This is a genomic window from Desulfomicrobium salsuginis (assembly GCF_054657795.1).
The window spans coordinates 1,444,959-1,559,276 of the sequence record NZ_BAAHYA010000001.1 but is presented as its reverse complement, the minus strand read 5'-3'; the positions used below and the strand labels follow the sequence as shown (position 1 = coordinate 1,559,276).

General features: G+C 63.8%; 97 protein-coding genes and 1 tRNA gene (2 of these 98 running past the window's edge). 53 read left to right on the top strand and 45 right to left on the bottom strand.

All coding sequences use genetic code 11. From position 1 onward, the window contains the following. From ACYQ3G_RS07010 to dctP, 6 genes are all read left to right on the top strand, one after another. Positions 1–332 carry the end of an amidohydrolase family protein gene (locus ACYQ3G_RS07010; RefSeq protein ID WP_459824124.1) on the top strand. The gene continues 502 nt to the left of window position 1, outside the view, so the window shows 332 of its 834 coding nt (coding positions 503–834); the start codon falls outside the window, past its left edge; it ends in the stop codon at positions 330–332. 91 nt (positions 333–423) lie between these two features. After that, a complete protein-coding gene (locus tag ACYQ3G_RS07005) occupies positions 424–1,170 on the top strand; it encodes a sulfite exporter TauE/SafE family protein (protein WP_459824121.1) in 747 nt (248 codons plus the stop codon). Between the two features lie 61 nt (positions 1,171–1,231). After that, positions 1,232–1,555 carry an MGMT family protein gene (locus ACYQ3G_RS07000; protein WP_459824119.1) on the top strand — a complete coding sequence of 108 codons (324 nt, stop codon included), beginning with the start codon at positions 1,232–1,234 and terminating at the stop codon, positions 1,553–1,555. A 509-nt stretch (positions 1,556–2,064) separates the two neighbouring features. Then, a complete protein-coding gene (locus ACYQ3G_RS06995; protein ID WP_459824117.1) occupies positions 2,065–2,538 on the top strand; it encodes a TRAP transporter small permease in 474 nt (157 codons plus the stop codon). A gap of 10 nt (positions 2,539–2,548) precedes the next feature. Beyond that, positions 2,549–3,847 carry a TRAP transporter large permease gene (locus tag ACYQ3G_RS06990; RefSeq protein WP_459824114.1) on the top strand — a complete coding sequence of 433 codons (1,299 nt, stop codon included), beginning with the start codon at positions 2,549–2,551 and terminating at the stop codon, positions 3,845–3,847. 25 nt (positions 3,848–3,872) lie between these two features. Then, complete coding sequence (dctP, locus tag ACYQ3G_RS06985) at positions 3,873–4,859, top strand: TRAP transporter substrate-binding protein DctP (RefSeq protein ID WP_459824111.1); 987 nt, start codon at positions 3,873–3,875, stop codon at positions 4,857–4,859. A gap of 124 nt (positions 4,860–4,983) precedes the next feature. On the opposite strand, the gene ACYQ3G_RS06980 is transcribed toward dctP, so the two are convergent. Beyond that, on the bottom strand, positions 4,984–6,864 hold the full coding sequence (locus ACYQ3G_RS06980) for a sigma-54-dependent Fis family transcriptional regulator (RefSeq protein ID WP_459824108.1): 1,881 nt from the start codon (positions 6,862–6,864) through the stop codon (positions 4,984–4,986). Between the two features lie 276 nt (positions 6,865–7,140). Between ACYQ3G_RS06980 and ACYQ3G_RS06975 the strand changes: the two genes are divergently transcribed. The 3 genes from ACYQ3G_RS06975 (at position 7,141) to ACYQ3G_RS06965 (ending at position 10,571) form a co-directional block, all read left to right on the top strand. Continuing rightward, positions 7,141–8,238, top strand: coding sequence for an NAD/NADP octopine/nopaline dehydrogenase family protein (locus tag ACYQ3G_RS06975; RefSeq protein ID WP_459824105.1), 1,098 nt, complete (start codon positions 7,141–7,143; stop codon positions 8,236–8,238). A gap of 68 nt (positions 8,239–8,306) precedes the next feature. After that, a complete protein-coding gene (gene ald, locus ACYQ3G_RS06970) occupies positions 8,307–9,422 on the top strand; it encodes an alanine dehydrogenase (RefSeq protein WP_459824102.1) in 1,116 nt (371 codons plus the stop codon). 195 nt (positions 9,423–9,617) lie between these two features. Further along, positions 9,618–10,571, top strand: coding sequence for a hypothetical protein (locus ACYQ3G_RS06965; RefSeq protein WP_459824099.1), 954 nt, complete (start codon positions 9,618–9,620; stop codon positions 10,569–10,571). 13 nt (positions 10,572–10,584) lie between these two features. Here the strand turns inward: ACYQ3G_RS06965 and ACYQ3G_RS06960 are convergent, their stop codons facing one another. Next, positions 10,585–11,007 carry an HIT family protein gene (locus ACYQ3G_RS06960; RefSeq protein WP_459824096.1) on the bottom strand — a complete coding sequence of 141 codons (423 nt, stop codon included), beginning with the start codon at positions 11,005–11,007 and terminating at the stop codon, positions 10,585–10,587. A gap of 217 nt (positions 11,008–11,224) precedes the next feature. Between ACYQ3G_RS06960 and ACYQ3G_RS06955 the strand changes: the two genes are divergently transcribed. The 8 genes from ACYQ3G_RS06955 to ACYQ3G_RS06920 are packed head-to-tail and all read left to right on the top strand — an operon-like array spanning position 11,225 to position 18,126. Continuing rightward, complete coding sequence (locus ACYQ3G_RS06955; protein WP_459824093.1) at positions 11,225–12,766, top strand: ABC transporter substrate-binding protein; 1,542 nt, start codon at positions 11,225–11,227, stop codon at positions 12,764–12,766. A 49-nt stretch (positions 12,767–12,815) separates the two neighbouring features. Beyond that, positions 12,816–13,826: an ABC transporter permease gene (locus ACYQ3G_RS06950; RefSeq protein WP_459824090.1), complete on the top strand. Its 1,011-nt coding sequence runs from the start codon at positions 12,816–12,818 to the stop codon at positions 13,824–13,826. A 9-nt stretch (positions 13,827–13,835) separates the two neighbouring features. Further along, positions 13,836–14,693 (top strand): ABC transporter permease, encoded by an 858-nt coding sequence (locus tag ACYQ3G_RS06945; protein ID WP_459824087.1) that lies wholly within the window; start codon positions 13,836–13,838, stop codon positions 14,691–14,693. Then, on the top strand, positions 14,690–15,673 hold the full coding sequence (locus ACYQ3G_RS06940) for an ABC transporter ATP-binding protein (RefSeq protein ID WP_459824085.1): 984 nt from the start codon (positions 14,690–14,692) through the stop codon (positions 15,671–15,673). The genes ACYQ3G_RS06945 and ACYQ3G_RS06940 overlap by 4 nt, the downstream gene beginning before the upstream one ends. Continuing rightward, a complete protein-coding gene (locus tag ACYQ3G_RS06935; RefSeq protein ID WP_459824083.1) occupies positions 15,670–16,644 on the top strand; it encodes an ABC transporter ATP-binding protein in 975 nt (324 codons plus the stop codon). The genes ACYQ3G_RS06940 and ACYQ3G_RS06935 overlap by 4 nt, the downstream gene beginning before the upstream one ends. Positions 16,645–16,653: 9 nt before the next feature. Next, on the top strand, positions 16,654–17,478 hold the full coding sequence (locus tag ACYQ3G_RS06930) for a M55 family metallopeptidase (protein WP_459824080.1): 825 nt from the start codon (positions 16,654–16,656) through the stop codon (positions 17,476–17,478). A gap of 58 nt (positions 17,479–17,536) precedes the next feature. Beyond that, complete coding sequence (locus ACYQ3G_RS06925) at positions 17,537–17,815, top strand: type II toxin-antitoxin system RelE/ParE family toxin (RefSeq protein ID WP_084435601.1); 279 nt, start codon at positions 17,537–17,539, stop codon at positions 17,813–17,815. An 11-nt stretch (positions 17,816–17,826) separates the two neighbouring features. Further along, the gene (locus tag ACYQ3G_RS06920; RefSeq protein ID WP_459824077.1) at positions 17,827–18,126 is read left to right on the top strand and encodes a HigA family addiction module antitoxin; all 300 of its coding nucleotides are present in this window, start codon (positions 17,827–17,829) and stop codon (positions 18,124–18,126) included. 48 nt (positions 18,127–18,174) lie between these two features. On the opposite strand, the gene eutC is transcribed toward ACYQ3G_RS06920, so the two are convergent. From eutC to ACYQ3G_RS06905, 3 genes are read right to left on the bottom strand one after another with little or no spacing between them, the layout of a single operon-like run. After that, positions 18,175–18,957: an ethanolamine ammonia-lyase subunit EutC gene (gene eutC, locus ACYQ3G_RS06915; RefSeq protein ID WP_459824074.1), complete on the bottom strand. Its 783-nt coding sequence runs from the start codon at positions 18,955–18,957 to the stop codon at positions 18,175–18,177. Further along, positions 18,954–20,321 (bottom strand): ethanolamine ammonia-lyase subunit EutB, encoded by a 1,368-nt coding sequence (locus tag ACYQ3G_RS06910; protein WP_459824071.1) that lies wholly within the window; start codon positions 20,319–20,321, stop codon positions 18,954–18,956. Before ACYQ3G_RS06910 ends, eutC begins: the two co-directional genes overlap by 4 nt. Further along, complete coding sequence (locus ACYQ3G_RS06905; protein ID WP_459824068.1) at positions 20,318–21,463, bottom strand: glycoside hydrolase family 3 N-terminal domain-containing protein; 1,146 nt, start codon at positions 21,461–21,463, stop codon at positions 20,318–20,320. Before ACYQ3G_RS06905 ends, ACYQ3G_RS06910 begins: the two co-directional genes overlap by 4 nt. 438 nt (positions 21,464–21,901) lie before the next feature. On the opposite strand from ACYQ3G_RS06905, the gene ACYQ3G_RS06900 reads away from it, so the two are divergent. From ACYQ3G_RS06900 to ACYQ3G_RS06880, 5 genes are all read left to right on the top strand, one after another. Continuing rightward, entirely contained in the window at positions 21,902–22,885 is a 984-nt protein-coding gene (locus ACYQ3G_RS06900; protein WP_459824065.1) for a BMP family protein, read from the top strand. Between the two features lie 39 nt (positions 22,886–22,924). After that, entirely contained in the window at positions 22,925–24,454 is a 1,530-nt protein-coding gene (locus ACYQ3G_RS06895) for an ABC transporter ATP-binding protein (protein ID WP_459824062.1), read from the top strand. Continuing rightward, positions 24,451–25,500, top strand: coding sequence for an ABC transporter permease (locus ACYQ3G_RS06890; protein ID WP_459824059.1), 1,050 nt, complete (start codon positions 24,451–24,453; stop codon positions 25,498–25,500). Before ACYQ3G_RS06895 ends, ACYQ3G_RS06890 begins: the two co-directional genes overlap by 4 nt. Position 25,501: 1 nt before the next feature. Further along, positions 25,502–26,443, top strand: coding sequence for an ABC transporter permease (locus ACYQ3G_RS06885; protein ID WP_459824057.1), 942 nt, complete (start codon positions 25,502–25,504; stop codon positions 26,441–26,443). A 244-nt stretch (positions 26,444–26,687) separates the two neighbouring features. Next, positions 26,688–27,956 (top strand): amidohydrolase family protein, encoded by a 1,269-nt coding sequence (locus ACYQ3G_RS06880; protein ID WP_459824055.1) that lies wholly within the window; start codon positions 26,688–26,690, stop codon positions 27,954–27,956. A 39-nt stretch (positions 27,957–27,995) separates the two neighbouring features. On the opposite strand, the gene ACYQ3G_RS06875 is transcribed toward ACYQ3G_RS06880, so the two are convergent. Genes ACYQ3G_RS06875 through ACYQ3G_RS06865 form a run of 3 tightly spaced genes read right to left on the bottom strand, consistent with a single transcriptional unit; the run spans position 27,996 to position 28,950 of the window. Then, entirely contained in the window at positions 27,996–28,316 is a 321-nt protein-coding gene (locus ACYQ3G_RS06875) for a type II toxin-antitoxin system RelE/ParE family toxin (protein WP_459824053.1), read from the bottom strand. An 8-nt stretch (positions 28,317–28,324) separates the two neighbouring features. Further along, on the bottom strand, positions 28,325–28,543 hold the full coding sequence (locus ACYQ3G_RS06870; protein WP_459824051.1) for a type II toxin-antitoxin system ParD family antitoxin: 219 nt from the start codon (positions 28,541–28,543) through the stop codon (positions 28,325–28,327). A gap of 59 nt (positions 28,544–28,602) precedes the next feature. Beyond that, positions 28,603–28,950 (bottom strand): GrlR family regulatory protein, encoded by a 348-nt coding sequence (locus ACYQ3G_RS06865; protein WP_459824049.1) that lies wholly within the window; start codon positions 28,948–28,950, stop codon positions 28,603–28,605. A gap of 222 nt (positions 28,951–29,172) precedes the next feature. Here ACYQ3G_RS06865 and ACYQ3G_RS06860 point away from each other — a divergent pair, with 222 nt between their 5' ends. Beyond that, positions 29,173–30,309, top strand: coding sequence for an MFS transporter (locus tag ACYQ3G_RS06860; protein WP_459824046.1), 1,137 nt, complete (start codon positions 29,173–29,175; stop codon positions 30,307–30,309). 109 nt (positions 30,310–30,418) lie between these two features. Here ACYQ3G_RS06860 and hcp read toward each other — a convergent pair whose 3' ends face one another. Then, the gene (hcp, locus tag ACYQ3G_RS06855; protein WP_459824044.1) at positions 30,419–32,116 is read right to left on the bottom strand and encodes a hydroxylamine reductase; all 1,698 of its coding nucleotides are present in this window, start codon (positions 32,114–32,116) and stop codon (positions 30,419–30,421) included. 344 nt (positions 32,117–32,460) lie between these two features. On the opposite strand from hcp, the gene ACYQ3G_RS06850 reads away from it, so the two are divergent. From ACYQ3G_RS06850 to ACYQ3G_RS06830, 5 genes are all read left to right on the top strand, one after another. Continuing rightward, positions 32,461–32,973: a periplasmic heavy metal sensor gene (locus ACYQ3G_RS06850; protein WP_459824042.1), complete on the top strand. Its 513-nt coding sequence runs from the start codon at positions 32,461–32,463 to the stop codon at positions 32,971–32,973. A gap of 115 nt (positions 32,974–33,088) precedes the next feature. After that, entirely contained in the window at positions 33,089–33,976 is an 888-nt protein-coding gene (locus tag ACYQ3G_RS06845; protein WP_459824040.1) for a DMT family transporter, read from the top strand. A gap of 121 nt (positions 33,977–34,097) precedes the next feature. After that, positions 34,098–34,691, top strand: a complete 594-nt coding sequence (locus ACYQ3G_RS06840; RefSeq protein ID WP_028577888.1) for a MarC family protein — start codon at positions 34,098–34,100, stop codon at positions 34,689–34,691. Positions 34,692–34,694: 3 nt separating this feature from the next. Continuing rightward, complete coding sequence (locus ACYQ3G_RS06835; protein WP_459824037.1) at positions 34,695–35,795, top strand: 4Fe-4S dicluster domain-containing protein; 1,101 nt, start codon at positions 34,695–34,697, stop codon at positions 35,793–35,795. A 45-nt stretch (positions 35,796–35,840) separates the two neighbouring features. Then, the gene (locus tag ACYQ3G_RS06830; RefSeq protein WP_459824035.1) at positions 35,841–36,818 is read left to right on the top strand and encodes a 4Fe-4S binding protein; all 978 of its coding nucleotides are present in this window, start codon (positions 35,841–35,843) and stop codon (positions 36,816–36,818) included. Here the strand turns inward: ACYQ3G_RS06830 and ACYQ3G_RS06825 are convergent. From ACYQ3G_RS06825 to ACYQ3G_RS06810, 4 genes are read right to left on the bottom strand one after another with little or no spacing between them, the layout of a single operon-like run. Continuing rightward, positions 36,800–37,798 (bottom strand): glycosyltransferase, encoded by a 999-nt coding sequence (locus ACYQ3G_RS06825; protein ID WP_459824033.1) that lies wholly within the window; start codon positions 37,796–37,798, stop codon positions 36,800–36,802. The two genes, ACYQ3G_RS06830 and ACYQ3G_RS06825, sit on opposite strands and share 19 nt — an antisense overlap. Continuing rightward, positions 37,795–38,412: a methyltransferase family protein gene (locus ACYQ3G_RS06820; protein WP_459824031.1), complete on the bottom strand. Its 618-nt coding sequence runs from the start codon at positions 38,410–38,412 to the stop codon at positions 37,795–37,797. The genes ACYQ3G_RS06825 and ACYQ3G_RS06820 overlap by 4 nt, the downstream gene beginning before the upstream one ends. Beyond that, positions 38,409–41,525 (bottom strand): efflux RND transporter permease subunit, encoded by a 3,117-nt coding sequence (locus ACYQ3G_RS06815; protein ID WP_459824029.1) that lies wholly within the window; start codon positions 41,523–41,525, stop codon positions 38,409–38,411. The genes ACYQ3G_RS06820 and ACYQ3G_RS06815 overlap by 4 nt, the downstream gene beginning before the upstream one ends. A 43-nt stretch (positions 41,526–41,568) precedes the next feature. Further along, positions 41,569–42,693, bottom strand: coding sequence for an efflux RND transporter periplasmic adaptor subunit (locus ACYQ3G_RS06810; protein WP_459824027.1), 1,125 nt, complete (start codon positions 42,691–42,693; stop codon positions 41,569–41,571). A 260-nt stretch (positions 42,694–42,953) separates the two neighbouring features. Between ACYQ3G_RS06810 and ACYQ3G_RS06805 the strand changes: the two genes are divergently transcribed. The 6 genes from ACYQ3G_RS06805 to ACYQ3G_RS06780 all read left to right on the top strand — a co-directional run bounded on the left by ACYQ3G_RS06805 (position 42,954) and on the right by ACYQ3G_RS06780 (position 48,005). After that, positions 42,954–43,466, top strand: coding sequence for a lipocalin family protein (locus tag ACYQ3G_RS06805; protein ID WP_459824025.1), 513 nt, complete (start codon positions 42,954–42,956; stop codon positions 43,464–43,466). 316 nt (positions 43,467–43,782) lie between these two features. Then, positions 43,783–45,324 (top strand): PAS domain S-box protein, encoded by a 1,542-nt coding sequence (locus tag ACYQ3G_RS06800; RefSeq protein ID WP_459824022.1) that lies wholly within the window; start codon positions 43,783–43,785, stop codon positions 45,322–45,324. A gap of 6 nt (positions 45,325–45,330) precedes the next feature. Then, positions 45,331–46,794 carry a cardiolipin synthase gene (gene cls / locus ACYQ3G_RS06795; RefSeq protein ID WP_459824020.1) on the top strand — a complete coding sequence of 488 codons (1,464 nt, stop codon included), beginning with the start codon at positions 45,331–45,333 and terminating at the stop codon, positions 46,792–46,794. A gap of 104 nt (positions 46,795–46,898) precedes the next feature. Then, the gene (locus ACYQ3G_RS06790) at positions 46,899–47,117 is read left to right on the top strand and encodes a CpXC domain-containing protein (protein WP_028577896.1); all 219 of its coding nucleotides are present in this window, start codon (positions 46,899–46,901) and stop codon (positions 47,115–47,117) included. A 24-nt stretch (positions 47,118–47,141) separates the two neighbouring features. Beyond that, positions 47,142–47,489 (top strand): hypothetical protein, encoded by a 348-nt coding sequence (locus ACYQ3G_RS06785; protein ID WP_043775749.1) that lies wholly within the window; start codon positions 47,142–47,144, stop codon positions 47,487–47,489. A 198-nt stretch (positions 47,490–47,687) separates the two neighbouring features. Further along, positions 47,688–48,005, top strand: a complete 318-nt coding sequence (locus ACYQ3G_RS06780) for a TusE/DsrC/DsvC family sulfur relay protein (RefSeq protein WP_028577897.1) — start codon at positions 47,688–47,690, stop codon at positions 48,003–48,005. Positions 48,006–48,071: 66 nt separating this feature from the next. On the opposite strand, the gene malQ is transcribed toward ACYQ3G_RS06780, so the two are convergent. The 7 genes from malQ to ACYQ3G_RS06745 form a co-directional block, all read right to left on the bottom strand. After that, positions 48,072–49,580 carry a 4-alpha-glucanotransferase gene (gene malQ / locus ACYQ3G_RS06775; protein ID WP_459824016.1) on the bottom strand — a complete coding sequence of 503 codons (1,509 nt, stop codon included), beginning with the start codon at positions 49,578–49,580 and terminating at the stop codon, positions 48,072–48,074. Then, positions 49,577–51,478: a 1,4-alpha-glucan branching protein GlgB gene (gene glgB, locus ACYQ3G_RS06770; RefSeq protein WP_459824013.1), complete on the bottom strand. Its 1,902-nt coding sequence runs from the start codon at positions 51,476–51,478 to the stop codon at positions 49,577–49,579. Before glgB ends, malQ begins: the two co-directional genes overlap by 4 nt. A 140-nt stretch (positions 51,479–51,618) precedes the next feature. Then, positions 51,619–51,762, bottom strand: a complete 144-nt coding sequence (locus ACYQ3G_RS06765; RefSeq protein WP_169725561.1) for a hypothetical protein — start codon at positions 51,760–51,762, stop codon at positions 51,619–51,621. Between the two features lie 129 nt (positions 51,763–51,891). After that, positions 51,892–52,980: an aminofutalosine synthase MqnE gene (mqnE, locus tag ACYQ3G_RS06760; protein WP_459824009.1), complete on the bottom strand. Its 1,089-nt coding sequence runs from the start codon at positions 52,978–52,980 to the stop codon at positions 51,892–51,894. Positions 52,981–53,069: 89 nt separating this feature from the next. Then, positions 53,070–54,815: a 30S ribosomal protein S1 gene (locus ACYQ3G_RS06755; RefSeq protein WP_028577901.1), complete on the bottom strand. Its 1,746-nt coding sequence runs from the start codon at positions 54,813–54,815 to the stop codon at positions 53,070–53,072. A gap of 161 nt (positions 54,816–54,976) precedes the next feature. Further along, positions 54,977–56,287, bottom strand: a complete 1,311-nt coding sequence (rimO, locus tag ACYQ3G_RS06750) for a 30S ribosomal protein S12 methylthiotransferase RimO (RefSeq protein WP_459824005.1) — start codon at positions 56,285–56,287, stop codon at positions 54,977–54,979. Next, on the bottom strand, positions 56,287–57,255 hold the full coding sequence (locus tag ACYQ3G_RS06745) for a radical SAM protein (protein ID WP_459824002.1): 969 nt from the start codon (positions 57,253–57,255) through the stop codon (positions 56,287–56,289). Before ACYQ3G_RS06745 ends, rimO begins: the two co-directional genes overlap by 1 nt. A gap of 239 nt (positions 57,256–57,494) precedes the next feature. Between ACYQ3G_RS06745 and ACYQ3G_RS06740 the strand changes: the two genes are divergently transcribed. Then, positions 57,495–57,788 carry an integration host factor subunit alpha gene (locus ACYQ3G_RS06740; RefSeq protein WP_028577903.1) on the top strand — a complete coding sequence of 98 codons (294 nt, stop codon included), beginning with the start codon at positions 57,495–57,497 and terminating at the stop codon, positions 57,786–57,788. Here the strand turns inward: ACYQ3G_RS06740 and ACYQ3G_RS06735 are convergent. Together ACYQ3G_RS06735 and ACYQ3G_RS06730 are read right to left on the bottom strand one after the other, a co-directional pair. Further along, a complete protein-coding gene (locus ACYQ3G_RS06735; RefSeq protein ID WP_459823998.1) occupies positions 57,775–58,533 on the bottom strand; it encodes a septal ring lytic transglycosylase RlpA family protein in 759 nt (252 codons plus the stop codon). The two genes, ACYQ3G_RS06740 and ACYQ3G_RS06735, sit on opposite strands and share 14 nt — an antisense overlap. Continuing rightward, positions 58,533–59,141 carry a hypothetical protein gene (locus tag ACYQ3G_RS06730; protein WP_459823996.1) on the bottom strand — a complete coding sequence of 203 codons (609 nt, stop codon included), beginning with the start codon at positions 59,139–59,141 and terminating at the stop codon, positions 58,533–58,535. Before ACYQ3G_RS06730 ends, ACYQ3G_RS06735 begins: the two co-directional genes overlap by 1 nt. 105 nt (positions 59,142–59,246) lie before the next feature. On the opposite strand from ACYQ3G_RS06730, the gene ACYQ3G_RS06725 reads away from it, so the two are divergent. After that, positions 59,247–60,968: an aldehyde ferredoxin oxidoreductase family protein gene (locus ACYQ3G_RS06725; RefSeq protein WP_459823994.1), complete on the top strand. Its 1,722-nt coding sequence runs from the start codon at positions 59,247–59,249 to the stop codon at positions 60,966–60,968. A gap of 113 nt (positions 60,969–61,081) precedes the next feature. On the opposite strand, the gene ACYQ3G_RS06720 is transcribed toward ACYQ3G_RS06725, so the two are convergent. Both ACYQ3G_RS06720 and ACYQ3G_RS06715 read right to left on the bottom strand, forming a co-directional pair. Further along, positions 61,082–62,899 carry a chloride channel protein gene (locus ACYQ3G_RS06720; protein ID WP_459823992.1) on the bottom strand — a complete coding sequence of 606 codons (1,818 nt, stop codon included), beginning with the start codon at positions 62,897–62,899 and terminating at the stop codon, positions 61,082–61,084. An 8-nt stretch (positions 62,900–62,907) separates the two neighbouring features. Then, entirely contained in the window at positions 62,908–63,852 is a 945-nt protein-coding gene (locus ACYQ3G_RS06715) for a bifunctional riboflavin kinase/FAD synthetase (RefSeq protein ID WP_028576186.1), read from the bottom strand. 201 nt (positions 63,853–64,053) lie between these two features. On the opposite strand from ACYQ3G_RS06715, the gene ACYQ3G_RS06710 reads away from it, so the two are divergent. The 8 genes from ACYQ3G_RS06710 to ACYQ3G_RS06675 all read left to right on the top strand — a co-directional run bounded on the left by ACYQ3G_RS06710 (position 64,054) and on the right by ACYQ3G_RS06675 (position 75,061). Beyond that, positions 64,054–64,140 (top strand) — tRNA-Leu (locus ACYQ3G_RS06710). A 91-nt stretch (positions 64,141–64,231) separates the two neighbouring features. Continuing rightward, positions 64,232–66,211 carry a DUF6538 domain-containing protein gene (locus tag ACYQ3G_RS06705; protein WP_459823989.1) on the top strand — a complete coding sequence of 660 codons (1,980 nt, stop codon included), beginning with the start codon at positions 64,232–64,234 and terminating at the stop codon, positions 66,209–66,211. Between the two features lie 230 nt (positions 66,212–66,441). Further along, a complete protein-coding gene (locus ACYQ3G_RS06700; protein ID WP_459823987.1) occupies positions 66,442–66,984 on the top strand; it encodes a hypothetical protein in 543 nt (180 codons plus the stop codon). Between the two features lie 224 nt (positions 66,985–67,208). Then, on the top strand, positions 67,209–68,951 hold the full coding sequence (locus ACYQ3G_RS06695; RefSeq protein ID WP_459823984.1) for a type I restriction-modification system subunit M: 1,743 nt from the start codon (positions 67,209–67,211) through the stop codon (positions 68,949–68,951). Beyond that, a complete protein-coding gene (locus tag ACYQ3G_RS06690; RefSeq protein ID WP_459823981.1) occupies positions 68,948–69,976 on the top strand; it encodes a restriction endonuclease subunit S in 1,029 nt (342 codons plus the stop codon). Before ACYQ3G_RS06695 ends, ACYQ3G_RS06690 begins: the two co-directional genes overlap by 4 nt. Before the next feature lie 133 nt (positions 69,977–70,109). Further along, positions 70,110–71,462, top strand: coding sequence for an IS1380 family transposase (locus ACYQ3G_RS06685; RefSeq protein ID WP_459822997.1), 1,353 nt, complete (start codon positions 70,110–70,112; stop codon positions 71,460–71,462). 107 nt (positions 71,463–71,569) lie between these two features. Next, the gene (locus ACYQ3G_RS06680) at positions 71,570–71,929 is read left to right on the top strand and encodes a restriction endonuclease subunit S domain-containing protein (RefSeq protein ID WP_459823979.1); all 360 of its coding nucleotides are present in this window, start codon (positions 71,570–71,572) and stop codon (positions 71,927–71,929) included. Positions 71,930–71,944: 15 nt separating this feature from the next. Then, positions 71,945–75,061, top strand: a complete 3,117-nt coding sequence (locus ACYQ3G_RS06675; RefSeq protein ID WP_459823975.1) for a type I restriction endonuclease subunit R — start codon at positions 71,945–71,947, stop codon at positions 75,059–75,061. 364 nt (positions 75,062–75,425) lie between these two features. Here the strand turns inward: ACYQ3G_RS06675 and ACYQ3G_RS06670 are convergent, their stop codons facing one another. The 3 genes from ACYQ3G_RS06670 to ACYQ3G_RS06660 all read right to left on the bottom strand — a co-directional run bounded on the left by ACYQ3G_RS06670 (position 75,426) and on the right by ACYQ3G_RS06660 (position 79,659). Continuing rightward, on the bottom strand, positions 75,426–76,115 hold the full coding sequence (locus ACYQ3G_RS06670) for a recombinase family protein (protein WP_459823973.1): 690 nt from the start codon (positions 76,113–76,115) through the stop codon (positions 75,426–75,428). Between the two features lie 191 nt (positions 76,116–76,306). After that, positions 76,307–77,029 carry a BRO family protein gene (locus tag ACYQ3G_RS06665; protein WP_459823970.1) on the bottom strand — a complete coding sequence of 241 codons (723 nt, stop codon included), beginning with the start codon at positions 77,027–77,029 and terminating at the stop codon, positions 76,307–76,309. A 689-nt stretch (positions 77,030–77,718) separates the two neighbouring features. Continuing rightward, positions 77,719–79,659, bottom strand: coding sequence for a DEAD/DEAH box helicase family protein (locus ACYQ3G_RS06660; protein ID WP_459823967.1), 1,941 nt, complete (start codon positions 79,657–79,659; stop codon positions 77,719–77,721). A gap of 1,204 nt (positions 79,660–80,863) precedes the next feature. Here ACYQ3G_RS06660 and ACYQ3G_RS06655 point away from each other — a divergent pair. Continuing rightward, a complete protein-coding gene (locus ACYQ3G_RS06655) occupies positions 80,864–81,625 on the top strand; it encodes a substrate-binding periplasmic protein (protein ID WP_459823965.1) in 762 nt (253 codons plus the stop codon). Between the two features lie 28 nt (positions 81,626–81,653). Here ACYQ3G_RS06655 and ACYQ3G_RS06650 read toward each other — a convergent pair whose 3' ends face one another. Genes ACYQ3G_RS06650 through yedE form a run of 4 tightly spaced genes read right to left on the bottom strand, consistent with a single transcriptional unit; the run spans position 81,654 to position 84,363 of the window. Then, on the bottom strand, positions 81,654–82,511 hold the full coding sequence (locus tag ACYQ3G_RS06650; RefSeq protein WP_459823963.1) for an NAD(P)H-hydrate dehydratase: 858 nt from the start codon (positions 82,509–82,511) through the stop codon (positions 81,654–81,656). Continuing rightward, positions 82,499–83,047, bottom strand: a complete 549-nt coding sequence (locus ACYQ3G_RS06645) for a putative Se/S carrier protein (protein ID WP_459823960.1) — start codon at positions 83,045–83,047, stop codon at positions 82,499–82,501. The genes ACYQ3G_RS06650 and ACYQ3G_RS06645 overlap by 13 nt, the downstream gene beginning before the upstream one ends. Beyond that, complete coding sequence (locus ACYQ3G_RS06640; protein ID WP_028576190.1) at positions 83,044–83,262, bottom strand: sulfurtransferase TusA family protein; 219 nt, start codon at positions 83,260–83,262, stop codon at positions 83,044–83,046. The genes ACYQ3G_RS06645 and ACYQ3G_RS06640 overlap by 4 nt, the downstream gene beginning before the upstream one ends. 12 nt (positions 83,263–83,274) lie before the next feature. Beyond that, on the bottom strand, positions 83,275–84,363 hold the full coding sequence (gene yedE / locus ACYQ3G_RS06635; RefSeq protein ID WP_459823957.1) for a YedE family putative selenium transporter: 1,089 nt from the start codon (positions 84,361–84,363) through the stop codon (positions 83,275–83,277). A gap of 658 nt (positions 84,364–85,021) precedes the next feature. Here yedE and ACYQ3G_RS06630 point away from each other — a divergent pair. The 7 genes from ACYQ3G_RS06630 (at position 85,022) to ACYQ3G_RS06600 (ending at position 95,334) form a co-directional block, all read left to right on the top strand. Further along, positions 85,022–85,993: an ABC transporter ATP-binding protein gene (locus tag ACYQ3G_RS06630; protein WP_459823954.1), complete on the top strand. Its 972-nt coding sequence runs from the start codon at positions 85,022–85,024 to the stop codon at positions 85,991–85,993. After that, the gene (locus ACYQ3G_RS06625) at positions 85,990–86,727 is read left to right on the top strand and encodes an ABC transporter permease (RefSeq protein WP_459823951.1); all 738 of its coding nucleotides are present in this window, start codon (positions 85,990–85,992) and stop codon (positions 86,725–86,727) included. The genes ACYQ3G_RS06630 and ACYQ3G_RS06625 overlap by 4 nt, the downstream gene beginning before the upstream one ends. A gap of 436 nt (positions 86,728–87,163) precedes the next feature. Further along, positions 87,164–88,402, top strand: a complete 1,239-nt coding sequence (locus ACYQ3G_RS06620; RefSeq protein WP_459823948.1) for a DUF190 domain-containing protein — start codon at positions 87,164–87,166, stop codon at positions 88,400–88,402. 37 nt (positions 88,403–88,439) lie between these two features. Then, positions 88,440–90,554 (top strand): sigma 54-interacting transcriptional regulator, encoded by a 2,115-nt coding sequence (locus tag ACYQ3G_RS06615; protein WP_459823945.1) that lies wholly within the window; start codon positions 88,440–88,442, stop codon positions 90,552–90,554. A gap of 378 nt (positions 90,555–90,932) precedes the next feature. Beyond that, positions 90,933–92,339 (top strand): hypothetical protein, encoded by a 1,407-nt coding sequence (locus tag ACYQ3G_RS06610; protein WP_459823942.1) that lies wholly within the window; start codon positions 90,933–90,935, stop codon positions 92,337–92,339. Between the two features lie 63 nt (positions 92,340–92,402). After that, complete coding sequence (locus ACYQ3G_RS06605; RefSeq protein WP_459823939.1) at positions 92,403–93,560, top strand: iron-containing alcohol dehydrogenase; 1,158 nt, start codon at positions 92,403–92,405, stop codon at positions 93,558–93,560. A 13-nt stretch (positions 93,561–93,573) separates the two neighbouring features. Then, positions 93,574–95,334, top strand: coding sequence for an aldehyde ferredoxin oxidoreductase family protein (locus ACYQ3G_RS06600; protein WP_459823936.1), 1,761 nt, complete (start codon positions 93,574–93,576; stop codon positions 95,332–95,334). 72 nt (positions 95,335–95,406) lie between these two features. On the opposite strand, the gene ACYQ3G_RS06595 is transcribed toward ACYQ3G_RS06600, so the two are convergent. Both ACYQ3G_RS06595 and ACYQ3G_RS06590 read right to left on the bottom strand, forming a co-directional pair. Next, positions 95,407–96,264: a motility protein A gene (locus ACYQ3G_RS06595; protein ID WP_028576198.1), complete on the bottom strand. Its 858-nt coding sequence runs from the start codon at positions 96,262–96,264 to the stop codon at positions 95,407–95,409. Continuing rightward, positions 96,264–97,115, bottom strand: coding sequence for an OmpA/MotB family protein (locus ACYQ3G_RS06590; protein ID WP_459823932.1), 852 nt, complete (start codon positions 97,113–97,115; stop codon positions 96,264–96,266). The genes ACYQ3G_RS06595 and ACYQ3G_RS06590 overlap by 1 nt, the downstream gene beginning before the upstream one ends. A gap of 140 nt (positions 97,116–97,255) precedes the next feature. Between ACYQ3G_RS06590 and ACYQ3G_RS06585 the strand changes: the two genes are divergently transcribed. After that, positions 97,256–97,438 (top strand): ferredoxin, encoded by a 183-nt coding sequence (locus ACYQ3G_RS06585; RefSeq protein WP_028576200.1) that lies wholly within the window; start codon positions 97,256–97,258, stop codon positions 97,436–97,438. 203 nt (positions 97,439–97,641) lie between these two features. Here the strand turns inward: ACYQ3G_RS06585 and ACYQ3G_RS06580 are convergent, their stop codons facing one another. From ACYQ3G_RS06580 to pheT, 12 genes are all read right to left on the bottom strand, one after another. After that, positions 97,642–99,180 carry a DHA2 family efflux MFS transporter permease subunit gene (locus tag ACYQ3G_RS06580; protein ID WP_459823928.1) on the bottom strand — a complete coding sequence of 513 codons (1,539 nt, stop codon included), beginning with the start codon at positions 99,178–99,180 and terminating at the stop codon, positions 97,642–97,644. Between the two features lie 3 nt (positions 99,181–99,183). Beyond that, positions 99,184–100,386 carry an HlyD family secretion protein gene (locus ACYQ3G_RS06575; RefSeq protein ID WP_459823926.1) on the bottom strand — a complete coding sequence of 401 codons (1,203 nt, stop codon included), beginning with the start codon at positions 100,384–100,386 and terminating at the stop codon, positions 99,184–99,186. Between the two features lie 71 nt (positions 100,387–100,457). Beyond that, the gene (locus ACYQ3G_RS06570) at positions 100,458–103,382 is read right to left on the bottom strand and encodes a DEAD/DEAH box helicase (RefSeq protein ID WP_459823923.1); all 2,925 of its coding nucleotides are present in this window, start codon (positions 103,380–103,382) and stop codon (positions 100,458–100,460) included. Positions 103,383–103,663: 281 nt separating this feature from the next. After that, positions 103,664–105,040 carry a sigma-54-dependent transcriptional regulator gene (locus ACYQ3G_RS06565; RefSeq protein WP_459823920.1) on the bottom strand — a complete coding sequence of 459 codons (1,377 nt, stop codon included), beginning with the start codon at positions 105,038–105,040 and terminating at the stop codon, positions 103,664–103,666. Between the two features lie 11 nt (positions 105,041–105,051). Beyond that, on the bottom strand, positions 105,052–106,488 hold the full coding sequence (locus ACYQ3G_RS06560) for an ATP-binding protein (protein ID WP_459823918.1): 1,437 nt from the start codon (positions 106,486–106,488) through the stop codon (positions 105,052–105,054). 88 nt (positions 106,489–106,576) lie between these two features. Further along, positions 106,577–108,202, bottom strand: coding sequence for a glucose-6-phosphate isomerase (gene pgi / locus ACYQ3G_RS06555; protein ID WP_459823916.1), 1,626 nt, complete (start codon positions 108,200–108,202; stop codon positions 106,577–106,579). Between the two features lie 13 nt (positions 108,203–108,215). After that, complete coding sequence (locus ACYQ3G_RS06550; protein ID WP_459823913.1) at positions 108,216–109,397, bottom strand: pyridoxal phosphate-dependent aminotransferase; 1,182 nt, start codon at positions 109,395–109,397, stop codon at positions 108,216–108,218. A 42-nt stretch (positions 109,398–109,439) separates the two neighbouring features. Beyond that, positions 109,440–110,285, bottom strand: a complete 846-nt coding sequence (locus ACYQ3G_RS06545; protein WP_459823911.1) for an HDOD domain-containing protein — start codon at positions 110,283–110,285, stop codon at positions 109,440–109,442. Next, on the bottom strand, positions 110,286–112,166 hold the full coding sequence (locus tag ACYQ3G_RS06540; RefSeq protein WP_028576209.1) for a GspE/PulE family protein: 1,881 nt from the start codon (positions 112,164–112,166) through the stop codon (positions 110,286–110,288). A gap of 28 nt (positions 112,167–112,194) precedes the next feature. Continuing rightward, positions 112,195–112,665 carry a PilZ domain-containing protein gene (locus ACYQ3G_RS06535; protein ID WP_459823907.1) on the bottom strand — a complete coding sequence of 157 codons (471 nt, stop codon included), beginning with the start codon at positions 112,663–112,665 and terminating at the stop codon, positions 112,195–112,197. 141 nt (positions 112,666–112,806) lie between these two features. Beyond that, the gene (locus tag ACYQ3G_RS06530; RefSeq protein WP_459823904.1) at positions 112,807–113,133 is read right to left on the bottom strand and encodes a MerR family transcriptional regulator; all 327 of its coding nucleotides are present in this window, start codon (positions 113,131–113,133) and stop codon (positions 112,807–112,809) included. A 24-nt stretch (positions 113,134–113,157) separates the two neighbouring features. Beyond that, positions 113,158–114,318 carry the 3' end of a phenylalanine--tRNA ligase subunit beta gene (pheT, locus tag ACYQ3G_RS06525; protein ID WP_459823901.1) on the bottom strand. It continues 1,221 nt past the right edge of the window, so 1,161 of the gene's 2,382 nt are visible here — the last part of the coding sequence; its start codon lies beyond the right edge, outside the window; the stop codon is at positions 113,158–113,160.

Below are 114,318 nucleotides of genomic sequence, written 5' to 3'. Positions count from 1 at the left end.
CACGCCACGTCGACCAGGTGGCGCGCGATTTCCCGGAACTGACCATCATCATGAGCCACGGCGGCTACCCGTACGTCAACGAGTGCATCTACGCCTGCCTGCGCAACGCCAACGTGTACATGGACTTCTCCGAGTACGAGAGCGCCCCCATGGCCGACGTGTTCGTGCAGGCCATGAGCACCATCATCCAGGACAAGGTCGTCTTCGCCAGCGCCCACCCCTTCATCGAACTGGCCGACGCCCTGACTGCGTATGAGGGGTTCCCCTTGAGCGATGACGTGCGCCGCAAGGTCATGTACGAAAACGCATGCCGCATTCTGAACATCAACTGACCATCCCCGCGGTGGACGCCGACCCGACGCCCACCGCGGGGCTCATGCCCGCAAAGGAACCGAGTATCTCACCAGCAGTCCGGAACGCCCCATGGACATGACGCACGCCATCCTCACCACCCTCGCCGGCTGGCTGCTGGGCGGCTTCATCAACGGCATCGTCGGATTCGGCGCGGCCCTGGTGGCCATGCCCATCGTGGCCCTGGGCCTTGACATGCGCACGGCCGTGCCGACCTGCGGGCTCGTCGTGCTCGCCCTCAACATCCAGATGACGTGGAGCTACCGCGCACACCTGGACACGTCGGGCATCCGGGCGCTCTTCCTGGGCGCGCTGCCCGGAGCCGCGACCGGCGTGCTGCTCCTGCGGCACTTTCCGGAGGCATGGCTCAAGACGGGCCTGGGGCTGCTGCTCGCGGCCTACGCCCTGTGGGGGCTCTGCAGCGCACAGCCCCACGCCAGGCGCCTGGCGGCCGGCTGGGGCGCGTTGGCTGGATTCCTTTCCACGAGCCTGGGCACCGCCTTCGGCTTCAACGGCCCGCCACTGGCCGTGTACCTGAGCCTGCGCGGCGGTTCCCAACGCGAGATCAAGGCCGCCCTGGGCGCGTTCTTCATCGTCAGCGGCCTGTTCATCGTCTCGGCCCACGGACTCGCAGGGCTCTATTCCGCCCGCGCCCTGACCCTCTTCGCCGTGGCCCTGCCCGCCGTCATCCTCGGGGGTTGGGCAGGAATACGCGTCTCCGGACGGTTCGGCGAAGGCCATTTCAAACGCATCCTCTTCGCCATGATCATGGTCATGGGATTAAGCATGATCCGGGGCGCCCTCAGTGCCGTGAACTGACCCATCCCCCGGCTGCGTCCTTTCCGCCGGCTACAGGGATTCAATCGTCCATTTACCAGCCATGACACGACACGCCTTCACCGACCGCATCATCGGATTCATCCGCGACATCCCATCCGGCAGGGTCGCCACCTACGGCCAGATCGCGGCCATGGCTGGCAACCCGAGGGCGGCCAGGCAGGTCGCGCGGGTTCTGCACTCCTGCTCACAGAAGGAAGGGCTGCCCTGGCACCGCGTCGTCAACCAGGACGGCCGCATCGTTCTGAAATCGTTCATGGATCAAAAAGAGCAGAGGCACCTGCTGAAAAACGAGGGCATCGAATTCGACCCGGCGGGAACAATCGATCTGCGCGTTTTCCTGTGGCGTCTGGAAAACATCCGATGAACCCCAGGTCACACGCTTTGGGGCAGAGGCCCCGCGACATCGTCATCTCGTTCTTGCCCTTTTCTTGAACGCATCGCCGCGGGGCCTCTGTTTCGGACACGTCTGCGGCATCTCTCAACACGTTTGTTTCTCTGAGGATAGCGGAGAAGATGGCCGCAATTCCAAAAAAGACACATGTCTTATTTTAAGACATATCAGGGCGACTACCTGTCAAATCGGCGTTTGTCATACGCCCCCAAGATGTCAGGCGCGTTCTGTCTCAAAAAAAGACAGGACAGGCCCGACGCGCTTTATTCCCCACGGCCTCCCAGCACCGAGACAACCACGTTTTCAATGCCGCCAAAAATCAACAACTCGCTGTAATTGCTAATATCTTCCTTTCAACTTTCCTGACCTGCCATGAGCTCCGCGCCAATCAGGGGCCACGGCACGCCTTTTGCCTTATGCGGGCATCCTGATACGAACAGCGCCGAGGATGGCGGTCTCCACAAACAGCGAAGGAGGGATGGATGGAACGGTTCTACAAGTACGGCTTGACCCTGCTGATCACCTCGGTGGCGGTCCTCGAATTCATCCAGGTCATGCTGCGCTACGTGTTCCAGCATCCCATGATGGGGCTCGAGGAAGTTCTCCTGTACCCGACGCTATGGCTCTATTTCCTTGGGAGCGTGAACGCATCCCGGGAAGACACGCAAATCAAGGCCAATGTCCTGGACGTCTTTCTGAAAACCAAAAAAAGCGTCATGATCGTCAAGTTCATCTCCGACGTATTCAGCATCATCATCTGCGCCTGGCTGACATGGTGGGCCTGGGACTACTTCCGCTACGCCCTGCGCGTCTGGAAGGACAGCCCGACCCTCTACATCCCGACGTTCTACGCCGAATGTTCCATGTTCGTCGGCCTGGCGGCAATGGCCGTCTACATAGTTCACCATATGATCAAATCCTTCCGCGAAATCGTCCGCGTCGGCAACGCGGGATAGGGGAACAACCATGATCGAAATCTCTCTGCTGGCCCTGGGCGTCCTCGTCTTCCTGCTGACCCTGGGCGTACCGCTGCCGTTCTGCTTCGGCGGGGCGCTCATGGTCATGAACCTCATCGGCGGCACGACCATGAAGGGCATGATGCTGACGGGCTTCACCCAACTCTCCAACCCCGTGCTGCTGTGCATCCCGCTCTTCGTCTTCGCCGGGTCGCTGATGAGCGAGAGCGGTATCGCCCAGAGCCTCCTGAACTTCGTCAACGTCTTCGTCGGGCGCATCCGCGGCGGCCTCGGCGTGGTGGCCACCCTCAGCTGCGCCATCATCGGCGCCATCTCCGGCAGCGGCCTGACAGGCATCGCGGCCACGGGGCCGCTGCTCATCCCTGAAATGGCCGCCAAGGGATACCCGCGCGGGTACGCCGCAGCCCTCATCTCCAACTCCTCGGTCCTGGGCCTGCTCATCCCGCCGAGCGTGACCATGATCGTCTACGGCTGGGTCACGGACACTTCCATATTGGCCTGCTTCCTGGCCACCCTGGGTCCCGGCATTCTAATTACGGTCATGTTCTCCATCATCAACCTGATCCTGGCCCGCAAGTTTCCTCTGATCCTTGACCCGCCCCGCACGATGCAGGAGACGGTCAGGGAGGGCACGACCATGTTCTCACGGGCCATCCCGGCCCTGTTCATGCCAGTCATCATCCTCGGCGGCATCTACGGCGGGGTCATGACCCCCACCGAGGCGGCGGCCGTGGCCGTGGTCTACGCCCTGCCCGTCGGCTTCCTGATCTACAAGGGCCTGACCATGAGCAGCTTTCTGAGCGCGGCCAAGAGTTCTGCCACGGCGGTGGGCGCGATCATGATCATGATCGTCTTCAGCCTCATGCTCAGCCAGATCTTCGTCATGGAGCAGGTCCCCCAGGCCATGGTCGAGACCATCTTCGGCATCACCCAGAACAAAGTCGTGCTGCTGGTCCTCATCAACCTGCTGCTCTTCTTCATCGGCATGATCGTCAACGACGTCACGGCCATCATCCTGACCGCCCCGCTCCTGTTGCCACTCATGCAGGCCATCGGGGTCTCCCCCATCCACTTCGCGGCCATCATGGGCGTGAACACGGCCATGGGCGGCGTCACCCCGCCTTACGCCAGCATCCTGTATCTCGGCATGCGCATCGGCAAGGTCGAGTTCTCCGAGATCATCAAGCCGGCCATGATCCTGTTGATCTTCGGGTATGTACCCGTTGTCTTCCTGACCGCATTTTGGCCCGACCTAGCCCTGTTCCTGCCACGGCTGCTGGGCTACTAACCCTTTCTCTCGAAGGAGAAGACGCATGAAGAAAGCACTCTGGACCCTCGTCACACTCACCCTGCTCCTGGCCGGCGCCGCCCAGGCCGCGGAGTGGAAATTGGCCCATGTCCGTCCGCAGGGAGCGGCCATCGACGTCGACCTGAACCGCTTCGCCGACGAGGTGAACGCGGCCACCGGTGGCAAGATCGCGGTCAAGATCTATCCCGCAAGCGCCCTGGGCGACTACACCGTTGTCCAGGAACGCATCGGCGTGGGAGCCGTGGAGATGGCCTGCCAGCCAGCAGCCACCGCGGCCGACAAACGTTTCCAGATTCTCTTCTTCCCCTATCTGGTCAAGGACTACGCCCAGGCCAAGAAGAACTTCTCCGGCGATACGCCCCTGCGCAAGGAGATCGCCGCGTTGTACGAAAAGCAGGGCATCTCCGTGCTGGCCGCCTGGCCCGTGTATTTCGGCGGCATCTCCCTGAACAAGGAACCCAAGGCCCCCGGCGATCCCGACGTGGCCCAGGGGCTCAAGGTCCGCGTGCCCCCGATGAAGACCTTCCAGCTCCTGGCCGAAAACACCGGCTTCATGGCCACGCCCATGCCTTTCTCCGAAGTCTTCACCGCCGTGCAGACCGGCGTGGTCGACGGTATCATCGGCTCCGGCGCCGAAGGCTACTACGCCTCCTTCCGCGACGTGACCAAGTACTACCTTCCGACCAACACCCATTTCGAAGTCTGGTACCTGATCATGAACTCCGAACTGCTGGCCGGTCTCGACGACGCCGAACGCGCCAAGCTGCTCGATGTGGCCAAGCAGTTCGAAGACCGCCGCTGGGAAACCGTCGAGGCGGACCAGAAGAAGAATGAGGCCAAGCTGGCCGAGAACGGGGCCAAGATTGTGGCCGTCACCCCCGAGCAGATCGCCAAGACCGCGACCATCGCCGAGCAGAAGGTCTGGCCCGAAATCCTGAAGGATGTCGGCGAGGACTGGGGCAAGGCATTTCTGGCCAAGATCGCCGAATAATCCTCACCCTCCCTCCGTGAAGGCGACGGGGGCGGCGGACATTCAGTCCGTCGCCCCCGTCGCCTTTTTCACGTCCTCAACTGACAAGCCCGGGCCATCGCGCACCAGACGCGACGGCCGCCGTCTAGAGGCCGAACAACTTCGTCTTGCGGTACAGCGTGGCCCTGGAGATGTTCAGCCGGCGGGCCGTTTCGGCCATGTTCCCCCCGGTCTGGCGCAGGGTTTCCACGATGGCGTTGCGCTCCAGATCTTCCAGGGAACCGCCGCTGGCGGCCGGCCGCGCCTTCTCGGCCACGGACAGGCCCAGGCACTCCGCGCCGAGGATATCGCCCTCGCAGAGGTGCAGGGCGCGCTGGATGGTATTCTGCAGTTCCCTAACGTTGCCCGGCCAGGAATGCTCGACCAGCATCCGCTCCGCCGCGGCGGCAAGCCTCGGCGGGGCAACTTTGCTCTGCCCCAGGAAGAACTCGGCCAGAGCCAGGATATCCTCGCGGCCGCGGTCGCGCAGGGCGGGGATGACGATGGGGAAGACGTTGAGGCGGTAGAAGAGGTCCTCACGGAAACGCCCGGCGGCCACAGCCTTGGACAGGTCCACGTGCGTGCAGGCGATGATGCGCACGTCGACCAGGACGGGCTGACGCGCTCCGATGCGGTAGACCTCGCCGGTCTGCAGCACGCGCAGCAGCTTGACCTGCATGTCATGGGGCATGTCGCCGATCTCGTCGAGGAGGATGGTCCCGTTGTTGGCCAGCTCGAACTTGCCGGCACGCCCGCCCTTCTGGGCGCCGGTGAAGGCCCCGTCCATGTAGCCGAAGAGCTCGCTCTCCAGCAACTCGTTGGGGATGGCACCGCAGTTGATGGGCACGAAGGGGTGCCCCTTGCGCGAACTGGCGTTGTGGATGGACTGTGCGAAAAGCTCCTTGCCCGTTCCGGTCTCGCCCCGAATGAGCACGGTGGAATTGGACTGGGCGGCCTTGCGGGCCAGGCCGATGGCCTTACGGAACTCGTCGCAGGAACCAATCAGGCTGTCGAAGGTGAAATACGCCTTGGTGCCGGCCATCTTGGCCAGTTTGCGAATGGAATCCACCTCCTCGAAGATGAGCACCGCCCCGAGCATGGTCCCGTCCGGCCCGAAGACAGGGTCCACGGAGAACAGGAAGTGCACGGAGTGCTGCTCGCTCTTCAGGGTGCATTCCTGATTGAGCCAGTTGGAAGGGTGGGCCCGCACGTCCGCCAAGTCCACGGACAGGCCCTTGAGCACGGAGACCGGCTTGCCGGCCAGGTCGTCCTTGCGCAGGATCTGCCGCCCCTTACGGTTGACGCGCCAGATGCCGGCCTCGGCGTCGAGAATGATGATACCGACGCTGGTGGAGTCGATGACTCCGTCCAGAAAGCCCACGTGCCGGGCCAGCTCGCGGTTGCGGCGCATAATGCGCAACTGGCGTTCGATGGAGCGCGCCGCTGAAACGACCATGCCCAGGGTGTGGGGATGCACCAGCCGGCTCTGCCCCGACGCGACGAGGACGCCAAGCAGTTCCTCCCCGTGTCCGAACACCGGGGCGGCGGAACTGCTGAAGCCGTGCGCCCGCTCGCAGTAATGGTCCTTGTCGTTGAGTTGCACCGGCATCCGCTTCTCCAGGCACAAGCTCGTCGCCGTGGTGCCCACGTCACGCTCGGTCCAGCGGAAGCCGGGCACACAGTTGCGCTCGGCGAAAAGGGTCTTGATCCTGTCGCTGGCGGCCAGATGCAGGATATAGCCGTCCCTATCGACCACGGCCATCATGAACTCGTCCGGCGAGAGCAAGTCATAGGACTCCTGGATGTGCGACTTGGCCACGTCAAGAAAGTCCTTGTTGGCGGTCTGGCGGAAGGCAAGCTCCGCAGGGGTCAGACAGGCCTGGTTCGTGCGCTCGTCCCGACTGACCCCGTATTCCTGGGAACGCCGGTGAGAGGCCTTGATTTCTTCTCGCAACACTTCGAAAGAAAAGGGATCTTCTGATTTCACTGTGCGCCTCGCCGACAACCTGTCAATATGGAACATGTCTCATTTTGAAACCAGTCTACTCCGGCCACGACATCGCAACCATTCTCGGCCTGCTTTCCGCCAATGTGTCGCACTATAAGACATCCACCGAAGAAACTGAACCCTGAAAAACTGTCTCGCTGATAAAAAAATCAAACAATTAGAGCTCGATAAAAAGCAACTCCCAAGTGGCACCTGCATTGCTCATGCCTGCGCAAGCAATCGCCTGCTTCCAACACAGTCATTTTGGAGTAAAACATGAGTAAAAGCACAGTATGGGCTATCATCGGCGGCGGAAACGGCGGGCAGTCCCTGGCCGGCCATTTATCCATCATGGGCTTCCGGGTCCGGCTGTACGACGTGTTCCCAGCCACCGTGGACGCGATCAACGCCCAGGGCGGCATCCGCGTCGACGGGGTCGTCGAGGGCTTCGGCAAACCGGAACTGGTGACCACGGACATCGGGACGGCCATCAGGGGCGCGGACGCCGTCATGGTCGTGGCCCCGGCCACGGCGCACAAGGCCATCGCCAAAAACTGCGGCCCCCACCTCGCGGACGGCCAAATCGTCATCATCCACCCCGGCGCGACCTGCGGCGCCCTCGAATTCCGCCACGTTCTGGACCAGATGGGCTGCACGGCCAAGGTCGCCATCGCCGAGACCAACAGCCTCATCTACGCCTGCCGCAGCCCCAAGCCGGGCCACGCCAGCATCTTGGGCATCAAGGACGACCTCATCGTGGCCACCCTGCCGGCCCGGGACAACGCCCGCGCCCTGGCCATGCTGCAGGAAGCATTTCCCCAGATCATCGGCGGCAAGAACGTCATCGAGACGAGCCTCGGCAACGCCAACGCCATCATGCACCCGACGCCGACCCTCCTGAACACGTCCCTCATCGAATCCAGACACGACTGGCTCTACTACTGGGAAGGGATCACCCCGACCATCGGCGCCTTCACCGAGGAACTCGACAAGGAGCGGGTGGAGCTCGGCAAGACCTTCGGCATCGACATCACCCCCATCCGCCAGTGGTACGCCAAGGCCTACGGGGCCAAGGCCGACACCTTGAGCGAGGCTGTCCGCCTCAATCCCGCCTATGAAAAGATCAAGGGACAAAAGGACCTGCGTACCCGCTACCTGCTCGAGGACATCCCCACCGGCCTCATCCCCATGATCGAACTCGGCGACATGATGGGCCTGCCCATGGAGCGCATGTGGCTCGTGGCCAAGCTCGGCGCCATGATCCTCGGCGAGGATTTCTTCAACTCCGGGCGCACCCTGTCCAATCTCGGAATCGAGGGCATGGACCGGGAACAATTCGAACACTACCTCGAAACCGGAGAGAAACCGGTCTAGGCGTACAACGCGCGAAACGGCAGGCACTCTGTTTTCCACTCACCTCAGCACACATCTGGAGAAAGAATATGATCGTAGGCGTCTTGAAGGAAATCAAATCACAGGAGAACCGGGTCTGCATGACACCGGCCGGCGTGGAAGTCATGAGACAGCACGGGCATACCGTATTGGTGGAAAAAGCGGCAGGCGTCGGCAGCGGCTTCAGCGACGCGGACTACGAGGCCGCCGGGGCAAAGATCGTCGCCGCGCCTGCGGACATCTACGGCCGGTCCGACATGGTCATGCACGTCAAGGAGCCCCAGCCTTCCGAATACGATCAGGTCCGCCCCGGGCAGATCGTCTTCACCTATTTCCACTTCGCGGCCGACGAAAAGCTGACCCGCGAGTTCATGCAGACCGGCTCCGTGGCCATCGCCTACGAGACGGTCACCGGCCCGAACGGCGTCGGCCTGCCGCTGTTGACCCCCATGAGCGAGGTCGCCGGACGCATGGCCGCCCAGGAAGCCGCCAAGTACAACGAGCGCGTCCACGGCGGCCGTGGCATCCTGCTGGGCGGCGTGACCGGCGTGGCCCCGGCCAACGTGCTGGTCCTCGGCGGCGGCATCGTCGGCACCAACGCGGCCATGATGGCCGCCGGCCTGGGCGCCCGCGTCCACATCCTGGACATGAACCTCGACCGCCTGCGCTACCTCTCGGAGATCATGCCCAAGAACGTCACGCCGCTGATGAGTTCCCCGGCCAAGATCCGCGAACTGGCCAAGGAGGCCGACGCGGTCATCGGCGCGGTCCTCGTGGTCGGCGCCAAGGCGCCCAAGCTCGTGACCCGCGAGATGTTCAAGGACATGAAGCCGGGCTGCGTGCTCGTGGACGTGGCCATCGACCAGGGCGGCTGCTTCGAGACATCGAAGCCCACCACGCACACGGACCCGATCTACGAGGTGGACGGCATCATCCATTACTGCGTGGCCAACATGCCCGGCGCCGTGCCCATCACCTCGACCATGGCCCTGACCAACGCCACCCTGCCCTACGCCCTGCAGATCGCGGACAAGGGCTGGCAGGCCGCCTGCAAGGAAAACCCGGGGCTCAAGAACGGCCTGAACATGGTCGGCGACAAGATCACCTTCAAGGGCGTGGCCGACGCCTTCGGCCTGCCCTATACGCCGGCCGAATCCTGCCTCTAAACCCCAAGAGAGTGTGCCACTCCCTCCATTGGGCCGTCTCCGCTCTGGAGACGGCCCGGTGCATGATGCGTGTCGCAGCCATGCCGAAATTGCACTCGCTGGCCCCCGAGTTTCCGGATGCCGTTGCCCAGTCCAACGTTGCGCACTCCAAATCGCCCCTCGCCATCCGTGCCGCCCTGCGTGTACGCTGCAAACATGACAACACCGTCCTCTATCACCCTCGGTTTCACCGTCTTCCGCCTCGAAACGGCGTCCTTCGCCGCCCGGGCCATGGGCGGCCATGACCTGATCGTTCTCGAGGAGCCGCGCACGCCCGGCTTCGAGGAGATGCTTAGCGGCGAGCTTCCCATCGACGAATATCTGATGCTCACGGACTTCGAATTCCCGGAATACGCCGCGGCTCAGTGCCGCACCCTGCAAGACCTGCACGCCCGGGGCGCGACCGTCATGCAGGTGCACCCGTGGATGGACGAACTCGCGGGCATCCACGAGTTCTTCGCCGCAGGCAACGGGCCTGGCGATATACCACGTGGAGGCAGGCCGTGGGCCGTGTACGCCCGGGAACGGGACTGGAGCGCGAAACTGCTGGCTTTCTACAAGGCGGCGGGGAGAAAGGATTTCGATATCATTCTGACAGCCGTGAACGACTTCGCCATGGCAGACGCCGCGAAGATTTCCGACATGGACAGGGACCGCGCGGCAGCCCTGGCGAACCTCCTGCCCGCCCACGGCCGGGCCTACGTCGAGTGCGGAGCCATCCATCACGACATGGTCGGGCTCATGATCCAGGCCGTGGGGCATGGGCGGGTCCGAACGGTCCATCTCATTGAGGAGGTCTGCCTGACCCGCTACGGCCGGCGCCGCCTCATCCCGCCTGGGGACCTGCTGACCTTCCGCCACCTGCTCGGCGCGCCGCGCGACCCCGACCAGGAGCACCTTCTGGCCGCCCGGGCGGTGGTCTACAACCGGCTCATGGAAAAGGACGAGAGCTTCGAGTCCGCCTCGCCCTTCCCGCACATGGACGCCGAGGCCGTGGTCCTGCAAATCGTCGGCGGTCTGGGCACGGAGCAATGCCGGGAACTCTTCGGCCGCATCCGGCATCTTTCCGTGCGCGAAAGCCTGAAGCTGACACTGGGAAAGATGAGCTAGACGGTCAGCCGTCTCATGCGCCGAAGGCCGCGGACAACGCCGCAAAAACCCCGACTCTGAGCGCACCGACCTCCGCGTCCCCGTACTCGCACCCCGGCACGACCCTCCCCCAGACCACGCCGGGCCAATACGGGTCGCTCCGCCTGCGGCCGATGACGTGAAAATGGAACTGCGGCACGAGGTTGCCGATGGCGGCGATGTTGACCTTGTCGCAAGCCAGTTCCGCCTTGAGCATGGATGAGATGGCCGCAGACGCCCCCGCGAGGCGTTCGCGCAGGGCCGGCGGCAGTTCGTGCCATTCCGTGGCATCTGTTTCGGGCACCAGGATGAGCCAGCGCACGTGCGCGTCGCGGTGCAGCAGGACGTGGATGTCCCGCCAACGGCCAAGGGCATGGCAGTCAGAGGCCAGAGTGGGATGGAGGGTGAAATCGTTCATCGGCGCACGCTACGGCAGGCCGCGCCGAGCCGCAAGCGCCCCGCAGTGACGGCCTGCAGACTCTGTATGTCCCTGAACGGCATCATACAATTTTGCGTGCGCGCACTCATTCCCAATAAGGCTAAAAAGACAGGCACTTTACAGTACTCATTATCCGGTGCTACTCGCAGTCCTTGGCGTCATCTTTTCACTCATTCACGTACGGAGGTATCGGAGCATGCGCATCTGGACACTTTGCCTTTTGCTGCTGATCACAGCCATGGCCCCCGCGGCCTTTGCCGCGGACAAGGACACGCTCGTCGTGGCCGTGTCCTCGGACATCCACACCCTGGACCCCGGCGTGTCGAGCGACAACTACGACTGGCGGCAGATCTACCCCTGCTACGACCGGCTGGTGAAGTACAAGGTCAAGGACGGCGTCGGCCTGACCGAGGTCGAGCCCATGGCCGCAGAGTCATGGGCCGTGTCCGCCGACGGGCTGAAATGGACCTTCAAGATCCGCAAGGGCATCACGTTTGACGACGGCTCCCCTCTGAACGCCGAAGCCGTGCGCTACTCCTTCGACCGCACCATCGCCATCGGCAAGGGCCCGGCCGACAACCTGACGGCCATCGCCTCCATGGCCGTGGTCGACGACTACACCCTCGAAATCACGCTGAAAAACCCCTACGGCCCATTCCTGCAGACCCTGGCCACCGACGGCGCGTCCATCATCAACCCCAAGGTCGCGGACAGGGCCGTGAACGACGACAAGGCCCAGGCCTTCCTGGCCGAGAACGTCGACGGCAGCGGCCCCTTCAAGATCGTGGAGTGGACGCGCGGCCAGCGCTGCGTGCTCGAAGCCAAGCCGAACTACTGGGGCGACAAGCCCAAGCTCAAGAAAGTCATCATCCGCTTCATGACCGAGTCCGCCGACCGCCGCATGGCCCTGGAGCAGGGCGACGTGGACATCGCCGAGAACATCCTCATCGACCAGATCCCAGCCCTGGAAAAGAACACGAACGTCGTCGTCAAGCGCTTCCCCTCGCAAATGGTCGAGTACGTCTACGTCAACTGCCAGAACGAGAAGCTGAAAAACCCGGCCGTGCGCCAGGCCCTGTCCTACGCCGTGGACTACCAGGGCATCATCGACCACGTCCTGCAGGGCAACGGCGTGCAGATGCGCGGCCCCATCCCCGACGGCATGTGGGGACACCGCAAGGACGTCTTCCAGTACACCAAGGACGTGGCCAAGGCCAAGGAACTGCTCAAGGCCGCCGGCGCCGAGAACCTGGAACTGACGCTGATCTACTCCGAACGCCGCGCAACCTGGGAGCAGATCGCCCTGGTCATGCAGGCCAACCTGGCCGAGATCGGCGTGAAGCTGAACCTGGAACTCATGGCCAACCCGACCCTGCGCGACAAGATCGACAAGGGAGACTTCGAGCTGTGCCTGGGCGCCTGGAGCCCGGACTTCGCCGACCCCTACATGTTCATGAACTTCTGGTTCGATTCGGCCAAGGCGGGCCTGCCCGGCAACCGCAGCTTCTACAAAAACGACAAGGTTGACGAACTGGTCCGCAAGGCCGAAGTGTCGTCCGTGGTCGAGGAACGCAAGAAGCTCTACGGCGAGGCCCAGGACATCATCATGCAGGACGCGCCCTACATCTTCCTGTACCAGATCCAGACCATCGTGCCCCTACGCGCCAATGTGCAGGGCTACGTGTTCAACCCCATGCTCGAATCCATGTACAACTTCGAGGCCATCTCGAAGAAATAGCATCCTTCCCCGGCCGGGCCCAGCGCCCGGCCGGGACACCGTGAACCGCATGCGCATACTCGCCTACATCATCAAGCGCGTCCTGGCCGCCATCCCGGTGCTCGTCGGGGTGAGCATCCTGACGTTTCTGATCTCCCACGCCATCCCTGGGGACCCGGCCCGCATCATCGTCGGGCCCAAGGCCAGCAAGGAGGCCGTGGAGGCCATCCGCAAGGAGCACGGCCTGGACCGCCCCCTGCCCGTGCAGTACGTGCGCTACATGACGGGCCTCGTCCAAGGCGATCTGGGGCAGTCCATCCGCAACCACCGCCCCGTGACCAAGGACCTGGCCGACTTCTTCCCGGCCACGCTGGAACTGACCCTGGCCAGCCTCGTCCTCTGCCTGGCCGTGGGCATCCCGCTGGGAATCCTGGCAGCCGTGCGGCGCAACCGCCTGGCCGACCATGTCGCACGCGTCTTTTCGGTCATCGGCGTATCCACCCCGGTCTTCTGGCTGGGGCTCATGCTGCTCCTGCTCTTCTACCGCAACCTGGGCTGGCTGCCGGGTTCGGGACGCCTGGACATCACCAGTTCGCCGCCGGCCGCCGTGACCGGGCTTTATGTCATCGACGCCGTCCTGACGCGGGACTGGGCCCTGCTGAAGGAAGTGCTGAGCCACCTGATCCTGCCGGCCTTCTGCCTGTCGTACGTGTATCTGGCGGTCATCACGCGCATCGTGCGCTCGTCCATGATCGCGGTCCTGGGCCAGGACTACATCACCACGGCCAGGGCCAATGGCCTGTCCACGGCCAGGGTCGTGTTCAAGCACGCATTCAAAAACTCGCTCATCCCCACGGTGACCATCGCCGGCCTGTCCCTGGGCGAACTCCTCGGCGGGGCCATCCTGACGGAGACCATCTTCGCCTGGCCCGGCATGGGCAAGTACGTGGTGGACTCCATCAACTCACTCGATTTCCCGGCCATCATGGGCTTCACCCTGCTGGCCAGCACGGCCTACGTGGCCATCAACCTCGGGGTGGACGTGCTCTACGCATTCCTCAACCCGCGCATCCGCTACTAGGGGACGAGCGTGGCCGCACACCCGTTTTTCCGTGAGCTTCGGCTCACCCTGAAGATCCTGTCGCGCAACCCCTCGGCCGTCATGGGCGGCGTCGTCATAGCGGCCATGGTCCTTCTGGCCGTGGGCGCGCCGCTCCTGGCCCCGCACGACCCGGTCAAGCTGTCCCTGGGCGAACGCCTCATGGCGCCCGGCGCGGCCCACCTTTTCGGCACCGACGAACTCGGCCGCGACATCTTCTCGCGCGTACTCTTCGGGGCGCGCATCTCCCTGTCCATCGGCCTGCTGGTCATCACCGTGGCCGGGGTCACGGGGGCGCTCATCGGCGCGACGTCGGGCTATTTTGGGGGGAAGATCGACAACGTCATCATGCGGCTCATGGACGTCATCCTGTCCTTCCCGTCGCTGATCCTGGCCCTGGCCCTGGCCGCGGCCATGGGGCCTAGCCTGGTCAACGCCATCCTGGCCACGGCCTTCGTCATGATCCCCAAGTTCGCGCGCCTGGTGCGCGGCGAAGCCCTGGTCGTGCGCGAACTGCCGTACGTGGCCGCCAGCCGCGTGGCCGGGGCCGGGCATGGCTTCATCATCCGCCGCCACATCCTGCCCAACTGCCTGAACTCGGCCATCGTCCTGGCCACCCTGACGCTGGGCGACGCCATCCTCATCGCCGCGTCCCTGTCCTTCATCGGCCTGGGCGCCCAGCCCCCGACCCCGGAGTGGGGGGCCATGATCGCCTCGGGCCGCAAGTTTCTCATGGACCAGTGGTGGTATGCGACCTTCCCGGGCCTTTTCATCCTCTTCACGGTCATCGGCTTCAACATCTTCGGCGACGCCCTGCGCGACGTCCTGGACCCGAGGATCAGGCGATGAGCGCCCCGCTGCTCGACATCCGCGACCTCTCGGTCAGCTTCGACACCTATCAGGGCCGGGCGCACGTCCTGGACAAGGCGTCCCTGACCGTGAACCAGGGCGAGATCATGGGCTTGGTGGGCGAATCCGGCTGCGGCAAGTCCGTGCTCTCGCGCTCGGTCCTGCGCATCATCCCCACCCCGCCCGGAAGCATCGACGGCGGCCAAATCCTCTTCGAGGGCCGCGACCTGCTGCGGCTGCCCCAGGGCGAGATGCGCAGGCTGCGCGGCGAACGCATCTCCATGATCTTTCAGGAGCCCATGAACAGCCTCAACCCCGTCTTCACCGTGGGCAACCAGATGCGCGAAGTCGTCCGAGCCCACCGCAGCGCGAGCCGGGCCGAGGCCACGGACGCCTGCCTGGAGATGCTCGACGCCGTGCGACTGCCCGAACCCCGCTCCGTGCTGCGGGCCTTTCCCCACGAGCTTTCGGGGGGCATGCGCCAGCGCGTGATGATCGCCATGGCGCTGATATGCAACCCCGCCCTGCTCCTGGCCGACGAGCCGACCACGGCCCTGGACGTGACGGTGCAGGGGCAGATTCTGGCCATTCTGAACGAACTGGCGCAGCGCCACGGCCTTTCGATCCTCTTCGTGACCCACGACATGGGCGTGGTCGCCCAACTCTGCCACCGCGTGGCCGTCATGTACGCCGGACAGGTGGTCGAGGTCGCCGATGTGGGCAGCATCTTCGCCCGTCCGGCCCACCCGTACACTCAGGGGCTCATCGCCTCCATTCCGGGCAGGTCCTCGGGCGGCGAACTCTACGCCATCCCTGGCAGCGTGCCGAGCCCCATGGACCCGCCGCCGGGCTGCCGCTTCCGTCCCCGCTGCCCGCACGCCAAGAGCGGCGGGTGCAGCGACGTGGCCCCGGAGATGGTCCGCGTGGCCCCGGACCACAGCGTGGCCTGCCATCTTTTCACGCCTGGGGGGCTGCCATGAGCGACGAACTGCTCCGCGTGCAGGATCTGTGCAAGGCCTTCCCCATGGGCGGCGGGTTCCTGGAAGGCAGGAAACGTTGGCTCAAAGCCGTGGACCGGGTGTCCCTGCATCTGGACCGGGGGGAAACCCTGGGACTGGTGGGCGAGTCTGGCAGTGGCAAGAGCACCGTGGGCAACCTCATCCTGCGCCTGTTGGACGCTGACAGCGGCTCCGTCCATTTTGAGGGCGTCGACGTGACGCGTCTCACGGGCGCGGAACTGACTCGCGCCAGGACGCGCATGCAGGTCGTCTTCCAGGACCCGCAGAGCTCCCTGGACCCGCGCATGACCGTGGGGACCATCGTCTCCCTGCCGCTCAAAATCCTCGGGCTGGCCAGGGGCGGCGAACTGCGCGAACGCGCCGCGGCCAGCCTGGCCGAGGTCGGCATGGGGCCCGAATGTCTGGACCGCTACCCCCACGAGTTCTCGGGCGGCCAGCGCCAGCGTATCGGCCTGGCCCGCGCCCTGGTGGCCGACCCGGCCTTCGTGGTCATGGACGAGCCGACCAGCGCCCTGGACGTCTCGGTCCAGGCCCAGATCCTCAATCTCATGGCCGACCTGCAGGCCAGGCGCGGCCACGCCTATCTGTTCATCTCCCACGACCTGACCGTGGTCCGGCACGTCAGCCGGCGCATCGCGGTCATGTACCTGGGCGCCATCGTCGAGACCGCGCCCACGGAAAAACTTTTCGAGACCCCGGCCCACCCCTACACGCGGGCCCTGCTGGCCTCGGTCCCCGTGCCCGACCCGGCGCAGCGCCGCGACCTGGCCCGCCTGACGGGCGACGTGCCGAGCCCTGTGGACCTGCCGCAAGGCTGCCGCTTCCACCCCCGCTGCCCCGAGGCCATGCCGCACTGCGCGAGCATGGAGCCGCCGCGGGTCGTCCTCGGTCCCGGGCACGAGGTCGTCTGTCACCTTCACAACCGAAAATAGGAACGAACCATGAAAATCTACATCAGCGCGGATATCGAAGGCGTGGGCTGCGTGGCCCGCCACGAGCACTCCCGCGTGGACGGCCGGGAATACCCCCTGGCCCGGCGCCTGATGACGAACGAGGTCAACGCGGCCATCCGCGGCGTTTTCGCGGCCGGGGCCACGGAGGTCACCGTGTCCGACTCCCACAACGTGGGCCTCAATCTCCTGCCCGAGGAACTCGACGAGCGCGCCCGCCTGGTCATGGGCTCGCCACGGCCCCTGTCCATGATGCACGGCATCGATGGGACCTTCGCCGCGGCCATGTTCGTGGGCTACCACGCCATGGGCGGAACCATGAACGCGAGCATCGTGCACACCTTCACCGGAAGGCTGCAGGAGGTGCGCCTGAACGGGGTCAAGATCGGGGAGATCGGGCTGAACGCCGCCCTGGCCGGGCACTTCGGCGTGCCCGTGACCTTCGTGGCCGGCGACCTGGCCGCCTGCCGCGAGGCCGAAGCGCTGCTGCCCGGCGTGCGCACCCTGGCCATCAAGGAGGCCATCGGCGCCTACGCCGCGGTCTGCGAGCACCCGGCCCGGATCTGCCGGGCCATCGAAACCGCGGCCAGGGAGGCCCTGGAGAACCCGCCCAAGGTCGAGCCGTTCATTCTGAAGGGGGACGTGGAGCTGACCGTGCGCTGCACCACGGCCTCGGGCGCCGACCGCGCCGGCATGATCCCGCGCACCAGGCGCCTGGACGACCTCACGGTCAGCTATGTCGGCGCAGACGTGGTCGAGGCCTTCCAGGCCTTCAACACCATGAGCTGCCTGGTGGAACTGGTGCCGTTCATCTGAGAAACGCGGCGCGATAATCACGCTTGACGTTAATCATGCGACACGTCATTATTGCGCCGTGATCATATCCTTCAAATGCGACCTCACCGAAAGGCTGTCACACGGCCTCAATTGTCGTCGATTCTCGAATATCGCTGCGGTCGCACGGCGCAAGATTCGCCAGCTTGAAATCGCGGGCCGCCTGGAGGATCTGCGGATACCGCCCGGCAATCGCCTGGAAGCCCTCAAAGGCGACCGAGCAGGACAGCACAGCATCCGCATCAACGGCCAGTGGCGGATCTGCTTCCGTTGGACCGATGCGGGAGCGGAAGACGTGGAAATAGTGGACTACCACTAACGGAGCGAAAAATGACCCAGTTAGCACCCATCACTCCCGGCGAAATTCTCTTGGAAGAATTCCTGAAGCCCATGGGCGTGAGCCAGTACCGTCTGGCCAAAGAGATCAACGTGCCCGCGCAACGCATCAGCGAGATCGTGGCGGGGCGGCGCGCCATCACGGCGGACACCGACCTGCGCATGTGCCGTTTCTTCGGCCTCTCCAAGGGCTATTGGCTCCGCGCCCAGGCCGCGCATGACACCGAAATCGCGGAACGCGCCCTCAAGGCCGAATTGCAGAAAATCAAGCCCTGGTCAGGCGCGGCGGCCTGATTCCAGCGCGCTACATCAGTTTTTCCTCACAGCGCCCTCAATCGCCGATTACGGCAGTCCGAACGGCAGATACCCCTCCGCCATCCTGTCCTTGAGCCCCACACCGCTCAGCCCCAGTCTGAAGGCCTCTTCCACGAGATAACCGAGCTTGCGCACGCCCTCGACCACGCAAAGCCCCCCTTCGCGCACGTTGGAGATGCAGTTGCGCGCCTCGTCCGTGACGCCCACGCGCGGGTTCATGGTCAGGTAGACGCCCATGGAGTTGGGCGAGGACAGGCCGGGGCGTTCGCCGATGAGGATGACCGACAGCCGGGCCCGCAGGATTTCGCCGATCTCGTCGGCCACGGCCACCCGCGCGTTCTCCACCAGACAGACCGGCGAGACGGTCAGCCCGGCCTGCCCGAACATGGACGCGCAGGCCAAAACAAAGGCCTCGGCGTTCTCGTGGATGGCCCGAGCCGAAAGGCCGTCGCCCACGGCCAGGCAGATGTCGAAGCCCTTCTCCAGTCCTTGCAGCGCGTTCACGGACCTCTCGCTCAGACGCCGCCCCTTGTCCGGACGGGTCAGGTATTCCTCCCGGCCGGCCACGCAGGATTCCAGTTCGACGCAGGCGAGGCCGCCCGCGCGCAGGCGGCCGGCCAGCTCGGACCGGCGAAATGGCGCGTGCACCGCGTCCCGCGCCCGCGCGTGATCCAGCTTGAAGGCCAGGCTCTCCGCCAGGGGCAGGCTCGACCCGCTGCGGCCCACGGCGATGCGGGCCGCGGTGAAGCGCCGCAGTTCGCCCCAGGGGTCCCGGCTGACCGTGACGGGCGCATCGGTCCCTTTCTTCATGATTCCCCCCTTACGCCGTCCGGCAGACCCAGCAGTCGGTTGCCCTTTTCGATGGGCTTAAGCCGCCCGCTCCCGTCCATCACCCCCGACGACTCCAGCCAGGCCGCGAACTCCGGCGCGGGCCTGCGGCCGAGGAGTTTTCGCAGGTAGGCCGCGTCGTGAAAGGAGGTGGACTGGTAGTTGAGCATGATGTCGTCGGCACCGGGCACGCCCATGACGAAGGTGCAGCACGCCGCGCCCAGCAGGGTCAGCAGCGCGTCCATGTCGTCCTGGTCGGCCTCGGCGTGGTTGGTGTAACAGACGTCCACGCCCATGGGCAGGCCCAGGAGCTTGCCGCAGAAATGGTCCTCCAGCCCGGCGCGGGCGATCTGCTTGCCGTTCAGCAGGTACTCGGGCCCGATGAACCCGACCACCGTGTTGACCAGCAGCGGCTCGAACCTGCGGGCCACGGCGTAGGCCCTGGCCTCCAGGGTCTGCTGATCCACGCCGTGGTGCGCCCCGGCCGAGAGGGCACTGCCCTGGCCGGTCTCGAAATACATGATGTTGTCGCCCACCGTGCCGCGCGACAGGGACCGGGTCGCTTCGAGAGCCTCCTGCAGCAGGGACAGGGACACGCCGAAGCTCGCGTTGGCTCCTTGCGTCCCGGCGATGGACTGGAAGCACAGGTCCACAGGCGCGCCGGCCTCGACGGCCTCCATGGTCGTGGTCACGTGGGTCAGCACGCAGCTCTGGGTCGGGATGGCGTATTTGGAAATGAGCCCGTCCAGCATGTCCAGGATGCGGCGGATGTTGTCCAGGCTGTCCGTGGCCGGGTTGACGCCGATGACCGCGTCGCCGCAGCCGTAGCACAGCCCGTCCAGGGTCGAGGCGGCGATGCCCCGCAGATCGTCGGTCGGGTGGTTGGGCTGCAACCGGACCGAGAAGGTGCCGGGCAGCCCGATGGTGTTGCGAAAGCGGGTCGTGACCCGGCACTTGGAGGCCACCAGAACCAGATCCTGCAGGCGCATGAGCTTGGACACGGCCGCGGCCATCTCCGGTGTCACGCCGGGGGCAAGACGGACCAGAACCTCGCCGTCGACCGCGTCGGTCAGCAGCCAGTCGCGGAACTCACCCACGGTCAGGCTGCGGACCGGGGCGAAGGCGTCCTTGTCATGCGTGTCGATGATGAGCCGGGTGACTTCGTCGTCCTCGTAGGGGACGACGTGCTCCTCCAGGAACCGCGCCAGCGGCACGCCCGCCAGCTCCATCTGCGCCAGCACGCGCTCCTCTTCCGTGGCGGCCGCAACCCCGGCCAGGAAGTCGCCCGAACGCAGGGACGAAGCCTTGGCCAGCAACTCCTTCAGGGTCCGATGCGCGCGGCTCATGACCGGTCTCCCGCCAATCCGATTGTCGCCCCTTGCGGCGCCGCAAGGAGCGCCTTGGCCTTGCGGATCCTGTCGTAGGAGGCCTCGATGCGCTCGCGCGTCAGCCGCCCGCTGTCCACGCCGCGGACCAGAATGTCGACGGCCTTGGGCACGACGTCCGGGTCGTAGTCCAGGTTGTTGCCGAAAACCAGGATGTCCACCCCGGCCTCCACAGCTCGCAGCACGGCTTCCTCCAACCCGTAATGCGCCGTGATTGCCCGCATCTGCATGTCGTCGGAGACGATGACGCCCGTGAAAGCCAGACGCTCGCGCAGGAGCCCCGTCAGCACGGCGGGAGACAGCGTGGCCGGGTGGTCCGCGTCGAAGCGCCCCAGGAAAAGATGCCCGCACATGATGAGAGGACTGGCCCCAAGCGGGATCAGCCGCTCGTAGGGGATCAGTTCCGCGGGGCTCCAGGTCCGCGAGATGTCCGTCAGTCCGAGGTGGGAGTCGACCATAGCGCTGCCGTGCCCCGGAAAATGCTTGAGGCAGGGCAGGACGCCTTGGGACAGGAGGCCCCGGCTGAACGCCCCGGCATGGGCCGCGACGGTTTCCGGGGCCGCGGAAAAACTGCGCTCCAGGGCCCCGATGGCCGGGCTGGCCGGGTTCACGTCCACGTCGGCCACGGGCGCGAAATCGAGGTTGATGCCCAGACCCGCCAGCAGCCGCCCGGTGCGTTCGCCCTCCTGCCGCGTCTCATCCGGCGCCCCCTGCCCCATGGCCCTGGCCGACGGGCTAAACGGGAAGCCCGCCTCTTCGCGCAGGCGGCGCACCCTGCCGCCTTCCTGATCCACAGCGATGAAGAGCGGGGTCCGGGCCGCTGCCTGCAGCGCGGCGGTCAGGGCGCGGACCTGTGCAGGGCTTTGGATGTTGCGCCCGGCCGTCTTCAGCTGCACGTCGCGGTTGAAAAGAATGACTCCGCCCAGGTCGTGCTGACGGATGTCCCGCAGGATGGGGGCGTCGTCGGCCAGCTCCGCGCCCCGGAAACCGACCAGCAGCATCTGGCCGAGCATTGCACGAAGTTCGGGACGCCCCCCGCCGGCGGCGAGGGCGGAGGTCTGCAGAACAAAGACGACGACTGCGCAAAGGACAATTCTGATCATGAGTTTCCCCGGGTTGGGCTGTTCGGAAGGGGCGGGAAAACCCCGCTGCCGTTTCTCTCCGTTACGTGCCCGAACCCGTCCCATGCAAGAGGCGGCTCCGGAGTCATCCGGGAAGGCCGAATTTTTCATTTGAGTCATCTCCCGAGACAGCTTTTTTACAAATTGAGTCAAGCATCAGGCCATCTTGCCCCTGTCCCCGCTTCGCCCGGCGCTCCTGGTTCACCGCCCGGGGCGCCCCGACCGCCAATGAACGCAATGCCAATACCCTTTTTTTATGGACAAAATTGGTCCAATTGGGCATCAGCCTTATGACGCAAAGCCCGGTCCGCCACGCAGATGGGCCGCACGTTCCGCGCCCCGCGACTGCAGGCGCCGGCTGGCACGCTTGCTGCTTTTCAGACCCGGCCCATTGTATCAACCATGAAACGAGAGGAACCCATGAAACGCACCCTGCTTCTGGTCATGCTCGGCGTGACCCTTCTCCTCGGCTCCACGGCCATGGCCGCCAAGATCAAGGTCGCCGGCATCTACACCCAGCCCATCCAGCAGAAATGGGACGCGACCCTGCACAAGGCGCTCCTGAAGGCCCAGGAGGCTGGAGAGATAGACTACGTCTGGAGCGAAAAGGTCTCCAACACCGACTACATCCGCGTCCTGCGCGAATACTCCGAAGCAGGCGTGCAACTCGTCGTCGGCGAGGCCTTCGGCATCTCCCGCGACGTGCGCAAGGTGGCCAAGGACTACCCGAACGTGGCCTATCTCATGGGCGACACATTCGGGCCCGATGGCACGAACCTGGCCGTGTTCGACAATTATATCCACGAGCCCTGCTACCTCATGGGCATGATCGCCGGGGCCATGACCAAGACGAACAAGATCGGCATGGTCGGCGGCTACCCCATCGGCGAGGTCAACCGTCTCTTCAACGCCTTCATGGCCGGCGCCAAGGCGATCAACCCGGCCGTGCAGTTCAAGGTGTCCTTCATCGGCTCCTGGTATGATCCGCCGAAAGCCAAGGAATTCGCCTACGCCCAGGTCGAGGCCGGCGTGGACGTGCTCTATGCCGAGCGCTCCGGCGTGGTCGACGCGGCGCGCGAGAAGGGCATCATCGCCTTCGGCAACGTCAACGACATGAACAAGCAGGAAAACGGCAAGGACGTGGTCGTGACCTCGGCCCTGTGGCACATGGAATCGGCCCTGAACCACGCCATCGAACGGGTCAAGGCCGGCACCTTCGCCGCCGAGGACTATCGCGAGTGGACCATGATGGCCAAGGGCGGCGCGTCCCTGGCCCCCTTCTACGAGTTCGAGGACAAGATCCCGGCAGACGTCAAGGTCAAGGTCGCCGAGGCCGAAGCCGCCATCAAGGCCGGCAAGCTGGTCGTCGAGATCAACGACAACGAACCCAAATCCACCTTCTGATCCCAAGGGGCCGGCACACTCCGGCCCCTTTTTTTCACCATGTCCAACACACCCGTGCTGCGGCTTCGCGGCATCACCAAGCATTTCGGCCCCCTCGCGGCCAACGACGACATCTCCCTGACCCTGGACGCCGGCGAGATGCTGGCCCTGCTGGGCGAAAACGGGGCGGGCAAGACCACGCTCATGTCCATCCTCTTCGGCCACTACGTCGCAGACGCGGGAACGGTGGAAGTGCAGGGCAGCCCCCTGCCGCCGGGTTCACCCAGGGCAGCGCTCGCGGCCGGAGTGGGTATGGTCCACCAGCATTTCACCCTGGCCGGGAACATGACCGTGCTCGAGAACATCATGCTCGGCACCGAGCCCCTGTGGGGGTTCCGGCGCAACTCGGCCCGCGCTCTGGCCAAGCTGGGCTCGCTCATGGAACGCTTCCGTCTGCACGTGAACCCGCACGCGATGGTGCGCGGCCTGTCCGTGGGCGAACGGCAGCGCGTCGAAATCCTCAAGGTCCTGTACCGCGACGCTCGCATCCTCATCCTCGACGAGCCCACGGCCGTGCTCACCCCCCAGGAGAGCGACCACCTCTTCGCCACCCTGCGCGAACTGGTCAGCCAGGGCCTGTCCGTCATCTTCATCACCCACAAGCTGCGCGAGGTCATGGCCGCCAGCGACCGCTGCGTGGTCCTGCGCCACGGCCGCGTGGTGCTGGAAACGTCGACCAAAGCCACCTCCGCCGAAGACCTGGCCAAGGCCATGGTCGGCGCCAACATCCCCCAGGCCACGCGCATCCCGCACCCGCCCGGCGAGGAGGTCCTCGTGCTGGACCGCGTCCGCACCGGCTGCCCGGATCGCGGAGTTGATCTCGACGAACTGACCCTTTCGGTGCGCGCCCACGAAATCCTCGGCATCGCCGGCGTGTCCGGCAACGGCCAGGCCCTGCTGGCGGACCTGCTGTCCGGCCTCGTCGCTCCGACCGGCGGCCATGTCGTCCTGCGCGGCCAGACCGTGACGCGCCTCACCCCGGCGGCCATGATCCGCGCAGGCGTCGGCCGCGTGCCGGACGACCGCACCGGCACGGGGCTGGTGGCGGACATGACGGTCATGGAGAACCTGTCCACGGAAATCTACCGCCTGCCCGGCTTTTCCCGGCGCGGCATGCTCAACTTCAAGGCCCTGGCCTCCCGCGCCGCGCAGCTCATGGACGTCTTCGACATCCGCTGCGCAGGACCGGACGCGCCGGTGCGCAAACTCTCGGGCGGCAACATGCAGAAGCTCATCCTGGCCCGCGTCCTGTCCCAGGGCCCGCACCTGATCCTGGCCAACCAGCCGACCTGGGGCCTCGACGTCGGGGCCACGGCCGCCGTGCACCAGCACCTCCTGGACGCGGCCCGGCGCGGGGCCGGAGTGGTCCTCATCTCCGAGGACCTGGACGAGCTCTTCCAGCTTTCGGACCGCATCCAGGTCATGTACCAGGGCCACCTGTCCGCGCCCGAGGACACGGCCACCGTGGACCGGGCCCGGCTCGGCCTGATGATGAGCGGTCAGACTTTCGACCACCGAGGTGCGGCATGAGGCTCGAACCGCGCGAATCCGTGGCCTTCGGCTGGCAGGTCGGCGCGCCGCTGTTGGCCGTCGTCGCCGCCATGGCGATCTGCTCCGGGCTCATCCTCTGGGCCGGAGCCTCGCCCCTCTCGGCCTGGGGCCTGCTCCTCAAGGGCGCCCTGGGCTCGACCTTCGCCCTGACCGAGACCCTGACCCGCGCCACGCCGCTGATCTTCACCGGCCTGGCCGCGGCCGTGGCCTTCCGGGCCAAACTCTGGAACATCGGTGGTGAAGGCCAGTTCTACGTCGGGGCCTGCATGGCCACCTGGCTCGGCACCGGCATGATCGACCTGCCCGCGTGGCTCATGATCCCCTTCCTCTTCCTGACCGGCGCCCTGGCCGGAGGGCTCTTCCTGCTCATCCCGACCTGGCTCAAGACGCGGCTCAAGGCCGACGAGGTGGTCACCACCCTGCTCCTCAACTTCGTGGTCCTGCTGGTCGTCAACTGGCTGGTCTTCGGCCCCTGGAAGGACCCCATGGCCATGGGCTGGCCCCAGGCCGCGCCCGTCGTCAACAGCGCCATGCTGCCCGTGCTCGTGCCCAAGTCGAGCCTGCACCTGGGCTTCGTCCTGGCCCTGGCCTGCGCCATCCTCATCTGGTGGATGATGCGATTCACGGTCTGGGGTTTCGAGATCCGCGCAGTCGGTGCAAGCCTGAAAGCCAGCACCTTCGCCGGGATGCCCGTAGGGGCCACCATCATCCGCACCGCGCTCCTGAGCGGCGGCCTCGCTGCCATGGCCGGGGTCAGCGAACTGTGCGGCGTCAAAGGCTACCTGACCCTCGATCTGTCCCCCGGCTTCGGCTATTCCGGCATCGTCGTGGCCATGCTGGCCGCCCTGCACCCCCTGGGCGTGGTCCTCTCGGCCGCCTTCATCGCGATCATCTACATCGGGGCCGACTCCATGAGCCGCGCCATCGCCATCTCCAACTACATCGCCGACGTGACCACGGCCGTGAGCCTGCTCACGGTCCTTTTGGCCATGTTCCTGACCCGCTACCGCATCCGCTGGAGATAACATGGACATCCTCTCCCTCGTCTTCGAAACCGGGTTCTGGCTGGCCACCGTTCGCATGGCCACCCCGCTCATCTTCGGCACCATGGGCGAACTGATCTGCGAGCGGGCCGGGGTCCTGAACCTCGGCATCGAGGGCATTATGGCCGCGGGCTGCATGTCCGGCTGGACCTGGGTCTACCTCGGCGGCACCCTCTGGGGCGGCGTGCTCTTCGCCGCCTGCGTCGGTGCGGCCCTCGGGCTCCTGCACGCCGTCTTCACCGTGCATCTGGGTCTGTCCCAGCACGTCACGGGCCTGGGCATCACCATGCTCGGCGCAAGCCTCAGCTCCTTCGCCTTCCGCATGATCCTGCCGCAGGTCACCACGCCGCCCAAGATCGTCCCCTTCGCGCCGCTGGACATCCCCGTGCTCTCCACCCTGCCCTTCATCGGCCCGGTCCTCTTCAGCCAGACCGCCCTCACGCTCACGGCCTTCATCCTCGTCGCCGTCACCGCCTACGTCCTGCTGCGCACCCCCCTGGGCCTGGCCCTGCGCATGGTCGGCGAAAACCCGCTGGCCGCCGAGGCCCAAGGCCTCTCGGTCCTGGCCTTACGCACCGGCGCGGTCATGGCCGGTTCCGCACTCATGGCCGTGGGCGGCGCGTTCCTGACGCTCGCCGCCTTCGACGCCTTCTACATCGGCATGGTCAACGGACGCGGCTGGATCTGCATCGCGCTTGTCGTCTTCTCCTCCTGGAAACCCGGCAAGGCGCTCCTCGGCACGCTCCTCTTCGCCGCCTTCGACGCCATCCAGATGCGCGTCCAACAGCAATCCATCTCCGCCATCCCATACCAATTCTACCTCATGCTCCCCTACCTCTGCTCCATCCTGGCCCTCATCGCCATGTCCCGCAAAGCCGCCTACCCCAAGGCCTTGCTGGTTCCCTTCCGTAAAGGGGAGCGGTAGAGGGGGGAAGAGACGCGGGGCGCTGCCCCGCACCCCGCAAGGGGCGCGCCCCTTGACCCTGTCAGGGGTGCAGGGGGATAATCCCCCTGCCCGCCGGAGGCTCTTTTTCTCGAAATATCGCGCCGGTTGAATGCGGGGCTCCGCCCCGCGCCCCGCAAGGGACTCGTCCCTTGACCCGATTATTGGGGTGCAGGGGACGCATCCCCTGCCCGCCGGAGGCACTCTTAAAAACGAGGTGATTATCATGCTGGATCTGCTTGTCATCAACACGGCCCTGCCTGGACAGGATGCGTTGACCGAAATCGGATGCAAGGATGGGCGCATCGTGATGGTCGAGCCGAGTATACAGGCCGAGGCCGTGCAGACGATTGACGCCAAGGGGTATCTGGTGACTCCGCCGTTCGTGGACAGCCATTTCCATATGGACGCGACCTTGTCGGCGGGGCTGCCGCGCAGGAACGAGACGGGTACGCTGCTCGAGGGGATTCGCATCTGGGGCGAACTCAAGCCGGATCTGACGCCCCAGGCCATCAAAGACCGGGCACTCAAACTGCTGCGCTGGAGCGTGGCCAAGGGCAATCTGGCCATCCGCACGCATGTGGACACCACGGACCCGAGCCTCATGGCCGTGGACGTGCTGCTGGAAGTGCGCGAGGAGATGAAGGATTTCGTGGACATCCAGCTCGTGGCCTTTCCCCAGGACGGGGTGCTGCGCGCGCCGAAGGGGGTGAAGCTGCTGGAACGGGCGCTGGACAAGGGCATGGACGTGGTCGGGGGGATTCCGCACTTCGAGCGGACCATGGACCAGGGGCGGGAGTCGGTGCGCGTGCTGTGCGAGATCGCGGCGAAACGCGGACTCATGGTCGACATGCACTGCGACGAGTCCGACGATCCGCTTTCAAGGCACGTGGAGAGCCTGGCTTACGAGACGCAACGCCTGGGCCTGCAGGGCCGGGTCGCGGGCTCGCACCTGACCAGCATGCACTCCATGGATAATTATTATGTGTCGAAGCTGCTGCCGCTCATGGCCGAGGCGGGGATGCACTGCGTATGCAACCCGCTGGTGAACATGAACCTGCAGGGGCGGCACGACACATACCCCAAACGGCGGGGGCTCATGCGCGTGCCGGAGCTGATGAACATGGGCATCAACGTGGCCTTCGGGCACGACGACATCATGGACCCCTGGTACCCCATGGGCAGCCACGACATGCTGGAAGTGGCGCACATGGGAGCCCACGCCCTGCACATGACCGGCGTGGACGATTTGAAGAAGATGTACGCGGCCGTGACGGAAAACGGAGCGAAGGTGCTGGGCTTGGAAGGCTACGGCCTGAAGCCAGGCTGCAACGCGGACATGGTCATCCTGCAGGCCGCAAGCGAACTCGAAGCCCTGCGCCTGCGCCCGGCGCGACTGTGGGTCATCCGACGCGGCAAGGTCGTGAGCCGGACCCCGGAGGTCATGGCCAGCGTGGATTTGGGAGGGGGTGAGGAGTTGGTCGATTTTACATAAGGCAGAGAAGATGTTGCCGACCAGCGGCACGGCATGGCCTTATTCGTCCTGCAACCAGTTCGGAACATCGCGCCGTGCATGCAGGATACGCCATACGTCGACATGTGCCTCCCGGACAACGTAACAGACCAGATACGGAAAGCGCTTCAGCGGCCAGGACCGCAAGTTCGGCAGGTTCAGCTCATGAGCGAAACGAGTCGAGCCGTTTTCCGGATGCCTGCCGATCTGCGTGAAGGCCCGTTCGAGGGCGTCGATAAAGCCCAGGGCTGCCTCGGCCGCTCCGTCCTCCAGATAATGCCCGATGGTCTCCTCGATGTCCTGATGGGCACGCTCGCGGGGAATGACTGGAAACGCCTTCACACGCGGATTCACCGACGAATTCGGCCGCGCAACGTTTCGAAATACGCGCCATCGGCCGGTTCACGCTCCGGGGAGGACGCTCCGGCAAGAAGCAGGGTGCGCAGACGCTGACGGTCCTGATCTTTGCGGATCAATTCCCGTACGTATTCGCTACTCGTGCCGTAACCACGACTCGCAACCTGCTCATCCACAAAACTCTTGAGGGCCTCGGGGAGAGAAATGTTCATGGTGCTCATGAATAAAACATACCGATTTTGGCAAAAATTGGCAAACTCAGATACCAATCTCAGAGGTTGTCGTCAGCCAACTCTCCGAGCCAATGCCCGCTGATGCGCAGGTGCACCACGTGGTGCCCGTGTGCATGCCCCACCATTTCAAAAGAGCGGGCTGACGCATCAAGGCGGCCGTCAATGTCCAGATTTGCCGTCTTGAACATGCCCAGTTCTGGCGGCGCCAGCGGCTTCCATTTACGTATGGTCAGATGTCCTCGCATTGCGCCATCCTCCAAGGTCAGGCGCCCCTGCCAGACATAAACCGGCCCGCCGCCGTTCACCAGGCCCCGCCTGACGACCGCCACGCCTTCTTCCGTCTTGTCGTAAGCCTTGAAGCGTAGCCAGTACATCCCATCCTGCATCGCGAACCTCCTTTATTTTCCCGCACGACTTGTGTGCCGCCGGGGCGCACATTGTGGCTCGTGGATGCGGCAAAAGCAAACTGGCTGAAAACTCCCCGTATCCCGAACTTGACACCCGCTATCAACCGTCTCATGCCGTTCCGTCGGCCCTGCCCCGCAGTGCGGCGTGCGGCCATCTACCTCAGCAAGAACAAGCGCCTGACGGCGCATCAGGATAGCAACATGAATACTCCGCAAAACAGGCCCATGTACCTGTTCCTCATCGCCTTGGCCGTATTGAGCGCTCTGGGGTTCCAGGGTTGGCGCACGCTTTTCAACAACTACGCGGTGGAGGTGGCACACGTCACGGGCCAACAGATGGGGATGATTCAGGGGCTGCGCGAGGTGCCGGGGTTTCTGGCCCTGCTGGTCATCTACCTTCTGGTCTTCGTGCGCGAGCACCGTCTGGCCGTGCTCTCGCTCATGGTCATGGGCCTGGGCGTGATGCTGACGGGCATGATGCCAAGCTACGGCGGCCTTGTCCTGGCCACATTGGTCATGTCCTTCGGGTTCCACTACTACGAGACCTTGAGCCAATCCCTGACCCTGCAGTACTTCAGCGTCACCCAGAGCCCGGTGGTCATGGGCCGCCTGCGCGCGGCGGGTTCCATCGCCAATATCGCCATCGGCCTCGTCTTTCTGGTGGCCGTGAACCATGCCGACTACCAGACCCTGTACATGCTGCTCGGCATCTTCATCGTGGCCGCGGCCAGCCTCTGCCTGCTGCCCAAACCCGCGCGCGGGGATCTGCCGCTCCAGCGCAAGAACATGGTTCTGCGCCGCCGCTACTGGCTCTTTTACGTGCTGACCTTTTTGTCCGGTTCCCGGCGGCAGATTTTCGTGGCCTTCGCCGTGTTTCTGATGGTCACGAAATTCGGATACACAGTCACGGAGATCACGCTGCTGTTCATGCTCAACAACGCCGTGAACTCCTTCCTGAGCCCCATGATCGGCCGGGCCGTGAACCGCTTCGGAGAACGCAGGGTGCTGTCCCTGGAGTACACGGCCCTGTTCTTCGTCTTCCTCGGCTACGCCTTCACCGACAGCAAGCTCATGGTGGCGGCCCTCTATATCCTGGACCACATCTTCTTCAATTTCGCCATGGCCATCCGCTCCTTTTTCCAGAAGATCGCCGACCCACGCGACATCGCCCCGAGCATGGCCGTGGGTTTCACCATCAATCACATCGCGGCCGTGGTCATTCCCATCACTGGCGGCCTGCTCTGGATGGTGGACTACCGCATCCCCTTCGTGGGCGGCGCTGCCCTGAGCCTCGTGTCCCTGGCCTTCGTGCAGTGCATTCGCACAGAGAAGACGTGAGCCGTCTGGAAGCAGAAAAAGAGCGAAGACGCTGCGCACCTTTCCGGAAACACGAAAACCCCAGGTCCAAAGGATCCGGGGGCTTCGCGTTTTCTGGAGGTTGAGAAGATCAGCCGAGGATGGCTTTCAGGTCTTCGTCCGGGGTGGTGATGGGCTTGATGTCGAAGTTCTCGACCAGCACGTTCAGCACGTTCGGGGTGATGAAGGCCGGCAGGCTGGGCCCGAGGCGGATGCCCTTGATGCCGAGGGAAAGCAGCGTCAGCAGGATGGCCACGGCCTTCTGCTCGTACCAGGACAGGACCATGGACAGGGGCAGGTCGTTCACGCCGCAACCAAAGGCTCCGGCCAGGGCCACCGCGATCTGGATGGCCGAGTAGGCGTCGTTGCACTGGCCGATGTCCAGCAGGCGCGGGATGCCGCCGATGTCGCCGAGCTTCTTGTCGAAGAAGCGGAACTTGCCGCAGGCCAGGGTCAGGACCACGCAATCGCTGGGCACTTTCTCAACGAACTCGGTGTAGTAGTTGCGGCCGGGCTTGGCGCCGTCGCAGCCGGCCACCAGGAAGAAGTGGCGGATGTCGCCGCCCTTGACCGCGGCGATGACCTTGTCGGCCACGCCCAGAACCGCGTTGCGGGCGAACCCGGTCAGGACGCTGCCCTTGTCCTCGTCGACCGCGAAGCCGGGCATTTCGAGGGCCTTATTGATTACCTGGGAGAAGTCCTTGCCGACGTGGGTCACGCCGGGCCAGCCGACCAGGCCGGTGGTGAAGATGTTGCCCTTGTAGGACTCGACCGGCTTCTGGATGCAGTTGGTGGTCATGAGGATGGCGCCGGGGAACTCTGCGAATTCCTTCTGCTGGTTCTGCCAGGCCGTGCCGTAGTGGCCGTGGAAATGAGCGTGTTTCTTGAGCTCCGGATAGCCGTGGCAGGGCAGCATCTCGCCGTGGGTGTAGATATTGATGCCCTTGCCCGCGGTCTGCTCCAGGAGCAGGCCCAGGTCCTTGAGGTCATGCCCGGAGACGAGGATGGCCTTGCCCTTCTTGGCGCCCAGGGGGACTTCCGTCGGGACGGGGTGGCCGTAGGAGCCGGTGTTGGCGGCGTCCAGAAGCTCCATGGCCTTCAGGTTGGCCTTGCCGCAGCCCAGGCACAGCCCGATGAGCTCGTTGAGGCCCAGGCTCTGGTCGAGGGTGGCGGCCATGGCTTCGTGGATGAAGGCGTAGACCTCGTCGGACTCCTGACCCAGAATGGCTGCATGGTCGGCGTAGGCGGCCACGCCGCGCAGGCCGTAGGTCAGGATCTGGCGCAGGGATTCGAGGTCCGCGTTGGCGTCGGGCTTCGGCGCAAAGCCGACCTTCTCGCCCATGGGCACCAGCTGCGTCGTGCCGGCAACGGTAAAGGAAATTTCAGGGTGCGCCGTGAAATCGGGCTGTTCTCCACCCAGGAACATGCGTGCCACCTTGGTCAGGAAGCCGGGCTCCGGCTCGTTGCCGAAGGTGACCTGGCCCCCGGCGGACTTGACCTTCTCCTTGAGACGGGTCTTCAGGGCGTCGCAGCGCTCGATCATGGCCACGAAGCGGGCCGGATCGAAGTCCACATTGGTCAGGGTCGAGAAAATGGCTTCGCAGGAGAAGCGGTTCACTTCATTATCGACCACGCCCACCTTGCGGCCGGCATGGGCGTAGAGGGACAGGCCCTTGACGGAATGGGTCAGCAGGTCCTGCAGGGCGGCCACTTCGGGAGTCTTCCCGCACACGCCCATCTTGTCGCATCCCTGGCCCTTGGCAGTCTGTTCACACTGATTGCAAAACATGGTTCAACCTCCATGAGAGTTTTGATGTCGTTGAGACCTCTCTATGCAGGTTACGGCGTTCCATCTTTGAGCTGGATCAAAAATCGGACATAACCGCCCACCACGCCATGCGACCGTCTGCGCCCCACCGCCCTTCCGTCAGGCCGCGCACCACAAACCAGATACTGCACAAATCGCAAACATGTGCGCCATCCGCCTGCACAACCGAAAAAGCCCATCCCGGCGTCATTCCTTGCCAACAGCTCGATAACGCATAAGAAATAGAGTGATGAATGCCGTGCCCCCCTGTGGCACGGCATTTGATGAATGAAATTCATTCCAAACTGTTCCCAAGGAGAAACGCTATGAAATCGACTCGAAACATCATCATCGCCCTGGCCCTGTTCCTGGCCTTTGCAGGCACAGCCATGGCCATGAACCACGGCAATACGGCGAACCTGACCCCGGAAAAGCAGGCAGTGGTCGACAAGGCCCACGACGACTTCACCGCGGCTACAGCGGACCTGAAGAGGCAGATCTTCGCCAAGGAGTCCGCCCTGGACGCCGAAATCTACGGAGACAAGACCGACGACAAGAAGGTCGAGGCCCTGGTCGCGGAGATCAACGCCCTGAACGGCAAGATCTACGCGGAAAGGGTCAAGCTGCAAAAGACCCTGGCCAAGGAAGGAATCCTTCCGGGTATGGGCCACGGCATGATGGGCGGCAAGGGCGGCTGCCAGATGATGGGTGGTGGCATGATGAGTGGTGGCATGCAGCATGGCGCCATGGGCGGAATGCAGCATGACATGTCCGGCAACGGCACCGCCGGCCAGGCTCCCGCCGGTCATGCCGGACACGGTGCCCCGGCCCAGCAGTAACACGGCCCCGCCGCTCGCGGCGAACCATCCTCTCGACAATTCCCCCGAGTTCGAACAGACTCGGGGGAATTCGTCGTTCTCGGCCCGTCCGCGCAACCTTTTTTCCCCGTTCCCCATGACCGACACCACACGCCTCCGCGGCGCCCTTTTCGCACTGGGCGCCACCGTCATCTGGTCCGGCAACTTCATCGTCGCCCGCCTCCTGAACCAGAGCATCGAACCGGCCACATTGTCCCTGCTGCGCTGGGGCGTGGCCTTCCTGGGGCTGCTGCCCTTCGCCTGGCGGGCGGCCTGGGCCGACCGGGCCGCCATCCGTCGAAGCCTGCCGACCATGATCCCCATGGCGCTTCTGGGGGTCACGGTCTTCAACGCGCTCCTGTACACGGGCGCCCGCACCACCTCCGCCCTGAACCTCTCGCTCATCGCCACGTCCACGCCGGTCTTCATCATCCTGCTGGCCCGCGTTTTCCTGCGCGAAAGGCTGACTGCGCGAAAAATCCTGGGTCTGGCCGCAGCCCTGGGCGGCGTCCTGCTCCTGATCACCGGCGGCGAACCCGCGCGCCTGCTGGGGCTGCACTTCTCGACCGGCGACCTGTGGATGACCCTGGCCGCCGTCCTCTTCGCCGCGTACAGCATCATGGTGCGCAGGTACTCCGGAAAGCTCAGCCCGTCGGTCTTTCTGCTGACCCTCATCGGCACGGGCCTCGTCTTCCTCCTGCCGTGGGCCGGCTGGGAATACGCCGTCGCAGGACCGCCGGTGATCACCGCGGGCATGGCCTGCGCCATCCTCTACGTCGGGCTCGGCGCGTCCCTGGCCGCCTACGCCATGTGGAACAGCGCCGTGGCCTCCATCGGCCCTTCCCTGGCGGGGCTCATCTACTACAGCCTGCCGCTCTTCAGCGGGGCGACCGCGTTTCTTTTCCTGGGGGAACCCATGGGCCCGGTGCATCTGGCCAGCGCGGGGTGCATCCTGGGCGGCATCGTGCTGGCCACGCGGGGATAATGCGGGTATGCAGATTCTGCCCCTTGCCTTTGGCGGGCGGCGGGCCTAAGGACGGCTCGTCCCGGCATCCGGCCGGGACATGCACGCAACACCGCGCCGCCGGGCGCACACGGATACAGCCATGATCACCCTTTTCGTCAGCCTGAGCATGAAGCTCTTCTTCCTGCTCACGCCCTTCTTCGTGCTGAGCGTCTTCCTGTCCATGACCGAGCACATGACCAAGACCGAGCAGCGCATGGTAGCCATCCGCACGACCATGGCCGTCATGGTCATCAGCCTCATCCTCTATTTCGCGGGCAACCCCATCTTCTCCACCTTAGGCATCACCCTGGACGGCTTCCGCATCGGCGCGGGGAGCCTGCTCTTCCTCTCGGCCGTGTCCCTGGTCTCGGGCAAGCGCTCAAGCCAGGAGGCGGCACCGGACGTGGACTTCGCCGTGGTGCCCCTGGCCATCCCCATCACCGTGGGCCCGGCCACCATCGGCACGCTCCTGATCCTGGGCGCGGAGTTGGGCGGCGCCACGGAGCGGGCCGTGGGCGCGGGGGCGCTGATCTGCTCCTGCCTGTCCGTCGGCGTCCTGCTGCGTTCGGCCAGGCCCCTGAAAAAGCTCCTCGGTTCCGTTGGGCTGTCCGTCATGACCAAGATCACGGGCCTGGTCCTCTCGGCCATGGCCGCCCAGATCGTCTTCACCGGTATCAGGAATTTCCTGCACTGAGCCGTGACGCACGCCGCACCGACAAAAGACCTGCACGAACTGGCCAGCCGGATTTCCGCAGAATGCACCGAATGCCGCGCCTGCCAGTTCCGGTGCACGTTCCTGAGCGAACACGGCACGCCCAAAACGCTGGCCGACCGTTTTCTGACCACCGGCACGGGACGGGCCGCGGCCTTCGAGTGCAGCCTCTGCGGCCTGTGCTCCACGGTCTGCCCCATGGGGCTGCCCCTGAAGGCCTTCTTCCTGGCCATGCGCAGGGCGGCCATGGATGCGGGCCGGATCAGCCTCGTGCCGTACCGGGCGCGGCTCGACTACGAACGCTTTGGCGCATCGCAGCTCATGAGCCTGTTCCGCCTTCCGGCCGGAGGCGATACGGTCTTCTTCCCGGGCTGTACCCTGCCCGGCCGTCATCCGGACACGACCAGGGCGCTTCTGGCCCATCTGCGCAACTGCATTCCCGACCTCGGACTGGTCCTGTCCTGCTGCTTTAAAACGACCCACGACCTTGGCTGCCAGGATCGCTTCGACGTCCGCTTCGGAGCGCTTTTGGACCGGCTGCACGCCATGGGCGTGACCACGGTGCTGACGGCATGTCCCAACTGTTTCGCGGTCTTCACCGAATACGGCCGGGAATTGACCGTCAGGACCGTCTTCGACGTGCTGGCCGAGCATCCCGTGACCCGGGACGCCTCCGTGCGGGGCGCGGCCGTGGTACACACGCCCTGTCCGTACCGTGGTGATGCGCACATCCAGGAGCGCATCAGGCTGATGGTCGAGGACACCGGACTCGACCCGGAAAAGACCAGGCAGGACGGCCCCTTGAGCCCCTGCTGCGGCGAGGGGGGCAGCGTCGGGCTGCTGCGGCCGGAGCTTGCCGCCGCCTGGGGCGCGAAAGCGGTCCGGCGGGCTGACGGGCGGGTCGTGGTCACCTCCTGCGCGGGGTGCGTGGCCTTCCTTTCCGGACACGCCCGCGCCGTGCATCTCCTGGACCTCGTCTTCCATCCGGCCAGAACCATGTCAGGAACCCTGCCGCGTCCCAAGGGCCTGGCCACCTACCTGCACCGCCTGCGCCTCAAGTGGCGGGCCCTCGCGCACATCCGTTAACGCTCACCGGATCGCGGCGATGCGCCGTGACCCTCCCAGACAACCATGATCACCATCTCGACATCATCCGTCCGTCAGCGGGTCATCCAATCCGCATTTCTCATCCTCTGCCTGCACACGGGCTGGCAGTTTCACCGCTTCATGCTCTGGGCCACGGCCGCAAGCGACGTCTTCGTCCCCCGCCCGGCCTCGGTGGAGGCCTTCCTGCCCATCGCGGCCCTGATGGGCCTGCGCCGCCTCCTGGCCACCGGGACCTGGGACATGGTCCACCCGGCCGGCCTGGTCATCTTCCTGGCCGCCTTGGCCACGGCTGTTCTCCTGCGCAAGGGCTTCTGCGGCTATGTCTGCCCCGTGGGCTTCATTTCGGGGATGCTCAACGCCCTGGGCCGACGGCTGTCCCTGTCGCGCGTGCCGGGCCCGTGGGTCTCCAGGCTGCTGGCCGCGCCCAAGTATCTGGCCCTGGGCTTTTTCATCTACACCGTCTTCATCGGTATGGACATGCAGGCCCTCGAACAGTTCGCGACATCGCCCTACAACTTCGTGGCCGACGCCCGCATGCTGCGCTTCTTCCAGAGCCCGTCCCGCACGACCCTCATGATCCTGGCCTCGCTGCTCGTGCTGGGCGTCGGGCTGCGCAGCTTCTGGTGCCGGTATCTCTGCCCCTACGGCGCTCTGCTGGGTCTGCTGAGCTGGGCCAGCCCCATGCGCATCCACCGCGACAGCGCGTCCTGCGTGAACTGCGGCCGGTGCACCGGGGCCTGCCCCGGCTGCATCCGCGTGCAGGACCTGGAGCGGGTGCTCTCCCCGGAGTGCCTGGGCTGCATGCGCTGCCAGGAAGCGTGTCCCGTGGCCGGCTGCATCACCATACGCGCCGCGGGCCGGACCGTCCCGGCCTGGACCATCGGCGTCGGCAGCGTGGCCGTCATGCTCGGCGCGTGGCTGCTGGCCCTGGCCGCCGGACGCTGGGAACAGGCCGTGCCCCTGCCCATGCTGCAGCGGTTCTATCAGATGTTTCTGGAGTAGAAGCCCCGGAGCAGGACGCCCAGGACTGCGGCCACGCGGGCCAGGGAAAAGCGTTCGGCCACGGCCCGGGCCCGGACGCACATGGCCGGGTCGGGACCGCGCCGCACCAGGCGCAGCATCTCGCGCTCCAGGTGTCCCTCGTCGACCCGGGCCCAGAGCATGTCCGGGGTGAAGTGCGGCAGCAGACCGGCCATGCGGCCGCCCACCGCTTCAAGTTCGTAGTGCAGGGGCACGGAGTTGCCTTCGTCCATGTACTCCATGTTGCCCGACCAGCCCGTGGCCAGGACAGGCACGCCATGGCTCATGGCCTCGCTCAGTCCCAAGCCCCAGGCCTCGCCCCGGTGCGGGGCGACGTAGGCCAGGGCCCCCCGGTGCAGGGCCGCAATCTGCCCGTCCGTCATGTCCCCGCCCAGGCTGACCACCCCTGAAAGCCCCCGCAGAGGGACCTCCTTGCGGTATTGCTTGAGGACCAGCCGGACATCCGGAACCACGGCATGCACTCGGGCGAAGACCCGCAGCAGGGCTTCCAGATTCTTGCGCGGATTGAGCGCGTCCACGATGGAAAAGAAGTAGCGCCCCGCCCCGAGGCGTTCCGCCGCCCAGCGCAGGTCCTGCGCGGCCGGTTCGACAACCTCGACCACGTGCGGCAGGACCTTCACGCACGGATGCCCCTGGGCCAGGGCACCGGCCGAAAACGTCGACGCCGTCCACACCTCCCTCACCAGCGAAAGCCCCTGCCGGTAGACCTCCGGCAGGGTTCCCCCTTCCCATACCGCATACCCGGCCACGGGCATTTCGGACAGGATCGGACATGCGCGGAATATGCGCGGCCAGAACAACGGGTCCTCGTGAACCACGGCCAGATCCGCATCTTCCGGCCCTCTCGCGGGCTCGAATCCCGCCGTCTCCAGGCAGCGGACGTACGCCTCGCCTGCGCGCCGGTGGCTGATGTAGTCCGAAAGGCGCCACCAGACCTTCATCGCGCAGCCCTGCCGCTCCGCGGCCACGGGAAGAACATGGGCGTCGACCGCTGGTAGCCCAGATAGGCCTGGCCGTGGACGTGCACGAGCTTGCGCTCCTCTAGCCGCGCGCCGATCAGCACGTAGCCCGTCAGCACCAGGCTGGTGACCAGTTCCGCCGCGTCGAAGGCCCCCGTGCGGGTCCAGAGCAGCAGAAGCGCACCGCCGTACCAGGGATGGCGGACCCGCGCCAGGATGCCTGCGGTGAGCAGCTCTTCGGCATAGGGGCTGCCCGCGAAGGAACAGGCCGAACGCAGCTGCGCCAGACCGCCGACGACCTTCAGGTCGTACACCCGGGCCCCGGCCCAGAACAGCCACAGGGCCGCCCCGAGCAGGCCGAAGCGGACCGCCGCCAGGGGGCCGCTCCAGGCGAGAAGCGGCTCCCCGGCCAGGGAATTCTTGAAGAGGAGAAGAGGCAGGAGGGTCAGCACGGCCAGGCCGTTGTAGGCCAGCCGGTACCAGGGGCACAGCCGGGGGAGGCGGGCCGAGACGAGGCGCATCCAGCCCGGGCTTATGAGCAGGCTGTGCAGCGCCCCCCAGCATGCCCAACCCAGGGCCAGCAGCGCAAGCGTCACCCCACCAGGGATTCCCCGCCCTTGACGTCGCGGCCGATCTCGTCCTTCTCGCGGTCGTGGGAATGGTCGCGGGCCACGAGCATGTAGATGGACGGGATGATGAACAGGGTGAACAGCGTGCCGATGGCGATGCCGCCGACCAGGACCAGGCCGATGGAGTTGCGCGCCGCGGCCCCCGCGCCCGTGACCAGGGTCAGGGGGAAGTGGCCGGCTATGGTCGCCCCGGTGGTCATGAGAATGGGCCGCAGGCGGGTCATGGCCGCCTCGTGCACGGCCTCGCGCTTGGAACGCCCGAGCTTCTGCAGCTGGTTGGCGAACTCGACGATGAGGATGCCGTTCTTGGAAACCAGCCCCACCAGAGTCACCAGGCCGACCTGCGAATAGATGTTCATGGTCGTGGTCCAGCCGGCGGTCCAGAAGGCCACGTTCGGGTCGGGCATCTTCAGAAAGGTGAAGATCAGCGCCCCGAACACGGCCAGGGGCACGGACCCGGCCAGAATGACGAAGGGATCGCGGAAGCTGTTGAACTGCGCCGCCAAGACCAGGAAGATCAGCACCACGGCCAGGCCGAAGGCCGTCAGGAACTTGTTGCCCTCGGTCCGCAGCTGGCGGGAGTCGCCGGTGTAGTCGATGACGTAGCCCTGGGGCAGGATGCCGGCGGCCTCGTCCTCCAGAAAACGCAAGGCCTCGTCCAGGGGCCGCACGGCCACGCCGCTGATCTTGACCGCGTTGAGCTGCTGGAAGCGGTTCAGGGAGCGGGCCACGGTGGATTCCTTGATGGTCGCCACGGCGGACAGGGGCACGAGTTCGCCGTTCGGGCCGGTCACATGGATGTTGCCCAGCTGGTCGGGGGTCAGCCGGTCAATGCGCTGCACCTGGGGGATGACCTTGTAGCTGCGGCCGTCGATGTTGAAGCGGTTGACGAAGTTGCCGCCCAGCATGGCGCCGATGTCGCCGCCCACGGAAGCCAGGTTCAGGCCCATGGCCGCGACCTTGTCGCGGTCCACGACCAGTTCGGCCTGGGGCTGGTCGATCTTGACGTCGATGAGCGGCGGGAAGGCGAACATGCCGCTCTGCATGGCCTTCATCTGAAGCTGCCGGGCGAAGTCGAGAATCTCCTCCTGCGGCGCCGTCGAGGCCAGGACAAACTCCACCGGGAAGTCGCCGCCGCCGGGCAGGGCCGGCGGGGTGACCGGGAACATCTGGATGCCCGGGATGGCGGCCAGGCCGGCCTGCACCTCGGGCAGGATCTCGGCCGCGGTGCGGTCGCGCTGTTCCCAGGGGGCGACGACCAGACCACTGAAGCCGCTGGACGGGAACGTGACCTGGAAGGTGAACTTCGCCTCGGGCGTGCTCAGGAAAACACGGTTGGCGGCCGCAGCGTAGGCGCTCGTCTGGTCCAGGGTGGAATCGGCCGAGGCGTCGAGAATGCCGAAGATGACGCCCTGGTCCTCGGTCGGGGCCAGCTCCGTGGCGGACATGGTGAACATGGGCACGGACAGGACGCTGATGACGATCCAGATCACGTACACCGCCGGCCGGGCGTTGAGAGTGCCTTCCAGGAGTCGCCCGTAGAAGCGGCGCAGCTTGCCGAAATCGCGGGCGATGCGCCCGGCCAGCCCGTGCTCCTCCATGCCCGGCTTGAGGAGCTTGGCGGACATGACAGGCGACAGGGTCAGGGCCACGATGCCGGAGATGGTCACAGCCCCGGCCAGGGTGAAGGCGAACTCGCGGAACAGGGAGCCCGTCAGGCCGCCCTGCAGGCCGATGGGCGCGTAGACCGCGGCCAGGGTGATGGTCATGGCGATGAGCGGGCCGATCAGCTCGCGGGCGCCGAGGATAGCCGCGTTCAGGGGCGACTCGCCCTGGGACAGGTGCCGCTCCACGTTTTCGACCACGACGATGGCGTCGTCGACCACGAGCCCCACGGACAGGACCACGGCCAAAAGCGTCAGCAGGTTCACGGTGAACCCGAAGGCCTGCATCAGGAAAACCGCGCCGATGAGCGACAGGGGAATGGCGATGACCGGGATGGCCACGGCCCTGAAGGAACCCATGAAGAGAAAGATGATGATGACGACGATGATGAGCGTGTCGCCCAGGGTCTTCAGGACCTCGTGGATGGCGCTGTTGATGTACTCCGTGGCGTCGTATGCCACCCGCCCCTCCATGCCCGAGGGCAGGGACTCCTGGATGGACTCCATCTCGGCGCGCACGAGCCTGATGACGTCGATGGAGTTGGCGTTGGGCAGGGGCCAGACGCCGATGAAGACCGCCGTCTTGCCCGTGAAGCGCACCTCCGAGCCGTAGTCCTCGGCGCCCAGGGCCACGTCGGCGATGTCGCCCAGCCGGATGACGGCCCCGTTCTCCGAGCGGATGGCCAGCTGCCTGAACTCGTCGGCCGAGCGCAGGTCCGTGTCGGCCGTGAGGTTGATCTGCACCAGCTCGCCCTTGGTCTGGCCCAGGGCCGAGAGGTAGTTGTTGGCGGCCAGGGCCTGGCGCACGGCGGCGGGGCTGACGTTCAGGGCGGCCATACGGTCTGGCTTGAGCCAGATGCGCATGGCGAAGGTCCGCGCGCCCAGAATGTCGGCGCGCTGCACGCCGTTCAGGGTCGACAGGCGCGGCTGGACCACGCGCATGAGGTAGTCCGTGATCTGGTTCTGCTCCAGGTCGGTGGAGGAGAAGCTCAGGTAGGCCGAGGCGAACTGGCTGTCGGCCGATTCCACGTTCAGGATGGGCACCTCGGCGTCGGGCGGCAGGTCGCCGCGGACCTGGTCGACCTTGGCGCTGATCTCGGACAGGGCCTTGATGGGGTCGTAGTTGAGCTTCAGCCGGACGCTTATGGTCGAGAGGTTCTGGGTGCTCTGGGACTGGATGTAGTCGATGCCGTCGGCCGCGGCGATGGCCCGTTCCAGGGGCGTGGTGATGAACCCGCGCACCAGCTCCGCGCTGGCGCCGACGTAGGTCGTGGTCACGGTGACCATGGCGTTGTCGCTGCGCGGATACTGACGGACCGTGAGGGTAAATACGGCCTGCAGCCCGGCGATGACGATCAGCAGGTTGACGACCAGGGCCAGGACGGGGCGGCGGATGAATATGTCGGTGAATTTCATGGGTTGAGCCCGTGAAAGCGTTGTGCGTTCGAAGCGGCCGGCATCAGGAGTTTTCCGGGGTCGGCGCGGTCTTGAATTCCGGGGCCAGGGTGTTGTCCACGACCACGGGCTGCCCGTTGCGGTACTTGAAGACGCCCGTGCTGACCACGGTCTGGCCGGGCTCGATCCCCTTGGTCACGGCCACGAAATCGCCGCGCCGCTCGCCGAGGGTCACGAACTGCTGGCGCAGTTTCAGGCCTTCGCTGCCGTTGCCCTCGGCCGCCTCGACCAGGAAGACCGAGGCCCCGTAGGCCGCAGAAAGCACGGCGGTGACGGGAACGGTGGTCACGACGCGCTCATCGGGCAGGGCCACTCCGACATTGACGAACATGCCCGGCCGCAAGGCCTGGCCGGGGTTGCCCAGCACCGCCTGCATGCGCACCGTGCGCGTGGAGCTGTCGGCCAGGGGCTCGATGGCCGTGAGCCGCCCTTCCAGGGTTTTGCCGGGCACGGCGTCGGAGGTCACGCGGACCGTGACGCCGGGGTGCACCTGCGCGACCTGCTGCTGGGGCAGCACGAACTCGACGTGCACGGTGTCGAGGTGCTGCAGGCTGGCGATGACGTCGCTGTCGCCCAGGTTCTGACCGAGGTTGACCTGGCGGATGCCCAGGGTCCCGGCAAAGGGGGCGCGAATGGTCTTCTTGGCGATGACGGCCCGCAGGGCGTCCATCTCGGCCAGGAACTGCCGGTGCGTAGCCAGGGCGGTGTCGTACTCGGCCTTGGCCGTGGAGCGTTGGGCCAACAGGGATTCCATGCGCTTCAGGTTGACGCGGGCCAGGTTCTCGCTGGCCTCGAGGGCGCGCAGCTGCGCAGCCTCCTGCGACACGTCCAGCTGCACCAGGGCGTCCCCGGCAGACACGCGATCCCCCGAGTCGAAGAGAATACGCACGACCTTGCCCGGAATCTCGGCGGTCAGGGTCACGCCTTGCACTGCCGTGACCGACCCGACGGCGGTCAGCACCGTCTCCCACGAAGCCGACGTGGCGTTGACGGCCGAGACCACTGCGGGAGGCATGACCATGGACTTGCCCTGGTCGATCATTTTTTTGATCTGCAGGGCCTTGATGCCGGCAAGCCCGCCGGCCACAACTGCGACAAGGAGAAGGGCGAGGAGAATTTTTCTGATCATGGCAATCCGATGCTTGGGTTTTTGCAATCCGCCCATGGCGGCCAATGCACGCTCCTACATGCAAACCTGTTCGCTCGTAAAGAACCCTTGGCAGGTCGCAACAGAAAAAACTCCCTGCAAATACGCAGGCCCGCGGCGGCACGTGCATCGGAACCTGCACCAGAAATGCAACCGGCATTGACATTTCCCGCACGTGAGGGAACGCTCGACCTAAGATCGACGGTCCCGGCGTCGGCCGCAACCATCTTCCGGAGGCACGCATGAAAAAACTCGTCGCTTTGCTCGCCCTGCTGGTCGGCGGCTGCGTCACCCTGCCCGAGAACGTGCGCCCCGTCAGCGACTTCCGCCTGGAGCGCTATCTCGGCACCTGGTACGAGATCGCCAGGCTGGACCACCCCTTCGAACGCGGCCTGAGCCATGTCACGGCGCAGTACAGCCTGCGCGGGGACGGCGGCGTGCGCGTCGTCAACCGCGGGTATTCCGCCAGGGACGAAAAATGGAAACAGGCCGAGGGCCGGGCCTATTTCGTAGACGACCCGCAGACGGGATTCCTCAAGGTCTCCTTTTTCGGCCCATTTTACGGCTCCTACGTGGTCTTCGAACTCGACCACGCAAACTACGCCTACGCCGTGGTCAGCGGGCCGGACACATCCTACCTCTGGATTCTGGCGCGCGAGCCGTTCATGGACGAGACCCTGAGGAAGGAACTCGTGGCCAAGGCCGCTGAGCGCGGCTTCAAGACGGAAGGGCTCATCTTCGTCGAACACGAATGATCGCGGCGCAGGGCCGCGACCGCTCCCGGAGGTGAAACCGCGCCCGCGCAGACGGCATGTCGGGCAGGACGCAACGGGACGGCCGCCTTTCCGAAAGACGCGCCGGCACCGTTTCGCAGGCCGCATCTCTTCGTTTGATTTTCGTTCGCCATCCTCGCCATTCATGCACGCGTTCCACGCGCCCCAACGCCGCCACGGCCGTGAAATTCCGGCGCACTGCAAAAATCTCTGGCCCTCCAAGGGGCAAAACGCATATCGTTTCCGTAATGACAGGCCGCCCGCACGGCCGGCCTGCCGGGAATCAGGAGCGCGGAACATGAACGGATCTTGCTTCGAAGACGCCAACCTGCTGAACGTCTGCCGGGAAAGCATCGACTACCAGGGCATCGTCCGGCACATCAACGACGGCGTGCTCATCCTGCGTGAAGGCAACATCGTCTTCACCAACGGCGCCTTCTGCGAAATCGTTGGCACGGACTTCACGGGCCTCATGGGCAAGCCCCTGGCCGACCTGGTCATACCCGAGGACCGGGACCGGGTGGCCCGCCATTGCGTGGACAAGCTCTACACCCCGGAGCTCCCGAACCGCATCGAGTTCTCCATCTCCCGGCCCGGAGAGGACGCCACCGTGGAAATGAAGCTGACGGTCATCGACTGCGGCGGCGCACCGGCCATCCTGGCAGCCATCACCGACATCACCGAGCGCCGCAGGACCCGCATCGAACTGCAGCGCGTCAAGGACCGCCTGGAAAGCATCCTGCACGCCATGAACGACGTGGTGGTCTCCCTTTCGCCTACGGACCATTCCATCCTGGCCATCAACCCCGCGGCCGAAGCGCTCTACGGAATCCCCCGCCGCGCCTTCAACGCCGGGGCCACGCAACTCATGCACTTCGTACACCCCGAAGACAGGGCGCAGGTCCGCAACTTCTACAACTCCATGGAGGACGACGAGTTCGGCGAGATGCAGTACCGCATCATCAGCACCAACGGCCGCATCAAGTGGGTCCACGACGAGGCCCACCTGGTCTACTGCACGGCCCGCTCGGTGCGGCGCATCGACCACGTCATCCGCGACATCACCGACCAGAAAGAGGCCCTGGACGCCCTGAAGCGCAGCGAGGAAAAATACCGGGATTTCTTCCAAGGCACCAAGGACATGGCCTATTCCGTGACGCCCGAAGGGAATTTCCTCGACATCAACGACGCCGGCGTCCAGATGCTCGGTTTCGCCAGCCGCGAGGAGGCCCTGGCCGCGAATCTCAAGGACTTCTACGAGGACCTGTCCGAGCGGGCCGGCCTCCTGGCCCAGATCAACGAACAGGGCTTCGTCGCGGACCGGCATGTCCGCTTCCGCCTCAAGGACGGTCGCGCCGTCGAAGTGGCCATCACGGCCCGGGCCAAGACCGACGATTCCGGCTACCTGGTGTCCTACGAGGGCATCGTGCACAACATCACCCAGGCCATGGAGGACCAACGCAACCGGGTGCTGCGCAACGCCGCCGGGGGCATGTGCCACTATCTGAACACCCACCTCATGCATATCGTCAACGCCAAGGAAGGCATCCTGGAGGAAATCGAGTCCCTGGAGGCCGTCGCGCGCGACACCCTGCCCGAGGGCACCGCCCAGACGTGGGAGGGCGCCTGTTCGGCCCTGCACTCCTACTGCCAGGGGCTGGAGCAGGCCTACACCAAGATCACGGCCGTGACCAAGGCCTTCAACTCCGCCTTTCTGACCTACCGGGAGGAAGCGTACCTGGACAGGGCCATCCTCGACATCTTCAACTCCTGTCTGGGAGACCCCTTGGAATGCGCCACGCCGCCGGAGACCAAACCGGACGCAGGAGGGGGCTCCTGATGCCTGATGGCGGGCCGAACCCTGGACGAGCGTGGTGAGCCCATGGCCGTGCTGAACTGGATCGGGCTCGCCCTGCTGGCCGTCCTTGCCCTGGGCGCCGCCGGCCACGCCCTGCTGAACAAGAGCGACTCCCGCTCGGCCCTGGGCTGGGTCGGGGTCTGTCTGACCTTCCCTTTGGCCGGGCCCATTCTGTACATTCTCTTCGGGGTGAACCGCGTGCGCCGCAGCGCCTCGCGCATGCGTCGCGAGATCGACGCCCTTGCGGGCGAAAGGCACTCCCCGTCAGCCCTAAGCTGCGCCGTGGTCAACCCGACCGTCCTGTTCCGGTCGTTTCAGCGTCTGGAGCGTGTGGGCCGCAACGTCCTGGAGACGGAACTGACGGGCGGCAACTGCGTGGAGCCTCTCGTCAACGGCGACGAGGCGTATCCGCTCATGCTCCAGGCCATCGAAACATCCGAACAAAGCGTCTACCTCACGACCTATATCCTCGACACGGACGCCACCGGCCGCGCATTCATCGACGCCCTGGCGCGGGCCGCGGCCCGCGGGGTCGAGGTGCGCGTCCTCATCGACGGTGTGGGCGAAAAATACTCCTGGCCCCTGGCTTCACGCCTGCTGCGCCAGAAAGGGGTCGCCACGGCCCTGTTCATCCCCCCGGCCCTCATCCCGCCGAACCTGCACATGAACATGCGCAACCACCGCAAAATCCTGGTGGTCGACGGCATTCTGGCCTTCACGGGCGGCATGAACATAAGCCAAAAACACGTGCTGGGGTCCAAGCCCCTCTGGCCGGTGACGGACGTGCACTTCATCGTCCGCGGCCCCGTCGTTTCGCAGTTGCAGGACACGTTCATCGACGACTGGCTTTTCACCACCCGGGAGCGCATCCACCCGCCCGTGCTGGCCACGGAACCCGCTGGGGACTGCCTCTGCCGGACCGTGATCGACGGGCCGAACCTGCATGAGGACAATCTCAAGACCCTGATCACGGGCATCGTTTCGGCGGCCGAATTCTCGATCAAGATCATGACCCCCTACTTCCTGCCGCCCGGCACGTTCCTGAGTTCCCTGCAATCGGCCAGGCTCAGGGGCGTGAACGTCGAGGTCATCCTGCCGGCCCGCAACAATCTGCCCTTCGTGCACTGGGCCACGAACCACATCCTGGAGGAACTGCTGCGCTCGGGCATCAAGGTATCCTTTCAGCCGGCCCCCTTCTGCCACACGAAGCTCATGCTCGTGGACGACTGCTACGTGCACCTTGGCTCGGCCAACATGGACAATCGCAGTCTGCGCCTCAATTTCGAACTGACCCTCGAAGTCCTGGACCGGCATCTGACCGAGCGCCTGACCCGGCACTTCGATGCTGTCATGGCCGCAAGCCGCCCCGTGACTCGGCAGGAGCTCCAAGGCCGGCCGCTGCCCGCGCGCCTGCGCGACGCCTTTTTCTGGCTCTTCTCGCCCTACCTCTGACCGGAGACCTCGCGCCCGCAATCGATTTGACTTTGACGGGCCAGCCCCGACACCGTATGTACAAAGACACCCCACATCAGCCCATGATCACAAGGAGGACCGCCGTGAGCAAGGAATTCACCGTTTCCGCGACCTGCCCCAGCTGCGGGCACCGCACCGAAGCGATTCACACCGAGGACGCCATGCGCGAAGCCTTCGGCAACGACGCGACCATCCGAGTGCTCTGCCCCCACTGCCAGGCGAGCTTTGAAATGCCCATGGGACTGGCCTGCGCCGACTGGGACGACTACTGCAGCGAAATCCCCCTACCCGCCGACGTCTAGAACCTGAACCAGAGCTGAATACGCATGATCTTCGTCGCCACAAAATGCTCCCAATGCCCCTTCCTGACCCTCGTCGACGGGAAGCGCGCCTGCAACATCGCCTCGCCCGCACAGCGGCCCATACCCGACGGGGACGACCGCCCCGCCTGGTGCGGACTGCGCTCGGGCCAGAAAAACGTCCGGGACTTCGCCGGCGCCCAGACCTTCATGGTCGTGACGGCCTGCGACGAGTGCCCGTTCCTGAGCCTGGTGGAGGGGCGGCGCGTCTGCAATGTCGGCCCGCCGAGCCGGCGTCCCATCCCCGACGAGGACGATCGTCCGTCCTGGTGCAGGATGCGCAAGGAGCAGATAATTGTCAGGGATTTCAAATAGGAAGGCTGCAGGGAGATCCGCTTCTTTCCTGTTGAAGTGTCGCCCCCTATCTGCTAGACAGAGAAACATTGTCGACTTGCAGGGTGAAGACGGTATGTCCAATTGACAAACACCCCCCTTCACCATAGGGAGAGCCTTTGCAAACTCTTTTTCCGGAAGGAAAAATTTTGAGGAACAACATCTAAGGAGGATTTGAGCATGGCAACAATTGAATTCCAGGGTAAATCTTTCGAAATCGACGAAGACGGTTTCCTGCTGAAGTTCGAAGACTGGTCCCCCGAGTGGGTCGAGTACGTCAAGGACAGCGAAGGCATCGCCGAGATCACCGAAGCTCATCAGCAGATCCTGGACTTCCTGCAGGACTACTACAAGAAGAACGGCATCGCCCCGATGGTCCGCATTCTTTCCAAGTCCACCGGCTACAAGCTGAAGCAGATCTACGAACTGTTCCCCTCCGGCCCCGGCAAAGGCGCCTGCAAGATGGCCGGCCTGCCCAAGCCCACCGGCTGCGTGTAGTTCGATCTTTTTCCGAAAAAAAACCCTGCTCACGCAGGGTTTTTTTTTGCCGTCCGCTCGGTCCCCTCAATCGGGAATCCGGCCGTAGATGTCGGCCAGCCTACGCATCCGGCCGGCCAGCGATGCCGTCATCGCCCCGTCCTCCGCCCTCCAGCCCCAGTTCCCGCCGGCCACGCCCGGCATGTTCATGCGCCCCTCCTCGCCCAGTCCTAGATAGTCCTGCATGGGAATGACGCACAGCCTGGCCACGCTGCCCAAAGCCATGCGGATCAGGACGTCCGCCGCCTGGTCCTCGCGCACCTCGCGCCCGGCGTAGGCCGCCAGACGCGCGCGACCAGCCTCGTCCAGCTCCCGGGCGAACCAGCCGCGCGAGGTATTGTTGTCATGGGTGCCGGTGTAGACCGCGCAATTCGGCACGACGTTGTGGGGGATGTAGGCGTTCTTGCCCATGTCCGGAGAGAAGGCGAACTGCAGGATCTTCATGCCCGGAAAACCGAACTCGTCCATGAGTTCCGTCACGTCCGCAGTGATGACACCGAGATCCTCGGCCAGCAGGGACAGACCGGGAATGCCGCCGACAAGCTCGGTGAAAAGCCGCCGTCCCGGCCCCGGAATCCACAGCCCGTTCTCGGCAGTCGGTTCGCAGGCCGGGACCTGCCAGAAGCCGCAGAACCCCCGGAAATGGTCAAGCCGGACCATGTCGAACCGCCGGCTCTCGTGAGCGAGCCGGCTGCGCCACCATCCGAACCCGTCCTTCTCGTGCCGCTCCCAGGCATAGATGGGGTTGCCCCACATCTGCCCCGTCTCGGAGAAATAGTCCGGCGGAGCGCCCGCACAGAAGACGGGCAGGCCCTGCTCATCGAGTTCGAACAACTCGCGGTGGGACCACACGTCGCAGCTGTCGAGGCTGACGTAGATGGGCGTGTCACCGATGATGGCCACGCCCCTGGACGCCGCGTACTCGTGCAGGTTCCCCCAGTGCAGGGAAAAGAGGAACTGCAGGAACCTTTCCCGCAGAATGTCGTAGCCGAGCCGCTGGCGGGCCCGCTCCAGGTCGGCCGGACGGCGCAGGCGCAAGCCCTCTCCCCAGCGATACCACGGCGCCCCGCCGTGCTCGCGCTTGAGGGCCGTGAACAGACAGAAGTCGTCCAGCCAGAAGGCCTCGGCCCGACAAAAGCGTTCGAACGCCGCATCGCTCCGCAGGCGGGGAAAGACGTTGTCGAAAACGTGCTCGAGGAGCCTGCTCCGCCAGGACGCGGCCACCGCGTAGTCAACCCGGCCCGTGGGGAACGAGGGCTCCCGGTCCAACTCCGCCTGACGCAGCAGGCCCTGCCGCACGAGCATGTCCGGGCTGATGAACAGCGTGTTGCCCGCGAAAGCCGAATAGCTGCTGTACGGCGAATTGCCGGCGCCGGCATTGATGGGCGTCAGGGGCAGCATCTGCCACAGGCTCTGGCCCGCGTCGGCCAGGAAATCGACGAAGGCGTGGGCTTGGGGGCCGAAATCCCCCAGACCGTGACGGCACGGCAGGGACGTCACGTGCATGAGCACGCCGCAACGGCGCTGCGCGTTCATGCCCCGCCTCCCTCCGGCAGGAGATAGAGTACGCCCAGGGGCGGCAGCACCAGGTTGAGGGAGTACGGCAGGCCGTGCACCGGAATGGGCTCGGCGCGCACCCGGCCCATGTTGCCCATGCCGCTTCCGCCGTAGAGTTCGCTGTCCGAGTTCAGGGCCTCGCGCCACGGCCCGTCGACGCCCACGCCCACGGCGTAGTTTTCGCGCGGCACGGGCGTGAAGTTGCAGACCACGAGCACCGACCGGCCGGACCTGTCGCGACGGAAGAAGCTGAGCACGCTCTGGTCGGAATCGTGGCAGTTCTCCCAGGCGAAGCCGGTTGGGTCGAAATCCAGTTCGTGCAGGGCCGGGCATTCCCGGTACAGCCGATTCAGGTCCCGCACCCAGGCGCGGATGCCGTCATGGGCCGGGAACCGGAGCAGATCCCAGTCCAGGGCCTGGTCGTGGTTCCATTCGCCCCACTGCCCGAACTCCGCGCCCATGAAAAGCAGCTTCTTTCCCGGCAGGCCGAACATGTACCCGAAAAGCGTGCGCAAACCCGCCATCTGCTGCCAGTAGTCCCCCGGCATCTTGGAGATGAGGGACTTCTTCCCGTAGACCACCTCGTCATGGGACAGGGGCAGGACGAAGTTCTCGGCGTAGGCGTACCACAGGGCGAACGTCAGCAGGTTGTGGTGGAATTTTCGATAGATGGGGTCGAGTTCCATGTAGGCCAGGGAATCGTTCATCCAGCCCATGTTCCACTTCAGGCCGAAGCCCAGCCCCCCGAGATAGACGGGTTTGGAGACCATGGGCCAGGAGGTGGACTCCTCGGCGATGGTCTGCACGTCAGGGAACTCCTCGTAAACCGCCTTGTTCAGTTCGCGCAGCAGTTCGATGGCACCCAGGTTCTCCCGGCCGCCGTGACGGTTGGGGATCCACTCTCCGTGCTCGCGTGAATAGTCGAGGTAGAGCATGGAGGCCACGCCGTCCACGCGCAGACCGTCGAGGTGGAACTCCCGCACCCAGTACATGGCGTTGCAGATCAGGAATCCGGCCACCTCGTAGCGGTCGTAGTTGAAGATGGCGCTCTTCCACTCGGGATGGAAACCCTGGCGCGGGTCGGCGTGCTCGAACAGGGCCGTGCCGTCGAAATTGGCCAGGCCGTGGACGTCCATGGGGAAGTGTCCCGGCACCCAGTCGAGGATGACGCCGATGCCCTGACGGTGCAGATGGTCGACGAGATACCGGAAATCCTGGGGGCACCCGTAGCGGCTGGTCGGCGCGAAATAGCCCGTACTCTGGTAGCCCCAGGAGCCGTAGAAGGGGTGCTCGGCCACGGGCATGATCTCGACATGGGTGAACCCGGCGTCCCTGACATAATCGGCCAGCTCGTGGGCCATGCGGCGGTAATTCATGAAGTTGCCGTGCTCGTCGCGCCGCCACGACCCCAGATGCACCTCGTACACGGACCAGGGGCCGTCCAGGGAGTTCTGCCGCCAGCGCGCAGCCATCCACTCCCCGTCCCCCCACTCGTACTGCAGGTCCCAGATGACGGAGGCCGTGGCCGGCGGTTCCTCGCTGAACAGGGCGAAGGGGTCGGCCCGCTCGGCCTCCCCGCCGGGCCAGGACAGGTAGTACTTGTAGCGCTGGCCGTGCGCCGCGCCGGGCACGAAGCATTCCCACACGCCCGAACTGTCGGCCCGCAGGCTCATGGGCGCGGCGGACCGGTCCCAGCCGTTGAAATCCCCGACCACCGAGACGAAGGCGGCGTTGGGCGCCCAGACCACGAACCGCGTGCCGGCCGAGTCCGGCCCCAGGGATTCCGGGTGGGCCCCGAAATGCTCGTAAAGCCGGGTATGCCGGCCCTGCTTGAAGAGATATATGTCCAAATCGCCGAGACTGCGCCGTGCATCCATAGAACACCTCCGGATATTCGAGACTTCACGATAGGAAAGAGACAGGCGCATTGGCAAGGAAAGAAGCTTTTCGACGCCGAAAAGGCGAAAAAAAAGCGCGGTCGACGCCGCGCTTCCAGTCACCGACCGCAGGATCGATCCTAGTGGTGGTGTTCGTTCATGCCTTCCTTGATGCGGTACAGCGCGGCGATGACGATGGCCGCGAGGTACGTGAAAATTCCGATGACTCCGATGAAGCCCTGCACCGTGCTGTGCATCATGTTCCCGAAAAGCTCTCCCAGCATGACATCCTCCTCGTAACGTGTCCCGGCAAGTCGTATGTGGAACTTTTCACAACCATATCTTGACCGAAAAAGTCAAGGAAAAAGGGCGGTGCGGCCTCCCCGGACCCGGCCGGGAAGATCGCGTCATCCTCACGCCGACGCCACTTCCTCGAAAAAGGTGTCGCGTTCGACCGGGGTGAAACCCGTGGCCGCGATGGTTTCCACCAGCTCGGACACCGTCAACCCCTTGGGCGTGTCGGCGCCGGCGGCATGGCCGATCTTCTCCTCCACGATGGTCCCGTCGAAATCGTCGGCCCCGGCCCACAGGGCCATCTGAGCGGCCTTGATGCCGGCGAAGGCCCAGTAGGCCTTGATGTGCGGGATGTTGTCCAGGAACAGGCGCGCCACGGAGATGGTGCGCAGGTACTCCTCGCCCGTGGGGCCGGGCACGCCCAGGGCGTTGTTGCGTGACTGGTAGGCCAGGGGGATGAAGACGATGAAGCCCGGCTTCTCGTCCTCCAAGGCACGCAGGCGCTCCATGTGGTAGACGCGGTCCTCCCAGGACTCGATGTGTCCGAAGAGCATGGTCGAGTTGGTCTTCATGCCCATGTCGTGGGCCAGACCGTGGATATGCAGCCAGCGGTCCGCCGTGACCTTTTCCGGACAGAGCTTCTCGCGCATGGCCGGCGAGAAGACCTCGGCGCCGCCGCCGGGCAGGGCGTCCAGGCCGACGGCCTTCATCTCCCGCAGCACAGCGGCCTCGTCGGTGCCCAAGGTGTCGGCGAAATGCGCCACCTCCACGGCGGTAAAGGCCTTGACCACGGCGTTCGGCCGCACTTCCTTGCACAGGGCCAGCAGGTCCAGATAATATTGATAAGGCAGGTCGGGGTTGAGACCGCCGGTGATGTGGATCTCGCGGATGGGCTCGTCGATGCGGTCCATGAGGCGCTTTTTGGCCTCTTCCAGGGAGTAGGTATACCCGCCCTCCTCCCCCGCCTTCTTGAAGAAGGCGCAGAAGCGGCACTGGTTGCGGCACACGTTGGTGTAGTTCAGGTGCTGGTTGTAGACGTAGTAGGCCCGGTCACCGTGCCTGACCCTGCGCTGGCGCAGGGCCGCCTCGCCCAGCTCGTGGACAGATGCCTTGAGCCCGAGTTCCAGGGCAAACTGCGCGTCAATGCGCTCGCCGGGTTTCAATGTGGCCAGCCGCTTTCTGGCGGCGCTGTCGAGTCCGCTTTCCATCATAGTCTCATCCCCCAAAAAAATGAGGCCGCACCCGTTCGGATGCAGCCTCGTGTCATGTTCGTTCCGGCGCGAAGCTGCCGTTACGCTTATTCTTCTTCCGTCTCGGCGTCGGCGTTCTCTTCCATCTTCTGACGGATCATGTCGCCAAGGTTGCTGCCGGTCATGGTGCCGCTCTGGGTGGTGCGGAACTCGCCGCCACCGGGGCGCTTGCGCTCGTCCTGCTGCTTCAGGGACAGACCCAGACGGCGCTCGTCGGCGCTGACGTGGATGACCTTGGCCTCGATGGCGTCGCCCTCGTTGAAGGCTTCCTTGGGGCTCTTGATCTTCTTCTTGCTCATCTCGCTGACGTGGACCAGGCCTTCGATGCCTTCCTCGACCTCAACGAACAGACCGAAGTCCGTGATGTTCGTGATGGTTCCGGTCAGCAGGGTGCCCACGGGGTAGCGGTTGGGCACGTCCAGCCACGGATCGTCGGCCAGCTGCTTGATGCCCAGAGTGAACTTCTCGTTCTCCTTGTCCACGGTCAGAACCTTGGCGCGGACAACGTCGCCCACCTTGTAGAGCTCGTTGGGGTGGCGGATCTTCTTGGTCCAGGACAGGTCGGACACGTGGATCAGGCCGTCGATGCCGTCCTCGATGCCGATGAACAGGCCGAACTCGGTGATGTTCTTGACGCTGGCCTCAAGGATGGTGCCCTCGGGGTACTTCTCGGCCACCAGGTCCCACGGATTCGGGGCGACCTGCTTCATGCCGAGGGAAATGCGCTTGCGGTCCACGTCCACACCCAGGATGACGACATCCACCTCGTCGCCGGGGCGGACCATCTGGGAGGGGTGGCGCAGCTTGCGGGTCCAGGACATCTCGGAGATGTGCACCAGGCCTTCGACGCCGGGCTCCAGCTCCACGAACGCGCCATAGTCCACCAGGTTGGTGACCTTGCCGGACAGCTTGTGGCCCTCGGGGTACTTTTCGGAGATGTTGGACCAGGGGTCCTGCACCAGTTGCTTCAGGCCCAGGGAGACCTTCTTGTCGTTCTTGTCGAAGGACAGGACCTTCAGGGTCAGTTCGTCGCCCAGCTGGACCATTTCCTTGGGGTGCTTGATGCGCTTCCAGGACATGTCGGTGATGTGCAGCAGGCCGTCGAGGCCGCCGAGGTCGATGAACACGCCGTATTCGGTGATGTTCTTGACCACGCCCTTGACGGTCTGGCCCTCTTCGAGGGTGGTCAGCAGCTCGCCGCGCTTGCGGTCGCGGTCTTCCTCAAGCAGCACGCGGCGGGAGACGATGACGTTGCTGCGGCGGCGGTTGATCTTCAGCACGCGGAATTCGAAATCCTGGTTGACCAGGGCGTCCATGTCCGGAACGGGACGCAGATCGACATGGGAACCGGGCAGGAAGGCCTCGATGCCCTTGATTTCAACGACATATCCACCCTTGATGCGGCGGACGATGCGGCCGACCACGACATCGCCGGTCTCCAGGAGCTTCTCCAGCTCGTCCAGGACCTGCATGCGCTTGGCCTTTTCACGGGAAAGAACGATGGAGCCTTCGCGCTCGTTCTTGCGGACGACATATACGTCTACGGTGTCGCCGACTTTGACCGCCACCTGGCCGTTTTCCATGAATTCCTCGATCGGAATCTGGCCTTCGGACTTGAAGTTGACGTCCACGAGAATGTAGGTTTCGTCGATCTTTACGACTTCACCGGAAACGATCACGCCTTCTTCGATGTCGCCGAAGTCGGAGTTGAGATAGTTCTCGAGTTGGGACTCGAAATCCATCTCCATATCGAAATCGTTCATGGACTCGGTCGTGGTTTGAGTGTTGTTCATGTGTTTACCCCCTAACGAAAATAAATTTGGGCAGTCCTAGCAGAGTGACCCTACCTTGACAACCAGAATAATCTGCGGGAAAAAATAAGGTCTGGCGGTTTGCCCTTTTGCATGCACGGATCTTTTTTTCATTTGATTCCGAAATATTGCAGACGAAACTCTCAGGCCAGCGCAACAAGGTCGTAGGTCTTGGTCTCCTCGATCACGGCCCTGACCATGCGGCCCGGCCGCACATTCTCCCCGCTGACGTAGGTAATTCCGTCCACCTCCGGGGCCTGGAACCAGGTCCTGCCCTCGTAGAGGCCGGGCCACTCCTCATGGGGCCTGTCCACCAGCACCTCGAGTTCCGCGCCTTCGAATTCCGCCAGCAGGTCCTCGCTGATTTCGGCCTGCAGGGTCATGATGCGGTCTCGCCGCTCCTCCTTGACCTCGTCGGGCAGCTGGTCCGGCAGCACCGCGGCCTCGGAGCCGTCCTCGGGGTAATAGGGGAAGACGCCCAGGTGCATGAAGCGGGCTTCGCGCACGAAGGCCTCCAGGGCCGCGAACCGCTCCTCGGTCTCCCCGGGGTAGCCGACGATGAAGGTCGTGCGCAGGGCGGCATCGGGAAAGAACTCCCGCACCTGCGCGACCACGTCCCGCGGATCGCGCCGGAAGGGCCGGCCCATGGAGGCCAGGATGTCGGGATGGGCGTGCTGCAGGGGGATGTCGAAATAGGGGATGAAGGGCCGCCCCAGGTCGCGCAGGAAGGACAGCAGGTCCCGGTCAAGGCCGGCCGGGTAGAGGTACATGAGGCGCATCCAGGCCAGGCCAGGCAGGGGCGCGAGCTTCTCCAGCAGGCCGCGCAGGGCCCTTTCGCCCCTGTCCCGTCCGTAGGCCGTGACGTCCTGGGCGATGAGGACCAGCTCCTTGCGGCCCTGATCCAGGCAGCGCTTGGCGTCGTCGAGGATCGCGCTCTCGGGGCGGCTGACCAGGGGACCGCGGATGGAGGGGATGGTGCAGAACCGGCAACGGTTGTCGCACCCCTCGGCGATCTTCAGGTAGGCGAAGCCTGGCGCCGTGGTCAGCAGGCGCGCCGGCGGAAAGTCCTGCAGGGGCGGACGCCCGTCCCTGGCGGCGAGGAGTTCCCGGACCCGCTGATGCAGCTCGCCCTGGCGACCGATTTCCAGGAAAAGGTCCACCTCCGGCAATTCGGCGCGCAGGTCCTGGCCGTAGCGCGAGACCAGGCAGCCCGTGACCACCAGGGGCGGCCTGGGGTCGAGGGACGCCAGGGCCTGGGCAGTGTCGAGGATGACCTGCAAGGACTCGCTAACCGCGGGCTCGATGAAGCCGCACGTGTTGACGAGGACGACGTCGGCGTTCTCGGGCCCGGCCGCGTTGACGAAGGCGGGACCGAACCCGCCGAGCATCCACTCCGTGTCGACCTGGTTCTTGGGGCACCCCAGGCTGATGGTGTGCACACGCACTTTTTCCATTACTCCTCCAATTCCGCCGCGAATTCCGGCTCAGACCAGAATGTCACGCGGTCCTTGACGATGCCGAGTTCCGCCAGGGCCGGCGCGTTGGCGCGGCCGTGCCCCCAGAACTCGCCGCTCAGCCGGGCCGGCACGGAAATGCGCGCCAGCCGCCCGCCTGCGGAAAAAAGCCTCTGCTCCAAAAATAGCCGCAGGGCAAGGCTGCGGGCCATGTTCCCGAAGGCCGGGTGCCATGGTCCGGCTACGAGCCGGGCGAGCATGTCCGGCTCCCCTGCCAGCCCCAGGCGGATGACGTGCACGCCCCGTTCCCAGAATCGCAACAGCGCGTGCCCGCATTCCGCCACCGCCTCCTCCAGGCTCCAGGGGGCATATGCGCCTGCGGCGTGCATGTCCGCCAACCCCGTGCCGGCCATGACCACGCAGGGGTAGATGCGCACCACATTCGGCTGCAACTCCAGAGCGCGGGCCACATCCTCCCGCCACAGCGCGGCGTCATGGCCCGGCAGCCCGGGAAGGAGCTGGATGCCGAGCTCCAGGCCCGCCTCCCGGACCATTGTGCAGGCCCGCATGGCGACCTCGCCCCCATAGCCCCGCCCGCTGCGCTCCAGCACCCCGGAATCGAAGGTCTGAACCCCGAGCTCGACCATGTCCACGCCGTGTCCGCGGAGTCTGGCCAGCGTCTCCAAATCGATGCGGTCAGGCCTGGTGGAAACCCGCAGATGCACGAGCCCGCCCTGACGTCTGAAACGGGCGACCGTTTCCAGGAAACGGTCCTGCCAGGGCACGGGCAGACCGGTGAACGTCCCCCCGAAAAAGCCCAGCCCGAAGGGCGTCCTCGCGCCCGACAGCCTGCTCTTGAGTTCCGGCAGCGCGGCATCCGGGGGGGCCGAGGCCCGCCCTGTCTGAGCCCGCTGGTCGCAGAAAATGCACCTGCCGGGACAGCCCGCGAAGGGCAGAAAGAACGGCACGAGCCGCATCTTTTCAGCCCGCGGTTCGGGGTGCGGAAATCGCAGAGTTCGGGTTCGTGTCATATGCGTCAAAAAGAAAAAAAAACAACCTGTTATGCTTGAAAAAAAAACTCACGTCGGATATTGCTCATCCAAGAATAGTCATCGAACGCGCCGGCTTACGGCTTTTTTAAGAAAATCTTCTTTTATTGCAGAAAGTTAGCATATTGTTGCCGGGCAGATGCCCGACAGGAGGACCAATGAGCAACAACACCCTCACCAAGGCTGAAATCGTCGACACCATCTACGAAAAATCGGAACGCAACAGGGCCGAGGTCAAGGCGCAGGTCGAGACCATGCTCGACATCATGAAGGACGCCATCAAGAAGGACCACTCCCTCCTGATCAGCGGTTTCGGCAAGTTCGAAGCCTACGAAAAGGACGCGCGCAAGGGCCGCAACCCCCAGACCAGCGAATCCATCATCCTTTCGGAGCGCAAGGTCGTCGTGTTCCGCATTTCCCGCAAGCTGCGCGCCGAGCTCAATCCGCAATAACGAAGCAGTCCGGGCTTTCCCTGACCAACCGCTGCCTGGCCGACTCTGCGTCGGTCAGGCTGGGGAAGGCCCCGACCTGCACCCGCCAGTACGTCGTTCCGTTCAGCTCCCCCCGGGCCACCCTGGTGCCGGGAAATCCCCTGGCCGCGAGCTTGTTCCTGAGGTTGCGGGCATTGGCCTCGACCACGAAGGCCCCGTATTGCACGAAGAACGGGCCGACATACTGGATGCGCTCGCCCGGGATGGTTTCGAGACGGACCCTGGCCGTGCCCGGGCCCACCACGCCCAGGGCGCTGGCCGCCGCGTAGGACAGGTCGATGACCCGGTTGTTCACGAAGGGACCGCGATCGTTGATGCGCACCTCGGCCACCCGCCCGTTGTCCAGATTCCTGACCATGACCTTGGTGTGCATGGGCAGGATGCGGTGTGCCGCCGTCATCTGGTACATGTCGTACCATTCCCCGTTGGCCGTCTTCTTGCCGTGGAAATCCGGCCCGTACCAGGAGGCCACGCCCGTCTCCGCATAGCCCTCCGCCGAGCCCAGGGGATAGTACGTCTGCCCCATGACCGTGTAGGGCTTGTACGTTCCGCCCTTGCCCGCGGGCGCCTTCTGGCCAGGGGGGGGCGGTGCGCTGCTGGCACCGGGCACGTACTTGGAGCCGCAGCCGGCCAGGCTCATCACAGCCAGGCACAGGAAGACCATCAGCACACCTGCGCGAAAACCGCGCCCCGAACCAAACGCCATCACACGTCCACCTCGGTCATCTTCAGCTCGATCTCGCCCTCCGCGCCGGCCAGAAGTTCGCGCAGCCGGACGGAATCCACGGCAGAACCGTTCCAGGAGCATTCGCAGCCGTCCAAGGCGATGTCCGCGTCGTCGAGATACTCCAGCAGGGAACTGGCCGGCACGATGACACCGTTGCGCAGCACGGCCGGAAAGCAGTCCTGGGCCACGAAATTGAACATCTTGACCTTGGCCACGCCACCCTTGCGCTCGTCCTTGTCGTGGTGGCTGACAAGATCCGGACGAAAGGCCCTGATGGGGCTCGAACGCCGCAGGGCGATGCCGCACAGTCCGGGCATGGTCCCGCTCATGCCGACCTCATCGCCGTCGCCGACGCGCTCCTCGCGCCAGTCGTCGACCGGGGCGCTGTTCAGGAACAGCCCTGGCACGCTGTTGGTCGCGTAATGCGGATCCATCCCCAGCACGTCCGTCATGAAATCGCGAACGCTGACCGCCTTGTCCAGAAACACGCCCACGCCGCGGCGCAGCAGGCCGTGCCACGCCGATACGGAAATTTTCGGCACCGCCAGAAACAGCTGATTTGTAATCCGTCCGTTTATGCCCTGCATGACATAACCTCCTTTTCTTCTTGACTTTATGCGAAGAGTGTCTGCTATCATTCTGTAAAAAGCAAGACAACGCGCGATTTCGCGCTCAAACCCAAGGAGTCTACGATGAAGATTCTGCGCATCAATACCCGGACAAAGTCCTTCAAGTTCGAGGAACTTGGCGACTACGCCGGTCTCGGCGGCCGCGCCCTGACTTCACGCATTGTCAATAGGGAAGTGCCGGCGGACTGTCACGCCCTTTCCGCCGACAACAAGCTCATCTTCGCCGGCGGCGTGCTGGCCCCGACCAACGCCGCCAACTCAGGCCGCGTGTCCGTGGGCGCCAAGTCGCCCCTGACCGGCGGCATCAAGGAGAGCAACTCCGGCGGACAGTTCGCCCACACCCTGCCCAAGCTGGGCCTTTTGGCCATCATCCTCGAGGACAAGCCCGAGGCCGGCAGCCCCATGCAGGAGATCTTCGTCTCCGCCGACAAGGTCGTGTTCAAGGATTCCGCCGTGGCCGGCATGCGCACCTACGCCGCCCAGGAAAAGCTCCTGGCCGCCTACGGCGACAAGGCCGTGACCGCCATGGTCGGCCCCGCCGGCGAGCAGTGCCTGGCCGCCGCCACCATCCAGTTCTCGGATCCCGAGGGCCTGCCTTCCCGTTCCGCCGGCCGCGGCGGCATGGGTGCGGTCATGGGCTCCAAGGGCGTCAAGGCCATCGTCCTCGACGGTGCCGCCAACGTGAAGGTCGAGTACGGCAACGAGGAGCTGTTCAAGGAAGCCCGCAAGGAATGGGTCGACATCCTGCGCGGCCACCCCGTCACCAGCCAGGGCCTGCCCGGCTTCGGCACGGCCGTCCTGGTCAACGTCATCAACGAGGCCGGCGCCCTGCCGACCAAGAACTTCCGCATGGGCAAGTTCGACGGCGCCGAGAAGATCTCCGGCGAGACCCTGGCCGCCAACATCGAGAAGCGCGGCGGCAAGACCAAGCACGGCTGCCACACGGGCTGCATCATCCAGTGCTCGCAGGTCTACCATGACAAGGACGGCAAGTACCTGACGACTGGCTTCGAGTACGAGACCATCTGGGGCTTCGGCGCGGACCTCATGGTCGACAACCTGGACGACATCGCCATGATGGACCGCACCTGCGACGAAGCGGGCATGGACACCATCGAGATGGCCAACACCATGGCCATGGCCATGGAAGCGGGCATCATCGCCTGGGGCGACTCCAAGGGCGTCCTGGCCGAACTGGCCAAGGTCGGCACCAAGGACCCGCTGGGCCGCATCTACGGCAACGGCACGGGGTACACGGCCCAGGCCTTCGGCGTTGACCGCGTGCCCGTGGTCAAGAACCAGGCCCTGCCGGCCTACGACCCGCGCGCCGTCAAGGGCGTCGGCGTGACCTACGCCACGACCCCCATGGGCGCCGACCACACCGCCGGCTACGGCGTGTGCCAGAACGTGCTCAAATGCGGCGGCGACGTGGACGGCCACAAGAAGGAAGGCAACATCGAGATCTCCAAGAACCTGCAGGTGGCCACGGCGGCCGTGGACTCCCTGGGCCTGTGCCTGTTCGTGGCCTTCGCGGTGCTCGACGACGCGCGCGGTGTGCCGTGCATGGCCAAGCTGGTGTCCGGCCTCATCGGCAAGGACTACAGCGTGGACGAGCTGGTGGGCATGGGCGTGAACTGCCTGAAGGACGAACTGGACTTCAACAAGCGCGCCGGCTTCACCGACGCCGACGACCAGCTGCCCCGCTTCTTCCAGACCGAACTCCTGCCGCCCCACAACGTCGGCTGGGATTACACCGCCGAGGAACTGCAGGCCGCCAAGGTCTAGACGTCACCCGATCCTTGAGTCTGCAACGACGAATCCCCGTCCGGCTTGTCCGGGCGGGGATTCGTTTTTTTCGGCCACAGGCCCGAGCGGGGGCAGACGCTCCAGACAGCCCGTCAGTCCTGCGCCTTCATTGCCTTGAGCGTCGCGGCATAGGCCGTGAAGACATCCTCCCTGGCCAGCATCCCCAAGACCTTTGTCGGGTCCTCGCTGTCCACAACGGGCAACTGCGCCAGGTCGGACTCCACGAACTTCAGCAGGGCCGTGTACAGGTCTTCATCGGGCCGCAGCAGCACGGCCTTGCGCGCAACGTCGCCGGCCACAAGCAGCTCGCACAGGCTCTGCTCGTACAGGACCTTGCGCAGGTCCTGCACCGCCAGGATGCCCGTTATCCTGTCGTCTGCGCCGCGCACCGGGAAGCAGAGCTCGCTCGCGTTGACGATGATGTCCGTCAGGGCCCCGAAGTGCGTGCCCTCCTCCACGATGCTGACCCGGCCGGGCTTGTAATGGTCCCGGACCTGCTCCCGCTCCAGGATGTTGATGGTCGCGTCGCTGACGTGGGCCGGCGATTCGAACTTGTTGTCCACCTGGTTCTCGTAGAGCGACACGTTGCGGCCCAGGACCAGAGTCACGGCCGAGGCCAGCATGAGGGGCGCCAGCAGCCCGTAGCCCTGGGTCAGCTCGCAGACCATGACCAGGGGCCCGATGGGCGCGTTGGCCACGCCGGAAAAGAAGGCGGCCATGCCCACCAGCACGTAACCGCCCGGCTCCGTGACCACGCCGGGAAAAAAGCGCTGTCCGAGAGTGCCTACCACGCCGCCGCTCATGCCGCCGACGAAGAGGGCCGGGGCGAACATGCCGCCGCTCATGCCCGAGCCTATGACCAACGAGGTGGCCAGGGTCTTGCCGACTACCATTCCGATCATCATGGCTACGGAGAGCTTGCCGAGCATGGCCAGTTCCAACCAGCCCGAGCCCCCGCCCAGCAGTTCCGGGAAGGCGGCGCCCAGGGCGGCCATGCCGAGCCCCCCGAGGGTCATGGCCGGCATGAAGCCGAAGCGGTCCGTCAGTGGCCAGAACACCCTGTATTTGATGGCCCGGAAGGTGCTCACGTAGAACCAGCCCGAAACAGCGCAAACCAGTCCGAGCACGGCATAGACAGGCAGTTCGCGGATGTCCGAGAATTCGAATTTGGGGATTCCGAAAATGGGTTCCGATCCGAAGATCAAGGTGAAGATGGAGTAGGAGACCACCGAGGACAGGATGGAAGGCAGCAGGGCCTCGGCTTCGAAGTCCTCGCGGTAGATGACCTCGACGGCCGTGAGCGCCCCGCCGAGGGGCGCACGAAAGATAGCCCCGAGCCCGCCTGCCGCCCCGGCCAGGAGCAGGATGCGACGCTCCTTGACCGAAAGCTTCAGCTTCCCGGCCAGCCAGGAGCCGCACCCGGCCCCGAGCAGGGAAATGGGACCTTCGCGACCGGCGCTGCCGCCGGCGGCGATGGTCAGCACGGACGTCCCGACCCGGATGAGGGGCACCACCGGGGCAAGATGCCCTTCCTGGCGATGGAAGCACTTGATCATGGAGTCCGTGCCGTCGGTGCCGCCATGGCGGGTCTGGGGCACGAAACGGTGGACCAGCCACCCGGTCAGAAGCCCCACGCCGCCCAGAAAGAGGAAGAGCAGCCATGGCCTGTAGGGCCCGGGGTCGCCGGACAGGAGCTGTTCGCCGGCGGGAACGGGCAGGGAGAAGCCCGCCAGGTGACGCAGCAGCAGGTGCCCCAGGGCTTCCACGCCGACGTAGAACGCCACGGCGCCAAGGCCCGTCATGGCCCCGACGACCACGCCCAGGGCCAGCCATTTAAAGCTCAGGATGGAATGGTAGCTGCGGACCAGGTCCGTGTAGGGCCGGAAGAGGATGCGGAGAAACGCGCGCATGAAAACCCTCAGACCAGGCGGGCTTCGGGCAGGGCCAGGATGGTCCGCCCCAAGGCAACGTCCTTGCCTATCTGGGATTTGAGTTCATCGAGGCTGGAAAACTTGCGCTCCCCGCGCAGACGCTGCACGAAATGGACCTTGAGGGTCTTGCCGTAGAGGTCCCGGTCCAGATCGAGGACATGCACCTCGACCGAGAGCACATCATTGCCGAAGGTGGGGTTGTACCCGATATTGGCCACGGCCTGATGGACCTGACCGTCAAGCTCGGCCCAGCAGCAGTAGACGCCCGTCTTGGGGAACAGCTCGTCCACAAGATGGACGTTGGCCGTGGGAAAGCCCAGCAGCCTGCCGCCGCGGTTCTGACCGTGCACGACGGCGCCGGAAACGCGGTAGAACCGACCCAGAAGCGGCTTGGCCGCCCAGACGTCGCCGGCCTCGACCAGATCGCGGATGCGCGTCGAACTGACGATGGCCTGGTCGACCATGACCGGCTCCAACTGCTCCACGCCGAAACCCCACTGCTTCCCGAGCACCGTCAGCAGCCCGTAGTTCCCGGCGCGGCCTTTGCCGAAGGCGTAGTCGTAGCCGATGACAAGCTCCCTGACCTGGAGTCCCTCCACCAGGATGCGGCGCACGAACTCCGCAGGATCCATGCTCGCCAGCTCCTGATTGAACTCCAGACAAAGCAGGTGGTCGATGCCCAGGGCCTTGATCAGCTCGGCCCGCTGCTCGTAGAGCGTGATGAACGGGGGCGTCTTCTTGCCCGTGAAAAAACGCAGGGGGTGCGGTTCGAAGGTGATGACCACGGACGGAACGCCAAGGCCGGCGGCCAGGTCCCGCACGCGGGCAATCAGTCGCTGGTGTCCGATGTGAACTCCGTCGAAATTGCCGATGGTGACGCAGGACCCCTTTTCCAGGCCGCCGATCTGGTCCGGCCATGTGACGCAATGCATGTAATGTCTCCCTCCCGAAAACAGGCTGCCTCGCCTCTATACCAAAAGAACCCAGGCTTCAACAAAGGCCGTCCCGAAGGAAAATCTCGACGCCACTTTCATAACAAATTGAAATAAAAGATAAAATAATTATATTGAAAAAATCTGAACAAAACGCTTGCCAAAGGTAGGCCTCTCACATAAACACGCTTCTCACGTCACGCCGAAGTGGTGGAATTGGTAGACACGCTAGGTTCAGGGTCTAGTCGGGGTTCCCCGGTGGAGGTTCGAGTCCTCTCTTCGGCACCAAAAGAATGCAACCGCTTGGATTTATTCTAAGCGGTTGTTTTTTTATGCGCTTCTGCTTCAAAGTGTTACACAAAGCTGGTACACAAGGGGCATGAACGCGATGTCACTTTGCAACCACCTCCAGAGGCGCGGAGCGGTCTACTACTTCCGGGTCCGCATCCCCTCCGACCTCCTCGAAGTCTACGCCCCCAAGCGGGAAATCGTCCACAGCCTGAAGACCAAGGACCCGAAAGAGGCCAAGGCCAAGTGCCGGGTGCTGGCCGTCAAGGTCGATCAGGAGTTCGCGGAACATCGACGGCGACTTGAGGCCGAGAAGAAACAGGTCCCATCCCAGGAGACGCCAGCCCAACGCAACCTCACGGATCTCGACACCGTTCAGGACTTCGAACTTACCCGCCTCGCCATGCTCTACCTGCATGAGGTCCTGTCCCATGACGAGATGGAACGGGCGGTAGCCAAACCCAACGAAAAGGAACTCCGCGAATGGGAGGAGACCCAAGAGCATCTCCGCCAGCTCCACGAGCAGCGGGGCCTTGAGTTCACCCCGGAGCCATTCCCCCGCGTCGGGCTTTCGCCGGATACCGTCCGCCGCAAGCGTGAGCATGCCCGGTTGTTCATCCAGGGAGGAGGACTCTGCCTCGCCACCGGGGACACCTCGCTCATTCAGGACGAGGCCCTCGCCTTCCTCGATGCCCATGACTTCAAGGTGGCCGATCTGGCGTCATCCAATTTCCAGAAGCTCTGCCTCTCCCTGATCCAGAAGAAGATCGAAGCCCAGGAAGCGATCCTGAAGCGCCTGGACGGAGAGTGGGTCCCAACCCCTTCCCCTGCCGCACCCCAGGCCCAGATCATCGTGATCAACGGCGCACAGGCCAACCCGGTCCTGTCGTCCATCCCCGGCATCATCCAGCAAACCGTCGCTGGCCAGGAGCAGGACCAGAAGCTCATCCCGTCCGCAGACAACCCCCTGCTGTCCGCCATCTGGGAAAGCTACCTGCGGGAGCGCAAACCAGCGCCCATGACGGAGCGGGACTTCGAGGCCTCCATGAACCGCTTCATTGAACTGGTCGGCAACCTCCCGGTCCAGGCCATCACCAAGTCCCACTTCCGGCAGTTCAAGGAGGCCCTGCTCAAGCTCCCCGCTCACCTCCCCAAGGAGATCCGCAGGCTCCCGTTCCCGAAGCTCCTGGCCAAGGTCGAACAGGATCAGAAGAACGGGACCGAGTACAAGCTGCTGAACCCCACGACCGTGAACAACAAGTACCTGGGAGCGCTCAAAGCCGTCCTCAGCCATGCCGTTGATGGCGGCTTCATCGACACCAACCCGGCGGAACAGATCAGGGTCACCTTCCACGCGGACACGCAAGGCGAGGCGGAACCATCCGTCCTGCCCTACACGGACGAGGAACTCGGCGTCATCTTCTCGTCCTCCTTCTTCGTCGCTGGCCAGCCCGACAAGTTCAAGAAGAAGATGTCCAGGGACCAGATCCTCGACTACCAGTGGCTCTCGATTCTCGGCCTGTTCACCGGAGCGAGGCTGGAAGAGATCGGCCAGCTCGATGTCGCGGACCTCATGGAGGAGGACGGCGTGAACTACCTGTACGTCCACGGCGATCCGAACTCTACCCGGAGGATCAAGAACAGATCCTCCAGGCGCAAGATCCCCGTTCACCCCCGCCTCATCGCACTGGGCTTCCTCGACTTCGTGGCGCTCCGCTCAAGCCAGGGCGAGAAGAAGATCTTCTCAACCCTCGCAGAACTGGACGGCAGGCAGGGCAAAAGAACCAGCGCCTTCTCCAAGTGGTGGACACGGCTCACGACGGAGATCGGTGTGAAGAGCGGCAGGCAGAAGACGTTCCACTCCTTCCGGCATACCTTCAAACGGGCCATGCGGAACGCACAGGTTGACGGCAACCTGACCGACGCCATCCAGGGGCACAGCAACCGAAGCGTCTCCGCCCACTACGGCAGGGACAAGGACGGCATGGGCTATGCGCTCCCCGTCCTGTTTGAGGCCATCAGCAAGGTGAGCATGGATCAGGTGATTATCCCCAAGCCAGAGGGGAAATAGTAGACGTCACCTGCATCGATAACAGCAACCAAATACAAACGATAATTCACCTCGCACAAAAAGTGGCAATACTCGCCGAGACCGCCTTGATGGACATCGCGTTTGTATTTAACGCCTTCAATCACACACGTATGACACATGCTTTTCATTTTTAACGAATCAATCTTGTGTCATACAATATTTTTGTCTATTTCAATGAAATTGTTATAAATTTTACACTGGAGAGAGCTATGATTATTCGCCCCCTTTTTTATTCTTTTGTATTTATATTTTTTTATTCGAGTGTTGCGACTGCTGGTTGGTTTGGCCCAAGCAATTTTGACGAATGCGTGATAGAAGGAATGAAAGGCCAAGATAAATCTATGGTCAGACTTGTCGCCAAAATGTGCGAAAAAAAATTTCCATTTGAAAAAAAACTAAGCTTTGATTACTTAGGGCATATTAAATACGAATGGATTCCTCGTCAGGAATCAATTTCATTTGAAATTAAAGAAAATAGCGGAGATTACATCGTAACAAAAATAATGGCTAGCTTTACAACTGAAGAATGTGAGGGGAATAAAAGTAACAATCTTGAAAATGCAACCATTAAAATAGGTGATCTCGAACTTTCATACGCTGACTTTCAAGCTGGGTTCCCTGAGGTTCCCAAGCGCGATATCGTAAAAACAATCCCTATCACCAGGGACAGCACGGGGAGCTTTCAAATTCAAAATGGACACCATTTTCGCTGCATGAGAATTCAAGAAATATACGGAAAATATCGGAAATAATACTGCCCGGCTATTAGAAGCCCAATTCCACCCAACCCGCCGAGAAATAGCGAGACTAACCACCCGCAACAATAACGGGCAACCGCATCAGAATGGGCCTAGCTCTTGCGTCATACAGGCGAAATCTGTAGTGCTCCGAGAAGTTTTGTCGAAAGGGACTAATCAGTTACACCACCCTTTCGGCCTTCTCGGAGCAACCAACTACCACTAGGATTCCGCCTCTCATGAACCAGCAGTCCCTGTCCGCTTTCATATGGTCCGTCGCCGACCTCCTCCGTGGTGATTACAAGCAGTCCGAATATGGCCGTGTTATTCTCCCCTTCACCGTCTTGCGCCGTCTCGACTGCGTCTTGGCACCAACAAAGCAAGCAGTCCTGGCAGAGCTGGAGAAGCGCCAGAAGCTGGATATCAACCCGGAACCGTTCCTGCTGAGGGCTTCAGGGCAGACCTTTTTCAATACCTCGCCCCTCGACATGAAGAAGCTCATGGGGGATCAGGATCACATCCGTGAGAATCTTTTCAACTACGTAAGCTCGTTCTCGTCATCCGTGCGGGACGTCTTTGAGCGCTTCGAGTTCCACGGCCAAGTTGACCGCCTCGCTAAGTGCGGCCTGCTCTATCAGGTCACCGAGCGCTTCACCCAGATCGATCTCCACCCGGATCAGGTCACCAACCACCAGATGGGCCTCGTCTTCGAGGAACTGATCAGGAAGTTCGCGGAGCTTTCCAACGAGACCGCCGGTGAGCACTTCACCCCGCGTGAGGTCATCCGGCTCATGGTCAACCTCATCTTCATCGAGGACGACGATGTCCTGTCCAAGCCCGGCGTGGTCCGCACCATCTACGACCCGACGGCGGGGACCGGGGGCATGCTGTCCATTGCCGGTGAATATCTCGAAGAGCACAACCCCAAGGCCCGGCTCACGGTCTATGGCCAGGAACTGAACCCGGAGTCCTTCGCCATCTGCAAGGCGGACATGCTCATCAAGGGACAGGACGTTTCCAACATCGTCTTCGGCAACACGCTCTCGGATGACGGGCACGGCGGGAAGCATTTCGACTACATGCTATCCAATCCGCCCTTCGGTGTGGAGTGGAAGAAGGTGGAGAAGGAGATCCGCAAGGAGCACGAAAGCCAGGGCTTCAACGGGCGCTTCGGGCCGGGGCTGCCTAGGATCTCCGACGGGTCCATGCTGTTCCTGCTCCATCTCATCAGCAAGATGCGTCCAGTGGCTGACGGCGGGAGCCGCTTTGGCATCGTCCTCAACGGTTCGCCCTTGTTCACTGGCGGGGCCGGGAGCGGGGAAAGCGAGATCCGCCGCTACGTCCTTGAGAACGATCTGCTGGAAGCCATCGTCGGCCTACCCACGGACATGTTCTACAACACGGGCATCAGCACTTACGTGTGGATCGTCAGCAACAAGAAGCCGGAGCACCGCACGGGCTTGGTCCAGCTCATCGACGCATCAGCCATGTGGCAGAAGATGAGGAAGAGCCTGGGGAGCAAGCGCAAGGAACTCTCCGACGAGCACATTGCCGAGATCACCCGCCTGTTCGGCCAGTTCACGGAAGCCGAGGCCGACGGCAAGCCCATCAGCCGGATATTCAAGAACACGGACTTCGGCTACCGGAGCATCACCGTGGAACGCCCGGAGCGGGACGAGAAGGGCAAGATCGTCCTGGGCCAACGAGGCAAGATGAAGGGCAAGCCCATGGCGGACTCGAAGCTCCGGGACACCGAGAACGTGCCCTTGAACGAGGACGTGGACGAGTACTTCAAGCGGGAAGTACTGCCCCATGCACCGGATGCCTGGATCGACCATGACAAGACCAAGTTGGGCTACGAGATCCCGTTCAACCGCCACTTCTACGTCTTCACTCCACCGCGCCCGTTGGCGGAGATCGACGCAGACCTGAAGCTGACCACGGACCGGATCAAGGCGATGATTGAGGGACTGACGGCATGAGCTTCCCGAATTATCCGGAGTACAAGAATAGTGGCGTAGGGTGGTTGAGGGCGGTGCCGAGTCATTGGGAAGTGCTCGCTGGGCGGCGTCTTTTTTCTCAACAACGAGAGCCGAGAAAGCACGATGATGAGCAGCTTTCTGCAACCCAAAAATATGGCGTTCTCCCTCAAACGCTCTTTATGCAGCTCGAAGATCAAAAGGTTACACTGGCCCTCAATGGGCTCGACAACTTCAAACACGTAGAAGTCGATGATTTTGTGATCAGCCTTCGCAGCTTTCAAGGTGGAATTGAGTGGAGTAGATATTCTGGGTGTGTCAGCCCAGCATATACAGTGCTTCGACCATCACGATCTGTAACTGCAACATATTGGTCTTATGCCCTCAAATCAGTGGATTACATTGGCGCACTCCAGTCTGTCACAGATGGAATACGCGATGGTAAAAATATCGGCTATGATCAGTTTGGAATGATCGGCCTTCCTTATCCTACGATCCAAGAACAATCCGCCATCGCCGCCTTCCTCGACCGCGAGACCGCCAAGATCGACGCCTTGGTTGCCGAGCAGGAAAAATTGATCGAACTCCTGAAGGAGAAGCGGCAGGCGGTCATCTCCCACGCGGTGACCAAGGGCCTTGATCCGAATGTGCCCATGAAGGACAGTTGCGTGGAGTGGTTGGGAGAAGTGCCGGAGCATTGGAGCATTATAAAAGTCTCTCATTTGTTTTCTGCAAAAAAAGGATCTAACGCGGCACAGCTCACCAAGGAGTATTGCGCAGAAATCGATGGAGAGCACCCTGTATACAGCGGCCAAACAGATAATAATGGAGTAATGGCCTGCATAAATGAGTACGAGTTCGACACTGGAACAGAAGGCGTCATCTTGTCTACGACAGTTGGCGCAAAAGCAATGTCAATTTCTCACATCAATGGAAAGTTCAGCTTGTCTCAAAATTGTATGATAATAACATCTAAATCTAAAAATGCATCGATAAGATTTTTCTATTATCACTTCCATCCACCCTAAATCCGTGAAAAAGTTACATTGAACATACAGTTTTGAAACATTTTGTACTTGAAATAAATCAATGATACCGGTATATTGAGCCTGCTTTTCCTGAATGATTTTTTGCACCCATTGGGTGCGACAGGAGTTTGCAATGCTCATCACCGATATCAAGCGAAACGAAGGAAACAACATTGGCCATGTCGGTCTGGCTCTGATTAGCGAGATGGCCAGGGTTTGCGGTCTGGACACACTGGTCGACCGTCTTGGGCCTGGAAAAGCTCCGCAGATCAAGGAGCGTGAAATTTTCCGCACATTGGTTGGCCTCATGTGCCAAGGCAAAACGGATTTCGACCATGTTCGTGAGTACTACGGCGACGATTTCTTCGCGACCAGCCTTGGCCTTGGACGCGTTCCTTCCGCCGAGATTTTGCGGCAACGGTTTCAGCGGATCGCCTTGGAAACTGACCTGGATGCCCAGTTGCCCCGCTGCTCGGTCGAGTTGTGGAAGAAGACTGGAATGCAGCCTGAACTTATCGAGATGACCAGGGACGACAACAAGAAAGAGCACTGGGTGCGCCTTGATATCGACGTCAGCATTTTCGATAACGCCGACACCGAGAAGGAAGGTGCCAGCGCGACGTACGACAAGAGATTCGGCTTCGCTCCGATCTTTGCTCATCTTGGTGGCGGCTGGATGGTCAACGGCAAGCTTCGTCCCGGATCGAGCCATTCCAGTTGCGAGGGCACGGATGAGTTCATCCTGGAGAGCCTCGGGTACGCCAAGTCCATGGTGGATGCGAACGTTCTCGTGGTCGCCGACAGCGGATTTGACAGCAAGGAGCGTCTGGAGACGCTGTGCACGCAGTCGCGCACCGGCTTCATCATCAAGCACAATCTGCGCAGGGAGCCGGTGACCGGTTGGCTCGCCACGGCCAAGGAGCATGCGCAGAAAGTAGAGAATTTCGCAACGTCCCGAGAAAAAGGCCGGATCTACCGGGGCTTCGTGATGTGCGAGATCGGAAAGAAGAACATGCCTGTCCGTCAGGTTTTCGAGGTCACGGAAGTGTTGAGCAAGGACGGTGTGTTCATGATGATTCCAGAGGTCCGCGTTTGCGTTTTGTGGACTAACCTGGAATTCGATGCCGATCAGGCTTTGAAGCTGTATCGCAAGCGGGGCACCAGCGAGCAGCACCACGGGGAATTCAAGACCGAGATGGACATGGAACGCCTGCCGTCGGGCAAGTTTGCCGTGAATGCACCCTTTCTGCGTTTGGGCATGCTGGTCTACAACATGCTTCGGGTGGCCTCCGTGGACTTGGTTGTGGCTCGGATGCTGGGGCTGAAAAAAGCCAACCGTCGCAGAACCAAGACGGTCATGCGGAGCATGATGAGCATTTGCGCCCGGATCACCCGCCATGCACGGAAGGTGATCCTGCATGTCTCCTGCCCGGAGCCATGGTTCAAGGTGGTCTCTGACCTGTTTTATCGTCTCAAGACGGCGTAACGAAAGGGCCATTAGGCTGCATTCCTAGGAGTAGTACGTCTGAAAACTGCAAAAAGTCGGTGTCCAGGAACTCTTGAAAGAATAAGAGGTCATCAAAAGTAAATTGAGTGGCCAACGTTTACCCATTTTTTGAAAAAAAGGGCTCAAAATTTAGAGTGGACAGTTTTGACAGCAGATGTCCACGGATTCAGGATCCACTTTTTAAATATGAGCGGGACATGATTCCTTGCCATATGCAACCATCATTCAGGATGGAAGACCTTTATGGATATTTTGTTGCGCTCCCCCCTCTCGCTGAACAAGGTAAAATATGTGCCCATCTCGACAGCCATACTGCTCAAATTGACGAGTTAGTCTTGGAAAGTGAGAAGGCAATAATCCTCCTCAAAGAACGCCGCTCCGCCCTCATCTCCGCCGCCGTCACCGGCAAGATCGACGTGAGAGGACTGGCGGAAGCCAAGCAGTAACGCCCCGGAGAAACCATGAGCCTGCACAAGGAAATCGAGTTCGAGAACGACATCTGCTCCCATCTGGCCGCTCATGGCTGGCTGTACGATCATCCGGACTGCCAAGCCTATGACCGGCAACGGGCGCTGTTCCCGGCTGATGTCCTTGCATGGATGAAGCAGACCCAGCCCAAGGCATGGGACGGTCTGTCCAAGAGCCATGGTGCGGCGGCTGAAGCCGTCCTTCTCGACCGCATCCGCAAACAGTTGGACGACCGGGGAACCCTCGATGTCATCCGTTTCGGCGTTGAACTCCTGGGCCTACGTCAGCCCTTGAGCCTCGCCCAGTTCAAGCCTGCACTGGCCATGAACCCGGACCTTCAAGCCAAGTACGAGGCCAACCGGCTCCGGGTGATGCGGCAGGTACGCTACTCCGTCCACAACGAGAACTGCCTGGACCTCGTACTGTTCCTGAACGGCATCCCCGTGGCCACGGTGGAACTGAAGACGGACTTTACCCAGTCGGTCTTCGATGCCGTTGACCAGTACCGCTTTGACCGCAACCCAAGGCCCAAGGGACAGGGTACGCCGGAACCGCTTCTCGATTTCCCACGCGGTGCTCTGGTTCACTTCGCCGTGAGCAACTCCCTGGTTCGCATGACCACCAAACTCCAGGGCGCGGCCACAACCTTCCTGCCCTTCGACCGTGGCAGCAACAAAGCGGCAGGGAACCCGATCAACCCGGACGGACACGCCACATCCTACCTGTGGGAAGAGGTCTGGGAGCGGGAAAGCTGGCTGGAGATCCTGGGCCGCTACATCGTGGCCATGCGTGACCCCAAAAAGCGGATCGAGAAGATCATCTTCCCCCGTTACCATCAGCTCGGCGCCACGCGGAAGCTGGTCCGCACAGTGCTGGCGGAAGGGCCGGGACAGAAGTACCTGATCCAGCACTCGGCAGGCTCGGGGAAGACCAACTCCATCGCATGGTCCGCCCACTTCCTGGCCGACCTCCACGACGCCAACCACAAGAAGATCTTCGACTCGGTCCTCGTGGTCAGTGACCGGACGGTCCTTGATGCCCAGCTTCAGGAGGCCATCTTCGCCTTCGAGCGAACCACGGGCGTGGTGGCCACCATCACCGGAGAGCACCAGAGCAAGAGCGGCGAACTGGCCAAGGCCCTGTCAGGCGGCAAAAAGATCGTGGTCTGCACCATCCAAACCTTCCCCTTCGCCATCAAGGCCGTGCAGGAACTGGCCGCGACCCAAGGAAAGACTTTTGCCGTCATCGCCGACGAGGCCCACAGCTCCCAGACAGGGGAAGCGGCGGCCAAGCTCAAGCAAGTGCTGTCTGCCGAGGAACTGAAGGAGCTTGCAGACGGCGGGGAGTTCAGCACCGAGGACCTGCTGGCCGCACAGATGGCCGCACGGGCACGAGAGGACGGCATCACCTACGTGGCCTTCACGGCAACACCCAAGGCCAAGACCCTGGAACTTTTCGGACGCCTTCCTGACCCAACCCGCCCAGCTTCGGACGACAACGCCCCAGAGCCCTTCCACGTCTACAGCATGCGCCAAGCCATCGAGGAAGGCTTCATCCTCGACGTGCTCAAAAACTACACCTCGTACAAACTGGCCTTCCGCCTCTCCCACAACGGGAAGGACATGGACGAAAAGGAAGTGGACCGCAGCGAGGCCATGAAGGACATCATGCACTGGGTCCGGCTCCATCCCTACAACATCAGCCAGAAGGTCAAGATCGTCGTCGAGCATTTCCGGAAGAACGTCGCCCCGCTACTCGAAGGCAAGGCCAAGGCCATGGTTGTCACGGCCAGCCGTGCGGAGGTGGTGCGCTGGCAACTTGCCACCAACAAGTACATCAAAGAGCAGGGCTACAAGATCGGGGCTCTGGTGGCCTTCTCCGGCGAGGTGAAGGATGATGAGCTGGGACCGGACGGATTCACCGAGACGAGCAAGACCCTGAACCCGACCCTGAACGGGCGAGACATCAGGGAAGCCTTCGGGACCGAGGAGTACCAGCTCCTGCTCGTGGCCAACAAGTTTCAGACCGGCTTCGACCAGCCCCTGCTCTGCGGCATGTACGTGGACAAGCGCCTTGCAGGTATCCAGGCCGTGCAGACCCTATCGCGCCTCAACCGCCGCCACCGGGGCAAGGACACCACCTACATCCTCGACTTCGTGAACGAGCCGGAAGAGATCCTGGCCGCGTTCAAGACCTACTACGAGACGGCGGAGTTGGAGGGCGTGACCGACCCGAACCTCGTCTTTGATCTCCGGGCCAAGCTCGACGCTCAGGGCTTCTACGATGACAACGAGGTGAACCGGGTGGTCAACGTCGAGATGGACCCAAGGTCCACCCAGAAGGATCTCGCCGCCGCCATAGCCCCCGTGGCTGACCGTCTGCTCCGCCGCTACAAGGAGCTTCAGAAGGCCATGAAGGCGGCACAGGCCATCAAAGACCACAAGGCTGAAAAGGATGCCTTGGACGAGAAGAACGCCCTGGAGCTGTTCAAGCGGAACATGGGAGCCTTCAAGCGGGTCTATTCCTTCCTGTCCCAGATCTTCAACTACGAGAACACCGACATCGAGAAGCGTTCCATCTTCTACCGGCGGCTCCTGCCCCTGCTGGAGTTCGGACGGGAGCGGGACGAGATCGATCTGTCAGGGGTCGTGCTCACCCACCACCAGCTCAAGAACAAGGGCAAGCGGGATCTGCCGATTGGAGTCGGCGATCCAGACAAGCTGCAACCCATGACGGACCCTGGAAGTGGCGAGGTCAGGGACAAACAGAAGGCGCTCCTGGCCGAGATCATATCAAAGTTGAACAGTCTATTTGAAGGCGACCTGACGGACAATGACCAGCTCAACTTCGTGAACCATGTCAAAGACAAGTTCATGGAATCGCCGATTTTGATGGAGCAGGCGCAGAACAACACGAAAAGCCAGTTCTCCAATTCCCCGGACCTGACCAGGGAGCTGGAAAATGCCATCATCAATGCCTTCGACTCTTACACGGCCATGAGCAAGCAGGCTCTCGAATCAGAACGCGTACGCCATGGCATTTTGGATATCCTCCTGAATCACGCCGGGCTGTATGAAGCCCTCAGGAGCAAGGCAGGGGCGGGGCATTAAGCGCCGCAGGGTCGGTCAAAATCGACAAGGAGCAAAGAATGCCACGTGCGATTTGCTTTTCCTGCGGGGGCACGAAGTCGAGTGCCCTTGTTCCATGTCCTCTTTGCAGGAGCTGTCCTGAGGCCGATGATGACCTGATACTGTCCTTGGCCATGTCGGACCGTCACCTCGATGAAGTAGGGATGGAAGCGACAGCAAGATGCATCAGAGAAGGCAAACGCCCCATACTGGATGAAGAAACGAGACTGCGGCTTCAAGCTCACCTGAAGGAGTTCAAGAAAAATCCGATAGTTAAACGGTAGGACTCCTAGTCCATGCAAAAAAAATAAAGCGACATTGATAGACCACTCGTGTTGCCTTGTTATCAATTCGTAACACCGAGACGAACAAGCAGGTTCCTCACGCTGGACGCATGCCACTTCCCACCCCTGGCCGTGGTGATGCTCCGCCGATTCAGTTCCTCGGCAATCTCCCGCAAACTGGTTGCCCCGGCGTCCTGAATCTCCTTGACCACTCCAGCCAACTTCGAGGCCCGTTCATCGGCTCCTCGCTTGATGGCCTCCACTCCCAGTTCGTTCCCGTACTGACGGAGGTGAGCAGCCCCGTTCGGACAACCCAGCTTCACACCCCGCTCCTTGGCGGCAGCAAGAGCGGCCTTGGTCCTGGCAGAGATGGCCTTCCGTTCCTCCTGGGCGACCAAGGCCATGATGCCCACGGTCAACTCGTTGGCGGTCGGCATGTCCACGGCCACGAACTTCACGCCAGCCTCCTGAAGGCCGAGCAGGAAGTGGGCATTGCGTGACAGGCGGTCCAGCTTGGCGATGACCAAGGTAGCGCCTGTGAGCTTGCAATGCTCCAAGGCCTTGGCCAGCTTGGGCCTGTCGTTCTTCTTGCCGCTCTCGGTCTCCGTGTACTCGGCCAGGAGTTCCCAGTTCCCCCCGTTCAGGAACTCAAGGACGGCCTTCCTCTGGGCCTCGATCCCCAGACCGGACTCCCCTTGCTTGGCCGTGGATACCCGAAGATATGAGACGAACTTTCCGTTGTGCTGGACCATGATCTTCCTCCTTCTTGGTGCTGTTCATATTCCGCTTACGACCGGTAGGAGATTTTGTACAGCCGAGAAAGATGACCGTCAAGGGCGCATGTGTGACCACACATGGAGATGCTGACCCTACCATGGGGGATATTCGATCCTCTCTCCACGATATATGGGCGTTCAAATTTTTCCACCAAAACCTTCCAGGGTTAGTCCATCCCCTTCGCCGTGATCCGTCCCTGGACGCCAGACTTCTGCCGATCAATCATGCTCCACGCCTTGGTGGTCATGAAGCCCTTCTCGATGACATGGGCCTTGGGGATCACCTGGGTGGTGTCGAGGAAGAGCCAGCCCAAGGTCTCCCGGAGGTACATCCCAAGGGCACGACCAGAGGTGAACCCAAGTACCTTGGCGGCACTGGTCAGGTTCAAGGTTCCATCGACGTCCATGTACTGGTCATAGAGCTTGGCCTTGGGAGCCAGGATCTGGTTCTCGGCAGCGAGGGCTTCCTTCTCCCGGACCTGTTTGGCAGCGAACTCCAGGGCCTCGGCCAGGGTCTGCGGGATGGCGAACACAGGCCCAGCAGCAGGGAGGGCGTAGGTTCCCTTCTTACGGAGGGACGGGAGGACTTCACTGGTCACCCACTTCTTGAACCGCTTGGCTTCCTCTTTGCGGGACTTGAGGATCAAGGAGTAGAGGCCAGACTCGTTGATGATGGTGGCATTGGGGTTTCCACGATTACCGTGCGAAATCCGCACAGTATTCCGCTCGTCCTCATCCAAGGCGCGGACGGCACTTGGGGCATGGTCGAATCCAAGAATCTCACAGACATCCTTGGCGATGAACCACGGGTCACCGTTCTGGTCGGTGATGCGGACGTTCTGGTTGGTGAAGGGAAAGGTGAAGACTTCGATAGCGGTGGTATTGGACATGACAATTCTCCTTTGTGTTGATGTCGTTGTTGGGAATAAGAAGGCCCAAGCGTGAACAGGAACCAGTCCTGCACAGAGGCTTGGGCGCGGTTAAGGTGTGCTGTACCAAGCCGCCGTGGTTTCCCCCGAAAGGCTGACACTTGGACGCATTCGGCCCCCTCCGTACCCAGGTAGGGTTGCAGCACAGAGATGAAGTGACCCGGAATGGTGCGCTGTTCTTGACCTGAAGGGAGCCAGGAGTGGGAAGCGTTCCGGGTGTTGTTGGGTCTAGTGAGTCTCTGCCCAGGATTCCCCGATCTTGAACTCGCCGGTAGTCGGGCAGACGAACCCGAAGTGTTTACCGGCCAGTTCAATGGAACGGACGAACAGCTTGCCCACTGTAGGGGCAACATCTGGACAGGCGAGGAACTGGGCCTCGTCTCTGTATGGACAGACATGAGGTTCTCATATCGATGGTGCATGAGGCCAAGCGGCCAGACGGCTGTAGCTCCGTCCTCATGAGTACGATATGCTCCGACCTCATGACACGCTGTAGCGAGGGGATGGGATGATGTTCAATGATTAATGGGACATCGAATCTCTATACCAGGGAATATGACTCGATGGCCATTTCCCAGACTTGTCGTAGCCGCTGAGGTTGGCGTGGGTCGGAACAGACTAGAGCCTCCTCGGCAAAGCCCAAGGGAACCTCAGGCTTTCGACAAGTACGACCGGGCCGCCCTGCCATGCCCAGAAGACACGAAGCTAACCCCGATCTCCTTCAGCTTGACGGTAAGCGGGTGATCGGGTTCCCGAAGCGTCGCCTTGAGCGCTTTGGCCACCCGTGAATTGAGACCAAGCTCCTTCTGGATCGTGCTCATCGTCGTAATCCCAGACATGCGACTGCTCATGAACGAGACTAGGGCCTCATGACAGGAACCCTTGCGAACCCTGGCCTTCGCACCATCGGGGCTGAAGGACCACTTCTGGAGCTTGATTCCCGGCATCTCCAGCTTGATGGCGTCGAGGATGCGGTCTCCCCGGCTCCCCGTCGGCAACACGATGAAGACATCCGAGGGCGGACAGTTGCCTTCCGCGTCGATGACCCGGCGACACCGGATGCGGTTGATGGCCTGGATGATGGACACCGTTATCTGCTTGAGCTGCATCTCCTCCCTGATGTCGGCGTAGGAGTTCCACTGCGGGTTCTTCATCCATTCATCGTCCTGAAGCCCTTGCAGAGCGAAGAAGGCGTTGGTCGCCCATATGTGGCCGGGGTAAGGTAGCCCGAAGATCACGACTGCATCGTGGTCCTGCCAGTCGTTCCGACCGTCCACGGCTCCCCAGTGACCGACGGAGTACTTCTCGAACTGCGGCGCGTACTTCAGCGCAATGTGTTCGACGGTCTTATGGACGCAGAGGAAGACTCGCCGGTCATTGCCGAGGGTCGATTCAAGCTCGTCAAGCAACCGAGGTATCCTCGTCTGTCCGTCTTCGATCATCGAACCTTTGCCAGTCCTTGAAGCACGGGCCATATGGAGAGTCACGTTCCCGTAGTTCCGGGTATTCGGAGGAATAGGCTTGATGTCCACCCGGTCGCCCAGAAGCTCCCACAGGAAGTTCTGATTTGCCGTGGCATCCAGCACCACGGGGGCAGGGAGGTCTTCGGGGATCAGCAACCGGGAGGCATTGAACGTGTGGTCTGTGCCAGCCTTGGCGTAGTAAGCCCACGTCGAGAGGATTGCCTCCACTCCATTCAAGGTCTTGTCCACGATGCTGGAAATCCTCTGCCTCTCCAATGGGTCTTCCTTGTGCAGCGCCGCATGATCGTACTTCAGGCCGGACATGGCCTGCCGAAGTGGAAGCATGGAGAGGCTTGCCGGGAATGTGATCCGTCCATCATGGACACCTCGCCAGACAACCCGGAACCGGCCAGACCCCTCACCGGCCTGATCGGCGCTGGTCTTCCTGGCGATGGTTTCCAACACGTCCTTGACCATTTCGAGGCCTTCGACCTGACTGCCGAACTGTTCCCTGATTTCAGGCGTGACGTAGGACAGAACCTGCCGGACATCCGAGGCGTTGACCTGATGCTCATCGATCACGTTGGCCAGGGCTTCGTCGATTACCGTCAGGCGGCGTCTGCCGTGCTCCCACTCGACCAGATCATTCCAGCGTGACCCGTCATCCTTGCACAGGCCGCTCAAGGCCAGGACGTAGGCTGCATGGGTGATGATCAGGACATCAGCCTTCCTCATCTCTTCTGGCGGGATCTTGTTCTCCGAGTGCTTGGCAACAGCACACTCGAACCCGGCCAGCCGGTCGATGACCGCCTTCAGTTCATCAGCCTGCTCGATCATGCGGGTGACAATGAGGATGCCATTTCGCTGTTCAGACTCGTGGTTGGCCTTTGCCGTGAGCGCCGCATACACTGACAAGCCTTGCGTCTTGCCTGTGCCGGTTGGAGGCTGAAGGACGGACCAGCGGGTTCCATCGCTTTCGATGGCGGCGTTGAAGGTTTTGGCCATGGTTTCCCAGAGGGCCATCAGGGCTGGGCTGGGGACGTTGCCGAGAGTGTCCTGCCAGTGCACCGTCATGGCACGGGCGAACTCTGCCGGGGTTATAGATGCTGTGGTAGTAGTCGTGGACATACTGCGAATCTCCTTTCCGAAATAGTTGAGGGTTGAGGTTTCAAACGGAACGAGGAACTGGCCGCGTTGGCCTCCAAAAGGCAGGGTTAATCACCCCTTTAAAATACAACTGCCGGAGACCATTGAAGATCCCCGGCATATTCGCCTGTACGGACAGAGGAGGCTCGACAATCTTCTGCGGACGCTGACGGCGGCTCCTCCCTCTAATAGTGGCCCCTAATTGAAAACCCTTGCCAACCGTGGGTTTCCGGACGCTTGGTCGCTTGCCTCATTTCCTCTAGTGAGGGGCAATTCCCCTTCAGGCTCCTGACAATCTGGCGCAAGTCCGGCAAGGCGCCGAAGTCCTAAAGCCAGTGTTAATTGAAAATCCTTGCCAGCCGTAGATTTCCAAGAGGTAGGTTACCTTGTCCTCTTCCGATAGTGAGTGGTAATTCCCGGAAGCTCCAGCGAGCAATCGAGGACCGCCGCATTCTATAAGTGCAGGGTAATTCCTGGCCCGTGCCTCTAAAAGCGCAGGGTAATTTCCCGGCGTGTGCCTCTAAAAGTGGCGGGTAATTGAAAACCATTGCCAGCCGTGGGTTATCGCAGATCGACAAGTGATCTCTTCCAAGCACGAACCCCTGGCCAAGAACGACAGGACTACCTCGAACAGGGACGCGAGTGGACACGGTGGATCGAATATCCACTCCATCCACCGCCCCATCGTTCCTGCGCTTCCTGCCATGCTTCATGGACGAGCCCGTGGCGCGGCCAGGGAGCGTTCAGCCCAGCCGAGCGCAAAACAGGTTCCCGACTTTCCAACGGGTGACGACAAGCACGGTTTCGAGATGGAGATCCTTGACAACTGACTGGGGAAAACACGATGGAAAAGGCAGGAGAGAGGGCCGGAAAAACACCACCAAAACTGTTACACAGCACGGGTCTCACAGAGAAGCAGAAGCGTTTAAAATCAAGCGGTTAAGGTGCAAAATTGTGACTCCTCTCTTCGGCACCAGAAAGTCAAAGGGTTGCAGCAGAAATGCCGCAACCCTTTTTCTTTTTTTCCGGACGTGGCCACTGTCCGAGAAGTACGCCGGGGCCGGGCATGATTACGATTGAACCTAAGGCCTGCCCCCCCGAAACGGTTGCTGACGGCGAGGGGAGTTTCGTACATGTATGACGACACCGACGAGGACGACAACCCCGATCAGTTCAGGAGCCCATAATGCGCCTCAGTCTTTGGAAAAAAATGTTCCGGCTTCTTGCCGCCATGCTCGTGCTGCCTTCCGTCTCGTCGGCGCAGCCGCTGGAAGTCCTCTACTTCGAATACCCTCCCTATTACCACGGCCTGCCGGACGGCCGGGCGGCGGGACTGATTGTCGATCTGGCCGGCAGGGTGTTCGCCAAGGCGGGTGTCGAGGCCGAATTCCACTTCGTTCCGGCCAAGCGGGTCCTGCTCGACATCCAAACCGGCCAGCCCGTCGCGTCCCTGGGTTGGTTCAAGACGCCGGAGCGCGAAGAATTCGCCCGCTTCTCCCTACCCATTTACATCAACCGACCCGTCGGCGTGTTCTTTTTGCGCGAAAAGGAGGAGCTGTTCCGTCCCTACGAGACCCTGGAAGCGCTGATGGCGGACGGAAAGCTTTTGATGGGCAGGGTCGCCGGCTTGTCTGACGGGCCGCAGGTCGACGCCATTCTGGCCAAATACCCCGACAGAATCGTCCACGTCACGGCAGATTCGGTACGCCTGACCAAAATGCTTGAATCCGGCCGGTTCGATTTCTTCCTGCTCCCGCCGGAAGAGATCGACGCCCTGCTGCACGAAGCGCAGGCCTCGCCTGAAAATTTCGCCCTCAAGGCCATGAGCGACATCCCCCAGGGCAACAGCAGGCACATCATGTACGCAAAGACCGTCGACGACGCCCTGATCCGCAAGGTTGACCAGGCCATCCTCACCGAGATCGGGGATATCGCCCCGAAGCCGTAATCCGCCGATGCGGCTGAGTCCGGGACGTTTACCGCAGGGCCCGTTCGAGGGCTTTAGGCAGGAAAGGAAGGAGTTCGGCCACGCCGCAGGCCGGCGTGGGGTCGGCCAAAAGGCCCAACAGCCGATTGGTCAGCGCCGCGATCCGGCACGACTCGGGCACTCCCATGCCGGAAGCCAGAAGCGCGGTAACAAGCCCCGTCAGGGTATCCCCCGTGCCGCCGATGTGCTCCATGGCGGGAGTGTCGGGTTCGTTCAGCGTCGCCACGACCCGCCCCCCGGCGACCACATAGTCCGTTTGGCCCTTGACCAGCAGATGCCGTGCGGCGTTCTCGCCTGCTTGGGCCGCCGCGATCAGTTCCGGAACCCGCTCGTCCTCCTGGAGCAGGAACCCCCGCGTGTAGAACGGATGAGGGGCCGCCTCGTCGGCCAGGAAGGCCATTTCACCGACATCGGGAGTGAACAGGTCGTAGTGCGAGGCGTAGCCGCTCATCTTGGCGGCGTACATGAACCCTGCGTCGGCGACCAGCAGCGGGCGGTGGGCAAGCCCCTCCAGTCCCCAGAGAATCCTGTTGTGCCAGACGACATCCGGCATGAGATAATGAAAGGTCACCCCGGCATGACGGACCAGGCCGACGTCCTCGACAAGTCGCGCGTACAGGGCGCGACTGCCCTCGCCCGTCCCGGTGTCGCCGACGAGCAGGGCCTCGGGCGGCTCGACGCCCAGCACCAGGGCCGCCGCATGGGCCGTGGCCATAAGGGCCGGCGTCCCCCTGGCCACCCCCACGGAAACGCCGCCCATGTCGATCTCCCGCCCCCGGACGGCATACGCCCCCCAGACCAGGCCGAAGTCCTGTCTGGGCACGGTGCCGACGATCAGCCACGACATACGCGTCTCGCCTCCTCGAAGGCCAGCTGCAGGGCATAGCCGCACAGAGTCTGTCCCAGACTGCGGGGCTCGGGCGCGTCGTCAAGGGTCTTGCCGACGAGCGCTTCCGCCAGAAAGGGCACATCCGGGCATCCGCCGCCGGACACGTTGACGATGCGCTGGTCCCGCCGGTCCACGGTGACCTTCATGTTGGCGGCGCGAACCATCAGGTAGGGCCCCAGCTCCTTGATGCGGTACAGCGAGACCGCCTCGAGCAGATGGTCCTGGGCCACGGCCACGCGCAACGGCTGGAGGTTGCCTTCCGCCAGCGCCTCACGCACCCGCATCTCCTCCACCAGCAGGAATTCAACAACCATGTCGCACCCCTGGCGTAAGTCCGGCGGCGGCCCCTTGACCGCCACCTCCAGCCCGGCCCGGCGCAGGACCGCCTCGGCCTTGATGACCTCGCCGGTGCTCGGGAACAGGAGCATCCCCTTGTCCGAAAGCCCCTGGACAGGCCGGGGCCTGCGGGCAAGGAGATTGCGCAGCCACGTCATGATTTGACCAGCGCCAGCCTGAACTCCCCGCCGGCGAGCTCGTCGACGGCCACCTCCCAGCCCTGGCTCCGCGCAGCCCGGGAAACGTTTTCCCGACTGGCGTCATTGTCCACAAGGACCTCGAGTTCCCCGGCCCCTGCCGCACGCATGGCCTGTACGGCCATGAGCACCGGCTGGGGGCAGGACAATCCCCTGGCGTCCACTGTCTGTTTCATCGCCGACCTCCCCTATTTCCGATTCGTGAATCCGATGAAGATCAACACGGCCATGCCGATGACGACCCCGGCCAGGCCGTGGGGGCCAAGCCCCTGAGGCGAACTGGCCAGGCCGAAATTATGCGCCACGCCGGCGCCCACGAGGGAGCCCAGCACGAACACCCCGGCGTCGCCGTTCCCCTCCCCGGACATGAAGAGTTGTCTGCCGGGGCATCCGCCGGCCAGGGCAAAGGCCAGCCCGGCCATGAGCATACCGGCGAAATTCCAGAACCACATGGTGTGCGCCACGGGTTGGCCTTCAAATCCGGGCTTGAACTGGCCAAGGAGGACGTTGGTCGCCAATGCCGCGACCAGCAGGGCCAGGAAACCGAACATGAGGTACCATTGCCTGAAAAGCAGGACGTCACGGATGGCGCCCATGGTGCAAAACCTGCTGCGCTGGGCCAGAAATCCGATCCCCAGGCCCGCGACGAGGGAAATCGCAAGCGGGGCGTACGCCGCACCGGGCCCTTGCAGGGAGTACCAGAGAACGCCGCTTTGGGCTTCGCCGGCAACGGGCGGGAACACCACCCTCAAGGCCAGCAGACCGAGCATCAGCAGAGGCATGAGCACTCCGGCGCTGGTCGATTGCGCCTGGCTGCGCCCCAGGTTGAAACCGGCCTTGAAGAACAGGGTTCCGATCCAGACGCCGGTCACCAGGCCCAGCAGCCCGAACAGCGCGTTGCCGTCGCCGCCGGCCAGTCGGAGAATCACGCGCCACGGACAGCCCAGGAAGACCAGCGCCCCGATCATGGCGATCATGCCGAGGAAAAAACGCGTCAGCGGCGCGGACCCGCCTGTCGGCCGGAACTCCTTGAACGCCAGGGCCGCCGCGAAGGAGCCCAGCACGAAGCCGATGATTTCCGGACGCATGTACTGCACCACCGCGGCCCGGTGCAGCCCGAGGGCGCCCGCGATGTCGCGGCCGAAGCAGGCCACGCAGATGGCCATGTTCGCCGGGTTTCCGGATTTCTGCAAAAATGCGGCAACCACCCCGATCACGGCACCCACGCACAGAATCCCTGCGGTTGTGGCAAAAACATTCTTCACCTCACGCGCCATCACTCTCCTCCTTTGATGTTGCCCATCCCGTCGAAGCCGGTCTCGCGAAAACTCAACGGACACGCCAGTTCGTCAGGGTCGTACACGTGCTCTCCGCCACACAGCGGGCACGCCGCACGAACCTTTCCACGCAACCTCTTGCCGCCGTCCCGGTCCGTTTCCAACTCCAGAGAGCCGCAAATCTCCCAACTGGCTGAAAGAAAGGACGCGGAGACGACCGGACAGAAAAAACAAAGCTCCATTGACACTCCGTGTACGGACGTCGGTATGCTCAAAAAAGTACGCTTGAAAACAACAATATGTCCAATAGACATCATCAATGAATAAGTCTTGCACGCATCATGAACATAACTTCATCATGCGTCGCTTATGCCGACTGAATCGCGATGAAATGAATGCACAAATTCAGACAAATATGATACGATATACAGGCATCACTCGCGCGTCATACCCTAATTTCAGTCGAGAATACAAAGCATAATGCCTTAAACATGAGAAAGAATGCCCCGTGTCCCAGATTTGCATCTCCAGCAACTCAAAAAAACGAAAATTGTGCATTGACAGAATCATGCCGGCCTCCCAATCTCAAGGCGGTCGCACGCCGCGGGCAACCGGCCCCGCCTGCGACCGCCCCTGCACCCATCACAGGAATCGCGCCATGACCAAGGCCATCCACGCTCACGGACTCAAAAAATCCTTCGGGACAGTCCATGCCGTATCCGACATCTCCTTCACCGTTGAACAGGGCGAGGTCTTCGGCCTGCTCGGCCCCAACGGAGCGGGCAAGACCACGACCATCAACATGCTCACGGGACTGGCCCGGCCCGACGCCGGGTCCATCGTCATTCAGGGCATGGACTGCGTGGCCCGACCCCGTTCGGCCCAGCACCTCATCGGCGTGGTGCCGGACGAGAGCAACCTCTACCCGGAGCTGACGGGCTTCGAGAACCTCTGCTTCTGTGCGGCCCTCTACGGCCTGCCCAAGGCGGAACGGATCGTGCGCGCCAGGACGCTGCTGACCTCCTTCGGACTGGAGGCGGCGGCGGACCGCCCCTTCGCCGGGTACTCCAAGGGCATGAAGCGCAAGCTGACCATCGCCGCCGGCATCATCCACAACCCCGACATCCTGTTCCTCGACGAACCGACCACGGGCGTGGATGTGGCCAGCGCGCGCCAGCTGCGACAGATCGTCCAGGGCCTCAAGACCCGCACCACGGTCTTTCTGACCACCCATTACATAGAAGAGGCCGAACGGCTCTGCGACCGCATCGCCTTTCTGGTGGCCGGGCGCATCGTGCACACGGACACGGTCGAGAACCTGCTGCAGCCGGTCCAGTCCCGGCACATCATGATCGTCAACTGCTGCGGAATGCCTGGGGACATTCTGGACAGGCTCCAGGCCGAGTTCCTGAACCTTGAGTTCACCCGCCCCGAACCGGCGCTGCTGCGGGTGGAGTCGGACGCCCCGGTCCGCGTCGGCCCGCTGGTGCGCTTCCTGGAGGACAATGGCGGGGAGGTGGCCGAGGCGCGACGGCTGCGCCCGTCCCTGGAGGACGTGTTTGTACGCGTCACCGGCCTGGAGGCGGCGTCCCTGCGCAAGGAAAAGGAGAAAAAGGGAGGCGGGCAATGAAGACGTGGATCGCGTTCTGGAACATCATGCTCAAGGATGTGCGGACCTACTATCTCAAGCCGCCGAACCTGAGCTGGGGCCTCATCTTCCCCCTGGCCTGGACCGGCATGTTCTTCATCAAGTCCGGACGCGGGATGGAGAGCCTGGCCGGCGTGCTGCCCGGCGTGGTGGCCGTGTCCATTCTTTTCGGCACCACGTCCATGCTGGCCGTGACCGTAACCTTTGAAAAGAAGACCAGATCCTTCGAGCGCCTGCTCCTGGCGCCCATGCCCCTGGAACTGATCATGCTGGCCAAGACCGGCGGCGCCATCGTCTTCGGGACGCTGAACGCGTTCGTTCCGGTCCTGCTGGCCGCATGGCTGACGGACCTGCAACAGGTCGCCTGGGGGACGTTCACCCTGGCCACGGTCATGATCGCCGTGGCCTCGACCTTCCAGGGCCTGTTCATCGCCGTGGCCGTGAGCGAGGTGTTCGAGGCCCAGACTTTCTCGAACTTCTTCCGCTTCCCGATGATCTTCCTCTGCGGCCTGTTCGTGCCCGTTGCCAGCCTGCCGTGGATGCTGCGTCCCCTGTCCTACGCCCTGCCCCTGACCTATGGCGCGGACATCCTCCACGGAGCCGTGAACGGGGTCCACGCCATGCCCCTGACCCTGGACTTCCTTGCGCTCGGCGCGTTCTGCGCGGCCCTGTTCATGGGCAGCCTCTGGAACGTCAGGCGCAAATGGATTGCATAACCGCCTGATGCGGGGCATGGTCTCGGCCTGGGACCGCCGCAGACGCGGCCTGGTCTTTCCCCTGGGCACCAACCCCTCGCCAAGACGCCATGCACAAACTCTTCCTCGTCGCCCTGGCCAAAGCCGCCGGCACACCAAGCTACCGGCTCTCGGGCGCCGTCCACGCAGCACCGGGCCGTGGACATCCTCGACTCTTTCCTCTTCGGCCCATGGATACTGTCCGCGGAACGCGGCCTCATCCCCACCCAGGCCCGGATTCTCGTCCTGACCGGGTTCATGGGTGCCTTCCCGACATTTTCGACCTTCATCTTCAAGCGGAGAACCGCCGCGCGGCGCGCAGCGGAAGCGCCTGGCCCTCAGCCTCGGCGGACAGAACGCCGTCGCGCGGCCTTGTTCCCGGGCTCGGACCGGGGCAGAATCCTCTCAGGGAGGCGACATGCTCAAATCGATCGACGTGAAGATTCTCAAGGTGTTCGTGGGCGAGGCCGCACGCCACAAGGGCCGGCCGCTCCACGAAGCCATCGTCGAGGAAGCCAGACAGCGCGGCATGGCCGGAGCTTCGGTCTGCCGGGGCTTCATGGGCTTCGGGGCTGGCAGCCTGCTGCACACGGCCAAGATCCTGCGCCTGGCCGAGGACCTGCCGGTCATCGTCGAGATCGTGGACACGCCGTCGCGCGTCGAATCCTTCCTGCCCGTGGTCGACGCCATGGTCGAGGAAGGCAGCATCGTCATGCAGGACGGGCAGGCCGTCTTCCATCTGCCCCTGCGCATCCGCGACGTGATGACGGAGCATGTCGCCACCGTGGACATCCGGACGCCCCTGCCCGCAGTGGTCGACCTGCTTCTGCGCCGGGAGGTCAAGGCCGTGCCGGTCATGGACGGCAGAAACATCGCGGGGATCGTCACCGGCGGCGACCTGCTCTCCCGCGCCCGGATGCCACTACGCCTGGACATGCAGGGGCAGCTGCCCTTCGAGCAGCGCTGCGAACAGGGCGCGGCGTCCGGGTTCGCGGGCCTCGTCGCCCAGGACATCATGTCCTCCCCGGCCCGGACCCTGAACATCAAGACCGACGTGGTCGACGCCCTGAAAATCATGGCCGGCAAGAACATCAAGCGTCTGCCCGTCACGGCCGACGACGGCACGCTCCTGGGCATCGTCAGCCGCACCGACGTGCTGGCGGCCATCGCCAAAGCCTCGTCCGTGGCCGGGCATCTCGAAATCCTGCCTCCGGGACTGCACTCCACGGCCCGCGACGCCCTGTTCACAGACGTGCCCACAGCCGGGCCCGATACCCCCCTGGCCGACATTCTGGATCAGCTCGTCCGCTCTCCCCTGCGGCGGGTGGTCATCGTGGACGCGGAGCGCAAGGTCCTCGGTCTGGTCCACGACTGGGACCTGCTGCGCAGCTTCGTGCAAAAGGAATCTCCGGGCCTGGTGGCCCGGCTGGTGCGGGCCCTGACCAGTCAGGAGCCAGGCCTTCCCGCCCTGGAAGGCACTGCCCGGGACGTCATGACCACACGCGTCGTCACCGCACGGACCGACGCCCCCCTGGCCCACGTCATCGGGACGCTGGTGGAGAAGAAGATCAAGCGCATCGTCGTCACGGACGACGACGGCCGACTGCTCGGCATCGTCGACCGCGACGCCGTGCTCAAGGCCCTGGCCAGGCTGTGAACCAAAGAACCCGACAACCGATACCGCCGAGTACGCCATGAAAGTTCGCGACATCATGCAGACGCCTGTCAAAACCCTGCGGGAGGGCACTTCATTGCGGGAGGCCGCCGGCTTCTTCCGCCGGGAAACGGTGCGCGGGGCGCAGGTGGTGAACGAACACGGGTTCTCCACCGGCGTCTTTTCCTACGAGGAACTCCTCAAGGCTCTGGCCGCCGGCGCGGAGCTCTCCGATCCCATTTCCCTTCATGTCCGCCCCATGATGTGCTCGGTCCATCCCGACACCGCGGTGGAGGAACTCAAGCGGTACGGCAGCTCATTCCTGACGGTGGTGGACGGCGCGCAGATCCTGGGCGGCATCGACATGATGGCCGTCGATGACATCATCAAGGGCGGCAGGATATCCAGCAAGATTCCTGCGTACGCCGCGCTTCAGGATCTGCCGGAAGCGGCCTTCCTTGTGGACGAAGACTGGATCGTGCGCTGGTTCAACGCCACCGCGGCCGTGTCCTGCACGGCCGAAACGGCGGACGTACTGGGCAAGCCCCTGTCGCAGGTCCTGACCGAGGCGGGCTTCGGGATTGAAACGGAGCCCCTGGACAGCCAATCCATCATCATCGCCTGGCGCGACGAGACGCGCTTCCTGCCGATCACCTGGTCGGCGAGCTTCCCGAACGGCACATCGGATCGCATGGTGCTGCTGCGCAACGTCCAGGAGGAGATGCTGCGCGCCAGGGAACTGACCAAGCTGCGCAGCCTGTCCAAGGAACTCGACGCCATCATCGACTCCTCCTTCGACGGAATCTTCATCACCGACGGCAAGGGGCGGGCCCTGCGCATCAACCGCGCCTACGAACGCATCACCGGCATCCGCGCCCGGGAAGTCCTGGGCAAGACCATGTCGGAACTCGTCCACGAGGGATTCTACGACGAATCCGTGACCATGAAGGTGCTGCAGAGCAGGAGGATAGAAACCATCATTCAGAAGGTAAGGGACTCCAAGACCATCGTCGTCACAGGCAACCCCATCTTCGACGATGACGGCGAGATTTGGCGCGTCGTCACCAACGTCCGTGACGTGACGGAACTGCGCAGGCTGCAGCTCGAGCTGGAACGACTGGCCGAGCTGCAGAACCATTACCGCAGGGAACTGGACTCGCTCAGGCGCAACATCAACACCAGCCCCGAGATCATCATCCGTTCCAAAAAAATGCAGGAGGTTCACGATCAGGCCATGCGGCTGGCGCAGGTCGATTCGTCGGTGCTGATCACGGGAGAGTCGGGGGTGGGCAAAGAGGTTGTGGCGGGCCTGATCCACGCCAACAGCCACCGGCACGCAGGCCCTTTCATCAAGATCAGCTGCGCGGCCATTCCCGAACAGCTTCTGGAGTCGGAACTCTTCGGCTACAAGGCCGGTGCCTTCACCGGGGCGCTGCGCAGCGGCAAGCAGGGGGTCTTCGAAACCGCGAACGGAGGCACCCTTTTCCTGGACGAAATCGGCGAGATGCCCCTCGCCCTCCAAGCCAAGCTCCTGCGCGTGCTGCAGGAGCGGACCATCGTGCAGGTCGGCGGGGTGAGCGAAACCCCGATCGACGTGCGCATCATCGCCGCCACCAACAGGGACCTGGAGGAGATGGTCCAAACTCGCCAGTTTCGCAGCGACCTCTTCTACCGCCTGAACGTCGTTCCCCTTTTCATCCCGCCGCTGCGGGAACGGCAGGATGCCGTCATCGACTTCATCTATCACTTCCTCGGGCGCTACAATCAAAAGTACGGGCTGAACAAGCAGATCGAACCGGAAGCCATGGATCTGCTCATAACCGCCCAATGGCCGGGCAATGTTCGCCAGTTGGGCAACACCATGGAACGGCTGGTGGTCATGGCCAAGGGGGAGGTCATCACCAGGGCGGACGTGTACAAAACCATGAGCACGTCGGACGCCGCGCAAACGGCCTGCCAGGAGCCGTTGTCCGGGACACTGCGGGACGCGGTCGAGCGTGCGGAAAAACAGGCCCTGGCCCTGGCCCTGCGCAACAACCCCGGCAGCAGAGCCGCAGCCCGCGCCCTGGGGGTGAACCAGTCCACCGTGGTGCGCAAGGCCCGCCGCTATGGCCTGCACATGCACGAAAATTCCGATGCGCCAACGCATCAGTGATGCGCCAGCGCATCGATGCCTTTTTGCCTCCCTTCTCAGAGTATTCCCCGTTTTTCCGGAGTGTTGCCGATTTATGGCGATGCAGAACTGCATCGCCATAGCCGGGCCCGAACAACGGTACACACCCAGCACGTTGCCAACAGCCTGAAATCATGAGCCAAAAAACACTCTCCTTCAATTACCCGCACACACGGTTTCCGGCACTCTTCTTGTAAATAGCGGACACGTTCCTCGACCACGACCTGGGAGCGCTTGCGGACCGCAGGCTGCACCGGGATATGGCGCACGTCTCGAAGCGCCCGTGATATGTGTCTGGAGAAGGCGCCGCGCGACACGCGGCCACGCATCGCAATTCACCCTTTTCACGCGGAGATGAGCATGGCGAACTGGACAGAACGACGGCAGCACGGACAGGAACCACCCTACATCCCATTGGGAAAATTGAAGTTCCGCATCCCGGGAATCCACTACCGATGGGAATGGGCAGACTACTTACAAGGCCTCATCATGTGTGCCGTCTGCCTGTCCATCATTCCCGTCCTGCAAGACACCCTGGGCATGCCCTTCGAGGTCGCCCTGGCCATCGTCATCCTGAACGGATTCCTCTACCTGTGGCATTCCCTTTTCGGCGACCCCGTCGTCCCGGGCTGGGTCACACCGGCCATCCCGCTCCTCATCGCCTACTGCTCGGCTTTCCCGGCCGGCCCCGAGCGCATGCACGCCCTCATCGCCTTTGAACTGACCCTGGGCCTGTGGTGCATCTTCCTCGGCGCCACGGGGCTCGCCCAGCGGGTCATCAACCTCATCCCGCGGGCCATCAAGGCCGGAGTCATCCTCGGCGCGGGCGTGGCCGCCATCCAGCTCATCTTCAAGGAAGGCGGGCGGTTCTACAGCATGCCGATCACCATCAGCGTCTGCGCTCTGGTGGCCCTGTTCATGATGTACAACCCCCTGTTCCGGCGCTGGTCCACCGACCATCCCCTGTTCCGCAAGATCTCGAACCTCGGCATCCTGCCGGCCATCATCGCGGCCATCATCATCGCACCCCTGGTCGGCGAAGCGCCCTTCAACATGGAATGGGGCTTCTCGAAGCCCGATTTCGTCGCCCTGTGGACCGACTGGGTGCCGTGGGGCACCTTGGGCTGGCCTCCCCTGGCCCTGTTCTTCAAATCCTTCCCCATGGTCCTGGCGGCCTACATCGTCATCTTCGGCGACGCGGTCCAGGCCCAGGGCATCATCCGCGACGCCGACCCGATCCGGCCGGACGAGCCCGTCGACTACAATCCCGACCGGGCCCACATCATCGTCGGCGCACGCAACTCCCTCATGTCCATCCTCGGGCCCGACATCTCCATGTGCGGCCCCATCTGGGCGGCCATGACCGTCGTCACCTACGAACGCTGGAAAAAAGGCCGTGATTCCATGGACTCCATCTTCGGCGGCGTGGGTTCCTTCCGCTGGGGGACGTTCACCGGCTACTGGCTCATGCCCATCGTGACCGTGACCAAGCCCATCCTGCCCGCAGCCCTGTCCCTGACCATGATCATCCAGGGCTTCGTATCCGTGTACATCGGCGCCCGCGAAGCCAAGAGCCTCAAGGATCTCGGCATCGCCGGCATCGTGGCCGGCATCCTGGTCTCCAAGGGTGCGGCCTGGGCCTTCGGCGCCGGCGTCATCGCCTGCCTGGTCCTTTACGGCGCCGACTTCTTCAAGGGCGACACGCAGTCCGGACCGCTCTGGGCCGACGACCTGAAGTCCAAGAAAGTCTGCGAAGAATCCGCCTGATCCGCATATCTCACCACAACGTGCGCCCGGCTTCGGCCGGGCGCACCGTTCAAAGGAGTCAGCATGAAACAGCGAGAGATATTCACCACAACCCCCCGCCTCGTCATGGGTCCCGGATCCCTCACGACAATCACCGAAGAAATCGCCCGGTTGGGCGCGTCCTCGGCGCTTGTCATCACGGACCCAGGCCTCAAGGCCACGGGCATCGTGACCAGGCTGGCAGACATTCTCCATGAAGGCGGCGTCGCCACGACACTCTTCGACCAGGTGGAGGCAGATCCGCCCTTCGAACTGGCCGACGCGGCCCTCGCCAGACTGCGCGAAGCCGGGGCCCAGGCCGTCATCGGCATCGGCGGCGGGTCGTCCCTGGACATCGCCAAGGTGGTCAGCGTCATGGCCACCAACGAAACCCCGGTGACGGCCATGTTCGGCATCGACCTCATCCAGAAGCCCGGCCTGCCCCTGATCCTCATCCCGACGACGGCCGGCACGGGCAGCGAGGTCACGCCCATCGTCATCCTCTCAGACCATCACGAGAAGCTCAAGAAAGGCATCGTCAGCCCCTACCTCTACCCCTCCTGCGCCCTGCTGGACCCCGAGCTGACCATCGGGCTGCCACCCAAGGTCACGGCCGCGACGGGCATGGACGCCCTGATCCACGCCGTGGAGGCCTACACGTCGAGAAACGCCACGGCCATGTCCGACATCCTGGCCACGGAGGCCATCCGCATCATCTACGGCAATATCCGGACCGCGTTCTCAGACGGGGAAAACATCACGGCCCGCTCCAACATGCTGCGCGGCAGCATGCTGGCCGGAATGGCCTTCGCCAACGCCGGCGTGACCGCGGTGCATGCCTTCGCCTATCCCATCGGCGCGGAATTCCACATCCCGCACGGCATCGCCAACACCATCATGCTGGTCCCGGTCATGCAGTTCAACATGATCGGCAATCTGGAACGCTTCGCCGCCATCGCAGGAATGTTCGGCCGCCCCACCGCAGGCCTGAGCACCAGGCAGGCGGCCCAGGTCGCCATAGACGCCCTGAGCGAACTGTCCGACGATCTCCGCGTGCCGCGGCATCTGGGCGAGTTCGGCGTCAAGGACAAGGATGTGCCGGAACTTGCGGCCGGCGTCATGAAGGTCACGAGACTCCTGGCCAACAACCCGCGCAAGCTTCAACTGGCGGATGCCGAGGCCATCTACCGCGCGGTCCTGTAAACGGGAGGAGCACATGCACGGGTTTTACAATCGCGGTCTGCGGATCAACCTCGGCACGGGAAGGCACGACGTCTTCGCCATCGATGACGTCCTGCTCGCCCGGACTCTCGGCGGGAAGGGCCTCGCCACCCACTATCTGCTGGAAGAAACGGCGCCTGGCTGCGACCCTCTGGGCCCCGACAACGCCATCATCTTCGCCACGGGGCCGATCACGGGGAGCGCGATCTGGGGGTCGTCACGCTACGGCGTGTACACCAAATCCCCCCAGACCGGCCTGTACTCCGAGTCCTACAGCGGAGGCCACGCCCCGGAATTCATGGACGCGGCCGGCTACGACATCGTCATCATCAAAGGCGCGGCGCAATCGCCCGTCTGGATCGACATCAGCGATACGGACGTGCGCGTCCTCCCAGCCGACGACCTCTGGGGACTCGACACATTCGCCACGGAAGACGCCGTCAGGGCAAAAGTCATGGAGGCCTGCGCGGAAAAATGCGGCCCGGTGGTCATCGGCCCGGCGGCCGAAAATCTGGTGCGCTTCGCGGTCATCGAAAACGATTACTGGCGCAGCGCCGGACGAACCGGGGTCGGCACGGTTCTCGGCGCCAAGATGGTCAAGGCCGTCGCCTTCCACGGCCGTGCACGCAGGAGTGTCGCCGATCCGGTGCTGCTCAAGGAATTCTCCCGCTCCATCACGGCAAGGGCCAAGGAAGACAAAGGGGTGCAGGTTTACAGGAAGGTCGGCACCACCGGCCTGGTCGACCTGCTGAACGAGGCCGGCGCCTTTCCGTCCAGATATTGGCAGCGTGGGCGCGTTGACCATCGGGACGGCATCAACAGCACGGCGCTGCACACCCGCTGCGACGTCACCCCCAAGGCCTGCGCCAAGTGCCTGATGGCCTGCGGCAGGCTCTCGACCGTCAAGGAGGGGCCGCGCGCCGGACTGACCGTTGAAGGCCCCGAATACGAGACCATCTATGCCTTCGGCGGGCTGTGCGAAATCAGGGACATCGAAGACATCCTCTACCTCAACGACCTCTGCGACCGGCTGGGGATGGACACCATCACTTCCGGCAACCTTGCCGGCCTGGCCATCGAGGCCTCGCGCCGGGGACGTATCGACATGAAACTCGACTACGGAGATGTCGAAGGCGTGGCGGGACTGCTCCGAGACATCGCTGCCGGACGGGGAATCGGGGCGACGCTGGGTCAGGGCATCCGCCATGCGGCCCAAGTCTGGGGCATGGAGGACGTAAGCGTCCATGTCAAAGGGCTCGAACCGGCCGGGTACGACCCGCGCGCCCTGAAAGGCATGGGACTGGCCTACGCCACCTCGGACCGCGGCGCCTGCCACCTGCGGGCGACGTTCTACAAGCCGGAGCTCTCGGGCATGGTCGATCCCAAAACGACCACGGGCAAGGCGGGCGTATTCAAGGTATGGGAGGATCGCCTGACCTACTTCGACATGCTCATCCTCTGCCGGTTTTACAGGGATTTGTACCAGTGGGGGGAACTTGCGACCATCACGAAGTGCCTGACGGGGCTGGATCTGGACGAAGCGGAAATGGTCCGCATGGCCTCGGCCGTGGCCGACGACACCAGGCGGTTCAACATCCGCGAAGGGCTGACCCGCAAGGACGACGAGCTCCCGCTCTTCCTCACCGAGCACCCGCTGCCCGAAACGGGCGCGGCCATCACCAGGCGGGAGGTGTCGGACATGGTCGAAGAATACTACCAGGCCCGAGGCTGGAAGGACGGCGCACCTGGCACGTGACGCCGGGACATCCCGAGGCGGCTCAATCCGAACAGGGCGGAGGCGGGAATGTTTCCGTTTCCGCCCTTCCGCTTACAACGCCACCCCGATCTCCTCGGGTGTCGGCATGGCGGGCATGTCCTCCACCCGGTCCTCGATCTGGAAACGCTCCTTGATGCGCGCCAGGGACACGAGCTGGCCCTGGCGGGCGGCGGGGGTGAGGAAGGACTTGAGCTTGACCTCGAGCACCCGCGGGTTCAGCTCGCTCTGGATGGCGCGCACGCCTTCGACGATGATCTTCTGCAGCAGCAGCTCGTGGTCCGTGACCTCACGGATGCGCGCCGCCATGGGCAGGAAGACGAAGTTGGCCAGGAGCACGCCGTAGAGGGTCGAGGTCAGCGCGATGGGAATGGTCGACAGGACGACGCTCGTGTCGTTTACGCCCGAGAGCATGCCGATGAGGCCGACCACGCTCCCGGCCAGGCCGATGGCCGGGCAGACCTCGGCCAGCACCCGCAGCACGCGCTCGGATTCGTCGCGGCGCTGCTTGAAGAAGAACATCTCCGTGTTCAGGATGTCCGCGGTCTGCTCCCGGGAGTAGTTGTCCACGACGAAGCCCAGGGCGCGGCGCAGGAACATGATGGACGTCTCGCGCTCGTCTTCGGCCAGGGTGTGCAGGCCCCGGATGCGACTCTTGACCGAAAGGTCCACGAGGATCTCGACGATCTCCGCCGGCTCCTTCATCCGCGCCCGGTACGAGTTGCGCAGCACCCTGGCGACATACTGCAGCCGCTGCATGCGGAAGCTGGCGATGGCCACGCCAAGCGTCCCCCCGGCCACCACGAAGATGGCGGCCAGGTTGAAGTATTGGGCCACATTCCCGCTGATGGCGAATCCGGCGACGAAAACCGCACCACAGAGCACAAGACCAAAAAAGGATTTCCGATCCATCACCGCCCTCCCCCGGATGACGCCACCCAGCGCCGGAAACCGCCTTCGCCGCCTTCCACGGCCGAGGGCAGCGGGTCCGTCGGAATCTCGGCGCTGAGCACCAACTCGACCCGCCGACTGCGCTGCGCAGCGTCGCCCGCCTGCACGGGGCGCTGGTCCCCGTAGGCGGTCACGAGAAGCCGTTCCGGAGGAAAGCCGGCCTCCGTGGCCAGAAACATTGCCACCTCCATGGCCCTGGCCGAAGAAAGCCGCCACGGCGCGGCGAAGTCGCCGCCCGCTTCCCCCGGCGCGGCATGGCCGACCACGGCCATGGCGTGGGGCGCGCTGCGCAGGATGGCGGCAAGTTCGAGCAGCGCGCTTTTGACGTCGGGCCGCAGCGCAGCGCCGCCGGGTCCGAAGAGGAAGTCCCCGGCCAGGGTCACGTGCAGGGACTTTTCGGGCACGAGTTGCACGGTCACGGCCCCGTCCAAACGGGAGCGCTCGATCATGTCGCGGATGCGGTCATGGATGCGGCCCAACATGGACTCGACCGGCGGCGCGGGCAGGGGCAACTCCCCGCCCCCTTCGACCCGGGCAGGCAGGTCCGTCACCGACTTGAACTGGATTTTCGGCGTCTGGAAGGCGTAGAGCGCGGCGAACATGATGAACATGGTCATCATCAGGTCCGACCAGCAGACGACCCATGCGGCCGCTTTGGGCCGGGGCTCGCGGGCAAAGATGTCAAACTGTTGACCGGCCGGGCTCCCGTCGCCCAAGCGCGGCTCCCAGCTTCCGCCGGGCTGCCGCTCCGTCTCAGGCCGCGCCAGCCGTGCCGAGATGTCTCGAATGTTCTCTTGTGTTGGTTCTCGCATGGATTCCTCCGCCCGGAACTGAGCCAAATCCATGCCAAGCGTTCCCGCCGAGAAAGGCCCACGAAATACGTTCCGGCTTGCAGGGGTTGCTCAAAGGCTGTATGAATCGCACTAAACGTCAACCCCAACCTGGAGGAAACATGGCTATTGTTATCGATCACGATGAATGCATCGGCTGCGAAACCTGTGTCGAGCTTTGCCCGGAAGTCTTCGCCATGATGGACGGCGAGGAAAAGGCCATGGTCAAGGCCCCGGATTCCAACGCCGACTGTGTGCAGGACGCCATCGACGGTTGCCCTGTTTCGGCCATCAGCAAGGAATAACCCGGATTTTCCTTCTCAAGGCAAAGGGGAGCGAGGCTCCCCTTTTTCATGTCCGCAACACATGCTTGCGCTTTGGGCGGGTGAACGTCCTTGAGACTGCGGGCCACTCAGACCTTGAAAACTCTCCGCATGGCACCGGCCGTCCCGAACTGCCGCGACATTTCCGACACGCGCGTCCGCGCGGTCTTCCTGCCGCAAGCCGGTTAGTGCACGCCTTCGGGCATGTGCCCGCCGTGGTCGGGACGGCGCAGGATCCACATGAAGACGGCCAGGCCGAAGAAGAGCATGGCCTGGACATGGAAGACGTCGACGTAGGCCATGTAGCCGGCCTGCTGCTGCATGGAGCGGTAGATGAGGCCAGCCGCCTCGATGGGGTCGAGGCCCATGTAGTGTTGCAGCGCGTCGCGGGCCTGGGTGAAGGCGGGGTCGTAGGGGGTGAGGTGCTCCACGAGGTGGCTCTGGTGAATCTGAGCCCGCCGGGCCAGGAGCGTGGTCACGAAGGCCGTGCCGAAGGAGCCGCCGAGATTGCGCAGCAGGCTGAAGAGGGCCGAGGCGTTGTTCATGCTGGCCCGCGAGAGCGAGGACATGGTCAGAAATGACAGGGGCACGAAGAAGAAGGCGATGCCGATGGCCTGGATGTTGCGCCCCAAAATGGCCGTGCCGATGTCGATCTGCAGCGTGAAGTGCGACATGAAGACGAGCGACAGTCCCGAGACCGTAAGCCCGAAGCAGAGCAGGAACCTGGCGTCGATCCGCTCCGTCATCTTGCCGACGAAAGGCAGCAGGACGAGCATGATGGCCCCGCTGGGGCCCAGCACCAGCCCCGCCAGATAGGACGTGTAGCCCATGAGGTTCTGCAGGAACATGGGCAGCAGCACGATGGACCCGAAAAAGGCGAAGAACCCGAAGAACATGACCACGTTGCCGGCGGCGAAGTTGCGCTGGCGGAAGATGCGCAGGTCGACGATGGGGTTCGGGTGCCGCAGTTCCCACCACACCAGGGTGATCAGACAGACCGCGGCCACGACGCTCATGACGACGATGTGGTTCGAGGCGAACCAGTCGTCGCCCTGCCCCTTGTCCAGCACCACCTGCAGGCAGCCCAGGCCGACGGACAGCAGGGCCAGGCCCATGAAGTCGACCGTTTCCCCCGATTCCCGGCGCTGCAGGTACGGCGGGTCGAAGATGAAGGCCCAGCACATCATCAGCGCGACGATGCCCAGGGGCACGTTGATGTAGAATATCCAGATCCAGGAATAGTTGTCCGTGATGTACCCGCCGAGCAGCGGCCCGAGGATGGGACCCAGGACCGCGCCCATGGCGAAGATGGCCATGGCCAGGCCGCGCTGCCTGGGCGGAAACGTCTCAAGCAGGATGGCCTGGGACATGGGCTGCAGCCCGCCGCCGCCGAGGCCCTGGACGATGCGGAAGAAGACCAGCGCCTCCAGGCTCCTGGCCAGACCGCACAGCATCGACGCCACGGTGAAGACCGTGACCGAGGCCATGAGGTAGTTCTTGCGCCCCATGACCCTGGACAGCCAGCCGCTCATGGGGATGACCACGGCGTTGGCCACGAGGTACGAGGTCAGGACCCACGTCACCTCGTCCTGCCCGGCGGACAGGGAACCCTGGATATGTCCCAGGGCCACGTTGGCGATGGACGTGTCGAGGATTTCCAGGAGCGTCGGGATCATGACGCTCAGGGTCACCAGCCACTTGCCCGTGACGCGTTCGTCGGCCATGGCCTAATCCAGGTGGATGGTCGGGACGACGCTCATGCCCAGGCGCAGCTGCTGCGTCCCGTTGACCGGGTCCAGGGCGATCTTGACGGGAATGCGCTGCACGACCTTGACGTAGTTGCCCATGGCGTTCTCGGGCGGGAACAGGGAGAAGACGGCGCCCGTGCCGGCCATGACCGATTCGACGCGCCCCGTGAGCTCCCTTCCGGAGAAGGTGTCTACCTCCAGATCGACCTTCTGTCCCGGGCGCACCCTGGCCAGCTGGGTTTCCTTGAAATTGGCCGTGACCCAGAGCTCGCCAGGGTCCAGGGGGACAAGGGCCATGATGGGCTGGCCGGCGTCCACCAGCTGGCCGGCCTGGATCTTCTTTTTGGTGACGTGGCCCTTGGCCGGGGCCAGGATGCGGGTGTAGCCCAGATCGAGCTCCGCCTTGCGCACCCTCTCCCGGGCCAGGTCCACGCGGGCCTGCTGGGCCGCCACTTCGAGGTCCTTGATGTCGGCCACGTCATGCCCAGTCCGGGCCAGATCGATGTTGGCCTGCAGGCGGGCCACATTCTCGCGCAGGGACGCCAGGTTGCGCCCCGCGGCCTGGGCTCTGTCGCGGGCGGCTCCGGTCCGGGCGCGGGCGGCGTCGAGAGCCGTCTGCGCCTCATCCAGGGCCGATTGGGCGATGATCCCGCCGGCCCGCAATTCGGACAGGCGGGTAAAATTCAGTTCTGCGTTGCGCAGTTCGGCCTCGGCCTGCAACACCAGCTGTCCGGCCGCAGCCTCTTCCAGCCTTGCCTGGTCCAGGCTCTTCATCAGGCTTTCCAGCTGGGCCCGGGCTCCGGCGACCTGAAATTCCGTCTGGTTCTTCTGTAGGGGCACGCCCTTGCGCAAGGACGCCAGCTGCGCCTCGGCCGCGGCCAGATCGGCCCGGGCCTGGGCCACGGCCACCTCGTAGCCGACGGGGTCGAGGGTCAGCAGCGGCTGTCCGTCCTCCACCAGTTGGTTGTCCTCCACCAGGTCCTGCACGATGTAGCCGGCAACCCGCGGGGTGATCTGGTAGATGCGGCCGTCGACAAAGGCGTCGTCCGTGGACACCTTGCCCATACTGCGTACGTACTGCACGAGCCCGAACCCGGCCACGAGGGCCAGGACGGCCAGAAGGATCATTCTCTTGCGGCCCGGCCTAGCGTTGGCCCGGCCCGCGTCATTGGGGGTGGTCATGGATTTCTCCTCCCGAAATTTGGAGCACAAGCGCGGTAAACCGTCCCGGCCGCCTTTGGCAAGCCCCCGCATCAACGGCCAGCGAGCCGACCCCAGTCCACCGGCACGCGCACGGTCTTTTCGGCCTTGTTGCGAAACAGCAGATAACCGTGGCGCAGCCCGTAGAGGAACAGGTCGCGGGTCACGGCCACGTCCTGACGGCAGTAGGCGACGATGTCGTCGATGCGTCCCTGCCTCCACCAGGTCAGGGCTTGGGTGCCGCTGGCGCTCTTGGCCGCGCCGAGGGTCTCGCGGGCGAGGTGGTCCAGGGACAGTCGGTAGCCGAGGGTGGCGTGGATGTCCCCCAGGATGTCCAAGGTGGGCAGGGAGGCGAAGTCGAAACGGCTCACGCCCCGCAGGACCGCGTAGTCGAAGCGCGCGATGTTGAAGCCGACCACCAGGTCGAATTCCACCAGATCCCCCACAAGCCGCGGCACGTCCTCCTGCAAATAATCCCGGAAGGACTCCGTGCCGGAATCGTACACGACCACGCAGCTCACGCCCATGAGGTCCGCCCGGTGCCACCCCCCGACCTCCTGGGCCGACCTCCGGGTCTCCAGATCCAGCACCGCGAACCGAAACCCCTCCGGCAGCCCGCCCCCCACACGCACATCCCCGCTATCTTCATCCCCCAACCCCACTGGGGGGGTCCGGGGGGCATCATGCCCCCCGGCCGCCGGAGGCATCTCCCCCGCCCCCCCCTCAGGCGCCACCCCGGCCATCACCCCCTCCAGCACCCGCAAGGCCGCGCCCTTGGCGATGGGGCGGTTGCCGGAACCGCACTTGGGCGAGTGCACGCAGGACGGACAGCCGTTTTCGCACCCGCAGTCGCGGATGACCTGCATGGTCCGGTGCAGCAGGGTCTCGAAGGAGACAAAGGCCTGGTCGGCCAGGCCGCAACCGCCGGGCAGCCCGTCGTAGATGAACACGGCCGCGCTGCCGACCTGGGGGTGGAACGGGATGGAGATGCCGCCGAGGTCGCTGCGGTCGGTCATGACCAGAAGCGGCATCATGCCTATGGCGGCGTGTTCCAGGGCGTGAATGCCGCCCATGAAGTGGGCCATCTCCGCCTCGACCTGCCGCCGAACTGTTTCAGGGATGGCGATCCATACGCCGCGCGTGACGAAGACGAGGGGGTCCATGTCCAGGGGCACGGTGCCGAGGTTGCGGCCGCCGCGCACGCTGATGTGGTCGTAGCCCGTGACCTGGTCCGTGACCCGGAGTTCCCCGAGGTAAACTATGGCCCCGAACACGGGCCTTGAGGCGTCGATGCGGATGATCTCCGTGGACTTCTCGTGTCGCACACGGGTGTAGTAGGAAACCTTGGCCCGTCGGGCCCGGGCCATGCCGGTCTGCAGGTCCAGGTCGGCGACGACGTAGGTCGCGCCGCGGTGCAGGTAGACGGCGCCGGGGTGGGTCTCGAACACGGCCCGGAAGCGGTCCACCAGGCCGATGCGCTCGCCGCTGTCCATGTCCAGGATGGCCAGGGTCGAGCCTGTGCCGCGCAGGGCCACGCCGCGGTGGGGCTGTCTGGCCGCGGAGAAATACTCCTGGCCGTCGCGGCTCTGCAGCAGTTCGCCGCTGCGGACGAGGCCGGCGACCAGGGCCGGGTTCTCCAGGGCCAGGGGATCGCCCTGGTGCAGGGACGCCTCGGCCGCGGCGCATTGGAGATGGCGGGCGGCGATGACGGGGTTGCCGGGGTTGATGACGGCCCGCTCGGGCGTCATGGCGAAGAACTCGTCGGGGTGGTGCATGAAATACTGATCCAGGGCGTCCTCGTGGCCGATGAGGAAGGTCGCGGCCTCGCACCCGCCGCGGCCGACCCGTCCCGAACGCTGCAGGGTGCCCATGATGGAGCCGGGATAGCCGACCAGAATGCAGACATCGAGGCCGCCGATGTCGATGCCCAGTTCCAGGGCGCTGGTCGAGACCACGGCCAGCAGGTCGCCGGAGGAGAGCCGGGCCTCGATCTCGCGGCGTTCCTCGGGAAGAAAGCCGGCGCGGTAGGCGGAAATACGTTCCTGCTCGGCCGCCTCACGCTGGGACGTCCACAGGGCGATGAGTTCGGTCATGCGTCGGGACTTGCAGTAGACGATGGCCCGCAAGCCCAGCCGCATGGACTCCTGCAGCAGGCCGATGGCCTTGCGGGCGGCGCCGTCCACGCCGTTGACCAGGAGCATGTGCCTGGGCGGGGCGGCGGCCGTGCCCTCCAGGACGGCGGTCATGGGCAGGCCCGTCAGGCTTGCGGCCAGTTCCTCTGGGTTGGCGATGGTGGCGGACGAGCAGACGAAGGTCGGCGCGGCGCCGTACAGACGGCAGATGCGCACCAGGCGGCGGAAGACCCAAGCCATGTGCGAGCCCATGACGCCCCGGTAGGTGTGCACCTCGTCCACGACCACGAAGCGGAGGTTCGCGAAGAACCCGGCCCAACGCTCGTGGCTCGGCAGGATGCCCAGATGGAGCATGTCCGGGTTGGTGAAGAGGATGTTCGGCGGGTTCTGCCGGATGCGGGTGCGCTGGGAGGACGGGGTGTCGCCGTCGTAGATGGCCGAGGTCGGCGTGGGGAAGAGGCTCGCGGCCAGGGCGTCCAGGGCCCGACGCTGGTCCTGGGCCAGGGCTTTGAGGGGGAAGAGGTACAACGCCCGCGCCGAGCGGTCGGCGTGACAGGCCTCGAGCACGGGCAGGTTGTAGATCAGGGACTTGCCGCTGGCCGTGGGCGTGGCCACCACGGCGTGGCGGCCCGAGCGCACCAGATCCGTGGCCCGGACCTGGTGCTCGTAGAGTTCGCCCACGCCCATGAGGTCGAGCCCCCGGCGCAGCGGGGCTGGCCAGGGACGCCCGGGCGTGCCGAAGCGCGCCTCGCGGCCCGGAAAGAAGCGCCGCCCGGCGATGTCCACGGACAGCCAGGGCGTCCGCTCCACCAGGGCCAGGAGATCCGCGACGGCGGCCTCGGTCATGCGCGCTCCGATGAGGACATCGGAAACCCTGGTTGGTGGAAAATTTCCTTCACCGTGGCATCACTTGCGTTCATCGAGGATAAAAGATGGATTCCCGCCTGCGCGGGAATGACGCATCGACAGGGCGACACGACGAGACATCATCCAGGGCTCGGGGAATAAAGCCGGATGGCCGCCCTGCCTCGGGGTCATTCCCGCGCAGGCGGGAATCCAGGCCTTTCGAGCCACGACCGCCCTTCTGTCCATACCGCGCCCGCATACTTCGAAACCTACAAGGCATCTCAGTTCTTGGCTGCGATCTTGTACTTCTTGAGCTTGTACTGCAGCAGGCTCTTGGACACGTCGAGCATCTCCGCCGTCTTGACCTGCACGAAGCCGGAATGGACCATGGCCCGGCGGATGAGGGCCGCCTCGATCTTCTCCAGGGTCTCGGACAGGTTGATCTTGAGCGGCAGGAGGTCAACGGCGCTCTTGAACTGCGTCTCCTCGTCGCGCAGTTCCGGCGGCAGGTCCTCGACGTCGATGACGTCGCGGCTGGACAGGACCACGCAGCGCTCGATGACGTTCTCCAGCTGACGCACGTTGCCGGGCCACTCGTAGGCCGAGAGGTAGTCGATGGCCCCGGGCGTGAAGCCGTGCACCTCGCGGTTGTTCTCCAGGGAGAACTTGCGCAGGAAATGGCTGGCCAGGATGGGGATGTCCTCGCGCCGCTCGCGCAGGGGCGGCAGGTGGATGTTGACCACGTTCAGTCGGTAGAAAAGGTCCTCGCGAAACTTGCCGGCCGCGATCTCGTCCTGCAGGTTCTTGTTGGTGGCGGCCACCAGGCGGAAATCGACGGCGATGGTCTCGGTGCCGCCGACGCGCTCGATGACCCGCTCTTGCAGCACGCGCAGGAGCTTGACCTGCATCTCCAGGGACAGTTCGCCGATCTCGTCCAGGAAGAGGGTCCCGCCCTGGGCCAGTTCGAAGCGGCCGCGCTTCAGGGCCATGGCCCCGGTGAAGGACCCCTTCTCGTGGCCGAAAAGTTCGCTCTCGAGCACCCCGGGATTCAGGGACATGCAGTTCACGGACACGAAGGGCATGTCCTTGCGGTCCGAGGCGATGTGGATGGCGCGGGCCACCAGCTCCTTGCCCGTGCCGGACTCGCCGGTGATGAGCACGGTGCTGCGCGTCGGCGCCACCTTGCCGGCCAGGGCCAGCACGTCCTGGATGGCCTTGGAGTTGCCGATGATGGTCTCCTTGCCGAACTTCTCGGCCAGGCTCTCGCGCAACAGCCGGTTCTGGCGCTCGGCGTGGGACAGCTTCAGGGCCTTGCGCACCGAAAGCAGGATCTCGTCGTTGGCGAAGGGCTTGGTGATGTAGTCGAAGGCCCCGCTCTTCATGGCTTCCACGGCCCGGTCGATGGTGCCGAAGGCCGTCATGATCATGACCGGGATGTGCGAGTGGCGCTTGCGCACGGACTCCAGTACCTCCTGGCCGGTCATGCCGGGCATCTTCATGTCCGTGATGACCACGTCCACCTCGGACTCGTCGAGATAGGTCATGGCCATGACCGGATCGGACAGGGCCGTGACGGTGTAGCCCTCCTCCTGCAGGATGGCCTCCAGGATGAGCAGATAGTTCTTTTCGTCGTCGATGATGAGGATGTGATTACCCATGGGAATGTGTCCTAGCACGGCTCGGAAAAGACCACGAGGGCTTCCGCGCCTCCGTTCTCGCCGTTGCGCAGGGTCAACTCCGCGCCGTGAATCTGGAATATGGAGTTGGTGATGGCCAGTCCCAGGCCTGTCCCCGTCTCCTTGGTCGTGAAGAAGGGTTCGATGTAGCGTTCGAGCTGCTTGGCGTCAAAGCCGGGCCCCGTGTCCCGGATCAGCACGCCGGTCTGGCCGTCGTGGCACACGGGCGCGATGCCGACCCGCCCGCCCCCGTCGCAGGCCTGAATGGCGTTGCTGATGAGATTGTAGAAGCCCCGGTACAAAAGGTCCCGGTCCCCCTGGACCATGTAGCCCGGAGGCAGCGTGTTCTCCACGCTGACGCCGTGCTCCTGCCCTTCCTGGGTCAGGAAGCCCACGGCATGGCGGATGACCTTCTCCAGATCCACGTCCTCCAGGGACGGCTGCCTGGGCCGCGCGTAGTCGAGGAAGTCGTTGACCGTCTGGCTCAGGCGCTTGGACTCGTGGAAGATGGCCTCCAGAATGCTCGCGTTGCCGCCGCCCTGGGCCTTTTCGCGCTTGAGGAGCAGCTCCGCGCTGCTGCGGATGATGCCTAGGGGGTTGCGAATCTCGTGGGCGATGCTGGCGACCATGCGTCCCATGGACGCGAGCTTCTCGTTCTGCTGCAGCTCCTTCTCCAGGCGTTCCTTGTCCCGCAGGCGCTCGTCGAGCACGCGGTCGGCCTTGCGGATGAGAAAGAAGATCAGGGCGTAGAGGGCCGCCGAACCGAGGAAGGTGGTCAGGATGATGAGGCGCTGCAGGTGCAGGACGGTTTCGTAGTCGCTGGTGATGTCCTGGGTGAACTCGAGCACGCCCAGAAGCGGCCCGGGCTGGTCGCGAAAGCGCAGGTCCCGCTCGGCGCGCAGGGGATGGACCGTACGCAGGACCACGTCCCCGGGCTGCAGGTCGAAGGCGAAAACGACATCCCACACGTTCAGGTTGTTCTGCAGCACGAAGCTGCGCTCGCCCTTCTCGATGGCCTCGCGCACCTCCTTGCCGCCCATGTCGGTGTTGCCGATCTGATTCGCGTCGGTGCTGTAGGCCACCTCGCTCTGCTCGTCGAAGATGCGCAGCTCGCGGACGTGGAAGGAATGGATGGTCGACTCGATGACCTGCTCCAGCCGCTCGTACTGGTCCTTGCGCTTGAGCTCCACCCGGCCGAAGCCGAGCACCACGGGCAGGGTGAAGCGGCGGTAGATCTGGTGGTTCAGATTTTCGGCCAGGAGCTGGGCAAAGGCCGTGTTCTTCTTCAGCAGCGCCCTCTTGGCGTAGTTGGTCATGAAGACCGACATGAGGCTGCTCGAACCCAGGATCAGCACCAGGGTGCTGATGGACAGGAACTTGACCAACTGAAAGGGATGGGCCGGATCGACGCGAAAGGGGTTGAGCTTCATGCTGTGGCCGGGTGCAAAATGTGGACGGGCGCGCTGCCCCGCACGGGGAGCGGGGCCGAAGCCCCGCGTGTTTCACCGACGATAGGGCCTAGGCCCTGCGCCGGTCAAGGCAGTAGCGGAGGAGGCCGCTGGTGGACGAGTCGTGCGTTGCCGCGCCCTTGCCCTGCAACTCCGGCAGGATGACCCCGGCGAGCTGCTTGCCGAGTTCCACGCCCATCTGGTCGTAGGAGTTGACGCCCCACACGCTGCCCTGCACAAAGATCTTATGCTCGTACATGGCGATGAGGCTGCCCAGGGCGCGCGGGGTCAGGCGGTCGTAGAGGATGGAGTTGGTCGGGCGGTTGCCGGGGAAGACCTTGTGTGGGGCCAGGGTCGCCCGCTTGTCCGGCGGCAGGGAGGACAGCTCCCTTTCGGCCTCCTCAAGGGTCCGCCCGCGCATGAGGGCCTCGGTCTGGGCCAGGAAGTTGGCCAGCAGGATGGTGTGGTGCTCGCCGATGTCGTGCAGCGGGTTGACCGCGGCCAGGAAGTCGCAGGGCACCACGGTCGTGCCCTGATGCAGGAGCTGGTAGAAGGCGTGCTGGCCGTTGGTGCCGGGCTCGCCCCAGAGGATGGGGCCGGTGGCGCAGGTCACGGGCTGGCCGCTCCGGGTCACGCCCTTGCCGTTACTTTCCATGTCGGCCTGCTGCATATAGGCGGGCAGCCTCGACAGGTACTGGTCGTAGGGCAGTACGGCGTGGGACTCGAAGCCCAGGAAGTTGCGGTACCACACGCCGAGCATGGCCAGCAGGACCGGGATGTTCCGCTCGAAGGGGGCCGTACGGAAGTGCTCGTCCATGTCCCGCGCCCCGGCCAGCAGCTCGCGGAAATTGTCCATGCCTACGGCCAGGGCGATGGACAGGCCGATGCAGGACCACAGGGAATAGCGCCCGCCGACCCAGTCCCAGAAGGCGAACATGTTGGCCGGGTCGATGCCGAAGGCCGTGACGGCCTCCTCGTTGGTCGACAGCGCCACGAAATGCCTGGCCACGTCGCCCTCCCCCGCCCCGGAGTCCAGAAACCAGTCGCGGGCCGTGTGGGCGTTGGTCAGGGTTTCCTGGGTGGTGAAGGTCTTGGAGGCGATGATGAAGAGGGTCGATTCCGGCCGCACGGCTTCGAGCACGCGGGCGATGTGCGTGCCGTCGATGTTGGACACGAAATGAAAACGCATGTCCTTGTGCCGGTAGAAGCCCAGGGCCTCGGTGACCATGCAGGGGCCGAGGTCCGACCCGCCGATGCCGATGTTGACCACGTCGGTGATGCGCCCGCCCGTGTATCCCGTCCACTCCCCGGACCGCACGCGCCGCGTGAAGGCGTCCATCTGCCCGAGCACCGCGTGCACCTCGCCGACCACGTCGACGCCGTCAAGGATGAGGGGTTCATCGGCACGTCTGCGCAGGGCGGTGTGCAGCACGGCCCGGTTCTCGGTCGAGTTGATGCGTTCCCCGGCGAACATGGCCCGCATCCGTCCGGCCACATCGGCCTCGCGGGCCAGCTCCAGCAGGAGGGAGACGGTCTTCTCGGTGATCAGGTTCTTGGAATAGTCCAGAAAGATTCCGGCGCCAGAAACGGAAAACCGCTCGAAGCGCCCCGGGTCCCGATCAAAGAGCTCCCGCAGGTTCGGTACTTCGGACACATGGTCGGCAAGCGCTTTCCAGGGGGCGGTCTGATCGATCACGGGGCACCTCCGGTTATTTCTTCAGGTCGTGGAGCACCTGGCCGACCTTGTCCAGGCAGTCGGACAGGGTCTCGTCGTCCAGGGCGTAGGAAATGCGGATGCAACGGTCGTCGCCGAAAGCCGCGCCGGGGACCAGGGCCACGCCGGCCCTGTCCAGCAGCAGGCCGCACAGCGCGGTCGAATCCGGCACTTCGGGCGTGTAGTAGGCGTCCACCTGCGGGAACAGGTAAAAGGCGCCGGCCGGCTTGGGGCAGATCACGTCGCCCCAGGCCAGGACCTTGGCCAGGCCGAGGTCGCGGCGGCGCACGAAGGCCGCAAGCATGGGCGTCAGGCATTCCCAGCCGCCCGTCAGCGCGGCCAGGGCGGCCTTCTGGGCGATGGAGCAGATGTTGGAGGTGGACTGGCCCTGAATCTTGGTCATGGCCTTGATCAGATCGGCGTGGGCCAGGGTGTAGCCCACGCGCCAGCCGGTCATGGCGAAGCTCTTGGCCAGGCCGTTGACCACGGCGAAACTCTCGGGATGCCGCTGCCACCACGGCGCCAGGGAGGCGGGCTTGGCCGGTGCGTAAACCAGCTGGTCATAGATTTCGTCGGCGATGACGAAGATGCCCCTGTCCACGGCCCAGGCCGCGATGGCGTCGAGCTGCTCCTGCGTGTAGTGGCAGCCCGTGGGGTTGGACGGGGTGTTCATGATCAGGCAGCGCGTGCGCGGCGTGCGGGCCGCCTCCAGCTGCTCCACGCTGACCAGGAAGTCGTTCTGCGGCTCCGTGGCGACGAAGACCGGCACGCCGCCTGCCAGCTGCACCAGGGCCGGATAGCTGACCCAGTAGGGGGCCGGGACGATGACCTCGTCGCCCGGGTCGAGGAGCACCTGGAACAGGTTGTAGAGGCTCTGCTTGCCGCCGTTGGTCACGACCACGTTGTCCATGGCCGCGTCCACGCCGTAGAATGTGCCGAAATACCCGGCCACGGCCGTGCGCAGTTCGGGGATGCCCGGTACCGGGGTATAGCGGGTGAAGCCCTGCTCCATGGCCTGACGCGCCGCTTCGCAGACGTGCTCGGGTGTGCGGAAGTCGGGCTCGCCGACGGCCAGGCTGACGATCTGCCGACCGGCGGCGCGCAACTCCTGGGCCTTGGTGTTGATGGTCAGGGTCGCGGAAGGCTTGATGCTGGTGATGCGTTGCGCCAGTTTCATGGTCGTCGGGTCTCCTCTTTGAGACGGATGATTGGGTTGGTGTTAGATTTCCGTTTTGGCGACGTGGTCTTCCACGGCGATCTCGAGTTCGGCCAGGGTAATGTCGCTCAGGCCCAGCAGTCCGGCTTCGCTGCACGTCACCAGGATCAGGCCGGGGTCCTGCCGCAGGCCGATGCCGAGCTTCATGCAGACGAGGTTGGACAGCCTGACAAGGACGAGCAGAAGGTTCGTCGTGTCGTAATCCTGGCGGTGATGGTCGCGGCAGACCACGCAGTAGGGCTCCGGCAGATTCCATTTTTCGAGCAGCAGGAAGCCGCATTCGGGGTGCATGGCGTCGACGAACTCGTCGGCCGCCGTCCTGGTGATGCGGGGGGCGCCCCGGTCCTTCTCGCTGACGGAGACCAGGGCCTTGAGCACCAGGAGTTTTCCCACGTCGTGGATGAGTCCGGCGATGAAGGCTTCGGGCGCGAGGTCCTCGTGCCCGCAGCGCGTGGCCAGCCACTGGGCGCCGAAGGCGCAGGCCACGGAGTGCCTCCAGAGGGTGCTGGTGTACTGCTGCACGAAGGGGTTGCGCGACGCGTAGTTCTTGCGCTGCGTAGCCATCATGACGCAGTTGACCACCTCCCGCAGGCCGATGCGGACCACGGCGTCCTGAATGCGGCTGATCTTCTTGATGCCGCGGAAAAACGACGAGTTGGCGACCTTGAGAACCTCGGCCACCAGCACCTGGTCCTGGATGATGAGGTTCACGACCTTGTCCGTGTCCGGGTCCTGTCTGGACGCCTCCTGATGGACGAGCAGCGCCGTGCGGTCGAAAACGGGCAGGTCGCTCCCCGGCTCGTCCAGAAATTCCCGGACGCGGTCGTGAATGGATGCTATTTCGAACATTTACGCTCCGAGTATGCGGCGCAACTCGACCAGGGGCCGAGGCTTGTGCACGCGCGGCAGGGTCCGCAGAATTTCGTCCACGGTGGTGATCCCGAGAGCGGCCTTGGTGATGCCGTCTTCGAGCAGGGAGACCAGGCCGGCCTTCTCCAGGCTGATCTCCCGGAGTTCGTGGGTTGTCCTGCGCTGCAGGACCGCGTCGCGGATGAAGACTTCGGGGATGAGCATTTCGTACACGGCGAGCCGGCCCTTGTAGCCGCTGTGCCGGCAGGCTGCGCACCCCCGGCCCTTGCGGAACTCCGCCCCGGCCAGGTCGCCGTAGGTGCACCCGATGCGCCTGAGCTGGCTCAGGTCGGGCTGATAGGGCACGGCGCAGTGCGGGCAGACCTTGCGCACGAGACGCTGCGCCAGAACGCAGGACAGGGTCGAGGACACCAGAAATGGCTCGATGTCCATATCGAGCAATCGCACCAAGGCTCCGATGCTGTCCTCGGTATGGAAGGTCGTCAGGACCTTGTGGCCGGTCAGGGCTGTCTGGATGCACATGACGGCCGAAAAATGGTCACGGACCTCGCCGATGACCACGATGTCCGGGTCCTGGCGGACGATGTGCTTGAGGGTCTCCTCGAAGGTCAGGCCGATGGAGGGCATTATGGAGCACTGGCCGATGCCGCGCACCTTGTACTCCACGGGATCTTCGGCCGTGATGATGCTCACGTCGGGGCGGTTCAGGTAGTTGATGCAGCTGTAGACCGTCGTCGACTTGCCCGAGCCCGTGGGGCCCGTGACCATGATCACGCCCGAAGGCGCGTCGAGGGCCTCCTCCATGAAACGGTTCAGCATGCCCGGCAGCATGCCCAGCTCGTGCATGGGCAGGAGTTCCTCCTGGCTCTTGAGCAGGCGCATGACTATCTGTTCGCCGTAGACCGTGACGTAGAAGGACATGCGCAGGTCGATCTGCACGCCCATATGGTTGAAGATGAGCCGGCCGTCCTGGTGGCGGCGCTTTTCGGCGATGTCGGCGCCGCACATGATCTTGAAGCGGCTGACCAGGGACGCGACCACGCCGATGGGGTAATCGCGGAAATTGACCATGACCCCGTCGACGCGGAAGCGCACGCGCAGACGGTCGGACATGGGCTCGACGTGGATGTCGCTGGCTCCGCGCTTGAAGGCGGCCAGCACGATGGTGTTGGCGATTTCGACGACGTTGAGGCGTCCCTGGTCCGAGGCCGCGCCCAGGCGCAGCTCTTCCTTGCGCTTGGCCAGAATCTCGTCGAGCTGGCTGACCCGGGTGATGCAGACGACGATGTTCTTGCCGAAATAGTCGCGCGCCGCGTCCAGGCTGCGCGGGTCCAGAGGATCGACAAAGGCGATGCGGATGGAGCCGTCCGTCTGCATGTCGTAGGGCACGAAGCGGTACTGCTCGTAATACTCCACCGGCCCGCGCCCGAGCAGGCCGGGGTCGGGCTCCTTGGCCGTCAACTCCAAAACCGGCAGCCCGAGCTGCAGGGCCAGGATTTCCGTCAGCTTGTCGTCGGCCAGAAATTTATGTTGGATGAGAATGTCGCCGAGCTTCTGCTGCCGCCCCTCCTGGGCCTGCAAGGCCAAGGCGCGGTCCAGTTCCTCGTCGGTCAGATAGCCGAGCCCGCCCAGCAGGTCGCCGATGCGCAGCTCGCCCTGGTTGCGGCGGATGGTCTGGCGCATCTGCTCGTCCGTGACATAGCCGAGCTCGAGCACCACTTCGGACAACGGCTTGGCCATATGCAGCCTGGAGGCCACGCGTCGCGCATAGTCCGCCTGTTGCTCGCTCAGGAACCCTTCGCGGACAAGAAGCGAGATGATGGGGTTGAAAGCCTGTCCGTTGCCGTTATCCAGATTCATGTCCGCCGCCCGTCACGCTCCCGGCGCTTCAGCGTAAAAGGTAGAAACCCAATTCCTTGTCGTATTCGCTTTTGGAGAATCGCACTCCGACGGCGGTCTCCCTGATATTGCGCACCTCACCACGCCTCTGTATCAGGTCGTGCGGAGGACGGTCCAACCGAAACTGCACCGTGAGGGCGTCGCCGACTTCAAGCGCGGCCGGGCTCTCGCCTGTACCGCCCTCGACGGTAAAGGACAGGCCGCTCATGGACAGGTCGTTGACGCGAATCTCCAGAAGCTCCTCGGTCCTGTGCACATGGCACCAGCCGGACAGGGCAACCGGTCGGCGATAATACGCACGGAATTCGATGAGAACGGGAACACTCACGCCGCAACGGCACTTGATCTTGATGCGGCTGTCTTTCTCGCGGTAGCTGGAAGCATCGAAGGCCGTTTTGAACCCGCACTCCGGACACTGGAAAACAGCCTTTCCCTGCTTGTCGGCATATACTTTGTCCATGGCCTCCCCTTGTTCCCGTCTTCGCAGTCAACCTGGCCGAAATGTGACTGATATATGAACATGCTACGGTCTGAATTCCAGCATGTAAAGGCCGGCCGCCTTGCGCCCGCATCGCAAAAAAAACCCCGACCTGGCGACAGATCAGGGTTTTCGGATGAGCAGGCGCCGGATGTCCTCCAGCTCGCGCCGGATGGCTTCCAGCGGGACATGAACCGCCTCGGCGCCCTCCAGCTTCTGCCGAGCGCCCTTGATGGTCAGCTTCTCAACGTAGAGCAGGTGGCGGATCTTCTCCAGCAGGCGGACATGCTCCTCGGTGTAATACCGCTGGCCCTTGGTCGTCCGGGCGGCCTGGAGCTGGGGGAACTCCTCCTCCCAGAAGCGCAGCACATAGGGCTCGACGCCAAGCTGTCTGGCGACCTGGCCGATGCGCAGGCGTTTTTCCGCGGCGGGCGTTACAGGTCTGAGCACGTTCCCTCCTGGCCGCAGGGCCTGTCAGGAAAAGCGGACAGGCAGCTTTGCGACCAGATGCTGGCCGATGCGTTGGTTGATTTTCTCCACTTCCTTGTCCTTCAGGGTCCGCTCCGGGTGGCGGAAAACGAACCGATAGGACAGGTTGCGCTCCTCGCTCCTCGCGGGAGTGAAGATGTCCACAAGGTAGACGTCCTCGAGCAGGGGCTCGTTCATTGCCTTGACCGTATCAACTACCGCGCCGATTGCAAGACCTGGCGCCGCGACGAGAGTCATGTCGCGGCGGACGACCGGGAATCTCGGGATGGCCCGGAACGCGGCGCTGCGGCGCAGGCTCATGAGCAAATCGAGATCAAGATCCGCGAACCAGACCTCGCCCCTGGCCTGATAGGCGTCGGCCAGGTCCTCGCGGATCCGTCCGAGCCGGCCGACGGTCGTTTCGCCCGTCCGGACCAGCACCTCCGGCGCCAGATATGGATGCTCGCCGCCGCGCTCGAAGGCGGCCGCGCCCACGCCAAGGCTCATGAGCAGGTGCTCCACCAGGCCCTTCACGTCCTCGTAGCCCAGGCCCCCTTCGGGATACGGGTAACGGGCCGGGAAACGGCCGCCGTGCAGCAGGATGGCCAGACGATTGTTCTCGCGGGTCAGGGTGTCGCTGTCCGGGTCCTGGACAAAGGTGTGGGCCACCTCGAAGATGCGGATGCGCGTATTGTCCTGGCTCATGTTCTGGCGTAGGGAGCCCAGCAGCCCCGGGGCCAATTCCGTGCGCAGGACGTTCATCTCCTCGCTCAAAGGGTTGAAGATGTGCACGCGTCCCTCGGCCGGCAGGCCGCAGCGGTCCAGGTCGGCCGTGCCGACGAAGCTGTAGTTGACGACCTCGGCCAGGCCGATGCCGCGTCCCCACTCCTTGACCTGGTTCAGGAAGGCGAACGTCGGGTCGGCCTTGTCCAGGTCCCGGAGGCTCTTCTTGACCGTGGGCAGCACGGCTTCGATGCGGTCCATACCGTAGACGCGGGCCACCTCCTCGATGAGGTCCACCTCACGCTCCAGGTCCAGGCGGAAGGACGGGGCCGTGACCTTCCACGGTTCGCCCTCGTCGATGACGCAGCCAAGGCTGGCCAGAGTCTCGCGACAGAAGCCCGGAGCCATGTCCACGCCCAGGAGCTTCGTGGCCTTGGCCGGGGA

What these genes read in the sequence shown, in the direction of transcription:
- ACYQ3G_RS07005 (WP_459824121.1), top strand. Translation starts at nt 424, where the DNA reads ATGGACATGACGCACGCCATCCTCACCACCCTCGCCGGCTGGCTGCTG.
- ACYQ3G_RS07000 (WP_459824119.1), top strand. Translation starts at nt 1,232, where the DNA reads ATGACACGACACGCCTTCACCGACCGCATCATCGGATTCATCCGCGAC.
- ACYQ3G_RS06995 (WP_459824117.1), top strand. Translation starts at nt 2,065, where the DNA reads ATGGAACGGTTCTACAAGTACGGCTTGACCCTGCTGATCACCTCGGTG.
- ACYQ3G_RS06990 (WP_459824114.1), top strand. Translation starts at nt 2,549, where the DNA reads ATGATCGAAATCTCTCTGCTGGCCCTGGGCGTCCTCGTCTTCCTGCTG.
- dctP (WP_459824111.1), top strand. Translation starts at nt 3,873, where the DNA reads ATGAAGAAAGCACTCTGGACCCTCGTCACACTCACCCTGCTCCTGGCC.
- ACYQ3G_RS06975 (WP_459824105.1), top strand. Translation starts at nt 7,141, where the DNA reads ATGAGTAAAAGCACAGTATGGGCTATCATCGGCGGCGGAAACGGCGGG.
- ald (WP_459824102.1), top strand. Translation starts at nt 8,307, where the DNA reads ATGATCGTAGGCGTCTTGAAGGAAATCAAATCACAGGAGAACCGGGTC.
- ACYQ3G_RS06965 (WP_459824099.1), top strand. Translation starts at nt 9,618, where the DNA reads ATGACAACACCGTCCTCTATCACCCTCGGTTTCACCGTCTTCCGCCTC.
- ACYQ3G_RS06960 (WP_459824096.1), bottom strand. Translation starts at nt 11,007, where the DNA reads ATGAACGATTTCACCCTCCATCCCACTCTGGCCTCTGACTGCCATGCC.
- ACYQ3G_RS06955 (WP_459824093.1), top strand. Translation starts at nt 11,225, where the DNA reads ATGCGCATCTGGACACTTTGCCTTTTGCTGCTGATCACAGCCATGGCC.
- ACYQ3G_RS06950 (WP_459824090.1), top strand. Translation starts at nt 12,816, where the DNA reads ATGCGCATACTCGCCTACATCATCAAGCGCGTCCTGGCCGCCATCCCG.
- ACYQ3G_RS06940 (WP_459824085.1), top strand. Translation starts at nt 14,690, where the DNA reads ATGAGCGCCCCGCTGCTCGACATCCGCGACCTCTCGGTCAGCTTCGAC.
- ACYQ3G_RS06935 (WP_459824083.1), top strand. Translation starts at nt 15,670, where the DNA reads ATGAGCGACGAACTGCTCCGCGTGCAGGATCTGTGCAAGGCCTTCCCC.
- ACYQ3G_RS06930 (WP_459824080.1), top strand. Translation starts at nt 16,654, where the DNA reads ATGAAAATCTACATCAGCGCGGATATCGAAGGCGTGGGCTGCGTGGCC.
- ACYQ3G_RS06920 (WP_459824077.1), top strand. Translation starts at nt 17,827, where the DNA reads ATGACCCAGTTAGCACCCATCACTCCCGGCGAAATTCTCTTGGAAGAA.
- eutC (WP_459824074.1), bottom strand. Translation starts at nt 18,957, where the DNA reads ATGAAGAAAGGGACCGATGCGCCCGTCACGGTCAGCCGGGACCCCTGG.
- ACYQ3G_RS06910 (WP_459824071.1), bottom strand. Translation starts at nt 20,321, where the DNA reads ATGAGCCGCGCGCATCGGACCCTGAAGGAGTTGCTGGCCAAGGCTTCG.
- ACYQ3G_RS06905 (WP_459824068.1), bottom strand. Translation starts at nt 21,463, where the DNA reads ATGATCAGAATTGTCCTTTGCGCAGTCGTCGTCTTTGTTCTGCAGACC.
- ACYQ3G_RS06900 (WP_459824065.1), top strand. Translation starts at nt 21,902, where the DNA reads ATGAAACGCACCCTGCTTCTGGTCATGCTCGGCGTGACCCTTCTCCTC.
- ACYQ3G_RS06895 (WP_459824062.1), top strand. Translation starts at nt 22,925, where the DNA reads ATGTCCAACACACCCGTGCTGCGGCTTCGCGGCATCACCAAGCATTTC.
- ACYQ3G_RS06890 (WP_459824059.1), top strand. Translation starts at nt 24,451, where the DNA reads ATGAGGCTCGAACCGCGCGAATCCGTGGCCTTCGGCTGGCAGGTCGGC.
- ACYQ3G_RS06885 (WP_459824057.1), top strand. Translation starts at nt 25,502, where the DNA reads ATGGACATCCTCTCCCTCGTCTTCGAAACCGGGTTCTGGCTGGCCACC.
- ACYQ3G_RS06880 (WP_459824055.1), top strand. Translation starts at nt 26,688, where the DNA reads ATGCTGGATCTGCTTGTCATCAACACGGCCCTGCCTGGACAGGATGCG.
- ACYQ3G_RS06870 (WP_459824051.1), bottom strand. Translation starts at nt 28,543, where the DNA reads ATGAACATTTCTCTCCCCGAGGCCCTCAAGAGTTTTGTGGATGAGCAG.
- ACYQ3G_RS06865 (WP_459824049.1), bottom strand. Translation starts at nt 28,950, where the DNA reads ATGCAGGATGGGATGTACTGGCTACGCTTCAAGGCTTACGACAAGACG.
- ACYQ3G_RS06860 (WP_459824046.1), top strand. Translation starts at nt 29,173, where the DNA reads ATGAATACTCCGCAAAACAGGCCCATGTACCTGTTCCTCATCGCCTTG.
- hcp (WP_459824044.1), bottom strand. Translation starts at nt 32,116, where the DNA reads ATGTTTTGCAATCAGTGTGAACAGACTGCCAAGGGCCAGGGATGCGAC.
- ACYQ3G_RS06850 (WP_459824042.1), top strand. Translation starts at nt 32,461, where the DNA reads ATGAAATCGACTCGAAACATCATCATCGCCCTGGCCCTGTTCCTGGCC.
- ACYQ3G_RS06845 (WP_459824040.1), top strand. Translation starts at nt 33,089, where the DNA reads ATGACCGACACCACACGCCTCCGCGGCGCCCTTTTCGCACTGGGCGCC.
- ACYQ3G_RS06840 (WP_028577888.1), top strand. Translation starts at nt 34,098, where the DNA reads ATGATCACCCTTTTCGTCAGCCTGAGCATGAAGCTCTTCTTCCTGCTC.
- ACYQ3G_RS06830 (WP_459824035.1), top strand. Translation starts at nt 35,841, where the DNA reads ATGATCACCATCTCGACATCATCCGTCCGTCAGCGGGTCATCCAATCC.
- ACYQ3G_RS06825 (WP_459824033.1), bottom strand. Translation starts at nt 37,798, where the DNA reads ATGAAGGTCTGGTGGCGCCTTTCGGACTACATCAGCCACCGGCGCGCA.
- ACYQ3G_RS06815 (WP_459824029.1), bottom strand. Translation starts at nt 41,525, where the DNA reads ATGAAATTCACCGACATATTCATCCGCCGCCCCGTCCTGGCCCTGGTC.
- ACYQ3G_RS06810 (WP_459824027.1), bottom strand. Translation starts at nt 42,693, where the DNA reads ATGATCAGAAAAATTCTCCTCGCCCTTCTCCTTGTCGCAGTTGTGGCC.
- ACYQ3G_RS06805 (WP_459824025.1), top strand. Translation starts at nt 42,954, where the DNA reads ATGAAAAAACTCGTCGCTTTGCTCGCCCTGCTGGTCGGCGGCTGCGTC.
- ACYQ3G_RS06800 (WP_459824022.1), top strand. Translation starts at nt 43,783, where the DNA reads ATGAACGGATCTTGCTTCGAAGACGCCAACCTGCTGAACGTCTGCCGG.
- cls (WP_459824020.1), top strand. Translation starts at nt 45,331, where the DNA reads ATGGCGGGCCGAACCCTGGACGAGCGTGGTGAGCCCATGGCCGTGCTG.
- ACYQ3G_RS06785 (WP_043775749.1), top strand. Translation starts at nt 47,142, where the DNA reads ATGATCTTCGTCGCCACAAAATGCTCCCAATGCCCCTTCCTGACCCTC.
- ACYQ3G_RS06780 (WP_028577897.1), top strand. Translation starts at nt 47,688, where the DNA reads ATGGCAACAATTGAATTCCAGGGTAAATCTTTCGAAATCGACGAAGAC.
- malQ (WP_459824016.1), bottom strand. Translation starts at nt 49,580, where the DNA reads ATGAACGCGCAGCGCCGTTGCGGCGTGCTCATGCACGTGACGTCCCTG.
- glgB (WP_459824013.1), bottom strand. Translation starts at nt 51,478, where the DNA reads ATGGATGCACGGCGCAGTCTCGGCGATTTGGACATATATCTCTTCAAG.
- ACYQ3G_RS06765 (WP_169725561.1), bottom strand. Translation starts at nt 51,762, where the DNA reads ATGCTGGGAGAGCTTTTCGGGAACATGATGCACAGCACGGTGCAGGGC.
- mqnE (WP_459824009.1), bottom strand. Translation starts at nt 52,980, where the DNA reads ATGGAAAGCGGACTCGACAGCGCCGCCAGAAAGCGGCTGGCCACATTG.
- ACYQ3G_RS06755 (WP_028577901.1), bottom strand. Translation starts at nt 54,815, where the DNA reads ATGAACAACACTCAAACCACGACCGAGTCCATGAACGATTTCGATATG.
- rimO (WP_459824005.1), bottom strand. Translation starts at nt 56,287, where the DNA reads ATGGAAAAAGTGCGTGTGCACACCATCAGCCTGGGGTGCCCCAAGAAC.
- ACYQ3G_RS06740 (WP_028577903.1), top strand. Translation starts at nt 57,495, where the DNA reads ATGAGCAACAACACCCTCACCAAGGCTGAAATCGTCGACACCATCTAC.
- ACYQ3G_RS06735 (WP_459823998.1), bottom strand. Translation starts at nt 58,533, where the DNA reads ATGGCGTTTGGTTCGGGGCGCGGTTTTCGCGCAGGTGTGCTGATGGTC.
- ACYQ3G_RS06730 (WP_459823996.1), bottom strand. Translation starts at nt 59,141, where the DNA reads ATGCAGGGCATAAACGGACGGATTACAAATCAGCTGTTTCTGGCGGTG.
- ACYQ3G_RS06725 (WP_459823994.1), top strand. Translation starts at nt 59,247, where the DNA reads ATGAAGATTCTGCGCATCAATACCCGGACAAAGTCCTTCAAGTTCGAG.
- ACYQ3G_RS06720 (WP_459823992.1), bottom strand. Translation starts at nt 62,899, where the DNA reads ATGCGCGCGTTTCTCCGCATCCTCTTCCGGCCCTACACGGACCTGGTC.
- ACYQ3G_RS06715 (WP_028576186.1), bottom strand. Translation starts at nt 63,852, where the DNA reads ATGCATTGCGTCACATGGCCGGACCAGATCGGCGGCCTGGAAAAGGGG.
- ACYQ3G_RS06705 (WP_459823989.1), top strand. Translation starts at nt 64,232, where the DNA reads ATGAACGCGATGTCACTTTGCAACCACCTCCAGAGGCGCGGAGCGGTC.
- ACYQ3G_RS06700 (WP_459823987.1), top strand. Translation starts at nt 66,442, where the DNA reads ATGATTATTCGCCCCCTTTTTTATTCTTTTGTATTTATATTTTTTTAT.
- ACYQ3G_RS06695 (WP_459823984.1), top strand. Translation starts at nt 67,209, where the DNA reads ATGAACCAGCAGTCCCTGTCCGCTTTCATATGGTCCGTCGCCGACCTC.
- ACYQ3G_RS06690 (WP_459823981.1), top strand. Translation starts at nt 68,948, where the DNA reads ATGAGCTTCCCGAATTATCCGGAGTACAAGAATAGTGGCGTAGGGTGG.
- ACYQ3G_RS06685 (WP_459822997.1), top strand. Translation starts at nt 70,110, where the DNA reads ATGCTCATCACCGATATCAAGCGAAACGAAGGAAACAACATTGGCCAT.
- ACYQ3G_RS06675 (WP_459823975.1), top strand. Translation starts at nt 71,945, where the DNA reads ATGAGCCTGCACAAGGAAATCGAGTTCGAGAACGACATCTGCTCCCAT.
- ACYQ3G_RS06670 (WP_459823973.1), bottom strand. Translation starts at nt 76,115, where the DNA reads ATGGTCCAGCACAACGGAAAGTTCGTCTCATATCTTCGGGTATCCACG.
- ACYQ3G_RS06665 (WP_459823970.1), bottom strand. Translation starts at nt 77,029, where the DNA reads ATGTCCAATACCACCGCTATCGAAGTCTTCACCTTTCCCTTCACCAAC.
- ACYQ3G_RS06660 (WP_459823967.1), bottom strand. Translation starts at nt 79,659, where the DNA reads ATGTCCACGACTACTACCACAGCATCTATAACCCCGGCAGAGTTCGCC.
- ACYQ3G_RS06655 (WP_459823965.1), top strand. Translation starts at nt 80,864, where the DNA reads ATGCGCCTCAGTCTTTGGAAAAAAATGTTCCGGCTTCTTGCCGCCATG.
- ACYQ3G_RS06650 (WP_459823963.1), bottom strand. Translation starts at nt 82,511, where the DNA reads ATGTCGTGGCTGATCGTCGGCACCGTGCCCAGACAGGACTTCGGCCTG.
- ACYQ3G_RS06645 (WP_459823960.1), bottom strand. Translation starts at nt 83,047, where the DNA reads ATGACGTGGCTGCGCAATCTCCTTGCCCGCAGGCCCCGGCCTGTCCAG.
- ACYQ3G_RS06640 (WP_028576190.1), bottom strand. Translation starts at nt 83,262, where the DNA reads ATGAAACAGACAGTGGACGCCAGGGGATTGTCCTGCCCCCAGCCGGTG.
- yedE (WP_459823957.1), bottom strand. Translation starts at nt 84,363, where the DNA reads ATGGCGCGTGAGGTGAAGAATGTTTTTGCCACAACCGCAGGGATTCTG.
- ACYQ3G_RS06630 (WP_459823954.1), top strand. Translation starts at nt 85,022, where the DNA reads ATGACCAAGGCCATCCACGCTCACGGACTCAAAAAATCCTTCGGGACA.
- ACYQ3G_RS06625 (WP_459823951.1), top strand. Translation starts at nt 85,990, where the DNA reads ATGAAGACGTGGATCGCGTTCTGGAACATCATGCTCAAGGATGTGCGG.
- ACYQ3G_RS06620 (WP_459823948.1), top strand. Translation starts at nt 87,164, where the DNA reads ATGCTCAAATCGATCGACGTGAAGATTCTCAAGGTGTTCGTGGGCGAG.
- ACYQ3G_RS06615 (WP_459823945.1), top strand. Translation starts at nt 88,440, where the DNA reads ATGAAAGTTCGCGACATCATGCAGACGCCTGTCAAAACCCTGCGGGAG.
- ACYQ3G_RS06610 (WP_459823942.1), top strand. Translation starts at nt 90,933, where the DNA reads ATGGCGAACTGGACAGAACGACGGCAGCACGGACAGGAACCACCCTAC.
- ACYQ3G_RS06605 (WP_459823939.1), top strand. Translation starts at nt 92,403, where the DNA reads ATGAAACAGCGAGAGATATTCACCACAACCCCCCGCCTCGTCATGGGT.
- ACYQ3G_RS06600 (WP_459823936.1), top strand. Translation starts at nt 93,574, where the DNA reads ATGCACGGGTTTTACAATCGCGGTCTGCGGATCAACCTCGGCACGGGA.
- ACYQ3G_RS06595 (WP_028576198.1), bottom strand. Translation starts at nt 96,264, where the DNA reads ATGGATCGGAAATCCTTTTTTGGTCTTGTGCTCTGTGGTGCGGTTTTC.
- ACYQ3G_RS06590 (WP_459823932.1), bottom strand. Translation starts at nt 97,115, where the DNA reads ATGCGAGAACCAACACAAGAGAACATTCGAGACATCTCGGCACGGCTG.
- ACYQ3G_RS06585 (WP_028576200.1), top strand. Translation starts at nt 97,256, where the DNA reads ATGGCTATTGTTATCGATCACGATGAATGCATCGGCTGCGAAACCTGT.
- ACYQ3G_RS06580 (WP_459823928.1), bottom strand. Translation starts at nt 99,180, where the DNA reads ATGGCCGACGAACGCGTCACGGGCAAGTGGCTGGTGACCCTGAGCGTC.
- ACYQ3G_RS06575 (WP_459823926.1), bottom strand. Translation starts at nt 100,386, where the DNA reads ATGACCACCCCCAATGACGCGGGCCGGGCCAACGCTAGGCCGGGCCGC.
- ACYQ3G_RS06570 (WP_459823923.1), bottom strand. Translation starts at nt 103,382, where the DNA reads ATGACCGAGGCCGCCGTCGCGGATCTCCTGGCCCTGGTGGAGCGGACG.
- ACYQ3G_RS06565 (WP_459823920.1), bottom strand. Translation starts at nt 105,040, where the DNA reads ATGGGTAATCACATCCTCATCATCGACGACGAAAAGAACTATCTGCTC.
- ACYQ3G_RS06560 (WP_459823918.1), bottom strand. Translation starts at nt 106,488, where the DNA reads ATGAAGCTCAACCCCTTTCGCGTCGATCCGGCCCATCCCTTTCAGTTG.
- ACYQ3G_RS06550 (WP_459823913.1), bottom strand. Translation starts at nt 109,397, where the DNA reads ATGAAACTGGCGCAACGCATCACCAGCATCAAGCCTTCCGCGACCCTG.
- ACYQ3G_RS06545 (WP_459823911.1), bottom strand. Translation starts at nt 110,285, where the DNA reads ATGTTCGAAATAGCATCCATTCACGACCGCGTCCGGGAATTTCTGGAC.
- ACYQ3G_RS06540 (WP_028576209.1), bottom strand. Translation starts at nt 112,166, where the DNA reads ATGAATCTGGATAACGGCAACGGACAGGCTTTCAACCCCATCATCTCG.
- ACYQ3G_RS06535 (WP_459823907.1), bottom strand. Translation starts at nt 112,665, where the DNA reads ATGGACAAAGTATATGCCGACAAGCAGGGAAAGGCTGTTTTCCAGTGT.